The organism is Stutzerimonas kunmingensis (assembly GCF_002929225.1).
GTDB lineage: Bacteria > Pseudomonadota > Gammaproteobacteria > Pseudomonadales > Pseudomonadaceae > Stutzerimonas.
On sequence record NZ_PISM01000004.1, the window covers coordinates 847,152 to 959,592 of the forward strand.

The window sequence follows — 112,441 nt, forward strand, 5'->3', positions numbered from 1 at the left end:
TGGCGACCCTGGTCAGTCACATGGCGCGCGAAGTGATCCAGCGTGATCTGCTGATCGATTCCAGCCAGATCCGTCAGGTGCTGCGTGAGGCGCTGAAGTTGCTGCCAATGGGCGCCAGCAATGTGCGAATCCACGTCAATCCGCAGGACTTCGAGCTGATCAAGGCGCTGCGCGAGCGGCACGAGGAAAGCTGGCGAATTCTCGAGGACAGCAGCCTGCTGCCTGGTGGCTGTCATATCGAAACCGAGCACAGCCGCATCGATGCGAGTATCGAGACGCGCCTCACCCAGGCCATCAAGCAACTGTTCGAACAGCAGCGCGAGAATGCCACCCGTCCTCCTGCCGCCGATCTGACCATCGATCTGGACATGCCCGATGCGCCTTGAGCGAACCAGTTTCGCCAAGCGATTCGAAGCCTATGGCGAAGCGATCAAACTGCCCAGCCAGCCCATGCTTGAAGGGCGCCTGCTGCGCATGGTCGGTCTGACGCTGGAGGCTGAAGGGCTGCGCGCAGCCGTTGGCAGTCGCTGCCTGGTGATCAACGACGACAGTTATCACCCCACCGAGGTCGAGGCCGAGGTGATGGGCTTTTCCAGCGGCAAGCTGTATCTGATGCCTGTCGGCAGCCTTGCCGGTATCGCGCCGGGCGCGCGGGTCGTGCCGCTGGTCAATACCGGACGGCTGCCCATGGGCATGTCCATGCTCGGCCGCGTGCTGGATGGCGCAGGGCGTGCACTGGACGGCAAGGGCGGCATGAGAGCGGAGGATTGGGTGCCGATGGACGGCCCCGTTATCAACCCGCTCAAGCGCCACCCCATCAGCGAGCCGCTGGATGTCGGCATCCGCAGTATCAATGGCTTGCTGACCGTCGGTCGCGGTCAGCGCCTAGGCCTATTTGCCGGCACCGGTGTCGGCAAGTCGGTGCTGCTGGGCATGATGACCCGCTTCACCGAGGCCGACATCATCGTCGTCGGCCTGATCGGCGAGCGGGGGCGAGAGGTCAAGGAATTCATCGAGAACATCCTTGGTGAGGAGAGCATCAAACGCTCGGTGGTAGTGGCCTCGCCCGCTGACGAGGCGCCGCTCATGCGCTTGCGCGCCGCGCAGTACTGCACGCGTATTGCGGAGTACTTCCGCGATCAGGGCAAGAACGTGTTGCTGCTGATGGATTCGCTGACGCGCTATGCCCAGGCCCAGCGCGAGATCGCCCTGGCCATCGGCGAGCCGCCAGCGACCAAGGGCTATCCGCCGTCGGTGTTCGCCAAGCTGCCGAGTCTGGTCGAGCGCGCCGGTAATGCCGAGCAGGGCGGCGGCTCGATCACGGCGTTCTACACCGTGCTCTCCGAGGGTGACGACCAGCAGGACCCGATCGCCGATGCCGCTCGCGGTGTGCTCGACGGCCACATCGTGCTGTCGCGCCGTCTGGCCGAAGAAGGCCACTATCCGGCTATCGACATCGAAGCCTCCATCAGCCGGGTCATGCCGCAGGTGGTGAGCGCCGAACATGTGCGTGCGTCGCAGCGTTTCAAGCAGCTCTGGTCGCGCTACCAGCAGAGCCGCGACCTGATCAGTGTCGGCGCCTATGTGCCAGGTGGCGATCCGGAAACGGATATGGCCATCGCGCGCCAGGCCGAGATGGTCAGTTACCTGCGCCAGGGCCTCGATGAAAGCGAGGACCTGACGCGCAGCGCCGCGCAACTCGCAGCTGTGTTCAATCCACGGCAGGGCGGCTAACCGATGGCGGCCAGTCGGGCGGCGCGCCTGGCGCCGGTCATCGAGATGGCCGAAAAGGCCGAGCAGGAGGCCGCACGGTTGCTGGGCCAGGGCCAGACTCAGCTGAATCAGGCCGAGGCCAAGCTCGGTGAGCTGGAGCAGTACTTCAGCGACTACCAGCAGCAATGGATGCAGCAGGGCAGTCAGGGCGTCTCAGGGCAGTGGCTGATGAATTACCAGCGCTTCCTGTCGCAGCTGGAGTCGGCCATCGGGCAGCAGCAGCGCAGCGTCAACTGGTACCGCGACAACCTGAAGAAGCTGCGCCAGCAGTGGCACCAGCGCCATGCGCGTGTCGAAGGCCTGAGCAAGCTGGTCGAAAGCTATCAGAAGGAGGCGCGGATCGCGGCGGACAAGCGCGAGCAGAAGTTGCTCGACGAGTACGCCCAGCGGCTGTCCGGGAGAACGCGTGAGCAGTGATCCAGCCACGGTCTCAGGCCGGATTCGTGCTTGCCGTACCGCTGCTTGGATGATAAACCTTGACCGCGTTTCAGCGCGGCGACCGCCAACAGATCGTTTCAGCTGCCATCTGGCTCTTCCGAGGATAAGTCTCAGAACTGGATGGCCGCCTTTCAGCCGGTACACGGCTGTTCATTTCGCTTATCGCGACGGCTGCTCGCAAGCCGCTTTCAAGACGTACCGGATCAGGAGTGCCACATGACCATTACCTCGCAGCCTTCGACGGATGGCCAGGAGTTGACCATATCCATCAGCGGACGCTTCGACTTCAATGCGCATCAGGCCTTCCGTGATGCTTACCAACGTCAGGACGTGAATCCGCAGCGTTATGTGGTCAATCTGCAAGGCACCACTTACATGGACAGTTCGGCGCTGGGCATGCTGCTGCTGTTGCGCGATCACGCCGGTGGCGACGAGGCGGACATCCGCCTGCTCAACTGCAATGGCGACGTGCGCAAGATCCTGTCGGTGTCGAATTTCGAACAATTGTTCGTGATCGCCTGACATGCCCATGCGGCTGTCGATCCTGATCGCCGAGGACAGCCCGGTCGATCGGATGCTGCTTTCCACCATCGTCGCCAAGCAGGGCCACCGGGTGCTGACGGCAGCCGATGGGCAGGAGGCGGTCGAGCTGTTTCAGGAGGAGCGGCCGCAGCTGGTGCTGATGGACGCGCTGATGCCGGTAATGGACGGCTTCGAGGCGGCGCGGCGCATCAAGCAACTGGCCGGGGACGAGCTGGTCCCGATCATCTTTCTCACCTCGCTGACCGAGCACGAAGCGCTGGTCAGTTGCCTCGAGGCCGGCGGCGACGACTTCATCGCCAAGCCTTACAACCCGATCATTCTCGAAGCCAAGATTCAGGCCATGCATCGCCTGCGCCGCCTGCAGGCAACCGTGCTCGAGCAGCGCGACCTGATCGCCAGGCGCAATCAGCAGCTGCTCGACGAACATCGGGCCGCCAAGGCGATCTTCGACAAAGTCGCACATGCTGGTTGCCTGAGCGCGCCCACCATCCGCTTCCGCCAGTCGCCGCAGGCGCTGTTCAACGGCGACCTGCTGCTGGCGGCGCAGGCCCCGGCGGGGCAGATGTTTGTCCTGCTCGGCGATTTCACCGGCCACGGGCTGCCCGCCGCGATCGGGGCCATGCCGCTGGCGGAAACCTTTTACGGGATGGCGGCGAAAGGCTATTCGAGCACCGACATCCTTCGAGAGATGAATGCCAAGCTCAAACAGATCCTCCCGGTGGAAATGTTCTGCTGCGCGACGCTGCTCGATATCGATCCCAAACAGGGCAGCCTGCGGGTGTGGAACGGCGGTTTGCCCGACGGTTACCTGATCGGCGCGGCCGGCCGGCGCACGGCCCTGGCATCCCGTCACCTGCCGCTTGGTGTCGTCTCCCCGGCGGCGCTGGACGACAAGTTCGAGCATTACCCCTTGGCCCCCGGCGACCGGCTGTTGCTGCTGTCCGACGGCGTGGTCGAGAGTCGCAATGCCAATGACGAGCTGTTCGGCGAGCAGAGCCTGCTAGCCACTCTGGACGCCAACGACGATCCGGCACGGCTGTTCGACGAGATCGAGCAGGCGCTGCTGGATTTCCACGGCCAGCAGCACGACGACTTGAGCCTGGTCGAGGTCGTGGTCAGCCCGGAGGTGATCACGATGCCGTCGATTGCCCCGGCCGCCGCGCACCGCTCACGGCCGATGGACTGGTCGATTCGGGTCGAGCTGCGTGCCGAAAGCCTGCGCAGCGGCAATCCATTGCCTTCGCTGCTGCAAATCCTGTTGCAGGTCAATCAGCTGCGCGCGCGTGCCGGCGAGATGTACACCGTGCTGGGAGAACTTTATTCCAATGCTCTGGAACATGGCGTGCTCGGCCTTGATTCAAGCCTCAAGTGCGATGCCGATGGTTTCAAGCAGTACTACGACCTGCGCCAGCAGCGCCTGCAGGCGCTGGTCGACGGTCATGTCCATCTGCAGCTGAACATCAAGACCGGCCCGCAGGGTGGTCGGCTGCGTATCGGTATCAGCGACAGCGGTTCGGGCTTCGATGTGTCGCGCGCGTTGCAGGCGCAGTTTGGCAGCGATCGCTTCAGCGGTCGCGGTTTGCATCTGGTGCGCCAGTTGAGCGACCGATTCGACTGGCAGTCGGATGGGCGCGGGCTGAGCGTGGAGTTCGCCTGGCAGGCTGAGGCATAATCGTCCGCTTTCACTCAGGGGTGTACCGGTGTCCAACACTCATCTCGACAGCGCCGTGCTGACCACGCTGCAGGACGTGATGGAGAGTGAGTATCCGGCGCTGCTGGATACCTTTCTTGCCGACTCCGAGGAGCGCGTTCGGCTGCTCCGCCAAGCCTGTCTCGCCGACCAGTCTGAAACCTTGCGGCGTGCTGCGCACAGCTTCAAAGGCAGCTGCAGCAACATGGGCGCGACGCTGCTGGCCGACCTCTGCCAGGAGCTCGAGAGTGCCGCTCGGGAGGAGAACCTCGCCCAGGCCCCGGCGCTCATCGAATCCATCGAGCGGGAGTTCGCCATCGTCGGCATTCTGTTCCGCGCCGAGCGCCAGCGCCACGGCTGAGTGGCCAAATCTCTGACGCCGGTGCCCTCTAACAGCAGAGCCGCTGCCGCCGGGCCGTCGTTTCTGTTCATGTCAGCACGCTTCCCCGGCGTTTTTCCGGCATTCATGCCGCTGGCCCGGAACTTGCTCTGCTTCCGCCACGATCCATCCGTAGCGGAATGACCTCATGGCTGTTTCCCCCGACCTGTTGCTTAGATCTCCATCCGTCGACGCGCGCCCAAAAGCGGTGGCCAAAGCGCCGGAGGCGCCGCGCGAAGGGCGAGACAGCGGCAGCGCCAGCTTCTCCGATGTCTACGCCAAGGAGCGTCAGACGAAACCAGCCGAGCGCCCGGTGCGCAACGAGGCCAGCCGCGACAAGCCGGTCGAGGACAAGCGCGAGCAGGAAACGGCGGAGGCGACCACCGACGAGAAGCCGGCGGTTGCCGAAAGCGGCAATACCTTGCCTCCCGAAACGCCGGCTGAGGAAATTCCGGAGGCGGAGCTCGATCCAATGCTGCTGCTTGGTCTTGGCACGCAGTTCGTGGCGGAGTCCGAGGCCCAGCCTGAAGCCGAGGTCGATGCCGTCTCCCTGCTTCCGGGGCTGCCGACGACCGCTGCCGGCATCGCCGGCGATGAGGCTGCCGATGCGGACGAAGCAACACTGGCCGGCATGCGTGCACTGACCGAAACCCCGGCAGCCATGCAGAAGACGGCCCAGCAGCAATTGCAGAACCCGCTGGCCGATGCGCAGACGAAGGCCACGGCAGACGATGGCTTTGCCAGCGCGTTGCTGGCGAGTCAGGAAGCGGGTGAGGGCGAAGAGCTCGACGTGGAACTGCTGGCCAAGGACCTGCTGGAAAGCGTGGAAGCGCCAAAGGAGAGTCGTGCCAGCGCCAGCGAACTGGCTGCGGGACGGCTCAACCCCTTAAGCCAGGCCATCGCTCAGCAGGTGCAGCAATCGCAGCGTCCGCAACTGGTGCCGGGTCAACCGGTACAGATGCAGCAGTCCGGCTGGAGCGAGGCGGTCGTCGACCGCGTGATGTGGCTGTCCAGCCAGAATCTCAAGTCGGCGGAAATCCAACTCGATCCGGCTGAACTCGGTCGTATGGAAGTGCGTATCGACCTGACCAAGGATCAGGCGCAGGTGACCTTCCTCAGCCCGCATGCGGGAGTGCGCGACGCGCTGGAAGGGCAGATGCAGCGACTAAGGGAAATGTTCACCCAGCAGGGCATGAACCTGATGGACGTGAACGTATCCGATCAGTCGCTGGCGCGTGGCTGGCAAGGCGGAGCCGATGGTGGCTCCTCGCGGGGTGGAGCGTCGGGTGAGGGCGACCTGGCAGGCGAGGAGCTGGAGCTCGGCGTGACGGAAATCGCCTCCAATCGAGTCGCCGGTGATCGCGGACTCGTCGACTACTACGCCTGAGCCATCCGCTTTTAGGGATAATCCGGCGCCGCGGTTCAGGTGCGCGCCGGTTTTCCGCCGCCCGTCGCTGCAATCGCTTCGCGTCGCCTATCCAGGCGTTATCTCCATCCTTTTCCTGATACCTTGTGAGCGCACTGCCTGGAGCCCGAGGCTGCGCCGTACCGGCGTGCATTGACGTTGGCACAGCTGTTGCTCCTAACTCCTGAAATCAGAATCGAACGCTGTTGATGACGGATATTTGGCATGGCTAAGAAACAGGCTCCACCAACAGTGCCGCCAACCGGACCGGAAGCGGAACCGGCAGGCAAGGGAAAGCTGAAACTCATCCTGGTGATCGTGGTCGCCATGTTGGTGGCCGTAGGGCTTTCCATCGGCGGTACGCTTTACTTCATGAACAAGGGCGGCGACCTTGGTGACGACAAGGCCGAAGAGGCCGCGACCACTGCCTCCGGCAAGCAGCCGGCGATCTATGAAGTCCTGATGCCGGCCTTCGTGGTCAATTTCAGCAACAAGGGGCGCCAGCGTTACATGCAGGTCAGCATTGCGTTGATGTCGCGTGATCAGGCTGCGCTGGATGCACTGAAAGTGCATATGCCGTTGTTGCGCAACCGACTGGTCATGCTGTTCTCCAGTCAGGACTTCGAGGCGTTGAAAACGCCCGTGGGCAAGGAAATGCTGCGTCAGCAGGCGACTGCCAGCGTGCAGGAACTGGCGCAGAAGGAAATTGGCAAGCTTGCCGTCGAGCAAGTGCTTTTCACCAACTTCGTATTGCAATAGAAGGCTGCCGCAGATGGCTGTTCAAGACCTGCTCTCGCAAGACGAGATCGATGCGCTCCTGCACGGGGTCGACGACGGTCTGGTGGATACCGAAAGCGATTCCGAGCCGGGATCCATCAAGAGCTATGACCTGACCAGTCAGGACCGCATCGTTCGCGGGCGCATGCCCACCCTGGAAATGATCAACGAGCGTTTCGCCCGTTACACCCGCATCAGCATGTTCAACCTGCTGCGCCGCTCGGCCGATGTATCGGTGGGTGGCGTGCAGGTGATGAAGTTCGGCGAGTACGTGCATTCGCTGTACGTACCCACCAGCCTCAATCTGGTGAAGATGAAGCCGCTGCGTGGCACCGCGCTGTTCATTCTCGACGCCAAGCTGGTGTTCAAGCTGGTGGACAACTTCTTCGGCGGCGACGGTCGCCACGCCAAGATCGAGGGGCGCGAGTTCACCCCGACCGAGTTGCGAGTCGTACGCATGGTGCTCGATCAGGCCTTCACCGATCTCAAGGAAGCCTGGCACGCCGTGCTGGACGTCAACTTCGAGTACGTCAACTCGGAAGTGAATCCAGCCCTGGCCAACATCGTCAGCCCCAGCGAAGTGGTGGTGGTTTCCACCTTCCACATCGAACTGGACAGCGGCGGCGGCGACCTGCACGTGACCATGCCTTATTCGATGATCGAGCCGATCCGCGAAATGCTGGATGCCGGCTTCCAGTCGGACGTCAGTGACCAGGATGAGCGTTGGGTCAAGGCGCTGCGCGAAGACATTCTCGACGTCAACGTTCCGCTCGGCGCGACTGTCGTCAGGCGGCAACTGAAATTGCGCGACATTCTGAACATGCAGCCGGGCGACGTGATCCCGGTGGAAATGCCAGAAGACATGATCATGCGTGCCAATGGCATGCCGTCCTTCAAGGTCAAGCTGGGTGCCCACAAAGGCAACCTGGCATTGCAGGTGCTGGAGCCCGTGGTCCGCCCACGCTGAGCCAGCCCTTTACTCAATTCGAGCCGATCGAGGATTAGCGATGGCAGACGAACACGACAACACCTCCCCCGAGGAACAGGCGCTGGCCGATGAATGGGCTGCGGCGTTGGCCGAAGCTGGCGACGCCAGCCAGGACGACATCGATGCGCTGCTGAATCAGGGGCCGGAAGCGGCTGCGCCAGCCGCCCCGCGGGTCCCGCTGGAGGACTTCGCCAGCGCACCCAAGTCCAATGGCGTGCAGCTGGGACTGGACGGTCCCAACCTGGACGTGATCCTCGACATCCCGGTTTCCATCTCGATGGAGGTCGGCAGTACCGAAATCAGCATCCGCAACCTGCTGCAGCTCAACCAGGGCTCGGTGGTGGAGCTTGATCGTCTGGCCGGCGAACCGCTGGACGTGTTGGTCAACGGCACCCTCATTGCCCATGGCGAGGTAGTGGTGGTCAACGAGAAGTTTGGCATCCGGCTGACCGATGTGATCAGCCCGACCGAACGTATCAAGAAGCTGCGCTGACATGCGCGCGCTCGCATTCCTGACGGCGTTCGTCGCGCTGCCAGCCTTCGCCGCGGAGCCGGCAGCCAGCATGAGCAGCGCCGGCATGGGCGCGCAGCTGAGCAAGCTGATGCTCGGCCTGTTGCTGGTGATCGGACTGATCTTCCTGCTCGCATGGCTGCTGCGTCGGGTTCAGCAGTTGAACCCGCGCGGCACCCAGGTGATCAAGCTGATCTCCACCCAGGCGCTGGGGCCGCGCGAGCGGCTGGTGCTGGTCCAGGTCGGCGGCGAGCAGATCCTGATCGGCCTCAGTGGCGGCCGCATCACGCCACTGCACGTGATGCAGGAGCCGGTGCACCTGCCGGACGCCGAGCCGGCCAACCCTGAATTCGCCCAGCGTCTGATGGAGCTGCTCGGCAAGGACCACAAGGATAAGCCTTGATGTTGCGCATTCTGCTGGTGGTCGCGCTGATGTTGCTCGGCCCGCTCGCCATGGCGCAGGAGCCTTCCGGCATCCTGGCCCAGGGAAACAACCCGCTCTCGATTCCGGCGATCACTCTGACCACCGACGCGGAAGGGCAGCAGGAATACTCGGTCAGCCTGCAGATTCTGCTGATCATGACGGCGCTGAGCTTCATTCCGGCGTTCGTCATGCTAATGACCAGCTTCACCCGCATCATCATCGTGTTTTCCATCCTGCGTCAGGCGCTTGGCCTGCAGCAGACACCGTCGAACCAGATCCTCATCGGCCTGACCCTGTTCCTCACGCTATTCATCATGGCGCCGGTGTTCGAGCGGATTAACCAGGAAGCGCTGCAGCCTTACCTCAGCGAGCAGATCCCGGCGCAGGAAGCGATTGCCCGCGCCGAAGTACCGCTCAAGGGCTTCATGCTGGCGCAGACCCGTGAGAGCGATCTTGAGCTTTTTGTCAGGCTGTCACGACGCACCGATATCGCATCGCCGGAAGCTGCACCGATGACCATCCTGGTGCCAGCGTTCGTCACCTCCGAGCTGAAGACGGCGTTCCAGATCGGCTTCATGATCTTCATTCCCTTCCTGATCATCGACATGGTGGTGGCCAGCGTACTCATGGCGATGGGCATGATGATGCTGTCGCCGCTGATCATCTCGTTGCCGTTCAAGATCATGCTGTTCGTGCTGGTGGACGGCTGGGGCCTGATCATCGGCACGCTGGCCGGTAGCTTCGGCACGCTTTAGGAACCACGCATATGACTCCAGAAGTAGCGGTGGACCTGTTTCGCGAGGGGCTGTGGATGACGGCGATGATCGTCGGCGTGCTGGTGGTGCCAAGCCTGCTGGTCGGCCTGGTGGTGGCGATGTTCCAGGCCGCGACGCAGATCAACGAGCAAACCCTGAGCTTCCTGCCGCGCCTGCTGGTGATGCTGCTGACGCTGATCTGGGCTGGGCCATGGCTGGTGCGCGAGCTGATGGAGTACACCCAGAACCTTGTCCAGAACATTCCGTTGCTGATCGGGTAAGCGCGTGCTTGAGCTGAGCAATGCGCAGATCGGCGGCTGGGTAGGGCAGTTTCTGCTGCCGCTGTTCCGCATCGCCGCCTTGCTGATGAGCATGCCGCTGATTGGTACGCAGCTGGTGCCGATGAGGGTGCGGCTTTACCTGTCGCTGGCCATCGCCCTGGTACTGGTGCCGACGTTGCCGCCCATGCCGGTGGTTGAGTCGCTCAGCCTGACCTCGTTGCTGTTGATCGCCGAGCAGCTGGTGATCGGTGTGATGCTGGGGTTCGTCCTGCAGCTTTTCTTCCACGTATTCATCGTGTCCGGCCAGTTGCTGGCCATGCAGATGGGCCTGGGTTTCGCGTCGATGGTCGATCCTGCCAACGGCATCTCGGTGCCGGTGCTCGGTCAGTTCTTCAACATGCTGGTGATCCTGTTGTTCCTCTCGGTCAACGGTCATCTGGTGGTGCTGGAGATTCTTGCCGAGAGCTTCGTGACGCTGCCGGTAGGTGGTGGTCTGTCGACCAATCATTACTGGGAGGTGGCGGGCAAGCTGGGTTGGGTTTTGGGCGCCGGGCTGCTGCTGGTGCTGCCTGCGATCACCGCACTGCTGGTGGTGAACCTGGCGTTCGGCCTGATGACGCGGGCCGCGCCGCAATTGAACATCTTCTCCATTGGCTTTCCGTTGACCTTGGTGCTGGGCCTGATCATCGTCTGGATCGGCATGGCGGACATCTTTGCGCAGTACCAGGTTTTTGTCAGCGAGGCGCTGGCCATGCTGCGTGAGCTGGCGGGAGCGCGCTGATGAGAGCGACAGGGTCGGAGGTCGCGCATGGCTGAGAGCGAAAGCGGCGCGGACAAAAGTGAGGAACCCACAGAGAAACGCCTGCGCGAATCGCGCGAAAAAGGGCAGTTGGCCCGTTCCCGCGAGCTCAGTACGGTCGCCGTGACCCTTGGCGGTATCGGCGGGCTGCTGGCGTCTGGCGCAGGTCTGGCGCAGAGCCTGATGGCAATGATGCAGGGTACCTTCGAGCTGAGCCGGGAAACGCTGCTCGACGAAGGCTCCATGGTACGACTGCTGATGGGCAGCGGTATGATTGCACTGGAGGCGATCATGCCGCTGCTGATCGCCTTGCTGATCGCATCGATCGTCGGCCCGGTATCGCTGGGTGGCTGGTTGTTCTCGGCCAAGGCGATGGCGCCGAAGATGAGCCGGATGAATCCGGCTGCGGGGCTCAAGCGGATGTTCTCCACCAAGGCGCTGGTCGAGCTGCTCAAGGCGCTTGGAAAATTTCTGGTGGTGCTCGGCGTCGCTTTGGCGGTGCTTTCGGCGTATCAGGACGATCTGCTGTCTATCGCCAAGCAGCCGTTGGACCTGGCCATCATGCACAGTGCCGAGGTGGTTGGCTGGTGCGCCCTTTGGATGGCCTGCGGCTTGATCCTGATCGCGGCGGTGGATGTGCCGTTCCAGCTCTGGGACAACAAGCAGAAGCTGATGATGACCAAGCAGGAGGTCAAGGACGAGTACAAGGATTCCGAGGGCAAGCCGGAGGTCAAGTCACGCATCCGCCAGCTGCAGCGTGAGGCGGCGCAGCGGCGCATGATGCAGGCTGTGCCTGAGGCAGACGTGGTGATCACCAACCCGACGCACTTCGCCGTCGCCCTGAAATACGACGGCGACAAGGGCGGTGCGCCCCGGCTGGTGGCCAAGGGCGGCGACTTCGTCGCGCTGAAGATTCGAGAAATCGCCCAGGAGCACAAGGTGACGGTGCTGGAATCACCTGCGTTGGCTCGGGCGGTGTACTACTCGACCGAACTGGACCAGGAGATTCCCGCCGGCCTTTACCTAGCAGTGGCGCAGGTACTGGCGTACGTCTATCAGCTGCGCCAGTACCGCGCGGGCAAGGGGCGGCGGCCGGACCCCTTGAATGATGTGCCCATCCCGCCGAATCTGCGCCGCGACGACTGAGGCGCATCACGCGGCGATTGCCGGCTCGCCGCGTGACCCAGCGTTATTCTATGACGCCGCAGGCGACCCGCGCACCGCCACCGCCGAGGGGTTGCGGATGGTCGGAATGATTGTCTCCGCCCTGGTGAACCATCAGCGCCAAGCCTTTGATATCGCCCAGGCTCTTCAGGCGCGGCGCCAGCACTGGCTGACTGGCTTTGCCCTCGCTGTCGACGTACAGCGCCGGCAGGTCGCCCATATGGCCGTCACCCCAGGGTTCGCCATGCTTGCCGCTGTTCTTCGGGTCCCAGTGACCGCCCGCTGCGCCAGCCGGGGTCTGCTTGCCATCGATCTCGGCCGGCTCGCAACTGCCCTTGGCGTGAACGTGAAAGCCGTGGGCGCCAGGCTGCAGGCCAGATAGCTCGGGGCGGAACACCAGCCCGTATTCGCTGTTTTCGATCTTGACGCTGCCGACCGATTCGCCGACGCCCTGGGCCGTCACGGCGTTCACCTTGACGTTCAATGTATCAGCCTGAACGGCGACCGCAGTGCAGCCGGCCAGCGCGGCGATGATCCACTGTTTCATCTGAAAGCTCCTTTGTACAAACGGCGACGGGCTGTCGCCGGTTGCTAGTGTGACTGCCAGTTGTCGGTGGCGTTCGCTGGCGCGGCGGCTCGCAGGTCTGGCTAGGGACAGACCGTGCGGCGGGCTCTGCGACGGGCCGCAGAAGTTGGACCCCTTCTTGCTATAACCCGGGCAGGACGCTTGTCGCGTCAAGAATTCGTTCTGTATCCCCGGGGGCTACGTTGGATCGCACGCAACTCATCAATATTCGCAATGGCCTGACGGGTGCGGGGCGCGGCAACCTCGGCGTGCCGCTGCTGCTGCTCGTGATGATGGGCATGATGATGCTGTCGGTGCCGCCGTTCCTGCTGGATCTGCTGTTCACCTTCAACATCGCGTTGTCGATCGTCGTGCTGCTGGTCAGCGTCTATGCGTTGCGCCCGCTGGATTTCGCAGTGTTCCCGACGATTCTGCTGGTTGCCACACTGATGCGTCTGGCGTTGAACGTGGCGTCGACGCGGGTGGTGCTGATCAACGGCCATGAAGGCGGCTCCGCTGCCGGCCATGTGATCGAGGCCTTCGGCAATGTGGTGATCGGCGGCAACTACGTCGTCGGTATCGTGGTGTTCGCGATCCTGATGATTATCAACTTCGTCGTGGTGACCAAGGGTGCCGGCCGCATCTCGGAAGTCAGTGCGCGTTTCACCCTCGATGCCATGCCCGGCAAGCAGATGGCGATCGACGCCGACCTCAACGCCGGCCTGATCGACCAGGAAGAAGCCAAGAAGCGCCGTACCGAAGTGTCGTCGGAAGCCGATTTCTACGGTTCCATGGACGGTGCGTCGAAGTTCGTCCGCGGTGACGCCATCGCCGGTCTGCTGATTCTCTTCATCAACCTGATTGGTGGCGTTGGCATCGGCATGGCGCAGCACGGCATGAGCTTCAGCGATGCTGGCCAGGTCTATGCGCTGCTGACCATCGGTGATGGCCTGGTTGCGCAGATTCCTTCGCTGCTGCTGTCCACCGCGGCGGCCATCATGGTGACCCGCGTTACCAGTTCCGAGGACATGGGGCAGCAGGTTCAGCGGCAAATGTTCGCTTCGCCGAAGGCCCTGGCCGTGTCGGCGGCGATCATGATCGCCATGGGCCTGGTCCCGGGCATGCCGCATATGTCCTTCCTCGGCCTTGGCGCCGCGGCTGCAGCGGGTGCCTACTGGATCTGGCATCGGCAGAAGCAGGTCGTGAAGAAGGCCGAGCAGGAAGTACAGAAACAGCAGGATCTGCTCCCGGCCCAGCGTGCGGCCGAAACCAAGGAGCTGGGTTGGGACGATGTAACCCCGGTGGACATGGTGGGGCTGGAAGTTGGCTACCGTCTGATTCCGCTGGTGGATCGCAACCAGGGTGGCCAGTTGCTGGCGCGAATCAAGGGCGTACGCAAGAAGCTCTCGCAGGACCTGGGTTTTCTCATGCCCTCGGTTCACATCCGCGACAACCTGGATCTGCTGCCCAACGCCTATCGCTTGACGCTGATGGGTGTGAGCCTGGCCGAGGCTGAGGTCTATCCGGATCGGGAGCTGGCGATCAACCCGGGCCAGGTGTTCGGGCCGCTCAATGGCATTACCGCCAGAGACCCGGCGTTCGGGCTGGAGGCGGTCTGGATCGAAGCGAGCCAGCGTGATCAGGCGCAGTCGCTTGGTTATACCGTGGTGGATGCCAGTACCGTGGTCGCCACCCACCTCAATCAGGTGCTGCACAAGCATGCCCACGAACTGCTTGGCCATGAGGAGGTCCAGCAGCTGTTGCAGCTGCTGGCCAAGAGCTCGCCCAAGCTGGCCGAGGAGCTGGTGCCCGGGATGGTTTCGCTGTCCACGCTGCTCAAGGTGCTGCAAGCCTTGCTGCAGGAGCAGGTGCCGGTACGCGACATCCGGACCATCGCCGAGGCCATCGCCAATGCGGCCGCCAAGAGTCAAGATCCCGCCGCAATGGTTGCTGCGGTACGCGTCGCGCTGTCTCGCGCAATCGTGCAAAACGTTGTGGGACTAGAGCCGGAGCTGCCTGTGATCACTCTGGAGCCTCGGTTGGAACAGATTTTGCTCAATAGCCTGCAGAAGGCTGGTCAAGGCTCCGAAGACGGCATTTTGCTGGAGCCGGGAATGGCCGAAAAGTTGCAAAGGTCCCTGGTAGAAGCAGCACAGCGTCAAGAAATGCTCGGCAAGCCGGCGGTACTGCTGGTAGCCGGCCCGGTACGGGCGATGCTGTCGAGATTCGCGCGTCTGGCGGTACCGAACATTCATGTTCTGGCCTACCAGGAAATACCGGACAACAAGCAGGTCACCATCGTCTCGACGGTGGGTCAGAATTAACCGAGGGTGCAGGCCATGCAGGTCAAACGTTTCTTCGCCGCCGATATGCGCATCGCCATGAAAATGGTGCGTGACGAGCTGGGCGCCGATGCCGTGATCATCGGCAATCGCCGGGTGGCCGGTGGCGTCGAGCTGACCGCTGTGCTCGATTACCCCATGCAGTCCGCGCCGGCGGCCAACAAGCCCAACCCGGCGCTGGAAGCCGAATTGCGCAAGACGCAGTCGCGGCTGGCCAATGCACATGCCGAGCTGAGCGCTGCGCCGCGCGCGAAGATGCAGGATCGTCAACTGGTTGACGAGAAGCCTGCCGTCGCGGCCAGCAAGGTGCAGCCCGATACGGTCGCCGAGCCTTCCCCCGCGGCCGACTCCCGAGCCATCGAAGCGATGTACTCGGAACTGCACGGTTTGCGCGAGCTGATCGAAGTGCAGCTCGGCTCGATCGCCTGGGGCCAGGAGCAGAGCCGTCGCCCGCAGCAGGCAGGCCTCTGGCGCCGTCTGCAGCGCCTGGGCCTGCCGGCCGAGCTGTCGCGTAGCCTGCTGGAAAAGGTCGCCGGCATTAACGAGCCGCGTCAGGCCTGGCGCATGGTGCTGGCGTATCTGGCGCAGGCAATCAAGGTCACCAAGAACGAGCCGCTGGAAGAGGGCGGTGTGATTGCTCTGGTCGGCCCAGCAGGCGTCGGCAAGACCACGACGCTGGCCAAGCTGGCTGCTCGCTACGTGCTGAAACACGGCGCGCAGAGCATTGCGCTGGCCAGCATGGACAATTATCGGATCGGTGCGCAGGAGCAACTCAAGACACTGGGCCGGATCCTCGATGTGCCGGTGGTGCAGATCGATCCTAGCCAGCCGCTGAGCAAATCGCTGGCCTCGCTGGCGCGTAAGCGGATCATCCTGATCGACACCGCCGGCTTGCCGGCAAGCGATCCGACGCTGCGCATGCAGCTCGAAGCGCTGTCGGACAAGGGCGTCAAATCGAAGAATTACCTGGTGCTGGCGGCAACCAGCCAGAGCCAGGTGCTCAAGGCTGCATGGCACAACTATCGTCGTTGTGGGCTGGCCGGTTGTATCCTGACAAAGCTCGACGAGGCGGGCAGCCTTGGCGATGTGCTCGGTCTCACGATCAGCCAGCATTTGCCGATAGCCTACCTGGCCGATGGTCCCCGGATTCCTGACGACCTGCATCTGCCGCGCAGCCATCAGCTGGTCAGTCGGGCGGTTAGCCTGCAGTCCGGCGAGGAGCCGAGCGAAGAAACCATGGCCGACATGTTCGCCGGGTTGTACAACGGCTCGTCACGGCGGGCTGGATGATGCTGCGACAGCGGTACTCGAATGAATCAGATGCGTGCCATGCGGACGCATCGCCGGCCGCAAGGCCCCAGCAAGATATAGGCATGTGAACATGGGTATGCATCCCGTACAGGTGATTGCGGTGACTGGCGGCAAGGGTGGCGTCGGCAAGACCAACGTGTCGGTCAATCTGGCACTGGCGCTGGCCGACCTCGGCCGGCGTGTGGTGTTGCTTGACGCCGACCTTGGCCTGGCCAACGTCGACGTGCTGCTGGGGCTTACCACCAAGCGCACCCTGGCTGACGTCATCGCCGGCGAATGTGATCTGCGCGACGTACTGATCCAGGGGCCGGGCGGCATCCGCGTAGTGCCGGCCGCATCCGGCACGCAGAGCATGGTGCAGCTGTCTTCCCTGCAGCACGCCGGGTTGATCCAGGCGTTCAGCGAGCTTGGCGACGAGCTCGACGTGCTGATCATCGACACCGCGGCTGGCATCGGCGATTCCGTAGTGAGCTTCGTGCGCGCAGCTCAGGAAGTGCTGCTGGTGGTCACCGACGAGCCCACGTCCATCACCGACGCCTATGCACTTATCAAGCTGCTGAACCGCGATTACGGCATCAGTCGCTTCCGCGTGTTGGCCAATATGGCGCACGCACCGCAGGAAGGCCGCAATTTGTTCGCCAAGCTGACCAAGGTTACCGAGCGCTTTCTCGACGTGGCGCTGCAGTATGTCGGTGCGGTCCCTTACGACGAGGCGGTGCGCAAGGCCGTGCAGAAGCAGCGCGCAGTCTATGAAGCGTACCCGCGCTCGAAATGTGCACTAGCCTTCAAGGCGATCGCGCAGAAGGTTGATACCTGGCCGCTGCCGGCGACGCCGCGGGGTCATCTCGAGTTCTTCGTAGAGCGCCTCATCAGCCCCGCTTCACCCAGCCACGAATGACAGGTGCCGGATCCGCTATGTATTACAGCAAGGCTCAGGCAAAGGATGCGCAGTACCGCCTGATCGATCAGTACGCCCCGTTGGTCAAGCGAATCGCTTACCACTTGTTGGCGCGTCTGCCTGCAAGCGTGCAAGTGGACGATCTGATTCAGGCTGGAATGATCGGACTGCTGGAAGCAGCTAAGAAATACGACGCCGGCAAGGGGGCCAGCTTCGAAACCTACGCCGGTATCCGCATTCGCGGCACCATGCTGGACGAAGTCCGCAAGGGTGACTGGGCGCCGCGCTCGGTGCATCGCAATTCGCGGATGGTCAGCGAGGCGATCCGGGCGATCGAAGCGAAAACCGGGCGCGACGCTAAAGATCACGAGGTTGCGGCCGAACTTAAGCTAAGTCTCGACGAGTATTACGGCATTCTGGGCGATACGCTGGGCAGTCGCCTGTTCAGCTTCGACGATCTGCTGCAGGAAGGCGATCATGGCGAGCTCGAGGAAGACGCTGCCAGTCTCCACCCGGAGCCGTTCCGTGATCTCGAGGATGAACGTTTTCAGCAGGCGCTGGCCGACGCCATCGCCAACCTGCCCGAGCGTGAAAAGCTGGTGCTGTCGCTGTATTACGACGAAGAATTGAATTTGAAGGAAATCGGTCAGGTGCTGGGGGTCAGCGAGTCGCGTGTGAGCCAGTTGCATAGCCAGTGCGCTGCGCGCTTGCGCGCGCGCCTCGGCGAATGGCGCGCCAATTGACGATTGTTTGCGGTATGACGTGCTCGGTTTGCTGAGGCATTTTGGGACTTACGGAGGTCGACTTGGACAAGAACATGAAAATCCTCATCGTCGATGACTTCTCGACGATGAGACGAATCATCAAGAACCTCCTGCGTGATCTGGGGTTCACCAACACCGCCGAAGCGGATGACGGTACTACCGCGCTGCCGATGCTCAAGAGCGGCAGCTTCGACTTCCTGGTGACCGACTGGAACATGCCGGGCATGAGCGGAATCGATCTGCTGCGCACCGTGCGTGCCGATGAGCGCCTCAAGCACCTGCCGGTGCTGATGGTGACGGCCGAAGCGAAACGCGATCAGATCATCGAAGCCGCCCAGGCCGGGGTTAACGGCTATGTGGTCAAGCCTTTCACTGCCCAGGTGCTCAAGGAGAAGATCGAGAAGATCTTCGAGCGCGTCAACGGCTGAAGCAGCAACGCCGCGAGGGCACTATGACGCAAGCAGACCAAAGCCTGGCAGAGTTCGAAGCAACTCTGAAGGCGCATGCACCCAAGTTGATCGAAAGTCTGCAGCAGGGCCGCTTCGATGAAGCGACGCAGATGTTCAATGAGCTGAATCAGGTGCGTAATCACGGGCTTTATCTGGAAGTTGGCAAGCTCACACGCGAGCTGCACAACGCCATCGTCAAGCTCGAGATGGACACCTGCGCCACTGGCGGCGATCCGTCGCCGATCACGGACGCGACCGATCGCCTGTCCTACGTGGTGGAGATGACCGAGAAGGCTGCCAACCGCACTATGGACCTGGTCGAAGAATCAGCGCCGCTGGTGAACTACGTGAGCTATGAGGCGCAGAGCCTGACAGCCGACTGGCAGCGTTTCATGCGTCGTGAGATGAATGCCGATCAGTTCCGCGATCTGGTCAAGCGCATCGACCAGTACCTGCAGCGCAGCATGAACGATGGCGGCCAGCTGTCGCAGAACCTCAGCGAAATCATGCTGGCGCAGGACTTCCAGGACCTGACCGGCCAGGTGATCAAGCGAGTGACCCGCCTCATCACTGAACTCGAAAGCAACCTGCTTAACCTGGTCCTGATGGCGGGGCAGGTCGATCGCGTGGCGGGCATCCAGCATGACCGCGAGGCGATGCGCGCCGAGCAGGAAAAGAAAAAACAAGAAAAAGAGCCTTCCAAGGGTGAAGGTCCGCAGATGCATGCCGATATGCGTGAAGACGTCGTTTCCGGCCAGGACGATGTCGATGATCTGCTTTCAAGCCTGGGCTTTTAGGGGAAGTGAATATGAGCTTCGACGCCGATGAAGAAATCCTCCAGGACTTCCTGGTAGAGGCCGGCGAGATTCTCGAACTATTGTCCGAGCAACTCGTGGAGCTGGAAAGCAGCCCCGATGACATGGCGTTGCTCAATGCGATTTTTCGCGGGTTCCATACGGTCAAGGGCGGTGCCGGGTTCCTCCAGCTGCATGAGCTGGTGGAGTGCTGCCATATCGCCGAAAACGTCTTCGACATCCTGCGCAAGGGTGAGCGTCGAGTCGATTCCGAACTGATGGATGTCGTTCTGCAGGCGCTCGACGCCGTGAACGCGATGTTCAGTCAGGTCCGCGAGCGCGTCGAGCCGACGCCAGCCTCGCGTGAGTTGCTTGCGGCGCTGGCACGTCTGGCGGAGCCAGCCTCGGCTGATGAGCCAGCGCCGGCAGTCGAACCGCAGGTCGTGGCCGAATCCCGATCCGAGGGCGCCGATAGCGAATTCGAACTGATGCTCGATGCCATTCAGCCGTCCGCCAGCGAGCCGGCTGCGGCCGAAGTAGCGACTGGCCCTGCCACCGACGAGATTACCGACGACGAATTCGAGTCGCTGCTCGACCAGCTGCATGGCAAGGGACAATTCTCTGCCGCTGCGGGTGCCTCGATGCCTGCCGAGAGCGAGTTCGTTGCTGCGCCGACCAGTGACGAAATCACCGATGACGAATTTGAAGCCTTGCTGGACCAGCTGCATGGCAAGGGCAAGTTCGAAGCGGCCCCGGCTGAACCCGCTGCGCCGGCAAGCGCCGAACCGGCAAAGGGCGGTGGTACAGCTGGTGCAGCTGAAGAGATCACCGACGACGAGTTCGAAGCACTGCTCGATCAACTGCATGGCAAGGGCAAGTTCGAGCCTGCGGTCGTCGAGACCCCGGCTGAACCTGCTGCGGCTGTGCCGATCAAACCGGCGCCCAAGCCTGCCCCTGCTGCTGCTCCGGCCAAGGCCGCTCCGGCAGCTGCGGTGAGCAAGCCGGCCGCTGCTGCTCCGGCGGAAAAGCCTCCGGCCGAGGCCGAGACCACCGTGCGCGTCGATACCGCACGCCTGGACGAGATCATGAACATGGTCGGCGAGCTGGTGCTGGTGCGTAACCGTCTGGTACGCCTGGGCTCCAACAGCGGCGACGAGGCGATGGCCAAGGCCGTCTCCAACCTCGACGTGGTGACGGCCGATCTGCAGAGTGCGGTGATGAAGACCCGTATGCAGCCGATCAAGAAGGTCTTCGGTCGCTTCCCGCGCCTGGTCCGCGACCTGGCTCGCAGCCTGAAGAAAGAGATCAACCTTGAGCTCGTTGGTGAAGAAACCGATCTCGACAAGAACCTGGTCGAAGCCCTGGCCGATCCGCTGGTGCACCTGGTGCGCAACGCGGTCGACCACGGTATCGAGATGCCCGAGGAGCGCGAAGCCGCCGGCAAGCCACGTACCGGACGGGTAGTGCTTTCCGCCGAGCAGGAAGGCGACCATATCCTGTTGATCATCAGTGATGACGGCAAGGGTATGGATGCCAACGTCCTGCGCGCCAAGGCCGTCGAGAAAGGCATGCTGGAGAAGGATGCCGCCGATCGCCTGAGCGACCTGGAGTGCTATAACCTGATCTTCGCGCCGGGCTTCTCGACCAAGACCGAGATTTCCGACGTGTCCGGCCGCGGTGTCGGCATGGACGTGGTCAAGACCAAGATTTCCCAGCTCAATGGCACAGTGAACGTGTTCTCCACCAAGGGCCAGGGCTCGCGGGTGGTGATCAAGGTGCCGCTGACCCTGGCGATCATGCCGACCCTGATGGTCATGCTCGGCAACCAGGCCTTCGCCTTCCCGCTGGTCAACGTCAACGAGATCTTCCACCTCGACCTGTCGCGGACCAACGTCGTCGATGGCCAGGAAGTGGTGATCGTCCGCGACAAGGCGCTGCCGCTGTTCTACCTCAAGCGCTGGCTGGTCAACGATGCGGCTCAGGAAGAGCAGCGTGAAGGCCATGTAGTAATTCTCAGCGTCGGCAATCAGAGCATCGGCTTCGTCGTCGATCAGCTCGTGGGACAGGAAGAAGTGGTCATCAAGCCGCTTGGCAAGATGCTGCAGGGTACGCCTGGCATGTCCGGTGCGACGATCACCGGCGATGGCCGCATCGCGCTGATTCTCGATGTTCCCAGCATGCTCAAGCGCTACGCACGCAGGATTTGATTCAGTCAGGCAGCGCTTACCTCGGATGGGATGGGAGCGCTGCCGCTAGGAGTGATGTATGGCAGTCAAGGTCCTGGTCGTCGACGATTCCGGCTTCTTTCGTCGGCGCGTCTCGGAAATCCTTTCCTCTGATTCGAATATCCAGGTCGTCGGCACCGCCACCAACGGACGCGAGGCGATCGACCAGGTGCTGGCGTTGAAGCCGGATGTCATCACCATGGACTACGAGATGCCGATGATGGACGGCATCACGGCGGTGCGGCAGATCATGCAGCGCTGCCCCACACCGGTGTTGATGTTTTCCTCGCTGACGCACGAAGGCGCTCGGGTCACCCTCGATGCACTGGATGCCGGCGCCGTCGACTATCTGCCGAAGAACTTCGAAGACATTTCGCGTAACCCGGATAAGGTCAAGCAGCTGCTGTGCGAGAAGGTACATACCGTTTCGCGCAGCAACCGGCGCTACAGCACGTTCTGTACCTCGAGCGTAAGTACGCCGCCGGTGTCCGCGCGCGGCACTGCCTCGACATTGGCTACTGCAGCCGCCCGGACCGGCGCTACAACGCCAGCGCCTGCGGCGCCGGCAGCTCGTTCGCCGGCGCCCAAGCGCAAGGCGTACAAGCTGGTGGCCATCGGTACGTCTACGGGCGGTCCGGTGGCGCTGCAGCGTGTGCTCACTCAGCTCCCGGCGAATTTCCCCGCGCCGATCGTACTCATCCAGCACATGCCGGCCGCGTTCACCAAAGCCTTCGCCGATCGTCTGGACAAGCTTTGCCGCATTCGTGTCAAGGAAGCCGAGGACGGCGACGTGCTGCGTCCGGGGCTTGCTCTGCTGGCACCGGGTGGCAAGCAGATGATGATCGATGGCCGCGGTGCGGTACGCATTCTGCCGGGCGATGATCGCCTCAACTACAAGCCTTGCGTCGACGTTACCTTCGGTTCGGCCGCCAAGTCGTTTCACGACAAAGTGCTGGCGGTAGTGCTGACCGGCATGGGTGCCGATGGTCGCGAAGGCGCACGGTTGCTCAAGCAGAGCGGCAGCCAGGTGTGGGCGCAGGATGAAGCCAGCTGCGTGATCTATGGCATGCCGATGGCGGTGGTCAAAGCTAACCTGAGTGATGCGGTCTACGGGCTCGACGATATCGGTCGCAATCTGGCCGAGGCGTGCATCTGATGGAGGCCCGCCTCTAATGGACGTGCTCAGCCTGATCGGGCTGCTGTTGGCGTTCGTCGCCATCGTTGGGGGCAATTTTCTCGAGGGCGGCCATATCTCGGCGCTGCTCAATGGGCCGGCCGCGTTGATCGTGCTTGGCGGTACCCTGGGTGCCGTCCTGCTGCAGACGCCCATCGCCGTGTTCATGCGGGCGATGAGTATCGGTCGCTGGATATTCTTTCCGCCGCGCATCGATCTCGCGCGCGGCATCCTCATGGTCACTACCTGGAGCAATACTGCGCGCAAGGAGGGGTTGCTCGGCCTTGAGCCGGTCGCCGAGACGGAACCCGACCCATACGCGCGCAAGGGCCTGCAGTTGCTTGTCGATGGCGCCGAGCCGGAAGTGATTCGCAGCATCCTCGAGGTCGATCTGTATACCCAGGAGGGGCGTGACCTGCGCGCGGCCAAGGTCTACGAGAGCATGGGTGGCTACTCGCCGACCATTGGCATCATCGGCGCGGTAATGGGGTTGATCCACGTGATGGGCAATCTGGCCGATCCCAGCCAGCTGGGCAGCGGCATCGCCGTTGCGTTCGTGGCGACCATCTATGGCGTCGCTTTCGCCAACCTGCTGGTGCTGCCGGTCGGCAACAAGCTCAAGAGCGTCGTCCAGCGGCAGACCGCCTATCGCGAGATGCTGCTGGAGGGCGTGCTGTCCATCGCCGAGGGCGAAAATCCGCGTTCCATCGAGATGAAGCTGCAAGGCTTCATGGACTGACCGCCATGGCCAGACGCAGACCACCGGAAGAGCACGAGAATCACGAGCGATGGCTGGTGTCCTACGCCGACTTCATCACGTTGTTATTTGCCTTCTTCGTGGTGATGTACTCGATCTCCTCGATCAACGAGGGCAAGTACAAGATCCTCTCCGATTCGCTGGTCGGCGTGTTCAATCAGGTCGATCGTTCGGTCAAGCCCATCCCCATCGGTGAGGAGCGACCTCGGACCACCGAGGCGGATGTGTCCCAGGTCGAGGATCTGTCGGGCCCGGCTTCGTCGGCGGGGAAGCCGACCCTCGATCCGCTGGAGCGGATTGCGCAGAGCATGCGCGAGACGTTCGGCGAGCTGATCGCCAACGAGCAATTGACGATCCGTGGCAATGAGCTGTGGATCGAGATCGAACTCAACTCCAGCCTGCTGTTCCCCAGCGGCGATGCGCTTCCCAACGACCAGGCATTTCTGCTGATCGACAAGGTCGCCGGAATTCTGGCCCCTTTCGACAACCCGATCCATGTCGAAGGGTTTACCGACAATCTGCCAATCAGCACCAGCCAGTTCCCGACCAACTGGGAGCTGTCCGCAGCCCGCGCTGGCAGCGTTGTGAGGATGCTTGCAGCGCAGGGGGTGGACCCTTCGCGGATGGCAGCGGTGGGCTATGGCGAATTTCAGCCCGTGGCGGACAACGCGACGGCCGAAGGCCGGGCGCGCAACCGGCGAGTAATTCTGGTGGTGTCGCGCAATCTCGATGTGCGCCGGAGTGTCACCGGAATGGGCAGCAGCAATGTACGGCCTGACGATGCGTTGCGTCGGGCTGGCACACAATCTGCACCGGCTGTGTCCATGTAAGCGCTTCAGGGCGCAGTCGTCAAAACACCGTCGCTTTGCCGTTTCAGGCAATGCCGTTCCGGTCAGCTTCGCCGGGTGGAAGATCAATGAGAGTCTGGGCTGTAGCCAATCAAAAGGGTGGGGTGGGCAAGACCACTACGTCGATCGCACTGGCGGGCTTGCTGGCCGATTCCGGCAAGCGCGTCGTCGTGCTGGATCTGGATCCGCATGGGTCGATGACCAGCTATTTCGGGCATGATCCCGATAACCTGGACCATAGCGTCTTCGATCTCTTCCAGCACCAGGGTACCGTGCCGGATGGCCTGCCGTGGCAGCTGCTGCTGGCCACCAGTCACGAGCGTATCTCGCTGATGCCTTCCAGTACCGTGCTGGCGACTCTCGAGCGCCAGTCGCCCGGGCAGAACGGCCTCGGGCTGGTCATTGCCAAGAGCCTGTCGCAGCTTTGGCAGGACTTCGATTACGCCATCATCGACAGCCCGCCGCTGCTCGGTGTGCTGATGGTCAACGCGCTGGCTGCCAGTCAGCAGCTGGTGATTCCGGTGCAGACGGAGTTTCTGGCGATGAAGGGTCTCGAGCGAATGGTCAGCACGCTGTCGATGATCAACCGTTCGCGCAAGCAAGCGCTGCCTTACACCATCGTGCCGACCTTGTTCGACCGCCGCACCCAGGCCTCGATGAATACGCTCAAGGTACTGCGAGCCGGTTATGCCGATCATCTCTGGCCAGCGTTCATCCCGGTCGATACGCGGCTGCGCGATGCCAGCCGCGCCGGCCTGACGCCTTCGCAGTTCGATCCGACCAGTCGTGCGGTTCTTGCCTATCGGGCCTTGCTCAAGCATCTGCTGGCGTCGCAAGTGTCTCCGCAGGTGGCGTGAAGTGCCATGCCGCTCGGCGCCTGCCAGCTCAAGTTTGTCGCGCCAGTGGCCGATAGCCTGTTCAGATTCTCCTAACGAGTTCGTTCCATGAGCCGCACCGTCCTAACCGAAACCCGATCCCAGCAGGCGCTGCAGTCCTATCTCGATGGGCTGTTGCAGGACGCTGCCATCGAACTGGCCGACTCGGTCAGTCAGGACGAATTCCAGGCGGCCGTGCTCGAGGAGCAACTGCGTGATACGCGGCAGAGCCAACCGCCGCGTCTTGAAATAGTCCAGCCGGCGCCGCCGCTCGTGGTGGAAGCGCCTCTGGCGATGCCGTCGGTGCTGACTCTTGAGCCGGTCGTGGAGCTCGAGGTTGCGCCGCAGCTGCCCAGCGAGCCAGTCGAAGCCGTGCCTGACGCCCATCCGGGTTGGGGTGAGGAGCCTTTCGAGTGTCTGCTGTTCGATGTGGCAGGGTTGACCCTGGCGGTGCCGCTGGTGTGCCTGGGCTCCATCTATCCGCTGGCCGGGCAGGAACTGACGCCGCTGTTCGGTCAGCCCGACTGGTTTCTTGGCATACTGCCGAGCCAGTCAGGCAATCTGAAGGTGCTGGACACCGCGCGCTGGGTGATGCCTGATCGGTACCGTGACGACTTCCGCGAGGGGTTGCAGTACGTGATCTCGGTTCAGGGCTACGAATGGGGGCTGGCGGTCCATCAGGTCAGTCGCTCGATTCGCCTCGACCCCAGTGAGGTCAAGTGGCGTACGCAGCGCAGTCAGCGTCCATGGCTGGCCGGTACGGTAATCGAGCATATGTGCGCGCTGGTCGACGTGACTGCGCTGGCCGAGCTGATCGCCAGTGGCGCTGTGAAACAGATGCAGGGCGCGACGAAGCCGCGGACGCATTGAAAGCAAACAATTGACGGTCGCGCCTGTTGCGCGGCCCGGCGATAGAATCGACCGCCATTGCGGTAACTGAAGAAGGTGGGGCTATGAAGATGACGTCTGCGCAGGGTTCCGAAGATCCTGTACTGCAATGGGTGACCTTCCGTCTGGACAACGAGACGTACGGTATCAACGTGATGCAGGTCCAGGAGGTGTTGCGTTATACCGAGATCGCGCCGGTACCGGGTGCTCCGAGCTATGTGCTCGGCATCATCAACCTGCGCGGCAATGTGGTGACGGTGATCGACACGCGTCAGCGTTTCGGCCTGGAAACCGCGTCGGTATCGGACAATACTCGAATCGTGATCATCGAGGCGGATCGTCAGGTCATCGGCATCATGGTCGATAGCGTTGCCGAGGTGGTCTATCTTCGCCAATCCGAGATCGAAACTGCGCCCAACGTCGGTAATGATGAGTCGGCCAAATTCATCCAGGGCGTCTGCAACAAGAACGGCGAGCTGCTGATTCTGGTCGAACTCGACAAGATGATGAGCGAGGAAGAATGGGCCGAGCTTGAGAGCATCTGATACATGCTGATCGCGTCGCTGGTCGCATCGTTGGTTGCGCTGGCCTTCTGCTGTCTTGGGCTGCTGGGCTTCTGCCTGTGGCTGCTCAGGCGGCAGCGGTTTCTGGCCGAACAACAGCAGCAACGCGATGCGAACAGGGATAAGCGCATCAAGGAGCTGAGCAGCCGCCTGGATGCCTATCTGGAAGGCAGCTTGCGCATGGGTGATGAGTTGCGTGAGTTGAGTCGCACGCTGGCGCCGTTGCCGGACAAGCTCACCCAGCTGGAACAGCGCGACCCCAACAACTTCTCCTTCTCCCAGGCGGCCAAACTGGTCGGCATGGGCGCAAGCGTCGACGACCTGACGCAGTCCTGTGGCCTGTCGCAATCCGAGGCGGAGCTGATGAGCAAACTGCATCAGGCTCGCAAGAAACCCTGATTGCGGTTTTTCCGTCGACTGGTCGTCCCTTCCGGGTCTTGCGCCGGAACCTCCCACACCCTGCACATTCCAATCCGTATCAGCTTGGCATTGCTGAGCTTGTCCAGGTCCCATGCTTGGGACGAGGAGGACAATGATGCGGCTTACTCTCATTCTGTTGCTGTTCATGGTTTCGCTTGGCGCTCAGGCCGTCGAGGCGCCAGACGATGTGGACGGCGCAATGACCGTAAACGTCTTTCAAGCCAAGCGCCTTCATGAACTGGGCGCCGTCTTCATCGATGTGCGTGCCGACCGCGAATGGTTATGGGGCCACGTGGAAGGCGCCGTGCACTTCGATCTGGCCAGTGATTTCGTCAGCCTGGCCGGGCCGGAGTGGCCGCGTGAGCTTCCGCTGGTGATTTACTGCGACAGCGAAATCTGCCCGCGTAGCGCGGAAGCCGCAAGAATGGCCGTGGCCTGGGGCTACCAGCGGGTGTTCTATTTCCGTGCCGGCTATTTCGCCTGGCAGCTGCATGATCTCCCTCAGGTCACTGGTGAGGATCGTGCAGCAGTCGTACTCAACGCGCAGGCCCACTGAGTCGCGGCAGGGGCGGAGCTGGTTCGCCTGCACTCCGTTCGTGGAACCCTGGTGGGCATTTGCCCTTGAGGTACCAGGCAAAGGCGATGATCTCCGCGATGGTGCGGTATAACGCTTCCGGGATCTCGTCGCCCAGCTCCAGTTTCGCCAACAATCTCACCAGATCGGGGTTCTCGTAGATCGGCACCTCATGTTCCCGAGCGATGGCGAGGATCGTCTCGGCCAGCTCGTCATCACCCTTGGCGCTCAGACTTGGCGCGTTGACACCGTCATAGCTGAGCGCGATTGCCTGGCGTGGCTGCTTGTCGGTCATGCCTTTTCGTCCACGAAGCGTTGCTCCAGATTGGTGCTCGGACCCTGCGGTGGCGTTCCTTGCCTGCAGCTCAGTTCTCCGACACTCAGCCCGGCTGCCTGTAGGCGCTCACGCAGATGGGTAAGTTCGGTCGCCACCAACTGGGCCGTGGCACTGCGCTCGGCCCACAGCTGGCTGGTGAGGGTGCCGCGCGTCAACTGTGCTTGAACTTGCAGTGGCCCGAGTGGTGCGACATCGAATGCGAGTTCGATCTTCCAGAGCGGCTCGCCACGCTCCTTTTCCTGCTTTCTAGGCTCTTCTTCGCGCTGCAGCTTGATTTGCAGCGGCACGATATCGCGCTGGTCGCGCATTGGCAGCTCCAGCTGCCAGGTGGTGAGGAGGGCGCCGTCCGGGCCGATTTGTGTCTGCGCGAGACTGGACAGTTGATGGGTCTGCAGCCTGGATACCGCGGCGGCTGCGAGCTTGAGCAGCATTTCGAGGTCGGCTTCTTCTTCCAGGCCAGGCGGCATTCGGGTTGGTAGCGGGAACCCCAGCGCGAGCTGACGGACATTGCTTTGCGCCAGGGAGCCCAGCGCTTGCCGCGCAAATGCAGGCAACGCCTGGCCCATGGCGGCACTGGCCTGGGCGCTGGCCAGCGGCGTGCTACATGGAAGATTGGGCATTTGCGCCAGTAGGCGCAGCAGCCCGGCCTTGAGGTCGCCCTGCAGTCCTTCGGTTTGCCCGGCCAGCAAGCGCGCCTCAAGGAACACGCCGCTCCTGGCCAGCGCTGCGGCGAGTGCCTTGGGATCGCCCAGTTGCTGCATTTCGGGTATCAGCCCCAGCAGTTTTTCGGCGGCGCCGCGCAGCCCCTCGGGGAGAGCCCCGGTACCACCCTGTAGAGCCTTGAACAGGCCTTCCAGCGAGGCCTGGCGGTGGTGTTGGGCGCCCAGTTGCTCGCCGAGATGCAGCTGATCGAGGCGCCCGCTCAGCGGAAGGAATGCGAGGGATTGGTCGCCCTTGACCTGCGCTGTCAGCAGGCTGCCGAGTGCCAGCGGGTTGGCTGATTCGATATTCAGCTTCTGTCCAGCGACGGGGCTGTTGAGCAGGCTGATGACCGCCTTGAAGATCTTCTGCCCGTCCTCCGACTGCTGTTGACTGGTCGCCACGACACGGCCCTGGATGACGCTGCCGACCGGCAGTTGCTGAAGGTCGATCATCGAGGCGGGCTGGCGCCCGGCGATCTGTGGAGCGGCCAGCAACCGGGTGTCGGACAGGGCGGTGATGACGTATGCGGTGCCGGGTGGCGGCGCCTTGTTGCTGCTGACCTCGACGGTCGCCTGGCGCCCGCTGCCCATGGTCAGCCGCAGCACCAGCCGAAATGCCTGCGCCGCTTCCCTGATGCTGACTACCTCCGCTTCGGCGTTTTCGCCAGCCGCCAGAAGGCCTTGCATCGGTTGCAGCAGTTTCAAAGCGAGGTCATTCGCCGCTGCCGCCTGGCGCGGCGCGCTGCTTGGGGGCAGGGCAGTGGTACTCTTGATCTCGGTCATCTTTCCTCAAATGCTCTTACAACCTTTCGCGTTCGCGGCCCTCGGCACCAAAGGTTGCCATGTATAATTCCGCCCGCCTGGCCCTGCTTCCTGAGTATAGCGGCCAGGCCTTTTTCATCTTGAGGTGTCGCCAGCCGTGTCAACTCCCTTTCTCGAAGCCGTAGCCCTCGCTTGCGAACGGGATTGGCGGCTGCTTTTCGATAAGCTGGATCTGCGTCTCGAGAGTGGGGAAATGCTGCAGATTTCCGGGCCTAATGGCAGCGGCAAAACCAGTCTGCTGCGCCTGCTATGCGGCCTGATGCAACCAACCGCAGGCGAGGTGCTGCTCAAGGGCCGGTCGCTCAGCGCTCAGCGTGGTGAACTGGCACGCAACCTGTTGTGGATCGGCCATGCTGCTGGCATCAAGGGCTTGCTGACAGCTGAAGAGAATCTCACCTGGCTCTGTGCGTTGCACCAGCCGGCCAGCCGCGAGGCGATATGGCATGCACTTGCCGAAGTGGGACTGCGCGGGTTCGAAGACGTGCCCTGTCATACCCTTTCTGCTGGCCAGCAGCGCCGCGTGGGGTTGGCGCGTCTGTATCTCTCGCCACCGCCGCTGTGGATTCTCGATGAGCCATTTACCGCGCTCGACAAACATGGTGTGGCGCAGCTTGAGAGGCATCTCGCAGCGCATTGCGAGCAGGGCGGACTGGTCGTACTGACCACTCACCACAGCCTGACGGAAAAGCCTACCGGCTATTGTGAGCTCGATCTGGGACAGCGAGCCGCATGAGCAGCGTATTCACTCTTCTGCTGGCGCGCGAGACGCGTCTGCTGTTCCGTCGCCCGGCTGAGCTGGCCAACCCGCTGGTGTTCTTCGCCATCGTTATCGCGTTGTTCCCGCTTGCGGTAGGGCCGGAGACTCAGCTTCTGCAAACCATCTCTCCCGGCTTGGTCTGGGTGGCAGCATTACTGGCCGTTCTGCTGTCACTGGATGGTCTTTTTCGCAGTGATTTCGAAGATGGCTCGCTCGAGCAGTGGGTCGTTTCGCCGCACCCGCTCGCGCTCCTGGTTCTCGCCAAGGTACTGGCGCACTGGGCTTTTTCCGGGTTGGCGCTGGTGCTGTTGGCGCCACTGTTGGGCTTGATGTTGGGTCTGCCGCTTGGGACCATTCCGGTGCTGCTGGTTTCACTGTTGCTGGGGACGCCGATTCTGAGTCTGCTCGGTGCGGTGGGCGCGGCGTTGACGGTAGGATTGAAGCGGGGTGGCTTGCTGCTGGCGTTGCTCATCCTGCCGCTCTACATCCCGGTACTGATTCTCGGCAGCGGCGCCCTGCAAGCGTCGTTGCAAGGTCTGCCGGCAGTCGGTCACCTGCTTTGGCTGGCCAGTCTGACTGCGTTGGCCGTGACCCTTACACCCTTTGCGATAGCTGCCGGGCTGAAGATCAGCGTTGGCGAATAGCGACACACCCAGATGGCCGGCGCTCACACCCGGTCGATGTAACGAATCTCGGGGCCTGCATTTGCAAGGTCCCGCTGGACGACGAGTCATCCGATGAACTGGACATGGTTTCACAAGCTGGGCTCACCCAAATGGTTCTACGAGATCAGCGGCCGCTGGCTGCCCTGGCTTGCCTGGGCAGCCGTGCTGCTGGTCAGCGTGGGTGTGGTCTGGGGTCTGGCGTTCGCGCCTGAGGATTACCAGCAGGGCAACAGCTTCCGGATCATCTATATCCACGTGCCGGCTGCGTTTCTCGCTCAGTCGATCTACGTGATGCTCGCCGTGGCGGGGGTGGTCGGGCTCGTCTGGAAGATGAAGCTGGCCGATGTGGCTCTGCAGCAGGCTGCCCCCATCGGCGCCTGGATGACCTTCATCGCCCTGTTGACCGGCGCGGTCTGGGGCAAACCGACCTGGGGTGCCTGGTGGGTATGGGACGCGCGGCTGACCTCGATGCTCATCCTGCTGTTTCTGTACTTCGGCATCATTGCGCTCGGACAGGCGATCAGCAATCGTGACAGCGCGGCCAAGGCGTGCGCTGTGCTGGCCATCGTTGGAGTGGTGAACATCCCGATCATCAAGTATTCGGTGGAGTGGTGGAACACGCTGCACCAGCCGGCAACGTTCACCGTCACCGAAAAACCGGCGATGCCAGTGGAAATGTGGCTGCCGCTCCTGGTGATGGTGATCGGCTTCTACTGCTTCTTCACCGTGGTGCTGCTGATGCGCATGCGCCTGGAAGTGCTGCGTCGCGAGTCGCGCGCCAGCTGGGTGAAGAATGAGGTCAAGGCTCTGGTAGGAAACAACTCGTGAACTTTTCATCCTTCGCGGATTTCATCGCCATGGGCAATCATGGCGTGTACGTCTGGACGTCCTATGGCATCAGCCTGGCTGTCCTGATTCTCAACGTCGCGCTGCCAGCCTTGGCACGCCGGCGTTACCTGCAAGATGAGGCGCGTCGTTTGCGCCGGGAGGAGTCGAAGTGAATCCGGTGCGCAAGAAACGTCTTTTCATCGTCCTGGCGATCCTCGCCGGTGTCGGTATCGCCGTGGCGCTGGCGTTGTCCGCTCTGCAGCAGAACATCAACCTGTTCTACACACCGACCCAGATCGCAGCGGGGGAGGCTCCTGAGGGCACCCGGATTCGAGCAGGCGGCCTGGTCGAAGAGGGTTCGGTGAAGCGTACCAACGACTCACTCAGCGTCGCCTTCCGTGTCACTGATGGCGCCAAGGCGATCACTATCACTTACCAGGGAATTCTCCCGGACCTGTTCCGCGAAGGGCAGGGTATCGTCGCGCTGGGTCGGGTCAATTCCGAGGGTGTTCTGGTTGCCGACGAAGTGCTGGCCAAGCATGACGAAAACTACATGCCGCCCGAAGTAACTCAGGCGCTGGAGAAGAGCGGCATGATGAAGCACTACGAGGGCGGTAAGCAGGAGTACGCGAAATGATTCCCGAGCTCGGCCATCTGGCGATGATTCTGGCGCTGTGCCTGGCAGTGGTCCAGGCCACGCTGCCGCTGATCGGTGCTTGGCGCGGTGACCGACAGTGGATGGGCCTGGCCCAACCAGCGGCCTGGGGTCAGTTCGCCTTTCTCGGTTTCTCCTTCGCCTGCCTGACCTACGCCTTCATGGTCGACGATTTCTCCGTTGCCTACGTCGCCCACAACTCCAACAGTGCCTTGCCCTGGTACTACAAGTTCAGCGCGGTCTGGGGCGCTCACGAAGGCTCCTTGCTGCTGTGGGCCTTCATCCTGGCCGGCTGGACCTTTGCCGTGGCGATCTTCTCCCGCCAGCTACCGGAAGACATGCTGGCGCGCGTGCTCGGCGTCATGGGTTTGATCAGCATCGGTTTCCTGCTCTTTCTTATCGTCACCTCGAACCCCTTCGAGCGGCTGCTACCGCAGGTTCCAATGGATGGACGCGACCTCAATCCACTGCTGCAGGATTTCGGTTTGATCGTCCACCCGCCCATGCTTTACATGGGGTACGTGGGTTTCTCGGTGGCGTTCGCCTTTGCGATCGCCGCGTTGCTGGGTGGTCGCCTTGACGCGGCCTGGGCACGCTGGTCGCGTCCTTGGACGCTCGTCGCCTGGGCCTTCCTCGGCCTGGGCATCGCCCTTGGCTCCTGGTGGGCCTATTACGAGCTCGGCTGGGGCGGCTGGTGGTTCTGGGATCCGGTGGAAAACGCCTCCTTCATGCCCTGGCTGGTCGGTACTGCGCTGATTCACTCGTTGGCAGTTACCGAGAAGCGCGGCGTGTTCAAGAGCTGGACCGTGTTGCTGGCAATCGCGGCGTTCTCGCTGAGCCTGCTTGGGACCTTCCTGGTCCGCTCCGGCGTGCTGACGTCGGTGCACGCGTTTGCTACTGATCCCGAGCGTGGCGTGTTCATTCTGGTCTTTCTGCTGATGGTGGTAGGCGGCTCGCTGACGCTGTTTGCCATGCGCGCGCCTGTGGTCAAGAGCCAGGTCGGGTTCGGCCTGTGGTCGCGCGAGACTCTGCTGCTAGTCAATAACCTGCTGTTGGTCGTCGCCACGGCGATGATTCTCCTCGGCACGCTCTATCCGCTGCTGCTGGACGCATTGTCCGGTGCCAAGCTTTCCGTCGGTCCACCGTACTTCAATGCGATGTTCGTTCCGCTGATTGGCGCGCTGATGCTGACGTTGGGTGTCGGAATCCTGGTGCGCTGGAAGGACACTCCGCTGAAGTGGTTGCTCGGCATGCTCACGCCAGTGCTGATCACCAGCGTAGTGCTTGGTGGTCTGGGCTCGTTGCTGTTCGGTGACTTCAACTGGGCGGTGCTTGCAGTGTCCTTGCTGGCGGCCTGGGTGGTGATCGCTGGCGTCCGTGATCTGCTGGACAAGACGCGCCACAAGGGTTTGTTCAAGGGCATGCGCAGCCTCGCGCCAAGCTACTGGGGCATGCATCTGGCGCACCTCGGGCTGGCGGTCTGTGCCATTGGCGTGGTACTCACCAGCCACCAAAGTGCGGAGCGCGATCTGCGCCTGGCTCCTGGGGAGTCGCTGTCGCTTGGCGGCTATGAGTTCGTCTTCGAAGGCGCGGTGCATCACGAAGGACCTAACTTCACGTCAGACAAGGCGACCATTCGCGTGCTCGACGGCGACAAGCAGATCGCCACGCTGCACCCGGAAAAGCGCCTGTACACCGTGCAGCAGATGCCGATGACCGAGGCGGGTATCGATGCGGGCTTCACCCGCGACCTTTATGTCGCGCTGGGTGAGCCGCTGGGTGATGGGGCGTGGGCCGTGCGTGTTCATATCAAGCCCTTTGTTCGCTGGATCTGGCTCGGAGCGCTGATGATGGGGCTCGGCGGTGTGCTGGCGGCGAGTGATCGTCGTTATCGAGTCAAGGTGAAGACCCGCGTGCGCGAAGCGCTGGGCATGGCCGCACAAGGAGCCTGATGTGAAACGATTGCTGATGTTGCTGCCGCTGGTGATTTTCCTGGTGGTTGCAGTGTTCCTTTATCGCGGCCTGTTCCTCGATCCTTCCGAGCTGCCTTCGGCGCTGATCGGCAAGCCACTACCGGCGTTCTCGCTACCCTCGGTGGAAGACGAGCAGCGCGTCATCACCGCCGAGGACCTCAAGGGCAAGCCGGCGCTGGTCAACGTGTGGGCGACTTGGTGCGTCGCCTGCAAGGTCGAGCACCCAGTGCTGAACCGTCTTGCAGCTCAGGGTGTGGTGATTCATGGAGTCAACTACAAGGACGACAACGCCGCGGCGTTGAAGTGGCTCAACGAGTTCCACGATCCTTATCAGCTGAACATCCGCGACGAACGCGGCAGTCTTGGGCTGGATCTGGGAGTCTATGGCGCTCCTGAAACCTTCCTCATCGACAAGCAGGGCATCATCCGCCACAAATTCGTCGGCGTGATCGACGATCGGGTCTGGCGGGAACAGCTGGCAGCGCTCTATCAGGAGCTGGTGGACGAATGAAACGACTGATCCGCGGCGCGCTGCTTGGTCTGTTCCTGGTCACGACCGCCCAGGCAGCAATCGATACCTATGAATTCAGGGACGAAGCCGAGCGTGAGCGCTACCGCACCCTAACCGAAGAGCTGCGCTGTCCGAAGTGCCAGAACCAGAACATCGCCGATTCCAACGCGCCGATCGCCATGGACCTGCGCCAGGAAATCTTCCGCATGCTGGATGAGGGCAAAAGCAATGACCAGATAGTCGACTATCTCGTCGCTCGCTACGGCGATTTCGTTCGTTACAAGCCGCCGGTAAACGCGAAAACCATGCTGCTCTGGTATGGGCCGGTTGGTTTGCTGGTCCTCGGCTTCGGCGTGCTGACCGTGATCTTGGTGCGTCGTCGCCGGGTCGAAAAGGCACCTGCATCAACCCTTTCCGAGACCGAGCGCGAACGTCTCGCCCAGCTTCTGGATAAAAAAGACTCATGATCGATTTCTGGATAGCCGCCGGCGCCTTGCTGCTGGTGGCATTGGCCTTTTTGTTGTTACCCATCCTGCGTGGCCGTCGAGCCCAGGCCGAAGAAGATCGTACGGCGCTGAACGTTGCCTTGTATGAAGAGCGCCTTGCCGAGTTGACCTCTCAGCACTCTGCCGGAACCTTGACCGCCGAGCAGTTGGAGGCTGGGCGAGCAGATGCTGCACGCGAGCTGTTGGAGGACACCGAGAATAGCGACAAGCCGCGAATCGCCAAGCTTGGTCGCAGCGTTCCGCTGATTGCGGCGGTTCTGGTGCCCCTGATGGGCTACGGGCTTTATATGTATTGGGGCGCCAGCGACAAAGTTCAGATGGCTCGACAGTTTTCGGAGCAGCCTCGCACAGTCGAAGAAATGACCGCTCATCTGGAGCAGGCCGTAAAGGAGCAGCCGGATTCTGCCGAAGCCTGGTACTTCCTGGGTCGTACTTATATGAACCAGGAGCGTCCAGCCGACGCAGCCAAGGCTTTCGGGCGCGTGGTGGAAATTGCGGGCCGTCAGCCCGAGCTGCTCGGTCAGCTGGCGCAGGCGCTCTATTTCGCCGGTGACCGTCAGTGGTCCGATAAGCTTCAAGCCCTTACTGACGAAGCGCTGCAGGGCGATCCGCAGGAGGTGACCAGTCTCGGCCTGCTTGGCATCGCGGCATTCGAGGAAGCGCGTTATCCGGATGCCGTGCGCTTCTGGGAGCAACTGGTTGCGGCGCTTCCCGAAGAAGATCCTTCGCGCGAAGCGATCCGTGGCGGCATCGAGCGGGCGCGGCAGCAGATCGAGGGGGGCAGCTCCACCACCGAACAGGCCTCAGCGGCAAGCGAGAAGGCTGATAACGCAGGGGCCACGCTGCAGATTCAGGTTGCGCTGGACCCGAAGGTGGCGGAATCGGTTTCACCGCAGGATACGGTTTTCGTATTCGCTCGCGCAGTAGCGGGGCCACCCGTTCCGCTGGCAGCAAAACGCCTGACGATTGCCGATCTGCCTGCAACCGTCACGCTTGGCGATGCCGATGCGATGGTGCCTTCGATGAAGATATCCAGCGTCGAGCAGGTCACGGTAATGGCGCGGGTCTCCCGTTCCGGCGACGCAACAAAAGGTGAGTGGATGGGTCAAAGCGAAGCGCTTGATACTGCGAGCGATAACGCCATTGATTTGGTGATCGACCGCGCCGAGGCTCCCTGAACACCCATGAGGTAGAGATGCACACGAATTCGTCAGCACACCCGCTTAGGCTTGCGCGGTTCGGCCCGCGGGTCGTACTGCTCGGATTGACATTGGCGCTCGGCGCTTGCGCAGGTAATCCCTACGGTTCCGCGCCTCAGGGGCCTGCTCCAAGTCCGGTGCCGCGTGCGCCCGAGCCCAGTGGGCCGGTTATCTCACCCCCTCCTATCAAGGCGCCACCGGCACCCAGGGCTCCAACTACCCAGAAGAGCCATCCGCGTTATGCGCCACCACCGCACGTGGCTGCGCACTGGGACAATCGTCTTGGGGTCTATGTCGTGGAGGGGCGTGATCTCTTTTACCGGGAGCGCCTGTATTACCGGTGGGATGGCGACTGGTACTGTGCTGGGCGCCCCGATGGCCCGTGGGAGCCGGTCGCGCCGCCCAGTGTTCCGCCGGGTCTTCGTGACCGCTATTGATGTTACTCCTCGGCAGCAGGCGCTAACTTTTTGCGCTTCAGCCTAAAGGCGGCTTGCCTATTGCCGATAAAGGTTCAGCACCGTTGCACTGCAACGTTCCCAGCTGGCTCGGCCTATGCCGTCCATCGGGCTCATGCCCCGGAGTCGATAATGAATGCTTCCGTCAAGCGCCTCGAAGAAACTGGTTCCGCTCTACGCGATGCGCTGACGCAGCAGGACTGGGCCGCAATCAGTATGCTGGATCGCGAGTGCCGTAATGCCGTCGACGAGGCGATGCAGGCACATGAGCGCGACAGCGGCGTGGTTCGTCAGCGGTTGCAGGAGCTTCTTGATATGTATGGTGAGCTGGTAATGACCTGCCAGATTGAACAGGCACGGGTCGCAAGCGAGCTGCGTCAGCTGAATCAGTCTCAACAGGGTACCAAGGTCTACCAGCTATTCGCCTAAGCGTGGCCTCAGGCCCGACAGCTTCAAATTCTTCCCAGGATCACTGGGGCTGAATTCTTCCTCAATATTTATCATTACAAAGTATGTGGCATTATGCCGCTACCCTTTTGTTGGCGAGCGGCTAATTGGCGCTTATTGCCTGGTAAATACCTATCTTCGCGGTCATCGTGCACCGAAGTCTTCAAATCGATCTTGAGGCGTCTCTCAAGGTACTGATTTTTGGCTCGTTCTTTGGTCGCTAATTCACGCCATAAATTTGACTCAGTTCATTTTTTCATTAATCTACGTTCCATCTGCCATCAGTGTGATCGCCGTTCTTCCATGGATGCGAGCGCAGGCTTTCTTTCAGCTTCTTTAGAGCCCTATAAACAAGATGTGGCGTGAAACCAAGATTTTGTTGATAGACGATGATCACGACCGCCGGCGCGACCTGGCCGTCATCCTGAACTTTCTCAGCGAGGATCATCTGGCTTGTTCAAGCAGTGAATGGCAGGAGGCGGTCGCCGGCCTCGAATCCAGCCGTGTTGTCAACGGTGTCATGCTGGGCGACGTGTCCTCCAAGGGCGGCGCTGTCGAACTGATCAAGCAGATGGGCAAATGGGATGAAAATGTCCCGCTGATGCTGATCGGTGAGCCCGCTCCGGCGGACTGGCCGGACGATCTGCGACGCCGAGTGCTGACCAGCCTGGAAATGCCACCCAGCTATAACAAGCTGCTCGACTCCCTGCACCGTGCGCAGGTCTATCGCGAGATGTACGACCAGGCAAAGTCCCGTGGTCGCCAGCGCGAGCCCAATCTTTTCCGCAGCCTGGTCGGCACCAGCCGAGCGGTGCAGCACGTCCGGCAGATGATGGAACAGGTCGCCGACACCGAAGCCAGTGTGCTGATTCTTGGTGAGTCCGGCACCGGCAAGGAAGTGGTTGCGCGAAATCTGCACTATCACTCGAAGCGGCGTCAGGGGCCTTTTGTACCTGTCAATTGCGGAGCGATTCCGGCGGAGTTGCTGGAAAGCGAACTGTTTGGTCACGAGAAGGGCGCCTTTACCGGTGCGATTACTGCTCGCGCGGGTCGTTTCGAGCTTGCCGAGGGCGGCACACTGTTTCTCGATGAGATAGGCGACATGCCGTTGCCGATGCAGGTCAAGCTGCTGCGGGTTCTGCAGGAGCGCACCTTCGAGCGTGTTGGCAGCAACCGTACGCAGAATGCCGATGTGCGCATCATCGCGGCGACGCATAAGGACCTTGAGAAAATGATCGAGGAGGGGACCTTCCGCGAGGACCTCTACTATCGTCTGAATGTCTTCCCCATCGAGATGGCGCCGCTACGGGAGCGTGTCGAGGATATTCCGTTGCTGATGAACGAGCTGATCTCGCGCATGGAGCATGAAAAGCGCGGCTCTATACGTTTCAACTCGGCAGCAATCATGTCGCTATGCCGGCACGACTGGCCGGGTAATGTCCGCGAGCTGGCAAACCTGGTAGAGCGCATGGCGATCATGCATCCCTATGGCGTTATCGGGGTAATGGAGCTGCCGAAGAAGTTTCGCCACGTCGACGACGATGACGAGCAGTACGCGACCAGCCTGCATGATGAGATGGAGGAGCGCGCGGCAATCAGCGCGCCAATGGTGGTACCCGAAGCTCAGGCGATGCTGCCGATCGAGGGTCTGGATCTCAAGGAATACCTCGGCAATCTTGAGCAGGGACTTATTCATCAGGCTCTCGAAGATGCTGGTGGCGTGGTGGCTCGGGCAGCCGAGCGGTTGAGGATTCGCCGAACCACGCTGGTCGAGAAAATGCGCAAGTACGGCATGAATCGTCGCGACGACGATATGGGCGACTAGCACGCTGCTAGTCGGTTCTAAAAAGACGTTCAAAAAGGCCACCTGGATCAGGTGGCTTTTTTCGTTTGGCTGGTCGTGCCGATGGCGGTCGCTGGGAAGTGCTGAGCGCCGGGCACGAAGATTGCTGGTCCCCGTCAACCGACTTTCTTTTGACAGGCGCAAGCGACCCGTGAATTCCGTCACCAAGCCATCCGAAAGTTCATTCGATGCCCTAGACGTGCTGGCGCTGACTCGATCGCTGGAGCTCTTTCGTCAGGTATCCGGACAGCTTGGTGAATCCGAGGAGCTATTGCAGGTACGCGTCGCCGAGCTCAAGGGGCAACTTGCCGAGGCCGGCGAGCTTCGACGACAGGAGCTGGAGGAGAAAGAGCGTCTCGCGCAGCGATTGCAGAGCGTTCTCGACCTGCTGCCAGGTGGCGTCATCGTGATCGATGGGCAGGGTGTAGTGCGCGATGCGAACCCGGTTGCTCTTGAGCTGTTGAGCGAGCCACTCGTGGGGCACCCCTGGCGCGAGGTGATTGGCCGCTGTTTTGCACCGCGGCGGGACGACGGGCACGAGATATCGCTACGCAATGGTCGCCGCCTATCCATCGCTACGCGCTCGCTTGCCGGGGAACCTGGTCAGCTGGTACTGCTCACCGACCTTACCGAGACCCGCCGACTCCAGGATCAGCTGGCGCGCCATGAACGGCTGTCGTCGCTAGGGCGCATGGTGGCTTCGCTTGCCCACCAGATTCGCACTCCGCTGTCCACCGCGTTGCTATATGCCAGTCACCTCGAGCAGGGGGGGCTGAGCGAACAGCAACAGCAGCGCTTCGCCGGTAGCCTCAAGGCTCGTCTGCACGAACTGGAGCATCAGGTCCGTGACATGCTGATCTTCGCCCGCGGTGATCTGCCGCTGAACGACCGACTGAGTCCGGCTGCGCTGTTGTCGGCGCTGCGTTCGGCCGGCGAGCCACGTCTGCACGGCGCCAGCGTGCGCTGGCAGTGTGACGTGCAGGGGGTGGAGGTGTTGTGCAATCGCGATACGTTGGTCGGAGCATTGCTCAATCTCATCGAAAATGCGTTACAGGCCAGCGTCGGGGCGCCGCGTCTGAAGGTCCACCTGTATCGCCGCGACGAAACGGTGCGGGTGTGCATAAGCGACTGCGGTAAAGGCATCGACGCCGAAACACTGGGCCGGTTGGGCGAGCCGTTTTTCACCACCCGAACCACGGGAACCGGCCTGGGGCTGGCAGTGGCCAAGGCCGTTGCCCGAGCCCATCAAGGTGACCTGCAGTTGCGCTCGCGGCCAGGCCGCGGAACCTGTGCGCTGATGAGCCTGCCGTTGATTCCCGCCACTCACAAACCGGAGTGACCTGTATGGCCGCCACGATACTTCTCGTCGAAGACGATCACGCCCTGCGCGAAGCCCTGGGCATCACGCTGCAGCTTGGGGGCTACGAGTACCGTGCCGTCGATTGCGCCGAAGCGGCCTTGTGTGCGCTGCAGGAAGAGTCATTCGGCCTGGTCATCAGTGACGTGAACATGCCCGGCATGGACGGCCACGAACTGCTCTCGCTGGTTAGGCAACGCTACCCGCAGGTGCCCGTGCTGCTGATGACCGCCTTTGGCGCGGTAACGAGGGCGGTGGATGCGATGCGCCAGGGCGCTGTCGATTATCTGGTCAAGCCGTTCGAGCCAGGCACATTGCTTGAGCTCTTGGGGCGTCATGTGAACGGCATCGCTGCTACCGAGGCAGAAGGGCCGGTGGCGCTCGAGCCGTCCAGCCAGCAGCTGCTGGCTCTTGCCCGGCGGGTGGCGCAAAGTGACTCCACTGTACTGATCTCCGGTGAGTCAGGCACTGGCAAGGAGGTGCTGGCGCGCTATATCCACCAGCAGTCACCGAGGCACGGCAAGCCATTTATCGCCATCAATTGCGCTGCCATTCCGGACAACATGCTCGAAGCAACCCTGTTCGGGCATGAGAAGGGCGCTTTCACCGGCGCGATTGCCAGTCTGCCTGGCAAGTTCGAGCAGGCCGACGGCGGTACTTTACTGCTCGACGAGATATCCGAGGTGCCGTTGGGGTTGCAGGCGAAACTGCTACGTGTGCTGCAGGAGCGAGAGGTCGAGCGGGTCGGTGGGCGGAAGCCTATCGCTCTGGATATTCGTGTGCTCGCCACCACCAACCGTGATCTCGCTAGCGAGGTAGCGGCGGGTCGCTTCCGTGAGGACCTCTATTACCGTCTTTCGGTCTTCCCACTGGCGTGGTCGCCGCTGAGGCAGCGCCCGGCCGATATTCTGCCGCTCGCCGAACGCCTGTTGGTCAGCCACGCCAGGAAGATGCGCCAGGCGCCTGCGCGGCTTTCGGCCGAGGCGCAGCGCTGCCTGGTGGCGCACGCGTGGCCGGGCAACGTACGCGAACTGGACAACGCGATACAGCGAGCGTTGATTCTTCAGCAGAGCGGCGTGATCCAGCCGCAGGATCTGTGCCTGGCGGGTGTGGGCGGTGTCACCAGCTTGCCTGTCGCCAGCAGCGCGGCACAACCGTGCGAGGGCGCTGCAGGGGAGGCGGGGGCCTGTTCGGGACTGGGGGATGATCTGCGCCGCCGCGAGTTCCAGTTGATCATCGATACCCTGCGTGCCGAACGTGGACGGCGCAAGGAGACGGCTGATCGCCTGGGCATCAGTGCGCGCACCCTGCGTTACAAGCTGGCGCAGATGCGCGACGCCGGGATGGATGTCGAGGCATCGCTCTACGCGGGCTGAGCGCGCTCCCCTCAACCTCGCTCTGATAAGCTGCCGCCATCCTCATGATGGAGATTTCCAGGTGCACAAAGACTTCTGGCAGGAGCGCTGGGCTCGCAACGAGATTGGTTTCCACCTTGACGATGTTCATCCCGGCATGCGTCGCCACTGGCCGCGACTGGCGTTGCCTGATGGTGCGACGGTGCTGGTGCCGTTGTGCGGCAAGAGTCTGGATCTGGCCTGGCTGGCCGGGCAAGGGTTCAATGTCGTGGGGGTGGAGCTGAGTGAGAAGGCTGTAGACGCTTTTTTTTCCGAGCAGCAGCTCAAAGCTGAAATTTCCCAGCGTGGGCCGTTCAAGGTCTATCGCTCCGATAGCCTGGAGATCCGTTGCGGCGACTTTTTCGCGCTCGGTACGGCCGATGTCCTCGGGTGCCAGGCGGTCTATGATCGCGCCGCCTTGATCGCATTGCCGCACGCGATGCGTCAGCGGTACGCGGCACTGATGTCGAGCATCCTCCCGGCCGGCTGTCAGCAGCTTCTGGTTACGCTGGATTATGACCAGGCAGAGATGGAAGGCCCGCCCTTCGCGGTGGGTACGAGCGAGGTGCGCGACCTGTACGCCGCTGAGTGGGGCGTGGAACTGCTGGAAGCCAAGGAAGTGCTGGAGCGTAATCCGCGGATGCGCGAGCGCGGTCTGACGCGGCTCGAGGAGCACTTCCATTGGCTGCAACGGCGGGTCTGACCCGCCGCTTGTAATGCTGCAGCGATCAGCCGTCGGCCTGTAAGCGGCGGATGAACGTGTCGGCCTCGTCGATGGCGCGCTGCATGTCAGCCATCAGCTGGTCGACGTTGCCCTGCAGCGTGCGGTATTCCCCGTGCAAGGCGCTTATCGCGCGAGCATTGAGGTTGTGCTTGAGAAACAGCACCTGATCGCGCAGAACGCTGAGCACCGGGTCGATGCGTTTCTCCGCCGCTTTCATCCGCTGGATCAGCGTTCGGTATTCGGCGCGGGTGCGGTTGAGTTCTTTGGCGCTGGCGGCTTTCAGGCTGGCGTTGCTGTATTGCTTGAGTTCGCTTTCCCATTCCCTGAACAGCGCGTCGGCCACGTCTTCGACCGCTTCGATGCGGGCGCGGACGTCACGCGCACTCGCTACGCTGGCTTCGTACTCTTCGTTGAGTGCGTCGTAACGCTTCTCCAGATCGCCGCCCTTGACCTCGACGACGCTGCGATAGCGCTCCAAAGCATCCTTGAACTGCTGTTTGGCTTCCTGCTGCGCGTCACGCGACTCCTCCACACGATCGACCAGGATATCGCGCTTATGGATACCGGCCTTCTCCATCGCTGAATAGTAGGCACTCTGACAGCCGCCGAGCGCGAGCAGCGCGAAGCAGGCGAATATGAAACGACGCATGGCGATTCCTTGTATGCGGGTTGAGTCTGCATAGACAAAAGAAAAGGGCGACTTGCGTCGCCCCTGTTGCGTTCAGTGCAATTAGCCGCGCTGGCGCAGCGCTTCGATGCGGTCTTCCAGCGGCGGGTGGGTCATGAACAGCCCGGCGAGGCCATGCTTCAGCGAACCGTTGATGCCGAATGCCTTGAGCGTGTCGGGCATGTGAACCGGCATGCCCTGTTCGGCACGCAGGCGCTGCAGGGCGCCAATCATGGCGCTGGTGCCGGCCAGTTGGGCACCGGCCTCGTCGGCACGGTACTCGCGTTTGCGCGAGAACCACATGACGATAATGCTGGCGAGCAGGCCCAGTACCAGTTCGGCAAAGATCGTCGCGACGAAGTAGCCAATGCCGTGGCCGTCCTCGTTTTTCAGGATCGCCTTGTCGACGAAGTTGCCGAAGATACGTGCGAAGAACATGACGAATGTGTTTACCACACCCTGGATCAGCGCCAGGGTCACCATGTCGCCGTTGGCCACGTGGCCGATCTCGTGGGCAAGCACCGCTTTCACCTCATCCGGCGAGAAGCGCTCGAGCAGCCCCTGGCTGACCGCCACCAGTGCGTCGTTGCGGTTCCAGCCGGTGGCAAAGGCGTTCGCCTCGTAGGCCGGGAAAATGCCGACTTCGGGCATCTTGATGCCGGCGTCGCGCGACAGTTGCTCGACTGTCTGCAGCAGCCACTGCTCGTGACGGGTGCGCGGCTGGCTGATGATTTCCGTACGCGTACTCATCTTCGCCATCCATTTGGAGATGAACAGCGAAATGAGCGAGCCCGCGAAGCCGAAAACCGCACAGAAGACCAGCAGGCTGCCATAGTTCTGGCCGGTATAGCGATCGACCCCGAGCAGCTTCAGGGTGATGCTGGCGATGACCAGTACCGCAAGGTTGGTGGCCAGGAACAAGAAAATGCGCATCATGTTGCGGCAGACTCCAGGGTAGGAATTGAAGAACGATAGGCTATATAAGGTGCGCCCTTGAGCTATTCAACCGGGCGACTATTTCAAGCTATGTCGCTTGCCCATGGAGGCTGGGATGCAGTGGTGCGCCGGACTGGCTTTCGAACATCAATCGGGCCAGCTGAGCGATGCGCTCGCTGTTCGCGCGCTTCAATGCCTCGCGAAGCTGATGGGCGAGGCTGGCCTGAATGCGCAGCACGCTGGGAGGGAGGCTGAGGTCGTCGGCGATCTGTCCAGGCACCGCTCGTGACAGGCGCACGAAGCCTTTTTCGGTAAGCACCGCCTGGTCCAGCGCCTGGAAATGAATGGTGCTCTCGTAACGCAGATAGCCCTCCTCGGCGAGCCAGAGCAGGGCACCTAGGCAGCTCTGGTGGCGTTTGGAGGGAAGGCCGAACTCATCCGGCTCTTCCCGGCCGATCAGATCTTCTACATACAGCGAGACCTTGCGTGGGAAGGCCTGATAGAGCATCAGCAGGCCGCCCGCCGCATCCTTGTAGAAATCGTCGATCTGCAAATCCATCGCTTACTGGTGGTAGGTCTTGAGGAAGTTGCCGATGCGGCCAATGGCCTGCTCCAGATCGTCGACGCGGGGCAGGGTGACCACGCGGAAATGATCCGGCCATGGCCAGTTGAATGCAGTGCCTTGAACGATCAGCAGCTTCTCGGAAAGCAGCAGATCAAGCACGAACTTCTCGTCGTTGTGGATCGGGCAGATCTTCGGGTCAATGCGCGGGAACGCATACAGCGCGCCCATGGGTTTGACGCAGCTGATGCCCGGGATGTCGTTGAGCAACTCCCAGGTACGGTTACGCTGCTCGAGCAGGCGGCCCGGCGGTAATACCAGGTCATTGATGCTCTGGTAGCCGCCCAGTGCAGTCTGAATCGCATGCTGCGACGGTACGTTGGCGCACAGGCGCATGTTGGCGAGGATATCCAGGCCTTCGATGTAGCTCTGCGCCCTGTGCTTCGGCCCGGAAATCGCCACCCAGCCCGAACGGAAGCCGGCAACCCGGTAGGATTTGGACAGCCCGTTGAAGGTCAGGCAGAGCACGTCCGGCGCCAGCGAGGCGGTGGAGATGTGTACGGCGTCGTCGTAGAGAATCTTGTCGTAGATTTCGTCGGAGAACAGAACGAGCTTGTGCTGGCGGGCAAGCTCGACCATGCCTTCGAGCACTTCCTTGGGGTAGACCGCGCCGGTGGGGTTGTTCGGGTTGATCAGCACCAACGCCTTGGTGTTAGACGTGATCTTGGCCTTGATATCGGCCAGGTCCGGCCACCAGTTGGCCTGCTCGTCGCAAAGGTAGTGCACCGGCTTGCCGCCGGCCAGGCTCACCGCAGCGGTCCACAGCGGGTAATCCGGGGCAGGGATCAGCACTTCATCGCCATTGTTCAGCAATGCCTGCATGGACATGACGATCAGCTCGGACACACCGTTGCCGAGGTAGATGTCTTCGATGCCGACGCCTTCAACCTGCTTCTGCTGGTAGTACTGCATGATCGCCTTGCGGGCGCTGAACAGGCCTTTGGAGTCGCTGTAGCCCTGGGCAGTGGGCAGGTTGCGGATCACGTCCTGGAGGATTTCCTCCGGCGCTTCGAAACCGAACGGCGCCGGGTTGCCGATGTTCAGCTTGAGGATGCGATGGCCTTCCTCTTCCAGGCGTTTGGCGTGCTTGAGCACGGGCCCGCGGATGTCGTAACAGACATTGGCAAGCTTGTTCGATTTGCTGACCTGCATGATCCTGAGTGTCCCGAAGTGAAAACGCGCCAGTTCCGGAAATGGCTGGCCGCGCTTGGCATGAACCCGGGCGCCTTGGCAGTCGGAAACCCCGCTGCCAGACTAGGCGTCGAAGAGGGACGCATGATACGTGCGCCCCGACCACCGGAAAAGGTACAGATCGGCCTTTTTTGAGCTGAGGAGTGTATCGATGGACAAGCTGGAAAAACCGCTCGACGTCTGGCGCGAGGAACTCTCCGATGAGCAGTTCCAGATCTGCCGGCTGGGCGCCACCGAGCGTCCCTTCACGGGTAAGTACAACGACACGAAGACACCTGGCATCTACCATTGCGCCTGCTGCGACACGCCACTGTTCGATGCGGATGCTAAGTTCGATTCCGGCTGCGGCTGGCCCAGCTATTTCCAGCCGGTCAGTGATACCGCTATCGCCAGCCTGGATGATTTCAGTCACGGTATGCACCGGATCGAGGTCAGGTGCGCACGCTGCGATGCACACCTCGGTCATGTTTTTCCCGATGGCCCGCAGCCGACCGGGTTGCGCTACTGCATCAATTCCGCCTCTCTCAACCTGAAACCGCGCGAAGCCTGAGCATCGTCGGTTGCAAGGAGCCTCGCATGCACGACCCTTTGTTGGACATTCCCTGCGTCACCATCGAGGGCGAGCAGAAGAGGCTCGCGGATTTCGATGCAAAGGTGCTGCTGGTGGTCAATACGGCCAGTCAGTGTGGTTTTACCCCGCAATACAAGGGGTTGGAAGCGTTGTGGCAGCGTTACGGCGAGCGCGGATTGATCGTGCTCGGATTTCCCTGTAACCAGTTCGGCAAGCAGGAGCCAGACGGCGAGCAGGAAATCGCAGCATTCTGCGAACGCCGCTTCGGCGTTTCCTTTCCCCTTTTTGCCAAAGTCGAGGTGAACGGTGGGGATGCTCATCCGCTCTTCATTGAATTGAAAAAGCGCGCACCTGGGCTGCTGGGTAGCAAGGCGATCAAGTGGAATTTCACCAAGTTTCTCATCTCTGACCAGGGTAGAGCGGTGAGACGTTTTTCCTCTCGCACCACGCCGGAGGCAATGGCCGCGGAAATCGAAACATTGCTTTGACTGCTGCTTGAGTGAGGTTGCGTTTCGCCTGCCTGATTGCCTGATTGTCTGATTGCCTGATTGCCTGATTGCCTGATTGCCTGATTGCCTGATTGTCTGTTGTCGGGTCGGGTCCAGCCGGGCCTTTTCGTCTCTGGAGTCATCATGGATGTCGAGTTGAAAGCCTTCCTGCAGCGTGCCGAGGGACTGCTGGTGCGTATCGAGCCGCTGCTACCTGCCCAGCCACCGGTCATCGATTGGGATCGTACCGTTGCGGCGCGCTGGCAGCGTGATGCTCGCAGCGGCTATCTGGCACCGCTGGAAGTCAGTCTGGATCTGAGTCTGGCTGATTTGATCGGCATTGATCGCCAGCGCGATCTGCTGTCCGCCAACACGCGTCAGTTCGTCGATGGATTGCCGGCCAACCACGTGCTGTTGTGGGGCGCCCGTGGCACCGGCAAGTCGTCGCTGATTCGCGCGCTGCTGGCCGAATACGCCGCGGACGGGCTGCGTCTGATCGAAATCGAGCGTGACCATCTGGCGGACCTGCCACGCGTTGTCGAACTGTTGGCCGGGTTACGACAGGCATTCGTCCTGTTCTGTGACGACCTGTCGTTCGAGGCGGGAGAGGGCGACTATCGCGTGCTCAAGAGTGTGCTGGATGGCTCGCTGGAGCGCGCGCCGGAGAACGTGCTGTTGTACGCCACGTCCAATCGCCGGCACCTGGTCCCGGAACGTCAGAGTGACAACGAGAACTGGCAGATGGTCGACGGCGAACTGCACCCGAACGAAGCGGTGGAAGACAAGATCGCGTTGTCCGATCGCTTCGGTTTGTGGCTGTCGTTCTACCCCTTCACCCAGCAGCACTACCTCAGTGTGGTACGCCACTGGATCGATTCGTTGGCGCGGCGGGCCAGCCTCGATTGGGCGTGGAGCGAAGCCCTGGAGAAGGATGCGATTCGTTGGGCGACCGGGCGCGGCAACCGCAACGGTCGCTGCGCCTACCAGTACGCTCGGCAGTGGGTGGGTAAGCGTCTGCTCGAAGCGCGAGGCTGACGTATCTGCTGAGATAACGCGTCAAGGCGGCCTGCTGCCTGACCTCACCGTGGGCGTGATCGGAACTCAGGCGGTAGCGGCCTTGCCCATTTCCTTGAGCTTGGCGTTCATGCGCTGCTCGTCCGGCAGGATGCCCGCGACCGATGGCAATGCGAGCATGCGTGCATGATGTGCTGCGAGGTCGGGCCAGCGCTGCGCGTCGAGCTGTTCGCCACCGTGCGCCAGGTTGATCAGTTGGCAGGCGAGGGCGATGTCCGCCATCGACAGTTGGTTGCCGACGAGGAACTCCCGCCCGGCGAGTTGCTGCTCAAGGTAATCGAAATGCGGCGGTAGCTTCTGCTTCAGCGCGGCCTGCACCGCCTCTTCATTGCAGGCTTGACCGGCGGTCGGCTTGAGAATTCGGTTGCGGAAAACGGTAAAGGTGGTCAGTGGCGCCAGCTCGTAGTCCGCGTACTTTTCCAGCCAGCGGACCCGCCCGCGTTCCTGCGCGTTACCAGCGTAAAGGGCCGGCGTATCGGGATAGGCCTCCTCGAGGTACTGGCAGATCACGCTGGAGTCGGCGAGTGTGCAGTCGCCGTCCTTGAGTGCCGGGATGCGTCCCAGTGGATTGAGGGCCAGATACCATTGCGGAGGCGTGAAGGGCATGACCGTCTCTAGCTGATACTCGAGCCCCTTCTGCCTGAGGCACAGGCGCACCTTGCGCACGAACGGGGAGAGGGGAACGCCATACACGGTCAAGGTCATGGGATTTCTCCGTAGCAGATCAGGGCTGATGAGCGATCAATAGACGTTGTTTTTCTTCCAGAGATCTTCGTCATCGAACGCCTTCATGCCTTCGGCGAGCTCGTTGGGCTCGTCTGTCTTGGGCACATCGTTCTTCAACACCAGAGCGTCGGCATGTGCGAGGAGGGCTTCCAGCTGTTTGAGCTGGCTCTGATAAGGCGCCGGTGCAGGTTGGCGGCGAATATGCTGAATGCCTCGTTCGAACGCCAGGCGTGCGCGTTGCGGCTGGTTCTGTTGCAGCGCAAGTTTTCCCAAGCCGGTGAAGAATTCGATGTGCAGGATAGCCAGCATGCGTTGGATGTCTTGCACCCAGCGTTTGGCTTCGGCCTTATCGATCAGGCCGTCCTTGGTGGCGCGAACGATCTGGGCGTGGAGATCCTCGAGCATGAAGCGACTTTCCTTGGCCTGTGCTTCCGTCACGATCTGCCGCGGAGCATTGCGCATCTCGATCGCTTCGCCCTTGGCCAGCTCGGCCTGCAGCGCCTGCATTCGCGCGCTCAGTTTGTCATTGCCCTTGTCCACCGGCCGCAGCCGTTCGCTCAGCGCAAGTTCGAGGCGGGTCAGCAATAGCTTCAGCGCGGGTGTCATCATCTGTCCCGGGAGTCCGTCGGACAGCTCCGCGCAGCGGCGGCAGCGGTCAGTGAGGTCAGCCCGTTTGCGGGCCTTTTCCAGATTGCCTTTTTCGACAATCTGAATGGTGTAGACGATGCCGACCAGCAGGAACACACCGACCAGGATCAACGCAGTGATCATTAATGGAGACACTTGACTGCACCTCTCGAGCCGCTGGTTTTTCGCTTGAGTGTAGTGGCTTGATGATGTGGCCGATAGCTCTGCGTGCTGCCCGGATATGGCCTTCAAATTTTTTTTAAAACTATGCTTGACGACTCCCGAGGGCCTCCATAGAATGCGCGCCACTTGCAGCGTGAAGCACCAAACAGAGCGCGGCAAGCCGGAATGAAGCTTGTGGTTTCCGGGCAACGTCCCCTTCGTCTAGTGGCCTAGGACACCGCCCTTTCACGGCGGTAACAGGGGTTCGAGTCCCCTAGGGGACGCCATATTTGTTGTAGACAACGCGGGAATAGCTCAGTTGGTAGAGCACGACCTTGCCAAGGTCGGGGTCGCGAGTTCGAGTCTCGTTTCCCGCTCCAAATTCTCTTCGGTGACCTTTTCAAGGTGATCGAAGAAAGAAAAAAGCGACCTCAGGGTCGCTTTTTTCGTTTCAGTCGATCCCTTTCAGATCTCAGTTCTTGCTGATCTTTATGCCCAGCGCCTGCGTGGCTTGCCATGCGCTGGCGCCGTCCGCTACCTCAGGCCAGCCTACTGCATCGCGCGGCGGGCTGCCGGAGGAGGCTCAAGGTGGTGGGCGTCCCCTCAGGTGTATTTGGTGAAGATGCTGCGCACCCGTTCCAGGGTCTCGCCTGTATCTTGCGTCTGGTCGTGCAGCGCCTCTTCGATCAGGCAGGTCAGCATCAGTCGGTAGGCTTTGTCCAGCGCGCTACGAGCAGCGGAAAACTGCTGAGCGATGGCTTCGCAATCTTCGCCTCGCTTGATCATTGCCTGGATGCCGCGCACCTGCCCCTCGACTCTCGCTAAACGTTTCAGCATGGCCTGCTGCTGGGCCTGCATCTCTGCGGATTCCACGGGGAGGGTCTGGTCATTCATGCGGCTACCTCGACATGACTGGATGGAGAGCCTGCGAAGATTCCGATTAGGGTCGCGGCTCATATACGGGTAGGGGCATGCTAGCGATGCCGCCGCTGGCGGCCAACTTCTTTCGGTCAGGGCTTGCCAAACAATATATAAAAAAATATATTGTCATCATCTTAAGTGTTTGATCGCTGACCTATGACTGCCGATCTGGATATCGAGCAACTGCGCGCCAATGCGGCGTCCGCGGGGGCTTTGCTGAAGGCTTTGGCCAACCCTGACCGCCTGTTGCTGCTTTGCCAGTTGTCGCTGGGCGAGCGCAACGTCTCCGAGCTGGAACAGCTGCTGGGCATTCAGCAGCCGACGCTGTCGCAGCAGCTCGCCGTATTGCGCCGGGAGGGGCTTGTTGCAACGCGCCGCGAAGGTAAGCAGGTCTACTACCGGATCAGCAGCGCTGAAGCATTGGCGGTGATCACGACGCTTTATCAGCTGTTCTGCGAAGGGGGCAAGCAATGACCATCGACTGGATCAACTTCACACCTTGGGCGGCATTGGCTGGTGGTGTCCTCATCGGTGCCGCGGCCAGCTTGTTCGTCCTGCTCAATGGCCGAATCGCCGGGATCAGCGGGCTGCTTGCCAGCCTGCTGGAAACGGGGGGCGAGGGGCGAAGCGAAAAACTGTTGTTTCTGCTCGGCATCCTGCTCGCGCCGCTCCTGTGGATGCTGTTTGCCACCCTGCCAGCGATGGAGTTTCAGTCCGGCTGGATCGGTTTGCTGGTGGCCGGGATGTTGGTCGGCGTCGGTACTCGCTACGGCTCCGGTTGCACCAGTGGGCATGGGGTCTGCGGGATCTCGCGACTGTCACCGCGCTCCATCGTGGCGACCGTGGCATTCATGGTCGCCGGCTTCGCCACGGTCTATGTACTACGTCATCTGTTGGGAGGCTGAGCATGCGCAAGTTGACTTCATTTGCTGCTGGTCTGCTATTCGGGCTGGGGCTGCTGCTTTCCGGAATGGCCAACCCGGCCAAGGTCATCGGTTTCCTTGATCTGGCGGGCGCCTGGGATCCCTCGTTGGCGCTGGTGATGGTCGGTGCCATCGCTACGGCGCTGGTGCCTTTCACCTGGGCGAGGAAACACGAGCGCTCTTTGCTCGATGCGCCGATGCAGCTGCCAACCAAGCGCGAGCTGGATGGCAGGCTGATCGGTGGCAGTCTGCTGTTCGGTGTGGGCTGGGGAATCGCCGGCATCTGTCCGGGCCCGGCCGTCGCCATGCTGCTCGGCGGGCACTGGCAGGTCGTGCTTTTCGTTCTCGCCATGCTTGGCGGAATGCTGTTGTTCTCCGCGCTGGAACGCCGGCGCGCTTGCTGACCGGGAGGTCTTTATGAAAGTCAACGTTGGAACCATTGATCGGGCACTGCGCATCGTTGTCGGCTTGGTGCTTATCGGTCTGAGCCTGGGCGGCGTGATCGGTGCCTGGGGCTGGATCGGTCTGTTGCCGCTGGCGACTGGCATCTTCCGTTTCTGCCCAGCCTATACGCTGCTCGGTATCAAGACTTGCAAGGCGTGCGATTCCAAGTCCTGAGAGTCTGCGAAGCTCCACAGCAAAAAGGCCGACATCGATGTCGGCCTTTTTTTGTCTGCGCGCTGCGGTCCGGCTATTCGAAACTGGGCAGGCTCGGCTTCACAACGGGCTTGTTCGCGCTGACCCAGGCGTCGAACCCGCCAGCGATCGACTGGACATGCAGGTAGCCCATGTCCTGCAGCGCTGCTGCGGACAGTGCGGCGCGACCGCTGGTCTTGCAATAGAGCACGATGTTCATGTCGCGCGCGGCGAGTTCCGGTGTGCCGCTGAGCTTGAACTCCAGCAGCCCCCGCGGAATGTTGAGGGCGCCGGCGATATGGCCCTCACGAAACTCATCCGCCTCGCGCACGTCGATCAGCACGTCCGCTGCCTGGATCGCGGCGTCGGCATCCGCGACTGCGACTTCCTGTACGTGGGCCCGGGCCAGTTCGACGAGGTCATGTGCGTTCTTCATCCTGCGTTCTCCTTGATGTTGCCAAAACATTCGCGCTGCCGTTCACGGGCATGGTGGGTGGTGTCCGGGTCCAGTGCGAGCAGCGCTTCGTACTGGCTGATGAAAACCTGACCGCCCAAATGAGCGAGGAAATCAGTGTTCCGTAATCGGTCCATGACCGGCCCCTTGACCTCGGAAAGATGGAGCTGGATGCCTGCGGTGTGCAGGCGGGCCGTGATGGCCTCAAGACTCTCCAGAGCGCTGGCGTCGATCAGGTTCACGCCTGGGCACATCAGCACCAGGTGCTCGGCCTGCGGGTAGCGCCCGATCAGCTCGGCGACGCGGTCTTCGAGGAAGCGCGCATTGGGGAAATACAGGCTCTCGTCGACGCGCACCGAGAGCACCCTCGGGCTCTGTATTACGGCGAAGCGCTCGATGTTGCGAAAATGTTCGCTACCCGGCAGCTGGCCGACCACGGCAATATGCGGCTGGCTGGTGCGCCAGAGAAACAGCAACAGCGATAGGCCGACACCGAGCAGGATGCCGCTTTCCACGCCGATCAGCAGCACACCGAGCATGGTGGCAGCCATGGCCGCGGCGTCCTGTCGGGAGTAGCGCCAGGTGCGGCGCAGGGCGGAGAGGTCCACCAGGCTGAGCACAGCGACAATGATCGTCGCGGCCAGTACCGCGTGTGGCAGATTGCGGAACAGTGGCGTGAACAGCAGCACGGTGAGGCCGATGCCCACTGCGGTCAGCGCACCAGCCAGCGGCGTCTGTGCGCCAGCATCGAAGTTGACCACCGAGCGGGCGAAGCCGCCGGTTACCGGAAAGCCACCACTGAGGGCCGCGGCGACATTGGCGCCGCCAAGCGCGATCAGTTCCTGGTTAGGCTCGATGCGTTCGCGGCGCTTGGCCGCCAGGGTCTGCGCCACGGAAACCGACTCGACGAAGCCGACCAGGCTGATCAGCACCGCCGCAGGCAGCAGTTGCAGTGCTAGCGTCATATCCAGCGTCGGCAGCCTCATGCTGGGTAGGCCGCCAGGCACCGCACCGACTACCCGCACGCCGGCATCGGCGAGCTGAAAGACGCTGACCGCCGCTATCGCCAGCAGCAAGGCGGCGACCGGCCCGATCTTGCTCAGCGTGCCGGCGATATGCGGACTCATACCCAAACGCTGCAGCCAAGTGGAGAGGCGGCTGCGCACCAGGTAGAGAAATAGCAGGCTCGTCGTGCCGACGATGAACGTCGGCAGATGCATTTGCGACAACGCTCCGAGCAGGCCCAAAACCAGCTCCACGGCGTTTTCACCTCCGGTTGAGATGCCGAGGATGTGCTTGAGCTGGCCGAGAGCGATGAGGATGCCCGAAGCGCTGATGAAGCCGGAAATCACCGGATGGCTGAGGAAATTCGCCAGAAAGCCCAGGCGCAGCACGGCCATGAGCAGCAGCACCGCGCCGGAGAGCAGCGCCAGCAGCATGGCCGCGCCTGCATATTCCGCGCTACCCGGGGCGAACAACGGTCCCAAGGCGGCCGCAGTCATCAGCGATACCACTGCCACCGGGCCGACTGCCAGGGTGCGACTGGTGCCGAACAGGGTATAGGCGATCAGCGGCAGCATGCTGGCGTACAGGCCGGTCACTGGCGGCAGGCCGGCGAGCATGGCGTAGGCGAGGCTCTGCGGGATCAGCATCAGCGTTACGATCAGCGCGGCCAGGCTGTCCTTGGCCGCGGCCGCGCGATCATAGTGCCTGACCCACTCCAATATGGGCATGTAGCGGGCCAAGCGCTGCTTCATCCCTTCTTCTCCTGGGTGAAGTCGCAAGCGTCGGGTGCCTCGGCCGGGCGCGGTTCGAAGTCCAGATGCTTCGGCTCGGCCAGCCATTCATGGCCCTTGAGCATCATCTCGAAGTAGATCGACGGCATCCATTGGGTCTTCAGCTTCCAGGCCAGGCGGCGCGGCACTTTCGGGTCGAGCGGGAACGTCGGCAGCAGCTTTCCGCCATAGCCGAACTCGGCGAGGATCACCTTGCCGTGCTCGACGGTCAGCGGGCAGGAGCCGTAACCATCGTAGATCGCCCGCGGGCCGCTGCCCTTGAGCACACTCAGCACGTTTTCGGCGACCACCGGTGCCTGTTTGCGCACCGCTGCTGCGGTCTTGGCGTTGGGCGCGGAACACACATCGCCGAGGCTGAAAACGTTGCCGAAGCGCGGATGCCGAAGCGTCTCGTGCTCGGCCTCGAACCAGCCGTCGGCGTTGGCCAGGGCGCTGTGGCGAATGAAGTCCGGTGCGTGCTGCGGTGGCACCATGTGCAGCAGATCGAACTCACGCTCCACCGTGGTACTTTGCCCGGCGCTGTCGGTCACCTTGAACCAGGCCTTGCGCGCCGGTCCGTCGACAGCCACCAGATTGTGGTTGAAGTTCAGCCGCGCGCCGTAGCGCTCGACGTACTGCATCAGCGCGGGCACGAAGTCTGCGACGCCGAACAGCACCGCGCCAGCCGAACAGAAGTCGACCTCGATATCCTTCAGTACGCCTTGCTGGCGCCAGTGATCGCAGGACAGGTACAGCGCCTTCTGCGGTGCGCCGGCGCACTTGATCGGCATGGGTGGCTGGGTGAATAGCGCCTTGCCGCCGCGCAGGTTCTGCACCAGTTGCCAGGTGTAGGGCGCCAGTTCGAAGGCGTAATTCGAGGTCACGCCGAACTTGCCGAGGCTGTCGCGGGCGCCTTCGATGGCGTCCCAGTCGAGGCTCAGGCCCGGGCAGACCACCAGCGCTCGATAGCCGATGCGGCTGCCGTCTTCGAGCACCACTTGCTGGTGCTCCGGCTCGAAGGCTTCGGCAGCCGCGCGGATCCATTGCGCCTTGGACGGAATGCAGCGACTCATCGCGCGCTCGGTGGCGGCGCGGTCGAACACGCCGGCGCCTACCAGCGTCCAGCCGGGCTGATAGTAGTGTTGCTCACGGGGTTCGATGATTGCGACGCGCAGTTCGGGGGCGCGCTTGAGCAAACTGGCTGTCACGGCGCAGCCGGCCGCGCCGCCGCCAATCACCAGCACGTCGTAGCGCGGCGTGACGGCGAATTTCGAAGCACCCGGTAGCGGCAGATCGGTTGTCGACTGCCAGTAACCCTGCATGCGTGGCAGCAGGCCGCTGAGGTCGTAACTGGCTTGCTGGGCTGTCTGCAGCAACACCTGCGGGTCGAGGTGATGGGCCTCGGCCAGTGCCCAGAGCGAGGCCGAGCGTGTCCCGGTGCGACAGAATGCCAGTGCTGGCCCCTTGATCCGCGCCAGTAGCGCTCGGAAGGCCGCGACGTCGGCATCAGTGATCTGCCCGGATACGACCGGTAGATGATGGTACTCAAGGCCGGACGCCTCGGCGGCGGTGCGCATGGCCTCGCTGGACGGCTGGCCTTCGTCCTCGTTGTCCGGGCGGTTGTTGATGACGCAGCGAAATCCGCTGCCGGCCAGCAGCGCCATGTCCGCCGGTTGCAACTGGGCAGCGACGGAGATGAAAGGGGTCAGTCGTTTTATTGTTTGCATGTCGACGTCCTCCACGCTTGGGGCTACAGCACGTCCAGGGGAATCTTCAGGTAGCGCGTGCCGTTGCTTTCCGGCTCGGGTAGCTCGCCGCCGCGCATGTTGATCTGCACAGAGGGCAGGATCAGCGTCGGCATGCCCAGCGTGGCATCCCGTGCCGTGCGCATGGCGACGAACTGGTCCTCGCTGATGCCTGCGTGCACGTGCACGTTGTATTCGCTTTCGGCGGCGATGGTCGTTTCATGGAGGAACTCTTCACGGCCGGGCGCCTTGTAGTCGTGGCACATGAATACCCGTGTGTCGCCCGGCAGGGCGAACAGCTTCTGGATCGACTGGTACAGCGTGCGCGCGTCGCCGCCCGGGAAATCGCAACGGGCAGTGCCGTAATCGGGCATGAACAGCGTGTCGCCGACGAACGCCGCATCACCGATGACATAGGTCATGCAGGCTGGGGTGTGGCCCGGGGTATGAATGGCGCGCGCCTGGATGTTGCCGACCTGGAAGGTATCGCCATCGTGGAACAGGTGGTCGAACTGGCGGCCATCGGTCGCAAAGCCGGTACCGGCGTTGAACAGCTTGCCGAAGGTGTCCTGCACCACGGTGATGCGATCACCGATCGCCAGCTGACCACCTAGTTGCTGCCTGAGGTACGGCGCGGCGCTCAGATGGTCCGCGTGCACGTGGGTTTCCAGCAGCCACTGCACCTTGAGGTCCTGCTCGCGTACATAGTCGACCAGACGCTGGGCGGTAGCATGGGAGGTACGGCCGGATGCCGGATCGTAGTCCAGCACAGAATCGATCACCGCGCATTGGCGTGTCTGCGGATCGCTGACCACGTAGCTGTAGGTGAAAGTCGCGGGATCGAAGAAGGGTTCGATATGGGCATTCATGGACGCGCTCCTCTCAAAGATTAATACCGGTGGGGGTATGCATGTGGGGTGATGTTAGCCCTGATTTAGGTTATATGCTTAGACTTAATAGTTATTAGCTGGTGGCGGGACATTCGCCGCGACCCGCTATGGAAGGGGCGCAGCGGCTGTCGGGTCAGCGACTGGGCGGATTGGCAGCGTCACTGACGATATGGCCATCGACCAGCTGTATGGTCCGCCCGCAATCGGCCGCAAGCCGTGGATCATGGGTCACCACCAGTATTGCGCAGCCGAACTGGGCATTGATGCGATGAAATAGCTCGAACACGCTTTGCGCGGTGCGGGTATCGAGGTTGCCGGTCGGCTCGTCGGCCAGCAACAGAGGCGGGCGGGTCACCAGCGCCCGGGCGATGGCAACTCGTTGCTGCTGGCCGCCGGAGATCTGCGTCGGCTTCTTGTCGGCGAACTGCGCCAGTCCGACTTCGTCGAGCAGGCCGCGAGCCAGGTCGATATCCGCGTGTGACGGCTTGCCGTGGCGAATCATCAGCGGCATCAGCACGTTCTCCAGCACGCTGAATGCCGAAATCAGGTGGTGAAACTGGAACACGAAACCGATTGCCTGGTTGCGCAGGTGCGTGCGCGCTTCGTCGTTGCTGTCGCGTGTCGCCTGGCCGAGCACGTACAGCTCGCCGGAGCTGGGCGTATCGAGCAGGCCGATCAGGTTCAGCAGCGTGCTCTTACCTGAGCCGGACGGGCCGATCAGCGCGGCCAGCTCACCACGGCTCAGACGCAGGTCGATACCGTGCAACACCTCGGTTTCCAGTGGTGTGCCTATGTTGAAGGCCTTGCGTACCTGTTCCAGGCGCAGGACCTCATTGGCCGGGCTGGCTGACAGGGTTTCAGACATATCGAATCGCCACCGCAGGGTCGTAGCGCGCCGCACGCCGCGCCGGCATCGCCGCCGCCAGCACGCCGGTGATTGTCGCTACCAGCATGGCCAGCGGCACCAGTGTCGGATCGACCGGAATGGTGAACAGCCGCGGGCCAAATAGATTGAAAACCTGCACCAGGCCCCAGCCGACGCCTCCGCCGCAGGCCGAACCGAGCAGCCCGAGCAGCCCGCCCTGCAGCAGGAACACGCGCAGGATCTGCCCGCGCGGGCTGCCCATGGCGCGCAGGATGCCGATCTCGCGGGTGCGCTGGACGACGCTCACGGCGAGCACGCTGGCGATGCCAAAGGCCACGGAGATACCGACGAATACACGGATCATCTCCGTGGTCATGCTCTGCGAGGCGAGCGCGTTGAGCAGTTGCCCATTGGTTTCCATCCAGCTTTCGGCGCGCAGCCCGGTGAGGCGCGCGAGGCGCTCGGCGACCTGATCGGCCTCGAAGATCTCGGCGACCGTGGTATCGATCACCGTGACGCCGCCGGGCAGGTCGAGCAGTGTCTGCGCCTGTTTCAGGTCCAGGTACACGTAGCGCGCATCCAGCTCGCGTACGCCCAGCTCGAAGATACCGGCGATATCGACGACTGCCTCGCGGCCTTCGCCGGCGTCCAAACGCAGCTTGTCCCCGATGCCCAGGCCGAGGTCGCGTGCCAGTTCCTTGCCGATAATCGCGTGGCCGGCGCCCACGGTGAACTGCCCGGCGATCAGGTCGTCTGCCAGCGGGATGATGCGCTGATAGCGCGGCGGGTCGATGCCGAGCAGCGCCACCGAGGCGCGGGCCACGCCGCGTCGGGCGATGGCCGGGCCGCTGATCACCGGCGACACCGCGAGGATCTGTGCGTCCTGGTCGAGCACGTCGCGTACGTCCTGCCAGTTGATGATCGAGCGCAGGCGCTGGGCCCGCGGGCTCTCCAGCACCAGCGGCCAGCTGTGGTCATCGGCGGGCAGAATGCGGTTGACCTCGTCCGGCGGCAGGATGCGGATATGGGCCTGGGTGCCCAGGGTGCGCTCGACCACATTGGCCTGCAGGCCGGTGATCAGCGCCGTGATGAACACGATCACCGCCGAGCCGACGGCGATACCGAACATGATCAGCAACGTCTGCATGCGGTTGTCCAGCAAGAAGCGTAGGGCGATCTTCCATTCGGTCCACAGCGAGTCGGCCAGGCGCATGCAGTCAGTCCTGAATACCGGTTGGAATCGCTTGCTCATGCACGCGTACGCGCTGGCCTTTCTCGGCGTCGCCGATCAACACCAGATCACCTGCCGCCAGCCCTTCACTGACTTCGCTCAGCGCGGTGCCGAGCATTCCCAGACGCACGCTGACCCGCTCCACCACGCCATCATTGACGCGCAATACCTGGGCACGTGTTCCGTCGCGGGCGCGCAGCGCATCGTTGGGCAATACCAGGGCTTGCTCGCGTCGGCCGGTCTCGATGTTCACCGAGACGGTCATGCCCTGACGCAGGAAGTCGGCTGGCTCCAGCAGGTCGAGATGGACATCGATGGTCCCACGGGCGGTATCGACGCTCGGCGCGATAAAGCTGACGCGTGCCGGCAGCACTCGATCCGGGTAGGCATCGGCGATGATCCTGGCGGCCTGGCCCAGTTCGATCGGGGCCAGATTCTTTTCGTCCAGAGGCAGCAGGATTTCGCTACTGCCGGAGCGGGCGATCGTCAGCAGGGTGCGGCCGGGCTGTACCAGGTCGCCGGGTTCGACTTCGCGCGTCTGCACGATGCCGTCGACCTGGGCGTGGATGCGGGCTTTCGCCAAGTTCGCGCGCGCCGCTTCCAGGCGCTGACGCAGGACCTGTTCCTCGCTGCCGCCTTCGCCCACGGCCGCGGCGGCGAAGCGGGCGCGATCGCGAACCACACGGGCAGTCAGCGTTGCGCGGCGAGCCTGCTCAAGCGCCTCGGAGGCCAGGAGCTTGCGTTCGAACAGTGTCTCCCGGCGCTGGAGTTCGCGATCGGCCTGTTCGAGGTTGTTCTGTGCCTCGCGTAGGGTGGCCTGTGCCTGGGGGCGGCTGGAATCAATCAGCTGCCGCAGGGCCGCTTGCGCCTCGCGCAGGCGGGCGCGCTGCTCGTCGTCGCGCAGCTCCAGCAACAGATCGCCAGCCGTTACCGCATCGCCCTCGCGTACATGGCGCACGGCGATAACGCCGGTGATTTCGCTGCCGACCTGCGCCAGCGACTGGCTGTCCACCTCGCCGCTGGCGACCACGCGTTGCACCAGTGGGCGTGTTTCCAGGCGATAGCCGGGCAGTTCCGGCCCTTGAAGCTGGCGCCAGATCATCCAGCCGGCCAGCAGCAGGACCGGGATGATCAGCAAAAGCGCGCGACGAATGGTTTTTGCAGCGGGCACGACCGACCACTCCTTAATGCGGCCCCTCCGGGCCATCGAACCCGCCAAGCTTACGGTTATACCCATGGGGGTACAACGCGGGCGTTGCGCGCAGGTAGGGCGATGGTCTGCGGCTATCGTGACCATAGGCTCTGGAGCAGGGCGTGGCGGAGTACACTGGCCGCCCGCATCGAGGATTCTGAAATCATGGCGTCCACCGTTCAAAGCCCGACGGCCACTCTGCGCGCTGCCTGGCTCGCACAGGCGCAAGCCAACCCCTGGATCACCTTCGGCCTTGCGGCAACTGCAGTGGCGGTGCTGTTACTGCTAGTGGCGGGTACCGCCAACGCTTTGCAGAGCAGCGAGGCGGGCAACGTTCGCTACGCGCTGTTGGGCGGCAGCGCCGGTTTCGTAGCGACGGCGGTCGGCGCGTTTCTGGCGATCGGCCTGCGTGACATTTCTACCCGCACCCAGGACAGCATGCTTGGCTTTGCCGCCGGCATGATGCTCGCTGCGAGCGCTTTCTCCCTGATCCTTCCGGGGCTGGAAGCGGGGCGTGAATTGTTCGGTAACGGCCCGGCTGCGGCGCTGACGGTGGTGGTCGGCCTGGGTCTTGGCGTGTTGCTCATGCTCGGTCTGGATTACTTCACGCCGCACGAGCATGAAAGCACTGGCCCCTGTGGTCCCGAGTGCGAACGCCTGAACAGGGTCTGGCTGTTTGTGCTCGCCATTGCGCTGCACAATATCCCCGAAGGCATGGCCATCGGTGTGAGCTTCGCCAATGGCGACCTGAGCGTTGGCCTGCCGCTGACCACGGCGATCTCCATTCAGGACATTCCCGAGGGCCTGGCCGTCGCGCTGGCGTTGCGCACCACCGGATTGTCGGCGCTGGGTTCGGTGCTGGTCGCCGCGGCATCCGGGCTGATGGAGCCGATCGGCGCGCTGGTGGGTATCGGCATGTCCAGCGGCTTCGCCATCGCCTATCCCATCAGCCTCGGCCTGGCCGCGGGGGCAATGATCTTCGTGGTATCCCACGAGGTGATCCCGGAAACCCACCGCAACGGCCATCAGACGCCCGCCACGCTGGGCCTCATGGTGGGCTTCGCGGTGATGATGTTCCTCGATACCGCGCTGGGCTGACGCGTCAGGGCTTGTCCGCCTCGGTCTGCATGATCAGCTCGACGCGGCGGTTGCTGGCGCGACCCTGTTCGTCGCCGTTGTCGGCGAGCGGTCGCGTGTCGGCGTAGCCGGTTGCGCTCAGCCGCGTCGATTCGATGCCGGCCAGCTGCAGGTAGCGCACCACGCTGCTGGCGCGGCTGGCGGAAAGCTCCCAGTTGGACGGAAAGCGCTCGGTCTGGATGGGCAGATTGTCGGTATGGCCCTCGACGATGATCCGATGACCGCCTGCGGCGAGGGTCGGGACCAATCGGTCGATCACATCCAGCCCGGCGTCTTCCAGCTCCGCCCGCCCTGAGCCGAACAGAATTTCGCTGCTGATTCGAAAGCTGATGCTGCCATCGTTGACGATAACCTCGATGTCGTCGCCCAGCGCCAGATCGGGCTTCGCTTCGCTCATGTCGTGCTGCTGCGTATCAGCCGCCGGAGCCGGTAGCGGCACGATTGATGGTATGGGTGAAGCGCTTGGCTGCAGTGCTACCAGCTGATCGCCAGCCGCCTGCTGCGTGGCTTCTACCATCGCGGGCTCGCTCTGCTGGCCTTCGCCCTTGCCGGCAAGCGCCAGCATGATCACCAGCATCACTAACAGCAGGGTGAGCATGTCCAGGTAGGTGATCAGCCAGGCTTCCTGCTCTTCCTCTCGCTGCGGCTCGATATGCCAGCGGGAGAAGCGGCTGCCCTGCGATGCCTGGCCGTTCACGTGCGTTCGTCCTGCGGCTCGCTGCGCGGTGCGGCGGGGCTGCCGTCGCGAATTTCGTCGTCGTGGTGGGCGATGAACGACTTGAGCGTTTCTCGCATGTAGGCCGGGCTGCGGCGATTGCACATCATGGAGATGCCCTGCATCACCAGATTCATCAGCGCCACGCGTTGCTCGGTACGCCGTTCGAGCTTCACAGCCACTGGTTTGAGGATCAGGTTGGCCAGCAGCACGCCGTAGAAGGTCGTCATCAGCGCGACCGCGAGGCTGCGGCCGATCAGGTCCATATTGCCGCTACCGAGCATGAACATCAGGTTGATCAGTCCGACCAGCGTGCCGATCATGCCGAACGCCGGCGCATAATTGGACATCGCCCGGAACAGCTGTGCCTCGGCATTCTCCCGGGCGCGCAGTCGTGCGATACGCCATTGCAGAAGTTCCAGGATGTCTTCTTCCGGGGTGTTGTCGATCACCAGCTGCACGCCGGTGCGCAGAAAGGGATTGCTGACCTGCTCGACCGCTTTTTCCACCGCAGGTAGATCACCGCTGATCCACAGTCGCGAGATCTGCACCAGCTCATCGAGATCCTGCCGGGTGTACAGGCGCTCGTTGCGCATCACGGTCCAGATCAGCCCGAACACTCGGGTGACTTCGCGCAACGGATAGCTGATAAAGGTCGCCGCCAGGGTGCCGACCAGCACGATGCCGAGGCTTGGCAGGTCGATGAAAAGCGCGGGTTCTTTGGCGGCGAAGAGCATGACGACGGCGAGCAGTCCGATGCTCGCGACGATGCCGATCAGGGTGGAGGGATTCATCGGAACTCCGCTGAAGGGGCCAGTGCAGAAAGCGCGCGATCATAGCAGCTGGCCTTGCGCGTACGGCTGACCTGGGTCAGATCAGCCGCTGGCAGCCGCTCTACAGATTCTCAAGCAGCCGGCGCGCCGCTTCCTGGCCGCTAAGCCAGGCGCCTTCCACTCGGCCGGACAGGCACCAGTCGCCGCAGGCGTAAAGACCCAACCCGGCGTCGGCCAGGGCATTCCATTCGTGGGCCTGGGCCGGGCGGGCATACAGCCAGCGATGGGCCAAGGTGAACTCCGGGGCCGGCACCACACAATCGATCAGCTCGGCGAATGCGCCATGCAAGCGCTCGATCACCGCCTCCTTGGGCAGGTCGAGGTGCTGTCGGCTCCAGCTGCTGGTGCCGTGCAAAACCCAGGTATCCAGCTCGCCGTTGCGGCCGGGCTTACTGCGGTTGCGAGCAATCCAGTCCAGCGCATCGTCGCGAACGAAGCAGCCTTCCAGCATGGTGTTCAACGGAATCGCGAAGCCCAGCGCGACCGCCCAGGTGGGCTCCATGGCTACGCTGGCGGCGACGGCGGCGAGCTTGGGCGCGCTGGAGAGCAGCGCAGCCGCCTGCGGCGCCGGCACGGCAATCACCACCTGGCTGAATGGTCCGTGGCTTACGCCTGTGGCATCGACCAGCGTCCAGAACTGCTCGCCGCGAAACACTTCGGTGATGCGGCAGCTGAAGTTGACCGGCATGTCGCCCAGCAACCCGCGGGTGATCGAGCTCATCGTCGGTGTGCCGACCCAGCGCACCTGCTCGTCGGCAGATGGTTTCAGTTGACCGTCATGGGACTGGTACATGCTGGGCGACCATTGATCGACCCAGCCTTCGCTCTGCCATTGGCGGACGGTTTCGCCAAAGCGACGATCCCGGGCGGTGAAGTATTGCGCACCCAGGTCGAGCGAGCCCGCATCGCTGCGTTTGCTGGCCATGCGGCCGCCGCTGCCGCGGCTCTTGTCGAACAGATGTACTGCCTGCCCGGCATCGTGGAGGGCGCGCGCAGCGGAGAGCCCCGCGATCCCGGTTCCGATGACGGCGATTGGAGCCTTGCTCATGATTACCTCGTGTGCTGTTGCCATCAGCCGCACAGCGAATTCGCTGCACAGCATGGTTTCATGACAAGCGTTCGATAGCGCTTGAGCCTGTCCATCCTCGGACAGACGTTGGTCTTTGGCTAGAGGCTTTCGACGCAATGCGCATACCGCTCGCCGGTTCAATCCATTGATAGTCGGGTTGCTGGCGCTTCATGGAAGAGGATGCAATTGGCCTGCCGTAAGCGTGGCAGCAGTCTGTGGTTGTAAGTTGCTGATAAGCCGGTACAATGGCGCCGCTCGCCGCCAGGCGGGTTTCGTTATGGTGGGCCCTGCCGGTCCCCTCGCAACGATCAGCCGTGAACCCGGTCAGGCCCGGAAGGGAGCAGCCGCAGCGGTGACATTGTGTGCCGGGGTGTGGCTGGTAGGGTTCACCTCCATAACGATCTTCTCGTTTTTCCTTTCTCTCTTATCTGAATCCGCTGACGCCTTTGCAGGCTCGGGCGTATACGCGCGTCTGCCGTTCCTGGGTTGTGGCATGGCAACCGGTTGCTGGCGCCAACCTTGTATCCTGCACAGTGTTTCCAGAGGCACGAAGTGCCGGTATCGGCTCGAGGAGCACGGTTTTGTCTGTAAAAGCGAAGTGGGACATCTTCTGCGCAGTCGTGGATAACTTCGGTGACATCGGCGTCACCTGGCGCCTGGCCCGGCAGCTGGCGGCGGAACACGGTCAGCACGTGCGGCTGTGGGTGGATGACCTGGATACCTTCGCTCGGCTGTGCCCGACGGCCAATGCCGAGGCGGAACAGCAGCTGCACGAGGGTGTGGAGGTCCGGCGCTGGTCCGGCCAATGGTCAGCTACCGAGCCCGCCGATGTGGTCATCGAGGCGTTCGCCTGCAATCTGCCGCAGCCCTACATCAATGCCATGGCTGCCAGCGGTCGTCGCATCCTTTGGCTGAACCTCGAGTATCTGAGCGCCGAGGACTGGATCGTCGGCTGCCATGCGCTGCCCTCACTGCAGGCCAACGGCTTGCAGAAGTACTTCTTCTTCCCGGGCTTCGAAGCCCGGACCGGCGGTCTGATCCGTGAAGCTGATCTGATGTTGCGCCGTGCGGAATTTCAGAGCGATATGGCGCAACAGACCGCTTTTCTTGCCTCGCTCGGCGTAGCGCGACAGCCCGGCGCGCGCCTGTTGTCCTTGTTCGCCTACGAAAACACTGCGGTCGCCGGTTGGCTGGACGCCCTCGCGGCCGATTCGCGCAGCAACCAGCTGCTGGTCCCGGAAGGGCGAGTGCTCGGCGATGTTGCCGCCTGGCTTGGCGTGCCTAGCCTGCATGCGGGCGATCAGCATCGGCGCGGCAGTTTGCAGCTTTGCATCGTGCCGTTCATGACTCAGGACGAATACGACCTGCTGCTGTGGAGCTGCGATTTCAACGCAGTGCGCGGGGAGGAGTCCTTTATCCGCGCCCAGTGGGCCGGCAGACCGCTGGTGTGGCACATCTATCCTCAGGAAGACGATGCCCACTGGGATAAACTCCATGCCTTTCTCGATCTGTACGCGCATGAGCTGTCGCCCACGGCCAACGCAGCGCTACGCGAATTCTGGCGTGCCTGGAACGCCGGGCAGGGGGCTGGCGAAGCCTGGACGGCTCTGGTCCGCGAATACCCGCCCTTGCTGCAACATGCCGAAGCCTGGACCCACGAGCAGGTAGCCAATGGCGATCTGGCCGGGAAGCTGGTGTTTTTCTTCACCGATTGGCTAGGTGCTGTTCACGCTTAGCGTGCGACCGCACCTTCAATTATGGTGGGGAAACGCCGTGGCCTGATCTCCGCGCCTTGTTGTACGCCGCTCCGCATGGCGCCATTTGGCGCAGCAACGTGGCTTGCGACCAGGCGGGAACAGACCCTATGATACGCGGCCTGTTTTTTGTCTCTAATTCCCCTTCGGATATTTCGTATGAAAACCGCACAAGAGTTCCGTGCCGGCCAGGTGGCCATCATCAACGGCGCACCCTGGGTCATCCAGAAAGCCGAGTTCAACAAGTCCGGCCGTAACAGTGCCGTGGTCAAGATGAAGTTGAAGAACCTGCTCAACGGTTCGGCTACCGAGACCGTTTACAAGGCTGACGACAAGCTGGAGCCGGTCATCCTCGAGCGCAAGGAAGTGACCTATTCCTACTTCGCCGACCCGCTGTACGTGTTCATGGACGACGAGTTCAACCAGTACGAAATCGAAAAAGACGACCTGGAAGGTGTAATGACCTTCATCGAAGACGGCATGACCGACGTCTGCGAAGCCGTTTTCTACAACGACAAGGTGATTTCCGTCGAACTGCCGACCACCATCATTCGCGAAATCGTTTACACCGAGCCGTCCGTACGTGGGGATACTTCCGGCAAGGTCATGAAGACCGCTCGCCTGAAGAACGGTGCCGAGCTGCAGGTTTCCGCGTTCTGCGAAATCGGCGACTCGATCGAAATCGACACCCGCACCGGCGAGTACAAGTCCCGCGTCAAGGCCTGATAGGCCACGCAGACTGCTCGAAAAAGAAACCCGGCCTGGCGCCGGGTTTTTTATGCCCTTTCACTTGCCGATCGGTGCGCGACAAGTGTCGCGCACCGTGACCGGCAGCCTGCGGCTTCTACCTCGCCATCAGTTGGGCCGCAGTTGCTTCAGGGTTTCAGCGATCATGAACGCCATTTCCAGCGACTGATCGGCGTTTAACCGCGGGTCGCACTGGGTGTGATAGCGATCGCTGAGGCCGGCTTCGGTGATCGGCCGCGAACCGCCGATGCATTCGGTGACGTTCTGGCCGGTCATCTCGATATGAATCCCGCCGGGGTAGCTGCCCTCGGCACGATGCACATCGAAGAACTGACGCACTTCGGCGAGCACCTTCTCGAAGTCCCGCGTCTTGTAACCGCTGGAAGCCTTTATGGTGTTGCCATGCATTGGGTCGGAACTCCAGAGCACATGGCGACCTTCGTTCTGCACCGCACGCACCAGTCGCGGCAGACCGGCTTCGACCTTGTCGGCGCCCATGCGCACGATCAGGTTCAGGCGACCGGGGTCGTTCTGCGGGTTGAGGATGTCGATCAGGCGGATCAGCTCCTCGCTGTCCATGCTCGGGCCGACCTTCACGCCGATGGGATTGCCCACTCCGCGCAGGAATTCGACATGCGCGCCGTCGAGCTGACGGGTGCGGTCACCGATCCACAGCATGTGCGCGGAGCAGTCGTACCAGCCGCCGCTGAGGCTGTCCTGGCGGACGAAAGCCTGCTCGTAGTTCAGCAACAGTGCCTCGTGAGCCGTGAAAAAGCTGGTCTCGCGCAACTGTGGCGCGCCATCCAGGCCGCATGCGCGCATGAATTTCAGCGTTTCGTCGATGCGTGCGCCGAGCTGGTGGTACTTCTCGGCCAGCAGGGAGTTGGCGATGAAGTCCAGGTTCCACTGATGCACCTGGTGCAGGTCGGCGAAACCGCCCTGGGCGAATGCACGCAGCAGGTTCAGGCTGGAGGTGGACTGATGGTAGGCCTGCAGCAGACGCTCCGGGTCCGGCACGCGGCTTTGTGCGTTGAAGTCGATGCCATTGACGATATCGCCCCGGTAAGCCGGCAGTGTCACGCCATCGACGGTTTCGTCGCCGGCCGAACGGGGCTTGGCGAACTGGCCGGCCATGCGCCCGACCTTTACCACCGGACAGCCGGCCGCGAAAGTCATGACGATCGCCATCTGCAGCAGCACCTTGAAGGTGTCGCGAATCTTGGTGGCCGAGAATTCGGCGAAACCCTCGGCGCAATCGCCGCCCTGCAACAGGAACGCGCGGCCCTGGGTCACCTCGGCGAACTGCCGTCTCAGCTCCCGTGCTTCGCCGGCGAAGACCAGCGGTGGCAAGCCGGCCAGGGTGCGTTCAACGCGCGAGAGGTGTTCGGCATCCGGGTATTCGGGCTGCTGCTGGATCGGCTTGCTTCTCCAGCTATCGGGGCTCCAGGCGTCGTTCATGATCGTTCCAACTGATAAAAGTGCGGCGATTTTACCTGAAGCGCCCGGGCCCCGGAGATAGCGATGGCCTATGGGGCTGCGTAAGATGCGTTCGCCGACACGCTGGTGATCGGATAGCTGCGGAGCACATTGATGGACAAAGAGGAACGTCTGCTCGCCGAAGTGCATGACGCTTTCGGGCTGATTCGCGTACTCGAGGTGGGCGACTACCGTTTTCTCGAGTTTGGCGCGGCGGTCGAACAGAGCTGCGTATTCACCGCCGATCCTGCCTGGCTTGAATACGATTACACCCGCGCGATGCTGCTCGGTGGGCTGTGTCATGCAGAACCGGAAACCGCACTGTTTCTAGGGCTTGGTGCCGGCAACCTGACGCAGGCCTGTCTGCAGTTCCTGCCGCTGGAGGACGTCGAGGTCATCGAGCTGCGGCCGGCGGTGCCGGAGCTTGCAATGCAGTACCTCGGCTTGCAGAACGACTCGCGGCTGTATATCCGCATCGGCGATGCCACCGAGTTGCTGGATACCGCCGAGAGTTCCGATCTGATCTTCGTCGACCTGTACAACGATGCAGGCCCGGATGCCGCGCATCTGGCCTGGTCGTTCCTCAAGCGCTGTCAGGAAAAACTCAATCCGGGCGGCTGGCTGATCATCAATCAGTGGGGCACCGATGACGATCGCCCGTTGGGCGCGGCGCTGCTGCGTGGCCTCTATCATCGGCATTACTGGGAGTGCCCCGTGAAGGAGGGCAACGTGGTGCTGCTGGTGCCAGCGGATCTCGATCAGCAGCTGGACATGACCGGGCTGCGCCAGCGGGCCGAAGTGTTGGCACCGCGCTTGGGCTATTCGCTGGATTCGTTGATTGCGGCACTGCGGCCCGCGAGCTAACTCTGCACCGAACGGGTGCGTCGACGGTAGTGAAGGTTTGTGGCTGTTCCATATCGGTGCGTACTGACCGGCGCCGTCCCGCACGGAAAAGCGCGACGCGCGGCTCTATCGCGGGGCCTCACTCGTCCCACTCAATATCTGGGTCCCACGAAGCCAGCAGTTAATCAATGCTGGAGCGCTGTGTCTTGCCGCGCTGATGAGCAAACGTGACGGCATGGCTGGTCTGCTAATTGCAAAACGCCAGCATATTTTGTCGGCAGTAAGGAATCGCCCGTGCCTCATCTTCAAAGCAATCTGATGCATCTGTCCGCTAGCGAGCGCCATTGGCTTCCGTGGTCGGGGCCAACCGGCAAGCTGGCGATGCGCTGGTCGTGCTGGTTGAATCGTGGCGTGTATCCCGTGGTGGAGCAGGTCTTCGAGGGCGTTGCGCAGTCACGGGTGCGCATCCTGCAGAACTGGGTCGCCAGTCACTGGGGTCATCTGGCGGACCTCGCCGCCAATCTGGGCGAAGCCGTTGGCCACGTCGCTAGCGATGTGCTAGAGGGGAAACGAGCACAGCTGCCGGATATTTCCGAGCTGTTCGTCATCGATTCGCAAGGCCGCGTGCTGGCATCCACCTGTGCGGCTCATGTCGGGCAGCAGGATCTTGATGGCCGAGCGGTAGCGCGCGGGATGAGTGAGCCGTTCCTGCATGGGCCCTATCGTGATCCGCTGACCCAGCGCCTGGGCGCGAGCACGTCGCGCTTCCATGATGCGGTCACCCTGATGTTCTACCAGCCGGTGCATGTTGGCGGTAAGTGTCTCGGCTGCATCTGCGCGCGGGTGCCCAATGATGTGATCGGTGACCTCATCCAGCGCGAGGCCGGCCACGTCTACCCGGAATCGGGTGACAACTACCTGTTCATGGTGGAGTCGCGCTTCGACAGCAGTGTTCAGACCGGTACGGCGCTGTCACGCTCGCGCTTCGAAGATGCCACCTTCAGCCACGGCGAGAACCTGAAAAGCGGTGTGCACACGCGCTGGGGAACGGTGCGCGTGCAGCAGCATACCGAGCTGGAATTGCGTTTTACCGATCCGGCCACCGGCCAGTTGCATCCTGGTGTGCGGGAGACGATTGCCAAGGGTGCCAACCTGTTCGTCACCTATCCTGGCTACTCGGACTACCGACACATTCCGGTCATCGGCAAGGGCGTTACCTTTCAGCTGCAAGGCTCGCCAGACCGTTGGGGGATGATGTGTGAGGCGGATCTGGAGGAGGTCTATCGTCGCCGTTCGCTGAGCGTCGGGCTGATGAAGACCTATCTGCTCACGGTGACCACGCTGTTCGCCATCGGCAGTCTGCTGCAGGAGTTCAGCGGTCTGCCCACCACCGCGCTGCACCTGGTCAACGGTTTGCTGCTCCTGCTGGGGGCCTGGGCGTTCGCGTCCTTCGGTCCGCGACGGCTGGCTGCTCGCATGCAGGAGATGACCGAAGTGATTCGTACGCTGGCCGAAGGCGAGGGCAATCTGCGCCAAAGGGTCGACAGCAGCACCATGCAGCGCGATGAGAGTGGCGACATGGGGCGCTGGATCAACAGTTTCATCGACAGCCTGGACGGTGTGGTCGGCCAGGTGATCCAGGTCTCGAAACACGTTCGTCAGGACAACGAGCTGATGCTCGAACGCAGCAGCGAAGCGGGGCAGACCACCAGCGATGTGGCCGAATCGATCCATCAATTGTTGCTGCTGGTGGAGGAGCAACTTGGCGAAATTCAGCAGGCATCGATGACCGCCGAGGAAATGAAGGGCGCCATGGACGAGGTGATGCAGCGTGCCCGCGAGCGTTTCGACACCGTGCGTAACGGTACCGAATCGATCCGTGATGTGGTGCAGCGCTCGGCTCAGAGCGTTCAGCTGCTTGACAGCCGCATGGGCGAGATCGATGAGATCGTCGGGCTGATCAGCGACATCACCACGCAGACCAATCTGCTGGCACTGAACGCGGCAATCGAGGCGGCCAGGGCGGGGGACCATGGTCGCGGCTTCGCCGTGGTGGCGGGTGAGGTCCGCTCACTGGCGCAACGTACGGCCAAGGCGGCTGAGGACATTCGGCACAAGGTCGAGAGCCTGCAGGCGGAAACGCGCCAGGCGGTGTCGTTCATGGAGGGTGGCGTCCAGAATGTCGACAGCAGCCTGCGCCTGACCGAGGAGGCATCCTCGGAGAATGTGCATCTGCATCACACGGTCGAGCGCATGTTCGACATCATCAAGGGTCTGAACGAGCGCAGCCTGCATTACGGCCAGACCATCCGTGGCGTCGACCAGGCCTCCAATGAGATGGGGCAGACCCTCGGCGTGCTGCAGGACAGCGCCGAACGTGTTCGTCATACGGCTGGCAAACTGCACCAATTGGTCGGCCGCTTCCGCGTCAGCGCCGCCACTAGCGAGGCTGCCTGAAAGTGATGCCCGCCGCGAGGGCGAGACCTGCCACGGTGCCGCTGCTGTGCACCTGGCTCGGTGCAGGCGAGCCACGCGGCGGGGCTTGCTGGCCAACGGTGCGCCCGGTAGCCCAACCGCCCGCGCAAAATACCCGCACAGCTTCACGTTAATCCGGTATAGTACGCGCCGGCTGAAACCCAGCCTGCGTTCAGGTACTGCAACACACGAAGCACTGCTTCGGCTGCTGTCCGCTTCGAGCGGGCTATCCTTGACGATTCATCATTCATACGTTTTCGCAACCCCGCCGACCAGGCTGCCAGGGTGACCTTCGGGTTTTGCACGGCATGCGCAGCTTCGGAACAATGGGTCTTGCGGAGCATCAGAGACAAGACCCATGACCCAGGAAATCGGCGGCTTTGCCGCACTCGGTATTCACTCCGCTGTTCTGGCTGCCATCAGCGCAGTCGGCTACGAAGAACCATCCCCTATTCAATCTCAGGCGATCCCGGTGATCCTTGGCGGTCACGACATGATCGGCCAGGCGCAGACCGGTACCGGCAAGACCGCGGCCTTTGCGCTGCCGATCCTGTCCAAGATCGATCCCGCTCGTAAGGAAGTGCAGGCACTGATCCTCGCGCCGACTCGCGAACTGGCCCTGCAGGTCGCCACTGCATTCGAAACCTATTCCAAGCAGATGCCTGGCCTGACCGTCGTCGCGGTCTACGGTGGCGCACCCATGGGCCCGCAGCTCAAGGCCATTCGCCAGGGCGCGCAGGTCATCGTTGCGACCCCGGGCCGTCTGGTTGACCACCTGAGCCGCAACAGTGGCCTGCTGTCGACCATCCGCTTCCTGGTACTCGACGAGGCGGACGAGATGCTCAAGCTGGGCTTCATGGACGACCTCGAAGTGATCTTCGAAGCGATGCCAGAGAGCCGTCAGACTGTTCTGTTCTCCGCTACGCTGCCGCACTCCATTCGCGCGATTGCCGAAAAGCACCTGCGTGAGCCGCAGCACATCAAGATCGCTGCCAAGACCCAGACCGTCGCTCGTATCGAGCAGGCACACCTGATGGTCCATGCCGATCAGAAGATCCAAGCTGTGCTGCGCCTGCTGGAAGTCGAGGATTTCGACGCCCTGATCGCCTTCGTTCGCACCAAGCAAGCCACCCTGGATCTGGCCGCCGCGCTGGAAGCCAAGGGCTACAAGGCTGCTGCGCTGAACGGCGACATTGCCCAGAACCAGCGTGAGCGCGTTATCGAATCGCTCAAGGACGGTCGCCTTGACATCGTTGTCGCCACCGACGTCGCCGCCCGTGGTCTCGATGTGGCGCGCATCACCCACGTATTCAACGTGGACATGCCCTACGATCCGGAGTCCTACGTACACCGCATCGGCCGTACCGGCCGTGCCGGTCGTGAAGGCCGTGCGCTGCTGCTGGTCACCCCGCGTGAGCGTCGCATGCTGCAGGTCATCGAGCGCGTGACCAACCAGAAGGTCGCTGAAGCCCGTCTGCCGAATGCGCAGCAGGTGCTGGACGCCCGCATCAAGAAACTCACTAACAGCCTCGCGCCGCTGGTTGCCGATGCCGAAGCCACCCATGGCGAGTTGCTCGACAAGCTGGTCGCCGACATCGGTTGCAGCCCACGTGCTCTGGCCGCTGCGCTGTTGCGCAAGGCCACCAATGGTCAGGCTCTGACCCTGGCCGAGGTGGAAAGAGAGCAGCCGTTGGTTCCGACCAGCAGCCCGCGTGAGCGCACCGAGCGTTCGGATCGTCCTGAGCGTAGTGGTGATCGCGAGCGTCGCGCTCCGGTCCCGCTGGCCGAAGGCCGCGCTCGCTGCCGTACGCCGCTTGGAGCGCGTGACGGCATCGCTGCCCGCAACCTGCTCGGCGCCATCCTCAACGAAGGCGGCCTGGCCCGAGAAGCCATCGGCCGCATCCAGGTGCGCGACAGCTTCAGCCTGGTCGAGCTGCCGGAAGACGGCCTTGACCGCCTGCTCGGCAAACTCAAGGACACCCGCGTCGGCGGCAAGCAGCTCAAGCTGCGTCGCTATCGCGAGGATTGATCGGTAGTTGGTTAAACGAAAGGCGGGCTTATTAGCCCGCCTTTTTTATTGCCCAAAGAAAGATCCACCTCGGCTCTTGCTTTCCATCGATCACGCCAAGGAGTGGTTACTCATCCGTCCCTTTGCATTCCGTGTCGTGCTCCGATAAACGAAGCACTCCTTGCTCGTCAATCCCGCTCGGGCTGTTCAAACTCTGAACAACATGCTACAAACGACCGCAACCCGAATGATCTAGCCGCTTGAAAACGAAGGGAAAACCATGACCAAGTCGGAGTTGATCGAGCGAATCGTCACCCAGCAGGGGCTGCTTTCGTCGAAGGATGTCGAGCTGGCCATCAAGACCATGCTTGAGCAAATGGCTCAGGCTCTGGCCACTGGCGACCGGATCGAGATCCGCGGCTTTGGTAGCTTTTCCCTGCACTACCGCGCCCCCCGCGTAGGCCGCAATCCCAAAACCGGCCAATCCGTCAGCCTTGACGGAAAATTCGTCCCGCATTTCAAGCCAGGGAAGGAGTTGCGGGATCGGGTGAATGAGGAGGACTGATAAGCGGCTAGGCTAGCTCTCCCTGTAGCAGCGAGGCATCAGCCTAAATAGTTGTTAAAAGCCATCATTCGGCTGAACTTTTTGCGGTTTGTACGTACAAAATCCGGTTCGCTTGCTCCGCAGTGAAGAGCACACATAACAAGGATTTCGGATGACCGTGCAGCAACCTACTTCGCCCAACGATGAGATCGACCTGGTCGAGCTGTTCCGCGCGCTTTGGCGCCAGAAGATTCTAATCATCGGCGTCACGCTTCTCACCACAGTGCTGGCGGCCCTGTATGCCTTCCTGGCGACGCCATACTTTCAAGTTCGAACTTATCTTCGTCCAGTGCCGCAGAGCAATCTGGACCAGCTCAATGAAACGGGCATCTACAAGCTCACTCCAGAAGAGGCCATCAATCGTGTAGCAGGCGGCCTGTCGTCTTATGACAACCGTCTGGAGTTCTTCATGAACAATCCGGAGCTGTTTCCGAATCTCACCGAGCGGGGCGAGCAATTGGAGCAGGCGTTCGCTGAGTTCAATGAAGAGGCGTTTGAGATGCTGTTCCCTGATCCGAAGCGTACGGAGAACCGCAGCGCCTTCGTGGGTCTGAGGCTGACTTACCCTGAGGGGGTCGCCGGTGCTTCGGTAGTCAATGGCTTTGTCGCTTATGTGTTGGAGCTGGAGCGCCGCGAAATCGCTGAGGATGTGGAAAGCCTGGTCAACAATCGTCTGGCCAGCCTTGAGATGAACATTGAGGCGCAGCGTGCAAACTACGAAGCGTCCAAGGAGGCGAAGATCGCGTCCCTGCTCGAAGAGAACGCGCTGAAGCGGGCCCAGCTTCAGGACGAGCTCGCTGTTCTGCGTGAGGAACTCAAAACTCGACGGAACAACCGAATTCAGGAGTTGACTGAGGCGATATCCATAGCCGAGTCGTTGAGTATTCGTAAGCCAACAAGCCCGTCTGCAATGTCCGACTTGGCCAGAGGCGGCGCGCAAGTTATTCGGACGGAGGTAAACAGTCGGGAAACCCCGCTGTATTTCATGGGAACAGAAGCACTATCCGCGGAGCGTGATGCCCTCGCGAGTCGCAAGTCGGATGACTTCATGGAGCCTCGAATCGCCGAGATCCAATCCGAGCTCGCAATGCTAGAAAACAATCGCGAAGTGGAAATTCTCAGAGAGCGAGAGGGTGAAGACCTATACCTGACCAATCTCGCTGAGTTGCGCGAAGAGGCCGCCCGTTTGAAGGGAATCAAACTCGATACCGATCGGTTGCGGCTTGTGCGCCTGGATCAGCCTGCGCTGGATTCGTCCAAGCCAATCAAACCCAAGAAAGCCCTGATTCTCGCACTGGGCTTTGTGCTTGGCGGCATGCTTGGCGTATTCGCCGCTTTGGTACGCAGCCTTGCGAATCGCGGCCGCGAGCTGCAAGCCCCATCGACGTCGTAAATTGCCGCGTCCCTTTTTTCTGCGAAGAGCCAGGCAAGGCGTTGAACGCTTTGCCTGGCAGCGTAACTGAAGATCGGCCGGCATCTAGCAGGACGTTATAGGCGCCCACAATCGCCAAATTAAATTGATGCGCGTCACTTGTTTTTTGTGAACTGGCTGGCAAAATGACGGCCCGCAGCATGACGGAACTTTTCCGTTTGCTTGCGGTATAGCCCCTGGCGCGCGCTCTGCGTCGCCGCATTCAGCGAGACGGACCTCAAGTGAACGCAGTAACTCCTCCGCAAGTCCTTGCTTCGGCAACGCCTGATGAAATTGACCTGATCCAGCTCTTTCGCTCTTTGTGGAAGCAAAAGTTCCTGATTGGCGGCGTAGCTGTGGTGTGCACGCTCGTCGGGTTGCTCTACGCCATGCTGGCGCCTCGTTATTACACCGTTCAAAGCGTGCTACGACCGGCCGCCATCAAAGACCTCGATGAGTTGAATCATCTTGGTATCTACAAGTTGTCGCCGAAACAAGCGCTGGCTCAAGTCGGGGCGACGCTTGACTCGTACGAGAATCGGCTAGCTTTCTTCCGTCAGCATCCCCAGCTTTTCGCTGATCTGGCCCAGCCTGGGCGAACACTTGAGCAGACCTTTGAAGCCTTCAACGATGAGGCCTTCAAGTTGCTGCAACCAGATCCAAAGAAGCCCGAGGGGACGTCCCCGTATGTCGGCCTCCAGCTCACCTATCCTGAAGCGCTGGATGGGGTTGAGATCGTCAACAGCTTTGTGAATTTCTCCCTGATTAACGTCCAAAAGGAGATAGCGGCTGATCTGGATACTCTTATCGGCAACCGGCTTAGTCAGCTTGACAAGAAGATTGCTGCTGCTCGTGCCAGCTATGAGGCCAGCAAGGAAATCAAGATCGCCAAACTGACCGAGGCTGATGCGCTCAAGCGTGCAGAGTTGAATGATGAGTTGGCTGCTCTGCGCCAGCAGCTCCGGACGCGTCGCGATAACCGCATCAACCAGCTCAACGAAGCGATTCGAATCGCGACTTCGCTGGGTATAAGCAAACCCACCACACCTTCGTCCCTTGGAGCGCCTGAGATCACGAGCCAAGGCAGCGTGATACGTACCGAGGTCAACAACCAGCAGATTCCTTTGTATTTCATGGGTAGCGAAGCGTTGGAAGCCGAGCGTAAGGCGCTCTTGGCTCGTCGCTCAGACGACTTCACCGAGCCGCGCATTGCACAGATTGCCCGGGAGCTGAAGCTGCTTGAACACAACCGCCAGATCGAGGTCTTACAAAGTCGAGAGAACGAAGACCTGTTCCTGAAAGACCTGGCCGGTTGGCGCGAGGAAGCAGCGAGGCTGCGCTCCCTGCAGTTTGATGCTGGTTCGCTCAAGCTGGTCGCCATCGATCAACGAGCAGTTGAGCCCCGTCAGCCCATCAAGCCCAAGAAGGCTTTGATCGTGGCTCTCGCGCTGGTATTGGGCGGCATGCTCGGAGTGTTCGTCGCGCTGGTGCGCAACCTTCGCCGTCCGGTTGCCGCGATCTGACCATCCATCCGCCGGCGTGCCGTTGAGACCTCAACGGCCCCGAAAGACGGTAGTATTCCCGCCTATTTTTTAAGGTGGCTCGTGACTAGCATGTCGCGAGGCGTTGGTTGACATCGTTAAAGGAATAACCGTGCGCTATCCAGATATCGAACACCACGGCGCTAAGGATGGCGTAACCGGTTCCTGTCATCAGCTACACATGGACGCGAGCCATAGCTTGCTGGTCGATTGCGGCCTGTTCCAGGGTAACGAGACTTCGAGCGATGGTCGTGCTGCTACAGGACGGCTGGATATCGAGTTCTCCTTGGCGACCATCCAGGCGCTCGTCATCACGCATGTGCATATCGACCATGTGGGACGGATTCCCTACCTCCTAGCTGCCGGCTTCAAAGGCCCGATTTACTGCAGCGAGCCTTCGGCCAAATTGCTGCCTATCGTCCTTGAAGATGCTTTCAAGCTGGGCTTCAGCCGTGACCAGAACGATATTGAGCGTTACCTCAGGCTGGTCGAACAGCGCTTGCGGCCCTTGCCTTATCAGCAATGGCTCACATTGCTGGAGACCAGCCAGCTCGTGGCGCGTATACGGTTACAGCGCGCAGGCCATGTGCTCGGCTCCGCCTATGTCGAAATAGACCTTACCTATCCCGCCACCGGTGAGAACATACGCGTCGTTTTCTCCGGCGACCTTGGCGCGCCGCACGCACCGTTGCTCATGCCGCCCAAGTCGCCCGAACGAGCAGACATCCTTGTGCTGGAAAGCACCTACGGCGACCGCCTCCACGAAGACCGGCAGAACCGCCGAAAGCGACTCGAAGCCGTCATCGAGCAAGCCCTCGAAGACCATGGCACCGTCCTCATCCCCGCATTTAGCATCGGCCGCACCCAAGAACTGCTCTACGAACTCGAAGAGATCATCAACACGGCCCGCCCCAACACCGCACAACCCCCTCTCCCCTCCGGGGAGAGGGCCGGGGTGAGGGGCAAGGCAAACAACATCAATGTGGAACCGGTCACCGAACCCAACTGGCCCGAACTCCCAGTTATCCTCGACTCACCCCTCGCCAGCCGCTTCACCGAGACCTATCGAAGCCTAAAACCCTTCTGGAATCAGGAAGCCCGCGACCGCATCCAATCCGGCCGCCGCCCGCTGGCCTTCGAACAATTGATCACGATAGACAGCCACAGCGACCATCAACGCATCGTCAACCACCTGACCCAAACCGCACGACCCGCTATCGTCATAGCCGGAGGCGGTATGTGTAGCGGCGGCCGTATCGTCAATTACCTCAAAGCTATGTTGGGCGATAAAAGGCACAACGTGCTCTTCGTCGGCTACCAGGCCAAGGGCACGCCAGGTCACGCAATTCAAACCTACGGCCCGAAAGACGGCTACGTCGATCTCGACGGCGAGCGAATCGACATCCGTGCCGGCATCACGAGCATCGGAGGCTACTCGGCTCATGCGGATCAGAAAGGATTGCTGAAATTTGTGACGGGGATGCAGGAGTGGCCGAGTGAGATACGGGTGGTGCATGGTGAGGAGAGAGCAAAACGAGAGTTGACTATCGCGCTGGACCGATATTGCTCTACAGCTTATTCCTTTTCTTCATGATAAGTCAGAGAGCCTGTTCGTGTGGAGCGGGCGCCGTTCGTCTGTTTACGTGCGTAACGGAAGAGGAAAACTAATGAGGCACCATATTTGACCCGGTTGAATGCAGGCCTACATTTTGGTTTGACGATTTTTATTCGGATTCTCGCAGGTCTGCTTGTGATCAAAGTACTCGCATGGAGCTTGGGTCCCGAAGGGTTCGGCCTATTTGGTCAATTGATGGCGCTCGTAGCGATTGCAGGAATGCTGGCGGGCGGTGGTGTCAGCAATGGGCTGATCAAAGTATTGGCCAAGGCACCAGTTACGGAGCCTGAAGGCAAAGCGTGGTTCGCCTCGGCTGCTACGCTATCGGTGCTTATCTCTGCGGGTGCGGCTCTTCTGCTTTGCGCATTCTCCGGCGTGCTTTCTGAGTACTTCATGCCAAGTGTCGGTGCGTTACTATTTGTAACCCTAGGGTTTAGTCAGATGATAGTTGCCGTAGGCAATTTGCCACTGGCCGAAGCGAGCAGTCGTGGCGACACGCGAACATATGCGTTGATTAATATTATCGGTACGGTTCTCGGGTCTGGCTTGATCGTGTTGGCAGCCCTGGCGGTTGGCTTCGTAGGTGCGGCTTACGCAGTGGCGATAATGCCAGCCATGGTCGGTGTGGCCGCGCTGGTTTACCTAGTGACACGCCGCCGTGAACTTTTCGCTTGCAGCTACTGGTTGTTCGCGTCTGCGCGGATGAAGCATTTGATGATGTTCTCTTTGGTTACGTTGATTGGCGCGCTTTCCGTGCCACTTGCGCAAATGTTCATCCGAGATGTAATAGGGCGGACGCTGGGTTGGGAGCAGGCGGGACTATGGCAGGGCGTCGTCAAGCTTTCCGACGTATACATGCAATTCGTCGGTGTTATGTTGCTTCACTTTGTAATGCCTCGCTACTCCGCTGCTTCAGACAAGAAGCGATTATTCAATGAGTGGCTCATTAGTGTATCAGTGCTCGTTGCTGTTTTGCTTATTGGTTTTATAGTTTTTTACTTTTTACGCAACTTCATCGTTTCTTTGATTTTTTCTAATGCGTTCCTGCCAATGAAACAACTCCTTGCGCCGCAAATGGCTGGCGACGTGGCTCGCACTGTGGCGGCTTCCATTTCCTATATTTTTATGGCCCGCGGCGCTGTGCATGTATCTATTGTCTTCGAACTTCTGCAAGGCTTAATATTGGTCTGCGCTTTTAATATTATGTTTGGCAGTGAGGGCGTGATGGCGCCTGTTTATGCGCACTTGTTTACTTATCTATCATTGACTTTGGTAATGGCCTTCGGGTTGTTCTTCTGGATGAAAAGGAGCGCGTCGTGAATATTTTCATGTTGTGCACGAAATTTTCACTAACGGAAAATGATCCTTGGCTGACCAACGAGTTGGCGGACGCGTTGCAAGGCCAGGGGCACTCAGTCACGGTGATTAATCTCGATTGGGCAGCGAAAGCGGGCGCGCCTGACTGTCGTCTCGTCACTTCTACGGGTGTCAGGGTCATTTCCGTTGCGCCGCTAAATCTGCGTTCGAGGGTGCCGCTACTGTCGCAGCTGGCTAAATGGACAGGCTCATCGCTACGAATCGTCAAAATTTTAAGAAAGGAGGTAAAGTACAAGCCCGTAGACCTTTTAATCGGGTTCTCGCCTGCTGTAACAATGGCCCTTCCAATATTTTGGCACCATTTTATGTGGCGCATTCCTTCGTACATGGTGCTTTGGGATTTCTTTCCGCACCATCAACAACAAATAGGGCTGATGCCGCTCGGGATGATGTTCCGGGTAGCTAAATGGGTTGAGAACAAACTGATTCGCTTTTTCGATCACATTGGCTGCATGTCGCCGGCCAATGTAGCGTACCTTAAAAAACACTACTCACTTCGTGCTTGGCAACAGGTACACATTTTGCCGATTTGGGGCAGGAACGTACCCTTGGCGGCGGTAGATCATCGCAAAGTCCGGTTGCGTGTCGGTCTGCCGATTAACCGTCGGGTAATAGTTTTCGGCGGCCAGCTGGCCAAAGGGCGTGGTGTGGAGGACCTGCTAGAAGTAGCCCGGCTCGCGGTGCAGAGCGGCTCGAGTAGCCATTTTTTAATAATGGGTAGTGGTCCCTTGGAGAGCTTAGTAAAGGCGTACCTCGAAGAGCGCCACGGCAATCTCACATGGATTGCTCGCGTGCCGCGCGACGAATATTTAGAAATTGCTCAAGCTTGTGATGCCGCGCTGGTTTGCACTGTACGCGATGTCGATGTGCCCAGTTTTCCTTCCAAAACCATCGACTACCTGCGCCTAGGATTGCCGATTATCGCTTCGGTGGAAAAAAGCACGGATTATGGTGACTTTTTAGTCGAGCAGGGCGTGGGAGTCAGTGTTGAGGCCGGGCGTCCTTCCCGGTTGTACGCCTGTATCGAGCAGATATTGGCGGACAAAGCGCGGCTCGCGAAGATGAGCAGCCGCGGCGCTCAGTGCATGGAGTCGCACTTTGTTGTCGAGCACGTCGCCACACGGCTAATCGCGCAAGCACAGCAGTCGGAGCGATAGCGTGCAAAAACTATCGGTCAGTCTCCGCTTCCTCCCTCTCCAACTGGGAGTGGCCTATCTATTATTTACTATTGTATTATTCTTCTTTGGCCCCTTTGAGTGGCCAATTAGGAATGACGTTTTAGTTCTGTTTTTTTTGTTCGTGACGCTGGTTGCGCTCTGTCTCGGCTATATGCTCGGCTCTTACGCCCAGTCGCCAAGTGGGAGTCTTGCCGGCTGGCGACGATTCTTTCGGTTAGGTGTTTTACTAAGTATTTTCCTGTTGGCTCCATCTACCTACGCATACACTGGCAAGTGGCCTTGGGAGGTGGTTAATACCTTGGGCGATCAGGGCTTAGCTTATCGCGAAATGCTTAATGCTCTAGAACAAAATGAGTCGGGCATTCGTAGCTATGTTGCACTTGGGCGAGCCATGGCAGCGCCATTCGTCTATTGTGTTATTCCATTTGCAATTCTGAACTGGCGTTCGCTGAGCTTTTTCGACGTCCTGCTGTTGCTCGGCCACATTGCGGCGATCTTAATATTTTCCTTGATGCGAGGCACTGATCGCGAGACGGGAGATCTGCTGGTCATTTCACTGGTATCTTTCCTGATCCTTGGTGGCCAAGCGGTCGTGCGACACGGACGTATTCCGTTGGGCTTCGGCAAGATTCTCGCTTCGACCCTGTTTTTACTTATGGTGTTCTTTTTAACTATAGGGCTTTTCGTCGAGCGCAAAGAGGCGCGAATGGGCGGAGACTCAGAATTCTGCATTGCAGAGGGCGTCGTCTGCTCCCAGCGCACGTCAGTAAATGACCCGTTTATCAGTAAATTGAGCTTTACAACGGAAATGCTTTCCGCATATTTAGCCCAAGGCTATTACGGTTTGTCGCTGGCTCTTAAAGAAGACTTCACTTCGACTCTTGGCCTAGGTCATTCTTCATTTCTGATTGCAACGTTTTCGAAGGTCGTTGATGAGTCGCTCTATGAGCGCAGCTATCTTCATAAGGTCGATCAGGCTGGTTGGAGTGATAAGGCCCAATGGTCGACCATGTTTACTTGGATCGCAAGCGATGTGAGCTTTCCCATGGTTCCGCTGGTAATCGCTGTGCTCAGCTTCCTCTGGGGAAATGCTTGGAAAAGCGCAGTTTTATGGCGAAGCGAAGCTGGTGGACTGGTATTTTTGCTCTTGTGTCTGTCGATACTCTATATGCCGGCTAATAATCAGCTGACACAGACGCTGGACTCCTATTTTGCATTTGTGTTCTGGCTGGTTGTATGGATAGGCCAAGGGCGAAGCGAAAAGACGATAGCTGAAGTCTAATTTATCGAAATATCCGAGGTCGTTTATGTTCAAAGGAAAGGTATTATTAATTACTGGGGGTACAGGCTCTTTCGGGAACGCCGTTCTCAAACGTTTCCTTGATACAGATATCTGTGAAATTCGTATCTTCAGCCGTGACGAGAAGAAGCAGGACGACATGCGTAAGCGCTATGCCAGTTCCAAGCTGAAATTCTATATCGGAGATGTACGTGACTACCAAAGTGTGTTGAATGCCACTCGTGGCGTTGATTACATTTTTCACGCTGCGGCGCTCAAACAGGTTCCGTCCTGTGAGTTTCATCCGATGGAGGCGGTGAAGACTAATGTGTTTGGCACTGAGAACGTGTTGGAAGCTGCGATCCAAAACGAAGTGAAGCGTGTGGTGTGCTTGAGTACCGACAAGGCTGTTTACCCGATCAATGCCATGGGTATTTCCAAGGCGATGATGGAAAAGGTCATGGTCGCCAAGTCGCGCAACGTGGATGAGAGCAAAACGGTCATTTGCGGTACCCGTTATGGCAACGTCATGGCGTCCCGTGGGTCAGTGATTCCTCTTTTCATTGAGCAGATCCGCGCTGGCAAGGCGTTAACCTTGACCGATCCGAACATGACCCGTTTCATGATGACGCTGGCCGATGCGGTAGATCTGGTGCTTTATGCCTTCGAGCATGGTAACAACGGTGACTTGTTCGTACAGAAGGCGCCGGCCGCAACCGTGGAAACGCTGGCGCTTGCATTAACCGACTTGGTTAGGAAGCCTGATCATCCAATCCAGGTGATTGGTACCCGTCATGGCGAAAAGCTGTATGAAGCCTTGCTCAGCCGCGAGGAAATGGCTTGCGCCGAGGATATGGGAAAGTACTTCCGTGTGCCGCCTGATCTGCGCGACCTCAATTACGCAAAGTTCGTTGAGCAGGGCGAAATGAAAATCTCCCGCACCGAAGACTACAACTCGCATAATACCGAGCGTTTGGATGTAGCAGGGATGCAGCAGCTGCTGCTGAAGCTTGAGTTCATGCGCGCTATCCAGCGCGGTGAGTACGCAACGCCCGAGGAGTGAAGAATGAAGGTTCTGATTACGGGGGCTAATGGTTTTGTCGGCCAGAATCTCATCGCACACTTGGCCGAGCGCGCCGACATCGAGGTGCTGCGGTTTACTCGTGAGGATTCGCTGGAAAATTTGCCTTGCCTGGTTGCTCAGGTGGAATGCATCTTTCATCTCGCCGGCGTCAATCGCCCGCAAGACCCACTGGAATTCCAGGCCGGCAACACCGATTTGACCCGTACGCTGTGCGAAGCCATCAAGTCCTGTGGCCGACAGATCCCGGTGATTTACACCTCTTCCAGCCAAGCGGAGCTGAATAACCTCTATGGCAGCAGCAAGCGGGACGCTGAGCAGGTGTTACTGGAGCTGCAATCCACCCAGGGTTCTCCGGTTCATCTATTCCGCTTACCCAATGTTTTCGGAAAATGGGCGCGACCAAATTACAACTCGGCAGTGGCGACCTTCTGTCATAACATCGCGCGTGATCTGCCAATCCAGATCAATGATTCCGCCGCGCGTATCAATCTCGTCTACATCGATGATGTGATCAGTCAGTTCGTTGCGATCATGGATGGCAAGTTGGCCGGGAAGCCTTTCGTCGGTGTTGAACCGCAATACAGCATTTCGGTTGGCGAACTGGCCGAGCAGTTGTATGCCTTCCGTGATAGCCGCAAGTCCATGCTCACCGAGCCTGTAGGTGGAGGTTTGATCAGAGCGTTGTATTCCACTTATCTGAGCTACCTGCCACCCGAGCGCTTCACCTACGAGGTGCCGAGGTATGGTGATCCACGCGGCGTCTTCGTGGAAATGCTCAAAACCAGAGATTCGGGGCAGTTCTCCTTTTTTACGGCTCATCCCGGTATTACTCGTGGTGGGCATTACCATCATTCCAAGACGGAAAAATTCCTGGTCATCAAGGGCAAGGCCTGCTTCCGTTTTCGGCATATCCTGACTGGTCAGTTCTACGAACTGTTCACCACCGGAGAGCGGTCGGAAATCGTCGAAACTGTCCCGGGTTGGACGCATGACATCACCAACGTAGGCGAGGAGGAGATGATCGTGATGCTGTGGGCTAACGAAATCTTTGATCGTGAACACCCCGATACCTATGCTCGGCCAGTCGGCACCGAAGCCTGAGTACGAACAGGAAACCGCAATGAAGAAGCTGAGAGTCGTAACCGTAGTAGGTACTCGCCCCGAAATCATTCGCCTGTCGAGGGTGATGGCCAAACTGGATGAATGCTGCGAGCATGTGCTGGTGCATACCGGCCAGAACTACGATTACGAACTGAACGAAATCTTTTTCCAGGATCTGGGCATTCGCAAGCCGGATCATTTCCTCAATGCCGCAGGTGCCAGCGGTGCGGAAACCATCGGTAATGTGATCATCGCTGTGGACCGAGTGCTGGCTGAAGTACAGCCCGAAGCGCTTCTGGTACTGGGCGATACGAACAGTTGTATGGCTGTGATCCCGGCCAAGCGCCGCAAGATTCCCACCTTCCATATGGAAGCGGGTAACCGTTGCTTCGACATGCGCGTGCCGGAAGAGATCAATCGCCGCATCGTTGATCACACGGCCGATATCAACCTGACCTACAGCACTATTGCCCGCGATTATCTGCTGCGCGAAGGGTTGTCCCCGGACATGGTGATCAAGACCGGCAGCCCGATGTTCGAGGTGCTGAATTATTACCGCGAGGGTATCGAGGCTTCCGATGTGCTGGAACGGCTAGGCCTTGAGGCCGGCAAGTTTTTCGTGGTCAGTGCGCACCGTGAAGAAAATGTCGACTCCGACAAAAACTTCCTCAAGCTGGTTGAGGTGCTGAATACCGTCGCTGCGGGCTATTGCTTCCCGGTAATCGTCTCTACCCATCCGCGCACCCAGAAGCGCGTGGATGCGATGGGCGTGCAGTTCCACGCCAATGTTCGCCTGCTCAAGCCGCTGGGCTTCAAGGATTACAACAAGCTGCAACTCACTGCCAAGGCAGTGCTGTCTGATAGCGGCACGATCAATGAGGAGTCGTCAATCCTCAACTTCCCGGCGCTGAACATTCGGGAAGCGCACGAGCGTCCGGAGGGCATGGAGGAAGCCGCGGCGATGATGGTCGGCTTGGAGGTTGAGCGCGTAATGCAGGGCCTGCGGATTCTGGAGAGCCAGGCGCGTGGCGACGAACGCAGCCTGCGGCTGGTGGCCGATTACAGCATGCCCAACGTGGCCGATAAGGTGGTGCGTATTCTTCACAGCTATCGCGACTATGTAATGCGGGCTGTTTGGAAAAGGTACTGAGGCATGGCAACCCGCGTTCTCCTCATCACGCAGTGGTTCGACCCTGAGCCGACCTTCAAGGGGCTGGTTTTTGCCCGTGAGTTGGCCAGGCAAGGCTTCGAGGTGGAAGTCCTAACCGGCTTTCCGAACTATCCTGGCGGCAAGATTTACCCCGGTTACAAACTCAAGCTGTTGCAGCGTGAAGTGATCGATGGCGTTCGGGTAACGCGGGTACCGCTGTATCCCAGTCATGATCAGGGCGCGGTGGGCCGCGTGCTGAACTATGTCAGTTTCGCAGCTGCCGCGCTGATCTATGGGCTGTTCGGCGCCAAGCGCCCGGATGTGATCTACGCCTACCATCCGCCCCTCACCGTGGGTATCGCTGCTGCGCTGATTCGCCTGTTCCGTCGCGTGCCGGTGGTGTATGACATTCAGGACATGTGGCCGGACACACTGCGCGCCACTGGTATGTTCTCCAACGAGAAGGCCCTGAAAGTTGTATCCAGGGTCTGTGACTGGGTATATCGCCGGGTCGATCAAATCGTGGTGCTCTCGCCCGGCTTCAAGCGCCTGCTGATCGACCGAGGCGTCCCGGAGCATAGGGTCGAGGTGATCTACAACTGGTGTGCAGAGGACTCGCTAGCTGCGCCGCAGGGCGCGCTCACCGCCTCCTTTCCTAGCAAGGACAAGTTCCGCATTCTGTTCGCCGGCAACATGGGTAAGGCCCAGGCGTTGGATGCCGTGCTGCAGGCGGCAGAGTTGTTGCAGCAGCAAGCGGCAAATATCGCCTTCGTCTTCCTAGGCGGCGGCGTGGAGGTGCAACGCCTGCAGCAACTGGCAGTGCAGAAGCAACTGACGAACGTGACTTTCCTGCCAGCCGTGCCCATGGCGGAGGTTGGCAGCTACTTGGATGCCGCCGACGCGCTGCTGGTGCACCTGCGCAAGGATCCGCTATTCAGCATCACCATTCCCTCCAAGACCCAGGCCTATATGGCGGTGGGCAAGCCGATCCTGATGGCCGTGGACGGAGATGCCGCCGATCTGGTGCGCGAGAGTGGCTGCGGACGGGGCGCCGAATCGGAGAACCCAGAATCAATCGCCGAGGCGGCGCTGGCGCTGCATGATTCCAGCCCGCAGCAGCGCCGGACGATGGCCGAGAACAGTCGAGCGTTCTACCAACAGCGATTGTCCCTGACTGTAGGCGCCAGCCGCTTTGGCGAGCTGTTCACTCAGATGGCGTGCCGCCCGAAGACCCGCTCACTACCGGCGCTCAAGCGTCTGTTCGATATATTCGCCTCCGCCCTCGGCCTGCTGCTGCTTTCTCCGGTGATCGCCATCGTCGCCTGGCAGATCCGCCGTAAGCTCGGCTCGCCAGTGCTGTTCCGCCAGGTGCGTCCGGGTCTGGATGGCAAGCCGTTCGAGATGATCAAGTTCCGTACCATGCGCGACGCCATGGATGTCCAAGGCAATCCGCTGCCGGACTCAGAGCGGATGACGCCGTTCGGCCAGTTCCTGCGTTCGACCAGCCTCGACGAGTTACCGGAGCTCTGGAATGTGCTCAAGGGCGATATGAGCCTGGTCGGTCCTCGTCCGCTGTTGATGGAGTACCTGCCGCTCTACAGTCCCGAGCAGTATCGCCGCCACGAGACCCGCCCTGGCGTGACTGGCTGGGCTCAAGTCAATGGCCGTAATACGTTGAGCTGGGACGAGAAGTTCAAACTAGATGTCTGGTATGTGGATAACCGGTCATTTTTGCTGGATCTGCAGATTCTATTTCTCACCGTCAAAAGGGTTCTGGTGCGAGACGGAATCAGCGCCGAAGGCGAGGCGACTATGAGTAAGTTCACCGGGAGCAAATCATGAAACGCCTGGCCATCTTGGGTGCCAGCGGGCATGGCAAGGTGGTTGCCGACACTGCCGAGTGTTGTGGCTGGCAGTCGGTGGATTTTTTCGATGATGCCTGGCCTGATCTTCAACACAACGGTGTGTGGCCTGTAGTCGGAGGCACCTCTGCTCTTGTTGAACGGTTGGCTAACTACGACGGCGTCGTTGTTGCTATCGGCAACAATCGGATTCGCTACGAGAAGCTGCGCCAGTTGCAGTCCGCGGGCGGGCGCTTGACGACCTTGATTCATCCCGCCGCGACCGTTAGCCGCTATGCCAATATTGAAGCGGGCACGGTTGTTTTTGCCGGGGTGGTGGTGAATGCATCGGCCCATGTCAAACAGGGGGTCATTCTCAATACGGGTTGCAGTGTCGATCATGATTGCGTGTTAGGCACGGCCGCGCACATCAGCCCTGGCGCTCGCCTGGCTGGTGGTGTGCAGGTTGGCGATGAGAGCTGGGTAGGTATTGGTGCGAGCGTGCGCCAATTGGTGAAGATTGGGCGGTGCGTAGTTGTCGGGGCTGGCTCGGCAGTGGTCAGCGATGTTCTGGATAACGTGACGGTCGCTGGCGTACCGGCAAAGAGATTGAGGTGATTCATGCTTAACACACCGTTCGCTCCCTGGCCGAGCTTTACCGAAGAGGAAGCAGACGCCGTCCGCAATGTAGTGCTTTCCAACAAGGTCAACTACTGGACCGGCCAGGAGTGTCGCGAATTCGAAAAGGAATTTGCGGCATGGGCCGAAACGAATCATGCGATTGCATTGGCCAACGGCACGGTGGCGCTGGACGTGGCGCTGCAGGCGTTGGGTATCGGGGAGGGTGACGAGGTCATCGTGACCCCACGCACTTTCCTGGCTTCGGTATCGAGCATAGTGAACGCCGGGGCTACGCCGGTGTTTGCCGAAGTGGATCGCGACTCGCAGAACATAACCGTTGAAACAGTTCGCGCAGTGCTCACTCCGCGGACGCGTGCGGTCATTTGTGTGCATCTCGCCGGTTGGCCCTGCGATATGGATCCCATTATGGAGTTGGCGGCCGAGCATGGCTTGAAAATCATCGAAGACTGCGCCCAGGCCCATGGCGCGCGCTACAAAGGGCGCTCGGTCGGCTCGATAGGGCACGTAGGTGCATGGTCGTTCTGCCAAGACAAGATCATGACTACCGGCGGTGAGGGTGGGATGGTCACCACGAATGACCGGGAGTTGTGGTCGAAGATGTGGTCGATCAAGGATCACGGCAAGAGCTGGGAGGCAGTCTACGAGCGCGAACATGCGCCGGGCTTCCGATGGCTGCACGAAAGCTTTGGCACCAATTGGCGAATGATGGAAGTGCAGGCCGTGATCGGCCGGATTCAGCTGCGGCGGATGTCGGACTGGCATGCGGCTCGTCTGTCCAATTGCGAGCGTATCTGGGCAGCCGCCAAGGCCCTGAGAGGGCTGCGCGTTCCCGAGGTACCTCAGGGCATCACACATGCGGGCTACAAATGCTACGTATTTGTGGAACCGGCAGAGCTGGCAGCAGGTTGGAACAGGGATCGGGTTCTTGGCGAGATATCCGCGCGAGGGGTGCCCTGTTTCTCTGGCTCCTGCTCCGAGGTTTATCTGGAAAAGGCTTTTGACGGTACCGGTTGGCGCCCCGCAGAGCGTTTTCCGGTCGCACAGGAGCTGGGCGAGACTAGCCTGATGTTCCTCGTTCACCCGACGCTGACAGCTGGTGAAATTGATAAGACTTGTTCGGTCCTTGCCGAAGTCATGAAGGCTGCCGTCGATCGATAAGGATGTTAGGCGTGTTGAGACTTGCTGAAAAACTACGTGCCCGTCTGGTAACGCTACCGCGGCGCTATAAGCGCCTTATCCAGGTGGCTACAGATATCGTGCTGGTATGGGCGGCGCTCTGGCTGTCATTCGTGGTGCGGCTGGGGGACTCGAAGAATATCGAGCCGCTTGACGGCCATGCCTGGCTGTTCGGTATCGCCCCGCTGATTGCCATTCCCTTTTTCATTCGCTTCGGCATGTACCGCGCGGTGATGCGCTATTTCGGCAATGACGCGCTGATGGCTATCGCTAAGGCCGTAACGCTCTCGGCGTTGCTATTGTCGCTTGCCGTTTACTGGCGAACCGATGCGCCCAAGCTGATTCCGCGCTCGATGGTGTTCAACTACTGGTGGCTCAGCCTGGTACTGATCGGTGGATTGCGCCTAGTGATGCGGCAGTACTTCATGGGTGACTGGTTCTCGCCGGCGTCGCCGAGCAAGTTCAAGGGCAGGGATGCAGGGCTGCCCAAGGTGGCGGTTTATGGCGCTGGGGCCGCGGGTAACCAGCTGGTTGCGGCGTTGCGCATGGGGCGGGCGATGCGGCCGGTGGCGTTCATCGATGACGATCCCAACCTGCATGCGCGCTCCATCGCGGGGCTGCGTGTGTATTCGGCCCGGCACATTGAACGGATGGTCGAAGAGACAGGTGCTGGTGAGATTCTCTTGGCCATCCCTTCCGCGTCACGCGCTCGTCGGCGCGAGATTCTCGAAAAGCTCGAGCATTACCCGCTGCATGTGCGCAGCGTGCCCGGCTTTATGGATCTGGCCAGCGGCAAGGTTCAGGTCGAGGACATCCAGGAAGTGGATATCGCCGACCTCTTGGGCCGGGATGCGGTACCACCGCAGCAGGCGCTGTTCGAGCGCTGCATTCGTGGCCAGGTGGTGATGGTGACTGGCGCGGGCGGTTCGATCGGCTCGGAGTTGTGCCGGCAGATCCTGGCGAACGAGCCGGATACCTTGCTGCTGTTCGAGCACAGCGAATTCAACCTCTACAGCATTCATCTGGAACTCGAGCGGCGTATCGAGCGTGAAGCGCTGGCGACCCGCTTGGTGCCGATCCTGGGTTCGATCCGCAATGGCGAGCGGCTGCTGGACGTGTTGCAGACCTGGGGCGTGCAGACGGTTTATCACGCAGCCGCCTACAAGCATGTACCGATGGTCGAGCACAACGTGGCCGAGGGCGTGCTGAACAATGTGATCGGCACCTTGAATACGGCCCAGGCCGCGGTGCAGGCGGGGGTGGCGAACTTCGTGCTGATCTCCACCGACAAGGCGGTGCGCCCCACCAATGTGATGGGCAGCACCAAGCGCATGGCTGAGCTGGTGTTGCAGGCGTTGAGCCGGGAGCCGGCGCCGGTGCTGTTCGGCAGCCGGGACGGCGTGCATCACGTCAACAAGACGCGCTTTACCATGGTGCGCTTCGGTAATGTGCTGGGCTCGTCGGGCTCGGTGATTCCGCGTTTCTACCAGCAGATCCGCGCCGGTGGACCGGTGACGGTGACCCACCCGAAGATCACCCGCTATTTCATGACCATTCCCGAGGCCGCGCAGCTGGTGATTCAGGCGGGTTCCATGGGGCAGGGTGGCGATGTGTTCGTGCTGGATATGGGCCAGCCGGTGCGTATTGCCGAACTGGCCGAGAAGCTTATTCACCTGTCCGGCCTGAGCATTCGTTCTGAGAAATGCCCGCACGGGGATATCGCTATCGAATACACCGGCCTGCGGCCCGGCGAGAAGCTGTATGAAGAGCTGTTGATCGGCGACAACGTGAGCGCTACCGAACATCCGATGATCATGCGCGCCAATGAGGAACACCTCGACTGGGATGTGCTTAAGGACCGGTTGGCCAAGCTGCTCAAGGCGGTGGAAAGCGATGATTACCCGCAGGTGCGGCAGCTGCTTCGTGAAGTGGTGAGCGGGTATGTGCCGGAGGGGGAGATCGTCGACTGGATCTACCATCAGCGGCGGGTAGAGCCGGAGTAGTACAGTACTTGATCTGGCTCTTTTAGCGTTCGGGCCGCCGCGGGCCGCGGGCCATCACACATCAAGCCGCTAATGTTTAGCGCGCGGCTTGGCTGCTCCCCGCCGTGTTCCGATAGAACGACTGCCCAACGCGCTCGATATGTTTGATCAGTTCCGGGTTGTCAATTTGGCGGAGCAAGGAAAGATCAATTTTGTAGGGTAAAAGCAGATCATCCACTGACTGTTCTATATCAAGCAAATCACTATGTGAGAGCTGGTCGCCTCTGAGGGTAAGATCAATATCGGAGCCGGGGCGATAATTTCCTTTGGCTCGTGAGCCGTAAAGAATCGCTTCGGTTACCTTTGGGTATTGTCGAAGTACATTGTGAATGAGCTGGATGTCCAGCTCCCTGAGCCCAGTGCTAGTCCCGGTCATAACGTAGCATCCGCCCGGTCTGCCAGAGTTTTCACTAGGGCCTTTAACAATGAGTGATGTTGCTTTCTTATATTCTCGAGGATGGCTTCGGCGGTTTCCTCGTTGTAGGTGTGCGAGGTGCGGTTACGATCTGTGAGCATCTGCATCCAGCCGTGCCCGTCCTCGATCAAACCCTTGCTAAATCCCTCCCGTATCGTGTCGCGAGAACCGACGATACCTTCTATGCCTTGCCACACGAGAAAGTCTTTCAGGGTATTCCAGCCGAGTTCGTACGAGTATTCAAAGGCCTGAATGACTCCTTGCTTTTCGAGCCGGGATAACTCGCGCCGCTGCATGAGTTCAATTGCTTCGTCCAATTGAGTGAGCGCTCGGCGAAAATTGCTTAGCCGCTGCTGCCAGCGCACATCGATGTTACTCATCCATCTGTTCCTTCATCGTGGTGACGCTTGATGTTTATTACAGTACGGAAGCAGCAGGTTCATACGGCTGGGAAGCGCAGAGATCAGTGCCGTGCACCCTCGTCCTGCATGCTCAATAGCTGCTTTTCACGGTTCCAGTCGAACGGTTCGTCGTTCTGCTCGGCTTCGTAGCGGCGCTCTTCGAGTTGCTGGAAGACGGCAATCTCGTCATCCGGCATGAAGTGCAGGCCGTCGCCGCCGAAGTACCACAGTAAATCGCGCGGAACCAGGTGGGCGATCTGGGGATATCGGTGGAAGACCTGGCAGATCAGGTCCTGGCCCATGTGGCGCTCTTCCGGGACGTTCTGCAGGTTCATGATCAGTTCGTCGAAGCGTTCGAGAAACAGTGCGTGGCTTTCTTCCGAGACTTGTTCGGCCTCGCCCATGGCGAGCAGGATGCCGCGCAGATGGGCCAGCAGGGCCAGGTTGTGATCGTGGTATGGATTGGCCATGTGTTCACCTGTGTCGGTTTTCTGAAAGGCGCGATTATAGGCGTGCGCGCCAGTGAATTGGGGTGTCTGGTTGACTCGCTTATAGCTCGCAGGTTCGGTTTTTCGGATGAGGCGATTGTTGGGCCGCCAGCTTGGCTACGCCAGAAAGCGAGCCTTCTAGCGGCTCGCCAACAGGGCGACGTACTAGCCTGGTTTGGTCGAGCCAGGCTGGGCTGGAATGCTGACCAAACTGAGCAGGTAGCCTTCGAAGGTAGTGAACTGGCCGCCTAGCTCGATGCCGTTGCGCCAGTTTGCGGATAGATCGATCAACAAACGCAGGCGCGCAGCTCCTTGATGAGTGGCGTCCAGCACTTCGGCATGCTGGAAGTAGAAGCGTCGCTTCACCAGCGGATACAGTGCTTTGAACAGACTTTCCTTTAACGAGAAGGTTCGGGTAACCAGTTCAGAGCCCTCGTCTTCGTTTAGCGGAGAGTAGAGTTCCAGTTCACGGGGTGTGAGGATTTCGGCGGCCAGGCGGTCGGCTCGTTCGGGGGCAAGAATGCGCTCGATATCCAGTCCCAGTCCGCTCCATTGTTGACTGGAACCCACCACGACGCCTGCCCAGCCTGCGCCGTGGGTAATGGAACCAACGATGCCGGCCGGCCATTGCGGTGCGCGGTCTTCACCCACTGGCGGCACGAATGCAGTGCCGGTCAGGCCTCGCAGGGCCTCCCGAGCGCACAAGCGTCCAGCGAGAAACTCGGCCTGCCGCTTGCTTACGCCTTTCTGTGCGGGAATCTCCCAGCGACTAAAATCCTCGGGATCGAGCAATGCCGGGTCGAAGCGTGTGCTCATCAGGCTGACACCCGCCAAGGCTTGCGGTAGCGGCCAGTGGTCGGTGAGTGGCGTGCAGCAGCGTGGGTAGGAAGGCAGATCGTTCATGGCCGCTATTCTGCCTCAAGGCTGGCGGTGAATGTCATCGCGCTGCGGCGGACGCGCCGACCCGTTGCTCCTCGCGCTGTTTCACCGGCATCGGTCCCGTTCCAGGTTGATGCTTGGCACCTGGACTGCTTCCCGCCGTCCCTCTCCCGCAGGGAGAGGGTGTGCAAATCAACTGCACGCCATCGTTGCTAACGGCTGCAGCTCCGCTTCAGGAGGAATAAACCGTATCAAGGCTGCGGTTATTTTTTCACGCGCTGCTCGCTATGCCTTCAGGGTGCCTGCTAGGGTTGAGCGCATCACCTGGACGGAGAAAGCGATGTTCGAATCAGCCGAAATTGGTCACTCCATCGGCAAGGAGGCTTACGATGCGGCGGTGCCAGAGTTGCGTGAAGCGCTGCTGCAGGCGCAGTACCGGCTCAAGGCCCAGGCGCGGTTCCCGGTCCTCATACTGATCAATGGCATCGAGGGCGCCGGCAAAGGGGAAACCATCAAGCTGCTCAACGAGTGGATGGATCCGCGGCTGATACGTGTCGACAGCTTCGATGTGCCCAGCGACGAAGAGCTCGCGCATCCACCGGCATGGCGTTTCTGGCGACGCCTGCCGCCGAAGGGCCACACCGGGATTTTCTTCGGCAACTGGTACAGCAAGATGCTCGAGGATCGTGTGCACGGGCGCATTGATGGTGCCGAGCTGAAACTCGCCACTGCGCGGGCGCAGCGCCTGGAACGGATGCTCTGTGACGAGGGCGCGCTGATCTTCAAGTTCTGGTTCCATCTGTCCAAGGAGCGTATGAACGCCCGGCTCGATTCGCTGAAGAACGATCCGCTGCACAGCTGGCGCATCAGCCCGTTGGATTGGCAACAGTCCAAGACTTACGACAAGTTCGTGCGCCACGGTGAGAAGATCCTGCGGCTCAGCAGCCGGGATTTTGCGCCCTGGTATGTGATCGAGGGTGCGGACGAGCGTTACCGCAGCCTGACCGTCGGCCGCATCTTGCTCGAAGGTCTGCAGGCCGCGCTGGCCGCCGCGGAGCAGCCTGGGCAGGCGGCGTCGCAGCCGCATTCGGCGCCGCTGCAGATCGATCTGGATCATTTGAGCCTGCTGGACAGCCTGGATCTGAGCCAGAAGCTCACCAAGGACGACTACCAGCAGCAGCTCGCCGAGGAGCAGGCGCGGTTGTCGCAGTTGTTGCGGGATCGCCGTCTGCGCAAGCGGGGCGTGCTGGCGTTGTTCGAGGGTCATGATGCGGCGGGCAAGGGGAGTGCGATTCGCCGCGTGACCGGCGCGCTCGACCCGCGGATGTACCGAACCATACAGATCGCCGCGCCCTCCGAGGAAGAACGCGCGCAGCCCTGGCTTTGGCGCTTCTGGCGCAATGTGCCGGAGCGCGGCAAGTTCACCATCTTCGATCGTTCCTGGTATGGCCGCGTGTTGGTCGAGCGGGTGGAAGGTTTCTGTACCCCGGATGAGTGGTTGCGCGCCTATTCGGAAATCAACGACTTCGAAGAGCAACTGGTCGATGCCGATATCGTGGTGGTGAAGTTCTGGCTGACCATCGACAAGAAAACCCAGCTCAAGCGCTTCAAGGAGCGCGAGGAGACAGTCTTCAAGCGCTTCAAAATCACCGAGGAGGATTGGCGCAACCGTGAGCGTTGGGACGACTACGGGCATGCCGTAGCCGATATGGTCGACCGCACCAGTACCGAAATCGCACCCTGGACGTTGGTAGAGGCCAACGACAAGCGCTTCGCCAGGGTCAAGGTGCTGCGGACGTTGAATGAAGCGCTGGAGGCGGCGATCGAGAAGGGACGTTAACCGGGCGGCGTTGCCTGGCTGTTGCGTACGGGGGCGACGGTGTCCCGTGACCGGGGAGCCGCCGCAGGGTTGGTCGCGCGAATCGATCTGCAGTTGCACCCTATCTACGAGCCTGAAAAGCCTGCCCAAGCGCGCTATCCGGCCGGTAAGCCGATGGCCGTGCATATCCGAGCTGAATGGTCGTCGCCAGCGCTGCGAAGCGGGAACTATGCTCGGGTCACCGTCCACCCTGCGGTCGTGGAACAATCCGTGCGCGCAGCGCCGTCACAACATCCCCGCGACCGCTCCTAGTCTCCGAGGTATGTCATGCGTGAAGTAGTGATCGTCGATAGCGTACGGACCGGCCTGGCCAAGTCCTTCCGTGGCAAGTTCAACATGACCCGTCCTGATGACATGGCCGCGCATTGCGTCAATGCGTTGCTGTCGCGCAATGATCTCGACCCCGCACTCGTCGAGGATTGCATCGTCGGTGCTGGCTCCAATGAGGGTGCCCAGGGCTACAACATCGGTCGCAACGTCGCGGTGCTGTCTCGTCTGGGCATCGGCTGCGCCGGCATGACGCTCAATCGCTACTGTTCGTCGGGCCTGCAGGCCATCGCCGTGGCCGCCAACCAGATCGCCTCCGGTTGCAGTGACATCATTGTCGCCGGCGGGGTGGAGTCGATCACCCTGACCCTGAAGAGCCGCAATACCGATCACCTGTTCAACCCGATCATCCAGGAGCGTGTGCCGGGCATCTACCACACCATGGGGCAGACGGCCGAACTGGTGGCACGTCGTTACAACGTGACTCGCGAGCAGCAGGATCTCTACTCGCTGCAGAGCCAGCAGCGTACTGCGCGTGCGCAGGCCGATGGGCTGTTCAGCGATGAAATCGTGCCGATGAATGTCCAGTACTACACCGAGGACAAGAACACCGGCGAGCGCACCGTGCATCAGGGTGTGGTCGAGGGTGATGATTGCAACCGCCCGGACACAACGCTGGAAAGCCTGGCCGGGCTCAAGCCCGTGTTCGCTGAAGACGGCTCGGTCACCGCCGGCAACGCCTCGCAGCTGTCCGATGGCGCGTCCATGACGCTGGTGATGAGCCTGGACAAGGCCATCGAACTTGGCCTCAAGCCGCGCGCCTTTTTCCGTGGTTTCACCGTCGCAGGCTGTGAGCCGGAGGAGATGGGCATCGGGCCGGTATACGCCGTGCCGCGTCTGCTCAAGGCCAAGGGGCTGCAGATCGACGACATCGATCTGTGGGAACTCAACGAGGCCTTTGCATCGCAATGTCTGTATTGCCGCGACACGCTTGGCATCGACAACGAGAAGTACAACGTCAATGGCGGATCGATCTCGATCGGGCACCCGTTCGGCATGACCGGTTCGCGCACCGCCGGGCATATCGTCCGTGAGCTGCAGCGGCGCAACCTGCGTTATGGCGTGGTGACCATGTGCGTTGGTGGCGGTATGGGGGCTGCCGGCCTGTTCGAAGCCTTGCGCTAACAGCTTGGTGTACCGTCTTGAGACGGGCCTGCTACGAAGCCGTAGCAGGCCCGTTTTCTTTTGGCCGGCCATAAAGCCGAGCCGTGCTATCGAGCCTGATCGGCTGGCCGCATAGGGGCCTATATCTGACAGGCGTCTGGTAGTTGTCAGATGCGTAGCATGGGCACAAAAAAGCCGCAGAGATCGATTGAGTCTGCGGCTTCTTTTTTTGCGTGATCGTCAGACGATCACGCAGTGCGGCTTAGCGGTTGATGTTGTATTCCGCTGCGGCACCGATGCCAACAACGTTAGCCGACGGCAGCAGCTGGCTGATGAAACGGTTCCAGCGAGTGATGTTGGCCGGACCGACGAACACGACGTCCTGCGGCTGCAGCGGGAAGTGTTTGGCCAGGGCAAGGGCGGTCGGCGACTCGGCGTTCAGCTGAAAGACCTTGGCCGGCTCGGTCATCATGTCTTCAGCTCCGCGAATGACGTACAGCGCCTCACCGTCGGCAGTCTCCTGACGAATGCCGCCTGCGGTGCCGATTGCGTCCATCAGGTTCATGCTGGTGGCTTTGAACGACAGCGCTTGCGGCAGGTTGACCTCGCCCAGCACGTAGATCTTGCGCTGGTCGTTGTATGGCAGGTGCAGCTGGTCGCCGTCCTTCAGGTAAACCTGGTGCAGCCACGAGTCCGGGCGGTTCAGCGAATCCATGTCAAGCATGTACTCACGACCGTCGCGCTTGAGCGTCAGACCGGTGAGGTCCGCGGTTTCGGTATCCACACCGGCTTGACCGATAGCCTGGGTGATGGTCATCGGAGCGGTGGTCACCGGGACTTCGCCGGCGGTGTCGAATGCACCGGATACGACGACGCGCTGGCTGCCGAAGCGCAGGATGGATACATCGACCTGCGGACTGTCGATGTAGTTGGTCAGGCGACGCGCAATCAGGGCACGCAGTTCTTCTATGGTCTTGCCCGCGGCTTCGATGTTGCCGATGTACGGGTAGAACAGGGTGCCATCGGGGCGTACCAGACGACCGTTGGCATCCAGCTGCTGCTGCGGGCCGGACGGCGCGGTCAGCTCCGGGTGGTCCCAGACGGTAATGTAGAGCAGGTCGTTGGCGCCGATGCGGTAGGCGCCGGGCTTGTAGTTGAGCAGTTCCTGCTTGCTGGAGGTGCCCGCGTCAGAGGCGAGGTGACCCTTGAGCATTTCGGGGGTGATGCGGATCAGCTGAACGGTGCCGTGCTCGGCTTCGGCGCCTTCCTTGAACTCATCGGGATCTAGGTACTGGCCGGGGGCGAACGCACAGCCCTGCAATACCAAGGCGGAAGTAAAAGCTAGAGCGATAAATGGTTTCATGGGTTGTTCATCCTTGAGGGAGTGGTTGTTGTTCAAAGAGTGAGACGGCTTGATTCACTTTTCTGCCTGAGGCGCTTGAGTAATTTTTTCGCCTTTCCAAGAGGACCGGAGTCATCACTCCACACTCCTCAGCGACCAAATTGGATCGGTAGCCAAAGTTTTTCTCCTTCCTGAATTGTTCATCTCCAGCAGCTATCTATTCAGCTACGTAGACGCGTTTTTATTTCCCTCCTGGTTGTAAAGTCAGCGGCTGTTTGGTGGGGCAGGTTTAATTCCTAAGTTCTTCACATACGGCTGCTGCGTTACCACCGAGGCGGGATGGCGCTCATGTTTAGTTAGATGTTGAATTGCCAACCTGTCACGCTCACACAGAAGGGATAGACCGTCTCGATTTCGCTGGGTTCACCGTTGTTCAGTGCAATTTCGCCCAATTTTTCGATCATTGGGATTAGCTGTCCTGTTTCGCCGGCTTGGCCTTCTGCACGCGGTAGTTTTTTTCCCGCATGAATGCCGGAACTATGAACATCGCGTCATGCGCGTAGCGTTTAACCAGCCGTTTGGGTTCGGAAAGCATGCGATGCAACCATTCGAGTTTGCAGTTCTGCATCCACACCGGGGCCCGTTTAATACTACCGGTAGCGAACGAAATGGATGCGCCGATACAAAAGCCCATACCGGTCCGTTCGTGGCTTTCGATTGAACTGGCAAGTATTTCCTGGCGCGGCGCGCCGACTGCGTAGAGCACTAATTCGGACGGGTTTTCCCGAACGAACTGCAATGCCCGTTGCACTTCATCTGGACGATTGATGAAGCCCATCGGCGGATTGTGGTGATAGAGCGTGATTCCGGGGTAGATCGCGCGCAGTTTTACGCATTCCTCTTCGGTCGCCCCGATCAGGACGATGCGCAGGCGCTCGCGGTCTGCCCATTCCAGCAGGTCGACGGTCAGGTCGCTGCCCGGAATCACTTCTTCGATCTGTACACCGAGGCGCTGCAGCAGTGGCTGCAGGATTCGGCTGTCGCACAGGCGCAGGCGAGCCTTGGCGTAAGCCTCGCGCAGTGCAGGGTTATCCTGCAGTTGCGCCAGGTGGTCGACATTGGGGGTCACCACGAACGAGTAGGGCTGCTTGACCCCCTCGCGAATGCAGTTCAGCAGCGTCGCCTTGCTGCCGGTATAGAAATTCACACCGAACGCGTGGTTAGTCTCGTTAGACACTCATCGTTACTCCCTTGAAGGCGCCCTTGATGCCGGACCAGGCGAGGCTGGGGTGGTTGAACTCCTTGATGACGGTGATCGCCGACAGGAAACAGGCCGACGCGAAGGCGAAACCCTGGCCGTAGAAGCGCTTGTTGAATCGGGTCGCGGCGCGATTGCGGTAGTAGTGATAGAAGGCCGAGCGGCCGCCCGAGCTCAGCGAGCCGTAGTGGAAGAGCCTGCTGCTTGGCACGACGCGGATAGAGATGCCTTTCTTCTTGGCCTGGAACTGCCAGTCGACTTCCTCGGAATACATGAAGTACGCCTCGTCCATCAGGCCGATGCGATCGATCAGCTTGGCCGAGAACGCAAGGCTGCAGCCCATCAGGTAATCCGGCTGCTCGCTGGTGTTTGCCATGGCTTCGAGGGTCTGGTCCTTGCCCAGCAGCTTGGCCTTGCCCAGCAGCGGGTAGAGCTTGCCGCCGCCGTAACATTCCAGGCGCCCGGTGTCGGCGCTGAGGATGACCGAGCCGACGAATTGGCGATCGTTCTCTTTTAGCGCATCGAGCAGCGGCGTGAAGGCATCACTGTCGACATAGGTGTCGTTGTTGACGATCCAGAAAGTTGTCACTGGCAGGTTGTCCAGCGCCCAACGCAGGCCGTAGTTGTTGCCACCTGCGTAGCCGTTGTTCTCCGGGTTGGCGAGAACGGTGACGTTGTGGCGCGGCTGGGCCTCCAGCCACTGGTTGAATGCCACCACGGAGCCATCTTGGGAGTCATTGTCGATGACCACCACATGGTTGAGAGCCGGGCAATGAGCGAGCAGGCTCTCAACGCAACTGATGGTTTCAGTAGCTGCCTTGTAGTTGAGGATAAGCGCGACGTTCATGGATGGGTTCCTGGCTGCGAAGGTGACGGGCCTTGAGGGCGTGAATGACGAATAGCATCGCGATGACCGGCTGGCCGTACTCGAACAATCCGTTGAGTGGCCAGATGACGAAGAACGCCAACATCGTCGAGTAGATGAAAGTCATATCGGTGGTGATGTTCTTGGCGATGCGCTGATAGACGAACAGGGTCATCGGAATGACAAAGAAGGTCAGGAAACCGAAGCGGAACAGCGTGCCGAAGACACCCACATCGGAGAGGAAGAAGTGCTCACCAAAGTAGGGGATGAAGCCGTCCTGCCACATCAGCGACAGCGAGCCGCTGGGTAGCCAGTTGACCTGATCGAGATGGGCGAAGATCGAGGAGATGGTGTACGTGCGTACGCCATCCTCTACGCCTTCGAGCGTGCTGTCGTAGAACTCGGTGTTGAGGCCGAGAACCTCGAGCAGGCTTGGAAAGAAATAGAAAGGTGACAGCAGAATTGATAGCGAAGCCGCCCATATGACTGCCTTGGCACGCAGGCAAAAGAGCGTGAACAGCAGGCACAGCACGATCAATTGGCGGGTCTGGGTGGCGAATACCAGTGTCAGCAGCAGCAGAGCGGCGATCACCATATAAAGGGTCTTGTTACGAGCGGCGCCGTTGATCGGAGAGATTCCTTTCGACCAAATCTGGATGCAGTAGAAATAACCGAAACAGATGAGGTACGGACCGATTGAGGACCGATCTGGGCGGTCATCCGATCGCACTTCAGCCCGCATATCCGGAATTACGCCGAACTTGAAGCACCAGGAAAAGAACGCTGCGATCAGCGCCGCATACAGCAGGCCACGTTCGAACTGTAATGTGCTGACCCGTTTGCCGAGGAACAGCAGCGGTGCAAAGCCCAGGCAGAAAAGCACGCGGCGTTCTTCGATGAGCCCGAACACCACCGGCTGACCGTAGGTGTAATAGGCGAAAACCGCCGGCATCACGAGAAAAACGACCGTGCTGTACAGGCAGTAGTACATCAGGATGCGAAATTCACGCGGGGCGTTTTCCGCCGATGCCAGCAACAGCAGAATGGTGAAGACGATGCTGACTGCCAGGTACAGCTCGTTCAGCCCCTTGATGCCGTAGGGGTTGTGCGGGCTGTCACCAAACACCGAGAAGTGCAGTATCAGTGCCAGTATCAGCAACGGAAAAAAGAAGAAGCGTGAACTGAAATTCGTCATCAACCTGAGTCCTTAGGTATTGGTTCCTTGAGCGCCACAGCCTTTCAAGCTGTTTCCAGCGCCCGCTTCTTGATCTTCTTGCGCCGCACCAGGAGACCGGTGAACGCCTTGAAGCTCTGGTAGAACCCGATCTCCTTTACCCCTTTGCCAAGTTCGAAGCCTTTGTACGTAGGGGTCTTGAGCAACAGCAGCTTCATCGCCAGCAGCCGCGGCAGGATCGTCGTGCGGCGGTAATACTGGAACGGCTGGATGGAGAAGATGCTGCCCGTATCGAAAGCCTCGGCTTTGACAACGCCAGCAGCCTCCGCGTTGCGAAAAAGTTCGCGACCTTTTGCGGTGCGTACCAGAATCAGCGAATTGCCCTCGCGCTCCTCGAAGGAGGGGTAGCCCTTCTCATCGCCTTCCCAGCCATCGGCGCAGACGATGTCGGCGAATTCGCCAATGCCGTCCGGGCAGATCTTGCAGCGGGTTTGCAGGTGGCGGTTGAGCACTTTTCCCCAAGAGTCGTTGTAGGTCATGGTGCGTTCGTCGCCATTCTTCAGCGTGGCCTTGGTCAGCCCCGGCCAGCCGTCGCCGCGGTAGCGGAAGGCGGTAACGTCGCTGCGCTTGACCTCCAGCTTGTCCAGCACCTGCTCGGTGCCCTGCAGACTCGGCGTGCCGGCGCACATGAAGGAGACGATGTAAGGGATGTTGTCCTTCAGCCGCGGGTTGTGCTGCTGCATCTGGCGCACGGCGGCGACGTCGCACGGCTTGCCGATGAACAGGTACTTCTCGGTGGACATGGCCACCCACTTCAGCGCTTCGCCCGGGCTGGCCGGCGCGTAGCGAGAGCCGGAAGAGGCGATGACGTTCTGCCGCGAGCGGCTGATGGTGGCGACGTTCTCCAGCGGATCGGTCTGCGAAGCCTGGATCTGGATCACGCCGTCGACCAGCTTGTTCTCCAGGCAATACTGCGCCAGCGCCGAGATCACGCCGCCGGACGAGCCAGCCTGACGGATCTCGTTATCGGCGGCGTAGCCCTTGAGTGTGTCGAGGATCTCGCCCCATATCGGGTGGTAGTTCTCCGACTTGTACGGGCGAATATCAAGATTCAGCGCCGGGCAGGACTTGGCGAAAGCGGCGCTGGTCTGCGCGTTGGCTACTGGCTTGTTCTGGTACTGGCTGTTGAGGACCGGACGGTGGTAGCCATCGCCAGTCAGACGAATCTTGATAGCGTCGTCGTCTGCGACCGAGCTGCACATGCCACAGCCGCTGCACAAGTCGTTGTTCAGCACGCGATTTAATGAAGCTTTCATACCTGCCTTCCCTTGAGCGGCCGGTCGAGCGCGATGCGCGACCAGCAGTATTTAACGAGTTCGGTCATGCCGGCTGGCGCCGCTTGCGATAGATGTTGAGCACCGCATAACCGTAGATAAGCGTCAGGACGACCATGCCCAGAGTGGACACCCAGGGAGCCGCCTGTATCCCGTGCGAGGGGATGAAAATCCAGTAGCAGAGCACCGTGATCACGCCCGAGGCGATGATTCCGAAGGTGCGCAGAAAACCCGTGCCCATCGCCATCAGCTGTACACCCAGGCCGGCGGCGATGAAGCGCGCCGCGGTGAAGCAGGCGAAGGCCAGCCACAGGGTGTTCAGCTCGGCGTACTCGGCGCCGAGGAAATAGTCGGTGAACAGCGGACCGATGAAGAAGAACGCCAGGGCAAACACCAGTCCCATGCCCGCGTATTCCCCGAGGATGCGCAGGCCATAGCGGGCCAGCCCGGCGGTCTTGTTGTGCAGCTGGTAGGCGAAACGCGGGATGTGCACGCTGGCCAGCAGCACGCTGAACGGCACCGCGCCCTGGATCAGGCGCGAGCCGGCGAAGTAGATGCCTGCGGCTTCGCGCCCGGCGAGGTGGTTGACGAGGATGACGTCCAGTTGGGCGAAGATGTTGGTCGCACCGCTGTCCACCGCGAAGCTGGTGGAAGACCTGAAGCGCTCGGCCAGCACCTTCCAGGAGTTGCGCAGGATGCCGCCGAGTTCGAGGATTTTCGATAGCGCGCGCAGGGCGAAAGTCGCGTAGATCAGACGTGACACCAGAAAGGCGACGCCGATGGCCAGCACATCGTTGCGCAGCAGGATCGCCGCGCCGATCAGGACGAAATGCACCAGTGCCGTCGCAGCCACGATCTTCGTCTCGCGATGGAACTGGCCAATGCTGCGAAACACCGTCAGGCCAAGGTCGCCATAGGAGGAGGCAATCGTGCCGAGCAGGAACAGCACTGCGGCGAAGCGCTCGGTGGTGTGCAGATCGAGGACGAACAGAATGATCGGCAGCAGCACGATGCAGGCCGGCAGTACCAGTACGGACTTCGCCGCCAGGCTGGCGGACATGATCTCGCCCGCGCGATGGCGCTCGGCGCCGATGTCGCGCAAGGCGCGCATGCCGAAGCCGTAGTCGGTCACCAGGGCGACGATGGTCGACCAGGTGATCACGATCGAAATGAAGCCGAAGTCGCTCGGCCCCAGCGTTCGCGCGAGGATCAGCAGGGTGCCGAGCTGCACGGCGGTGCGGGCCGCCGTGGTAACCCCCATCAGGGCGTGATCGCGCATGGTTATCTCTGATACGCGGCCTGAGGCTGGTGCAGGGTGGAGAGGATCTGCTCCAGCGCCACGCCGTAGGCGTCCAGCTTGCGGCGGATGATCGTGCCGCTGGCGGCAACTTCGGCCTTGAGCTGTTCACGGTTGTCCAGATGCGCGAGAACCAGCTCCAGTGCGCTCTCGGTGTCCTCGGTCTTGAGGTCCACCACGCGGTGGTAGTCAAGCGACTGATAGAGCCCGGCGAACTTGCGGCTGTAGGCCAGCGGCACGACCGGCACACCGGCGGAAAACGCACCGATGGTCGCGTGCATGCGCGCGCCGACGAAGAAGTCCATGCCGCTGATGTAGGACTTGGCCTCGATCGGCCCCTTGAAGCGCGGCGCCAGCTTGAGCTCGGGATACTGCTGCTGCAGTTGCTGGGACACGGTGTAGTCGTCTTCCGCAGGAAAGCCGATCGGGATCACGTGGGGCACCAGGTGCACTTCGTGGCCGCGCTCGAGCAGCGTGCGGATCAGCCGGTCGGTCAGCGCCTTGTAGTCGGCACGCAGGCCGAACTGATTGGCCGTGCCTTCGTATCCGCCGTGATGCAGCAGCGCCGACACGCTGAGGCCGACGGCCAGCTTGCTCGGATCGCGCTGTTCGCTCTGGCGTTCGAAGGGGAGGGCGAAGGCGACGTCGATGACTTCGTCGCGATTGGGGATGTTCAGCTGCTTGAGGACGTCGAACGACTGGTGGTCGCGGGCGAAGACCATGGTGCTCTTCTTCATTGCCCAGGCCGAAGCCTTGGTGCCCCAGTCCGACTTGAACGGGCCGATGGTCTGCGGCGAGAGGATCAGCGGCACGCGACCGCCCAGCGCCATGCCCTTGCTGACCAGCAGCTTGATCAGGCGCTTGGCCCCGTAGATGTCGGAGAAGCTGTCGCCTTCGCCGATATCGAAGACCGCATCACAGGAGCTGATCGCCTGGTACAGGCCGTGGGGATTCTTCAGCAGGGCCTTCTCGTTGAACTCGATGAATTCGTACTTGAAACGCTCGGTGGACGGCGGGTAGTCGCAGGGGCCGGACGAACCGATGATCAGGAACTCCGGGGTGATCCCGCATTTACGCGCGGCCTCGTCGATCAGCAGCATGTTGGAAATGCTCAGGGCGCCAACCCCGAGGTTGCCGGAAGAGAACGAGTGCCATAGCAGTCCGAATTTCATGTTCGAGTCACTCCAGAATCAGTCAGCGTTGTGCGCAGGGGTAGGGCCAATGGCAGTGCAGTCGTTCGCCAGGTGTTTGCGCATGAGCTCCATCTGAGGACGGTCCTCGCCCTTGCGCGGCTCGATTGCAAGCTTGTAGGTGCCCCAGCCGGGGCCGCCGGCCCAGTAGGCGCTGGGTACGCAGTTGTCATTGAGGTAGGCGAGCAGGTTGTCCATGGCGACCGCCGCTTCGGGCAGGTCATCGGGAATGCCGTATTCGCCGAGGAAGCCTCGCTGGCCGTGTTTCTTCAGCCATTCGATGAAGGGGCGAGCGCGCTCGACGCCGATCATCGGGTCGATATCGCGGCTGGTCTGCGCCATGTACTTGCCGGAGAAATCCTGGTCGAAATACAGGTGCGCTTCGTAGACGATGCGGTCGGCCGGGTCGTTGATGAGGAAGTTGGCGTTCACCAGCGGCCAGTGGTACGCGCTGGACCAGCGCTCGCCTTCGATGAAGATCAGCGTCTGATCGTCGACTTCGCGAATCGCATCGACCGCCGCTTGCGCCGCGCCTGGCCAGAGTCCAACGGTGCCGTGTGGCTCGTTCATGATGTCGTAGCCGAGCAGGCCGCGGTGACCCTTGAAGCGCTTGGCCAGTTCGCGCCACACCGATGCGTAGGCGTCGTAAGGCACCTTGCTCGAGCCGATGAGTTCGCCGTGGTAACGACCATAGTTGTGCATGTCCAGAATGACCTTCTGGCCATTCATCGCGGCCAGATCCAGGGTCTTCTTCAACAACCGGATCTGGTCGAAGTTCAATCCGTCATCGAGCGAGTGTTGAACCCGCTCCCAGATGAAGGGAAAGCGGATCAGGCGGATGCCCTGATCGGCGTAGTACTTGAAGTGCTTTTTTTCCGGATAGAAGTAGTTCGTGCCGTTCTTGCCCGGAGTCACGTGTGGGGCAAATCCGGCGCCGGAGATATTGACCCCGAGCAGGGCGAGGCCCTTGTCGCTGGTTGGCCAATCGGCGGCGCTCGCGCCGACTGCGGACAGCGTGGCCACCAGTGCCACAGCCAGTCGTGTGAGGCGTTGTGCTGGCCGGTTGGGGTGTCTGGTCATTGCTAACACCTATCTTCGGGCAAAAGTAAGTTCCACTGACGCTCGGAAGGCCAGTTGCTCGGCAGTGAGGAAAGTGGGGGTAGCTGCAGTGTTCTGCATGGCGACGGTGAGCCGTCGCCATGCACTCACCTTATTTGCTGGTGCTGGCGTATTCGTACTGGTAGTAGCCGTACTCGCCGTAGGTCGAAGCTTTGCGAACCACTGCGTTGAAGATAACGCCCTTGACGATCAGGCCGTTCTGCTCGAGGCGACGCTTGGCTGCCTCGATTTCCTTCACACCGTTCAGCGCATAGCGGGTGACCATCAGTGTGGTACCAGCCTGGCTGCCGACCAGCGCGGCGTCGGTGACCGCCAGGATCGGCGGGGTATCGAAGATCACCAGGTCGTACATGTGGCTGATCTCCTTGACGAAGCGCGAGAAGTTCTCGTGCATCAGCAGCTCCGAGGGGTTCGGCGGCAGCTGGCCATGGGTGATCACGTGCAGGTTGTTCAGTTGGGTCTTCTGGATGGCATCGAACAGGGTGATGCGGCCGGAGAGGATGTCCGACAGGCCCTTGTCACCGTCACAGCGCATGACCTTGTGCAGGTAACCCTTGCGCATGTCGGCATCGATCAGCAGCACGCGCTTGCCGGATTGTGCAACGACCGCGGCGAGGTTGGTGGTGACGAAGGACTTGCCCACCGCAGGGCTCGGGCCGGTGATCATCAGGACGTTGTTCTTGGCCTCGATCATCGCGAAGTGCAGGCTGGTACGGAGGCTGCGCATGGCTTCGGTGGCGAGGTCGGCCGGGTCGTTGATGGTCAGCAGGTAAGAGGCGGTGCTCTTGTCGCGCTTGAAGTTGGCCAGGCGTTTTTCCAGCGCGGCCTGCTTGTCGGTGAACGGGATCGAGGCATACACCGGGGTGCCGGTACGCTCGATGTCTTCCGGGTTCTCGACGCCACGCTTGAGTGCTTCACGCACATAGACGAATGCGGTAGCGAGCAGGGCGCCCAGCAGGGTCGCGACGATCACCACCAGCGGCTTGTTCGGCTTGACCGGGTTTTCCAGATCCGCGGCTGCATGGTCAATGATGCGCACGTTGCCTACGGTGCCAGCGCGAATGATGTCCAGCTCCTGGGTCTTGTTCAGCAGCATGGAATAGGTTTCCGAGGAAACTTCCACGTCACGGGTCAGGCGCAGCAGTTCCTGCTGGGTCGACGGCAGGGTGCCGATCTGCTTCTCCAGTTCTTCCTTCTGCATCTGCAGTTGGTTGATCTGGTTCATCAATGCCTGGAAGTTCGGATGCTGACGGGTGAAGCGGCGTTCCATCTCGGTACGCTTGAGGTTCTGCTCGGAGATCTGCTTCTCAAGATCGACGATGCGGTCCAGCACGGATTGCGTTTCGGCAGTGATGTCCACGGAGCCCGAGCCGGTCTGGTACTTGTTCAGGGCTGTCTGCGCAGCTTCCAGCTTCTTGCGTACGGCTGGCACCTGCTCATTCAGGAACTCCAGGCTCTGGGTGGCTTCGGCGGCATTGCGCGCGACGTTCTGGTCTACATAACGGCTGGCGACCTCTTCCAGAACGCGAATAGCGTGCTCCGGGTTGGGGTCTTCGAGGGTCACGTTGACGATGCCCGACTGCTTGCCGCGTTCGGCAGCCGACAGACGCTGCTGGTAGCTTTCCGTGGTGTTGTAGGTACGGTTCTTGACGACGGTGAAGGTGGTGCCCGGCCGTGCATTCAGCTCAGCCACGGTGACGCGGTAGTCCTCTGTCTCGACCGGCTCGCCAACGACACCCTGAACCACGACCTCGTCGTCCTTGTCACGCAGGATGAAGCCGTTGTTCTCTGCCGCTTCGAGTGTCAGCTCCTTGCCATGGACCTTGTCCGGCACTTCCAGCTGAGTGACCTTCAGCGTCTCGCCACCCCAGGCGTAAGCGCCCAGACCGGCAGGGTGCCAACCCAATTCACCTTCTTCGCTCGGCTCGAAGCGGCGCGCCATGAAGCCGCCGATGATCGGGAAGTGGTGGGGGGTGATCTGGATGTCGAGATTCAGGCTGGCAACGGCACCACCAACCACCGAGCGCGACTTGAGCAGCGCGATCTCGGTTTGCGCCGGAGACACCGGCGGATTGGTGTTGACCACGTCAGTCAGGCTTGGCAGCCCGTTCTTCGGTTCGATCTGGATCATCGCGCTGGCGAGATAGACCGGCGTCGCAAGCAGGGCGTAGGCGATCCCCAGGGCTGCAAAGAACCCGGTGATGCCCAGGATCAGCAGGCGGTTGTTGATGAAGGTGTCAAAGAGGTGGGCCAAGTCGATGTCCTTGTCCTCTTTGGTTTCATAGATCGGGCGGGGCATGGTTGTCATCGAAGTTCCTTCTTCATTTCAGGTAAGGAAGCCAGCTCTCGACGGATTTCGTCAGGAGATTGTGGACATGTTCAAACGCGGGTTTGGATTGGCGGTACGGGTCCGGGATTTCCAGCTCGTCCTGCCATTTACCGATGAGAAACGTTTTGCCGTGCACTTCAGGTGCGATCTGGCGAATGTGCTGAATGTGGCTATGCTCCATCGCTAGGATCAGATCCGCCTGGTGCAGCATGTGGCTGTCGACCTGGCGCGCGCAGTGAGCTGGTAGCTCCAGCCCGTTGTCCTGCAGTACTTCATGGGCGGTCTTGTCCATCGGGTTACCTACTAATGCACCAATCCCTGCCGAGCTGATCGTCAGGTCCTGGCCGCTGAGTCTGTGTGCGAACAGCGCTTCGGCCGTGGGGCTTCGGCAGATGTTTCCGACACAGACGATCAAGATGTTCTTGAACATGGGATCAACCTCGTGGCTGCAACTTCGCAGCCGCCGGGGTGCGGCCCGGGGTGAACGAATGTGAGATTTTTGGGAGTGTCATTAGTTCCTTCCTGCCGCATCTTGTGATGCGGCTTTTCTGATCTTTTTCGGCGGTGTTCAGCGCGTTTGCCGATCAGTACACATCCTTGTTGAGCAGCAGCGCTGGCGGGGTACGCACCAGGATGTAGAGGTCGAACCACACGGACCAACGCTCGATGTAATCCAGGTCGAACTCGACGCGTTTCTCGATCTTCTCCAGCGTGTCGGTTTCACCGCGGTAGCCATTGATCTGTGCCCAGCCAGTGATGCCTGGCTTGACCCGATGGCGCGCGGAGTACTCGGCCACGGCATCCTCGAACAGCACGCCGGCAGCCTTGGTAGCCGTGGCATGAGGGCGCGGACCGACCATTGACATGCTGCCGAGGAAGACGTTCAGCAGCTGAGGCAGCTCGTCGAGGCTGGTCTTGCGGATGAAGCGGCCCACACGGGTGATGCGATCATCGCCACGGGTGGTTTGCCGATCGGCGTTGGCGTCCGACTTCTCGTGGTACATCGAGCGGAACTTGAAAACTTCGATCAGGCGGTTGTTGTAGCCGTAGCGCTTCTGCTTGAAGAGCACGGGGCCTGGCGAGTCGAGCTTGATCGCCAGGGCGATCGCCAGCATGACCGGCGCGGCGGCGAGCAGGGCGATGCTGGAAATGACGATATCTTCCAGACGCTTGAACATCGGCGACCATCCGCGCAGCGGCAGATCCGACGCGATCAGGGTCGGCAGGCCGCCGACCTCGGTGATGCGCTTGTCGGCATGGCGGAAGGCGACCATGTCGGGTACCAGCAGAACATTGACCGGCAGCTTGCGCAGCTCGGCGATCAACTGGCCGATCCGGCTGTCGGCGAACCAGGGCAGGGCGACCAGCACCTGGGTGACCTTCTCTTCACGGATCATCTGTTCGAGATCACGCGTGTTGCCCAGCAGCGGCAGGTTGGCCAGCTCCTTGGGCAGACGCTCGAGGCGATCGTCGATAAAGCCGAGCACGCCGGTGCGAATATCGCGGTGGTTCTGCAGGTACTCGGCAACGCGTACGCCATTGTCGGTGCCGCCGAGGATCACGGCGTTCTGCAGGAACATGCCGCGTGCCATCAGGCGACGGAACAGCGCAAGCATCGCCAGGCGTTCGGCGCCAAACAGGATGGTGCTGGTGAGGAACCAGAACGCCAGGTGTTTGGCCTCGAGATAACCGAACATGCCCATGCCTTGATGCATAAAGACCAGGAAACTGAACGCTGCCGCCCAGGCGACGAACATCACGCGGAAGCGCAGCAGGGTGCTGAACACCTCTTCGCTGTAGATGCCAACGGTCTGGAAAATGATGACGCTCAGTACCGCGAAGAAGCCGAGGAAGGCGCTGAACGGGCCGCTGGTGGGCAGCTCCATGAAGGCCAGAAGCAGGAGCCCCGGCAGGATGGCCGTCAGGGCATGTATCAGGCGAATGCTGGCAAGGAAGTAATCGACGAAACTCGGGTGAGCATATTCAAGGGTTCCAACTGACTGTACGCGCATACAAGGCTCCATCCTCAGCTCAAAGCTGGCTCAAATCTCGAATTAATCGCCGCGGCACGCGGGAGGGTGATAGCAGGCCGCCATCGCAACCGTGATCGGGACTCCTGCTCCGACCGTGCCTCTCAGAATGAGTTCAGTACTAGTCAAAGGCCTGCCAAAAAAATGCTGAAAACCACGATCTGCCTGCAAACCACTGTTTTGAAAGAGGTTTAGACGGAACTTGCGGATGTCTTGGAAGACCTGGGTGCGCGCATTCGGTGACCGACGGCGCCATTGATCGAACTTTTGGATTAATACCGCTGCGCTTGTTTCGCACAACTTCCGGCGCTGGGTCCTGTCTTATGAAACGGTGCGAATAGCGAGGAATGAACAGCCATGAGCGATGCCAAGGCGCTGCTGATACTGCATGGAAAACAGGCGCTCAATGAGGAGGTACGCGAGGCTGTCAAACAGCAGCGTGAATTGGGTTGGGAGTTGGCGGTTCGTGTGACCTGGGAACCTGGTGACGCCCAACGGCTGGTGCAGGAGGCCTTGAGTGCGGGCTACCGAATGCTGGTTGCCGGTGGTGGCGATGGCACCCTGCGTGAAGTTGCCGAAACCATGCTGGAGATCGGGGCAGACGCGACCTTGGCACTGATGCCGCTGGGCAGCGCAAATGATTTTGCCAAGGCTGCCGGTATATCGCTCGATCCATTCGAATCGCTGGCGCTGCTGGACGAGCCTGCGCAGGCCGTCGACATCGGCATGATGAACGGTCGGCCATTCGTCAACATGGCTACCGGTGGCTTCGGTTCGCGGGTAACTGCCAGCACCCCGGAAGAACTCAAGCGTTTCCTAGGTGGTGGTGCTTACCTGCTGACCGGGCTGACGCGCTTTGCCGAGATCGATGCGGCCCGCGGCCGCTTTAGCGGTCCGGATTTCGAATGGGAGGGCGAGTTTCTGGCGCTAGGGATCGGCAATGGCCGCCAGGCGGGCGGTGGCCAGCTGCTATGCCCGCAGGCGAGCGTCGATGACGGCTTGCTCGATGTCTGCATCGTGCCTGCGCCGGCCGATGCCGTCGGTACGCTGGGAACATTGCTCAGCGGCGGATTGCTCGGAGTCGAGGCTGTGTCCGTCAGCGCGCGGGTGCCCTGGCTCGAGGTAGAGGCGCCGACGAAGATCGACATCAATCTGGACGGCGAGCCGTTCCGCAGCGCCCATCTGCGCTTCGAAGTGCGCGCCGGCGCATTGCGCATGCACCTGCCGCCTGACTCTCCCTTGCTGTTGCACAATGCCGACAAGCAATAACCCCTGTTTGCCATTCCGACGGTTGCGACGCGCGGCATAAAAAACACGCTGCGTCGCATAAAGCGTTGGAGCATCCGGCCGATATGCCTTTTACCATGTTTTCCCAAGGAGCCTGGAAATGGCCGGCATTCTCGATTCAGTCGATCAACGTACCCGTCTTGTGGGGCAGAATCGCCTGGAGATTCTCATGTTCCGGCTCGGCGGGCGGCAGAAGTTTGCCATCAACGTCTTCAAGGTGCAGGAAGTCGTCCAGTTGCCGAAGATGACCCTGATGCCGCACCGCCACAGCTCGGTTTGCGGCGTGGTCAACCTGCGAGGGCAGACGCTGCCGGTGGTCGACCTGTCTCGCGCCATCGGGCTGCGACCGTTGGTGCCGGATGAGCGCAGCACCATCATAGT

112 protein-coding genes, 2 tRNA genes, 1 other RNA gene and 1 pseudogene (2 of these 116 only partly in view) are annotated in these 112,441 nt (G+C 61.0%); 80 read left to right on the forward strand and 36 right to left on the reverse strand.

All coding sequences use genetic code 11. The annotated features are described in order from the left end of the window. From fliH to flhB, 15 genes are all read left to right on the forward strand, one after another. On the forward strand, positions 1 to 386 hold the end of the coding sequence (gene fliH, locus CW305_RS05090; protein ID WP_014820866.1) for a flagellar assembly protein FliH. 391 nt of this gene lie to the left of the window's left edge; only the last 386 of its 777 coding nucleotides appear in the window; the start codon falls outside the window, past its left edge; its stop codon occupies positions 384 to 386. Beyond that, positions 376 to 1,734: a flagellar protein export ATPase FliI gene (gene fliI / locus CW305_RS05095; protein WP_014820865.1), complete on the forward strand. Its 1,359-nt coding sequence runs from the start codon at positions 376 to 378 to the stop codon at positions 1,732 to 1,734. The genes fliH and fliI overlap by 11 nt, the downstream gene beginning before the upstream one ends. 3 nt (positions 1,735 to 1,737) lie before the next feature. Continuing rightward, complete coding sequence (fliJ, locus tag CW305_RS05100) at positions 1,738 to 2,190, forward strand: flagellar export protein FliJ (RefSeq protein ID WP_014820864.1); 453 nt, start codon at positions 1,738 to 1,740, stop codon at positions 2,188 to 2,190. A 237-nt stretch (positions 2,191 to 2,427) separates the two neighbouring features. Then, on the forward strand, positions 2,428 to 2,733 hold the full coding sequence (locus tag CW305_RS05105) for an STAS domain-containing protein (RefSeq protein WP_003299593.1): 306 nt from the start codon (positions 2,428 to 2,430) through the stop codon (positions 2,731 to 2,733). A gap of 1 nt (position 2,734) precedes the next feature. Next, entirely contained in the window at positions 2,735 to 4,426 is a 1,692-nt protein-coding gene (locus CW305_RS05110; RefSeq protein WP_014820863.1) for an ATP-binding SpoIIE family protein phosphatase, read from the forward strand. 28 nt (positions 4,427 to 4,454) lie between these two features. Next, positions 4,455 to 4,805: an Hpt domain-containing protein gene (locus CW305_RS05115; protein ID WP_014820862.1), complete on the forward strand. Its 351-nt coding sequence runs from the start codon at positions 4,455 to 4,457 to the stop codon at positions 4,803 to 4,805. A 166-nt stretch (positions 4,806 to 4,971) separates the two neighbouring features. Next, on the forward strand, positions 4,972 to 6,210 hold the full coding sequence (locus CW305_RS05120; RefSeq protein ID WP_041754471.1) for a flagellar hook-length control protein FliK: 1,239 nt from the start codon (positions 4,972 to 4,974) through the stop codon (positions 6,208 to 6,210). Positions 6,211 to 6,453: 243 nt separating this feature from the next. After that, positions 6,454 to 6,987, forward strand: coding sequence for a flagellar basal body-associated protein FliL (gene fliL, locus CW305_RS05125; protein WP_031298308.1), 534 nt, complete (start codon positions 6,454 to 6,456; stop codon positions 6,985 to 6,987). A 13-nt stretch (positions 6,988 to 7,000) separates the two neighbouring features. Continuing rightward, the gene (gene fliM / locus CW305_RS05130) at positions 7,001 to 7,972 is read left to right on the forward strand and encodes a flagellar motor switch protein FliM (protein ID WP_014820859.1); all 972 of its coding nucleotides are present in this window, start codon (positions 7,001 to 7,003) and stop codon (positions 7,970 to 7,972) included. A gap of 40 nt (positions 7,973 to 8,012) precedes the next feature. Beyond that, positions 8,013 to 8,486: a flagellar motor switch protein FliN gene (fliN, locus tag CW305_RS05135; protein ID WP_104097267.1), complete on the forward strand. Its 474-nt coding sequence runs from the start codon at positions 8,013 to 8,015 to the stop codon at positions 8,484 to 8,486. Between the two features lies 1 nt (position 8,487). Then, positions 8,488 to 8,907, forward strand: coding sequence for a flagellar biosynthetic protein FliO (gene fliO / locus CW305_RS05140; protein WP_014820858.1), 420 nt, complete (start codon positions 8,488 to 8,490; stop codon positions 8,905 to 8,907). Then, the gene (fliP, locus tag CW305_RS05145; protein ID WP_041014454.1) at positions 8,907 to 9,683 is read left to right on the forward strand and encodes a flagellar type III secretion system pore protein FliP; all 777 of its coding nucleotides are present in this window, start codon (positions 8,907 to 8,909) and stop codon (positions 9,681 to 9,683) included. The genes fliO and fliP overlap by 1 nt, the downstream gene beginning before the upstream one ends. A gap of 11 nt (positions 9,684 to 9,694) precedes the next feature. Continuing rightward, a complete protein-coding gene (fliQ, locus tag CW305_RS05150; RefSeq protein ID WP_003296594.1) occupies positions 9,695 to 9,964 on the forward strand; it encodes a flagellar biosynthesis protein FliQ in 270 nt (89 codons plus the stop codon). A 4-nt stretch (positions 9,965 to 9,968) separates the two neighbouring features. Continuing rightward, on the forward strand, positions 9,969 to 10,745 hold the full coding sequence (gene fliR / locus CW305_RS05155) for a flagellar biosynthetic protein FliR (protein ID WP_104097268.1): 777 nt from the start codon (positions 9,969 to 9,971) through the stop codon (positions 10,743 to 10,745). 27 nt (positions 10,746 to 10,772) lie between these two features. Next, on the forward strand, positions 10,773 to 11,909 hold the full coding sequence (flhB, locus tag CW305_RS05160; RefSeq protein ID WP_104097269.1) for a flagellar biosynthesis protein FlhB: 1,137 nt from the start codon (positions 10,773 to 10,775) through the stop codon (positions 11,907 to 11,909). A gap of 43 nt (positions 11,910 to 11,952) precedes the next feature. Here flhB and sodC read toward each other — a convergent pair whose 3' ends face one another. Then, positions 11,953 to 12,474, reverse strand: coding sequence for a superoxide dismutase family protein (sodC, locus tag CW305_RS05165; RefSeq protein WP_014820854.1), 522 nt, complete (start codon positions 12,472 to 12,474; stop codon positions 11,953 to 11,955). Positions 12,475 to 12,695: 221 nt separating this feature from the next. On the opposite strand from sodC, the gene flhA reads away from it, so the two are divergent. From flhA to CW305_RS05240, 15 genes are all read left to right on the forward strand, one after another. Continuing rightward, entirely contained in the window at positions 12,696 to 14,816 is a 2,121-nt protein-coding gene (flhA, locus tag CW305_RS05170) for a flagellar biosynthesis protein FlhA (RefSeq protein WP_104097270.1), read from the forward strand. Positions 14,817 to 14,831: 15 nt separating this feature from the next. Then, entirely contained in the window at positions 14,832 to 16,124 is a 1,293-nt protein-coding gene (gene flhF / locus CW305_RS05175) for a flagellar biosynthesis GTPase FlhF (protein WP_042926986.1), read from the forward strand. A 91-nt stretch (positions 16,125 to 16,215) separates the two neighbouring features. Continuing rightward, positions 16,216 to 17,043 (forward strand): flagellar synthesis regulator FleN, encoded by an 828-nt coding sequence (gene fleN / locus CW305_RS05180; protein WP_014820851.1) that lies wholly within the window; start codon positions 16,216 to 16,218, stop codon positions 17,041 to 17,043. 17 nt (positions 17,044 to 17,060) lie between these two features. After that, the gene (gene fliA / locus CW305_RS05185; RefSeq protein ID WP_014820850.1) at positions 17,061 to 17,786 is read left to right on the forward strand and encodes an RNA polymerase sigma factor FliA; all 726 of its coding nucleotides are present in this window, start codon (positions 17,061 to 17,063) and stop codon (positions 17,784 to 17,786) included. Positions 17,787 to 17,860: 74 nt separating this feature from the next. Continuing rightward, a complete protein-coding gene (locus CW305_RS05190) occupies positions 17,861 to 18,235 on the forward strand; it encodes a chemotaxis response regulator CheY (RefSeq protein WP_011913679.1) in 375 nt (124 codons plus the stop codon). A 23-nt stretch (positions 18,236 to 18,258) separates the two neighbouring features. Next, positions 18,259 to 19,053 carry a protein phosphatase CheZ gene (locus CW305_RS05195; protein WP_014820849.1) on the forward strand — a complete coding sequence of 265 codons (795 nt, stop codon included), beginning with the start codon at positions 18,259 to 18,261 and terminating at the stop codon, positions 19,051 to 19,053. An 11-nt stretch (positions 19,054 to 19,064) separates the two neighbouring features. Beyond that, positions 19,065 to 21,257: a chemotaxis protein CheA gene (locus CW305_RS05200; RefSeq protein ID WP_104097271.1), complete on the forward strand. Its 2,193-nt coding sequence runs from the start codon at positions 19,065 to 19,067 to the stop codon at positions 21,255 to 21,257. A gap of 58 nt (positions 21,258 to 21,315) precedes the next feature. Next, positions 21,316 to 22,431 (forward strand): protein-glutamate methylesterase/protein-glutamine glutaminase, encoded by a 1,116-nt coding sequence (locus CW305_RS05205; protein WP_014820847.1) that lies wholly within the window; start codon positions 21,316 to 21,318, stop codon positions 22,429 to 22,431. 16 nt (positions 22,432 to 22,447) lie between these two features. Then, a complete protein-coding gene (locus CW305_RS05210) occupies positions 22,448 to 23,188 on the forward strand; it encodes a flagellar motor protein (protein WP_014820846.1) in 741 nt (246 codons plus the stop codon). Between the two features lie 5 nt (positions 23,189 to 23,193). Then, entirely contained in the window at positions 23,194 to 24,036 is an 843-nt protein-coding gene (motD, locus tag CW305_RS05215; RefSeq protein WP_023446676.1) for a flagellar motor protein MotD, read from the forward strand. 86 nt (positions 24,037 to 24,122) lie between these two features. Further along, positions 24,123 to 24,911, forward strand: coding sequence for a ParA family protein (locus tag CW305_RS05220; RefSeq protein ID WP_014820844.1), 789 nt, complete (start codon positions 24,123 to 24,125; stop codon positions 24,909 to 24,911). An 87-nt stretch (positions 24,912 to 24,998) separates the two neighbouring features. Then, complete coding sequence (locus CW305_RS05225; RefSeq protein WP_104097272.1) at positions 24,999 to 25,799, forward strand: CheW domain-containing protein; 801 nt, start codon at positions 24,999 to 25,001, stop codon at positions 25,797 to 25,799. 83 nt (positions 25,800 to 25,882) lie between these two features. Further along, positions 25,883 to 26,362, forward strand: coding sequence for a chemotaxis protein CheW (locus CW305_RS05230; protein WP_014820842.1), 480 nt, complete (start codon positions 25,883 to 25,885; stop codon positions 26,360 to 26,362). Between the two features lie 3 nt (positions 26,363 to 26,365). Continuing rightward, a complete protein-coding gene (locus CW305_RS05235; protein WP_041014448.1) occupies positions 26,366 to 26,779 on the forward strand; it encodes a DUF2802 domain-containing protein in 414 nt (137 codons plus the stop codon). Positions 26,780 to 26,915: 136 nt separating this feature from the next. Further along, positions 26,916 to 27,356, forward strand: coding sequence for a rhodanese-like domain-containing protein (locus tag CW305_RS05240; RefSeq protein WP_014820840.1), 441 nt, complete (start codon positions 26,916 to 26,918; stop codon positions 27,354 to 27,356). Here the strand turns inward: CW305_RS05240 and CW305_RS05245 are convergent. Together CW305_RS05245 and fliK are read right to left on the reverse strand one after the other, a co-directional pair. Beyond that, the gene (locus CW305_RS05245; protein ID WP_104097273.1) at positions 27,337 to 27,669 is read right to left on the reverse strand and encodes an EscU/YscU/HrcU family type III secretion system export apparatus switch protein; all 333 of its coding nucleotides are present in this window, start codon (positions 27,667 to 27,669) and stop codon (positions 27,337 to 27,339) included. The two genes, CW305_RS05240 and CW305_RS05245, sit on opposite strands and share 20 nt — an antisense overlap. Then, complete coding sequence (gene fliK / locus CW305_RS05250; protein WP_104097274.1) at positions 27,666 to 29,195, reverse strand: flagellar hook-length control protein FliK; 1,530 nt, start codon at positions 29,193 to 29,195, stop codon at positions 27,666 to 27,668. The genes CW305_RS05245 and fliK overlap by 4 nt, the downstream gene beginning before the upstream one ends. A gap of 136 nt (positions 29,196 to 29,331) precedes the next feature. Here fliK and ccmA point away from each other — a divergent pair, with 136 nt between their 5' ends. The 15 genes from ccmA (at position 29,332) to CW305_RS05325 (ending at position 42,527) form a co-directional block, all read left to right on the forward strand. After that, the gene (gene ccmA, locus CW305_RS05255; RefSeq protein ID WP_014820837.1) at positions 29,332 to 29,967 is read left to right on the forward strand and encodes a cytochrome c biogenesis heme-transporting ATPase CcmA; all 636 of its coding nucleotides are present in this window, start codon (positions 29,332 to 29,334) and stop codon (positions 29,965 to 29,967) included. Then, a complete protein-coding gene (gene ccmB, locus CW305_RS05260; protein WP_014820836.1) occupies positions 29,964 to 30,635 on the forward strand; it encodes a heme exporter protein CcmB in 672 nt (223 codons plus the stop codon). The genes ccmA and ccmB overlap by 4 nt, the downstream gene beginning before the upstream one ends. Before the next feature lie 93 nt (positions 30,636 to 30,728). Then, positions 30,729 to 31,484 carry a heme ABC transporter permease gene (locus CW305_RS05265; RefSeq protein WP_003299562.1) on the forward strand — a complete coding sequence of 252 codons (756 nt, stop codon included), beginning with the start codon at positions 30,729 to 30,731 and terminating at the stop codon, positions 31,482 to 31,484. Continuing rightward, positions 31,481 to 31,657 (forward strand): heme exporter protein CcmD, encoded by a 177-nt coding sequence (gene ccmD, locus CW305_RS05270; RefSeq protein ID WP_014820835.1) that lies wholly within the window; start codon positions 31,481 to 31,483, stop codon positions 31,655 to 31,657. Before CW305_RS05265 ends, ccmD begins: the two co-directional genes overlap by 4 nt. After that, entirely contained in the window at positions 31,654 to 32,121 is a 468-nt protein-coding gene (gene ccmE, locus CW305_RS05275; protein ID WP_014820834.1) for a cytochrome c maturation protein CcmE, read from the forward strand. Before ccmD ends, ccmE begins: the two co-directional genes overlap by 4 nt. After that, complete coding sequence (locus tag CW305_RS05280; protein WP_014820833.1) at positions 32,118 to 34,091, forward strand: heme lyase CcmF/NrfE family subunit; 1,974 nt, start codon at positions 32,118 to 32,120, stop codon at positions 34,089 to 34,091. Before ccmE ends, CW305_RS05280 begins: the two co-directional genes overlap by 4 nt. A 1-nt stretch (position 34,092) precedes the next feature. Then, positions 34,093 to 34,623, forward strand: a complete 531-nt coding sequence (locus CW305_RS05285; RefSeq protein WP_014820832.1) for a DsbE family thiol:disulfide interchange protein — start codon at positions 34,093 to 34,095, stop codon at positions 34,621 to 34,623. Next, on the forward strand, positions 34,620 to 35,090 hold the full coding sequence (locus tag CW305_RS05290) for a cytochrome c-type biogenesis protein (RefSeq protein ID WP_104097275.1): 471 nt from the start codon (positions 34,620 to 34,622) through the stop codon (positions 35,088 to 35,090). Before CW305_RS05285 ends, CW305_RS05290 begins: the two co-directional genes overlap by 4 nt. Next, entirely contained in the window at positions 35,087 to 36,307 is a 1,221-nt protein-coding gene (ccmI, locus tag CW305_RS05295) for a c-type cytochrome biogenesis protein CcmI (protein ID WP_104097276.1), read from the forward strand. Before CW305_RS05290 ends, ccmI begins: the two co-directional genes overlap by 4 nt. A 17-nt stretch (positions 36,308 to 36,324) precedes the next feature. Continuing rightward, positions 36,325 to 36,765, forward strand: coding sequence for a hypothetical protein (locus tag CW305_RS23655; RefSeq protein ID WP_041207339.1), 441 nt, complete (start codon positions 36,325 to 36,327; stop codon positions 36,763 to 36,765). 150 nt (positions 36,766 to 36,915) lie between these two features. Continuing rightward, complete coding sequence (gene fliT / locus CW305_RS05305) at positions 36,916 to 37,212, forward strand: flagellar protein FliT (protein WP_044316419.1); 297 nt, start codon at positions 36,916 to 36,918, stop codon at positions 37,210 to 37,212. A 373-nt stretch (positions 37,213 to 37,585) separates the two neighbouring features. Next, entirely contained in the window at positions 37,586 to 39,055 is a 1,470-nt protein-coding gene (locus CW305_RS05310; RefSeq protein ID WP_042926965.1) for a sigma-54 dependent transcriptional regulator, read from the forward strand. Between the two features lie 169 nt (positions 39,056 to 39,224). Further along, entirely contained in the window at positions 39,225 to 40,412 is a 1,188-nt protein-coding gene (locus CW305_RS05315) for a sensor histidine kinase (protein WP_104097277.1), read from the forward strand. 5 nt (positions 40,413 to 40,417) lie between these two features. Next, positions 40,418 to 41,806: a sigma-54-dependent transcriptional regulator gene (locus CW305_RS05320; protein WP_104097278.1), complete on the forward strand. Its 1,389-nt coding sequence runs from the start codon at positions 40,418 to 40,420 to the stop codon at positions 41,804 to 41,806. A 61-nt stretch (positions 41,807 to 41,867) separates the two neighbouring features. After that, entirely contained in the window at positions 41,868 to 42,527 is a 660-nt protein-coding gene (locus CW305_RS05325) for a thiopurine S-methyltransferase (RefSeq protein WP_104097279.1), read from the forward strand. Between the two features lie 25 nt (positions 42,528 to 42,552). Here CW305_RS05325 and CW305_RS05330 read toward each other — a convergent pair whose 3' ends face one another. From CW305_RS05330 to CW305_RS05345, 4 genes are all read right to left on the reverse strand, one after another. Next, positions 42,553 to 43,197: a DUF2959 domain-containing protein gene (locus CW305_RS05330; RefSeq protein WP_041014433.1), complete on the reverse strand. Its 645-nt coding sequence runs from the start codon at positions 43,195 to 43,197 to the stop codon at positions 42,553 to 42,555. Positions 43,198 to 43,278: 81 nt separating this feature from the next. Beyond that, positions 43,279 to 44,151, reverse strand: coding sequence for a protease HtpX (gene htpX / locus CW305_RS05335; protein ID WP_003299548.1), 873 nt, complete (start codon positions 44,149 to 44,151; stop codon positions 43,279 to 43,281). A gap of 88 nt (positions 44,152 to 44,239) precedes the next feature. After that, entirely contained in the window at positions 44,240 to 44,710 is a 471-nt protein-coding gene (locus CW305_RS05340; RefSeq protein ID WP_003299546.1) for a hypothetical protein, read from the reverse strand. A gap of 3 nt (positions 44,711 to 44,713) precedes the next feature. Beyond that, positions 44,714 to 45,925, reverse strand: a complete 1,212-nt coding sequence (locus tag CW305_RS05345; protein WP_014820822.1) for a pyridoxal phosphate-dependent aminotransferase — start codon at positions 45,923 to 45,925, stop codon at positions 44,714 to 44,716. Positions 45,926 to 46,115: 190 nt separating this feature from the next. Here CW305_RS05345 and msrB point away from each other — a divergent pair, with 190 nt between their 5' ends. The 3 genes from msrB (at position 46,116) to CW305_RS05360 (ending at position 48,058) form a co-directional block, all read left to right on the forward strand. After that, a complete protein-coding gene (msrB, locus tag CW305_RS05350; RefSeq protein WP_003299543.1) occupies positions 46,116 to 46,514 on the forward strand; it encodes a peptide-methionine (R)-S-oxide reductase MsrB in 399 nt (132 codons plus the stop codon). 26 nt (positions 46,515 to 46,540) lie between these two features. Continuing rightward, the gene (locus tag CW305_RS05355; protein WP_041014429.1) at positions 46,541 to 47,023 is read left to right on the forward strand and encodes a glutathione peroxidase; all 483 of its coding nucleotides are present in this window, start codon (positions 46,541 to 46,543) and stop codon (positions 47,021 to 47,023) included. A gap of 144 nt (positions 47,024 to 47,167) precedes the next feature. After that, positions 47,168 to 48,058, forward strand: coding sequence for an ATP-binding protein (locus CW305_RS05360; RefSeq protein WP_104097280.1), 891 nt, complete (start codon positions 47,168 to 47,170; stop codon positions 48,056 to 48,058). A gap of 66 nt (positions 48,059 to 48,124) precedes the next feature. Here CW305_RS05360 and CW305_RS05365 read toward each other — a convergent pair whose 3' ends face one another. Beyond that, positions 48,125 to 48,802 carry a glutathione S-transferase family protein gene (locus tag CW305_RS05365; RefSeq protein WP_046622097.1) on the reverse strand — a complete coding sequence of 226 codons (678 nt, stop codon included), beginning with the start codon at positions 48,800 to 48,802 and terminating at the stop codon, positions 48,125 to 48,127. A 36-nt stretch (positions 48,803 to 48,838) separates the two neighbouring features. Next, positions 48,839 to 49,594: a hypothetical protein gene (locus CW305_RS05370; RefSeq protein WP_104097281.1), complete on the reverse strand. Its 756-nt coding sequence runs from the start codon at positions 49,592 to 49,594 to the stop codon at positions 48,839 to 48,841. Positions 49,595 to 49,823: 229 nt separating this feature from the next. On the opposite strand from CW305_RS05370, the gene CW305_RS05375 reads away from it, so the two are divergent. Continuing rightward, positions 49,824 to 49,899 (forward strand) — tRNA-Glu (locus CW305_RS05375). 17 nt (positions 49,900 to 49,916) lie between these two features. Then, positions 49,917 to 49,992, forward strand: a tRNA-Gly gene (locus tag CW305_RS05380). 223 nt (positions 49,993 to 50,215) lie between these two features. On the opposite strand, the gene CW305_RS05385 is transcribed toward CW305_RS05380, so the two are convergent. After that, positions 50,216 to 50,506 carry a metal-sensing transcriptional repressor gene (locus CW305_RS05385; RefSeq protein ID WP_014820817.1) on the reverse strand — a complete coding sequence of 97 codons (291 nt, stop codon included), beginning with the start codon at positions 50,504 to 50,506 and terminating at the stop codon, positions 50,216 to 50,218. A gap of 183 nt (positions 50,507 to 50,689) precedes the next feature. On the opposite strand from CW305_RS05385, the gene CW305_RS05390 reads away from it, so the two are divergent. The 4 genes from CW305_RS05390 to CW305_RS05405 are packed head-to-tail and all read left to right on the forward strand — an operon-like array spanning position 50,690 to position 52,074. After that, positions 50,690 to 51,007, forward strand: coding sequence for an ArsR/SmtB family transcription factor (locus CW305_RS05390; RefSeq protein ID WP_003299535.1), 318 nt, complete (start codon positions 50,690 to 50,692; stop codon positions 51,005 to 51,007). Next, entirely contained in the window at positions 51,004 to 51,438 is a 435-nt protein-coding gene (locus CW305_RS05395) for a YeeE/YedE family protein (RefSeq protein WP_042926953.1), read from the forward strand. Before CW305_RS05390 ends, CW305_RS05395 begins: the two co-directional genes overlap by 4 nt. Positions 51,439 to 51,440: 2 nt before the next feature. Then, complete coding sequence (locus CW305_RS05400; protein WP_003299530.1) at positions 51,441 to 51,860, forward strand: YeeE/YedE family protein; 420 nt, start codon at positions 51,441 to 51,443, stop codon at positions 51,858 to 51,860. 13 nt (positions 51,861 to 51,873) lie between these two features. Further along, the gene (locus CW305_RS05405; RefSeq protein WP_003299529.1) at positions 51,874 to 52,074 is read left to right on the forward strand and encodes a YgaP family membrane protein; all 201 of its coding nucleotides are present in this window, start codon (positions 51,874 to 51,876) and stop codon (positions 52,072 to 52,074) included. 73 nt (positions 52,075 to 52,147) lie between these two features. Here the strand turns inward: CW305_RS05405 and CW305_RS05410 are convergent, their stop codons facing one another. The 7 genes from CW305_RS05410 to CW305_RS05440 form a co-directional block, all read right to left on the reverse strand. Further along, a complete protein-coding gene (locus tag CW305_RS05410; protein ID WP_003299527.1) occupies positions 52,148 to 52,528 on the reverse strand; it encodes a rhodanese-like domain-containing protein in 381 nt (126 codons plus the stop codon). Continuing rightward, positions 52,525 to 54,303, reverse strand: coding sequence for a SulP family inorganic anion transporter (locus CW305_RS05415; RefSeq protein ID WP_104097282.1), 1,779 nt, complete (start codon positions 54,301 to 54,303; stop codon positions 52,525 to 52,527). Before CW305_RS05415 ends, CW305_RS05410 begins: the two co-directional genes overlap by 4 nt. Further along, the gene (locus CW305_RS05420; protein WP_104097283.1) at positions 54,300 to 56,048 is read right to left on the reverse strand and encodes a bifunctional protein tyrosine phosphatase family protein/NAD(P)/FAD-dependent oxidoreductase; all 1,749 of its coding nucleotides are present in this window, start codon (positions 56,046 to 56,048) and stop codon (positions 54,300 to 54,302) included. The genes CW305_RS05415 and CW305_RS05420 overlap by 4 nt, the downstream gene beginning before the upstream one ends. Before the next feature lie 23 nt (positions 56,049 to 56,071). Continuing rightward, complete coding sequence (locus tag CW305_RS05425; RefSeq protein WP_104097284.1) at positions 56,072 to 56,935, reverse strand: MBL fold metallo-hydrolase; 864 nt, start codon at positions 56,933 to 56,935, stop codon at positions 56,072 to 56,074. Between the two features lie 154 nt (positions 56,936 to 57,089). Then, complete coding sequence (locus tag CW305_RS05430) at positions 57,090 to 57,821, reverse strand: ABC transporter ATP-binding protein (protein ID WP_104097285.1); 732 nt, start codon at positions 57,819 to 57,821, stop codon at positions 57,090 to 57,092. Next, positions 57,814 to 59,034, reverse strand: a complete 1,221-nt coding sequence (locus tag CW305_RS05435; protein ID WP_104097286.1) for an ABC transporter permease — start codon at positions 59,032 to 59,034, stop codon at positions 57,814 to 57,816. The genes CW305_RS05430 and CW305_RS05435 overlap by 8 nt, the downstream gene beginning before the upstream one ends. Positions 59,035 to 59,038: 4 nt before the next feature. Then, complete coding sequence (locus CW305_RS05440) at positions 59,039 to 60,223, reverse strand: efflux RND transporter periplasmic adaptor subunit (RefSeq protein ID WP_104097287.1); 1,185 nt, start codon at positions 60,221 to 60,223, stop codon at positions 59,039 to 59,041. 186 nt (positions 60,224 to 60,409) lie between these two features. On the opposite strand from CW305_RS05440, the gene CW305_RS05445 reads away from it, so the two are divergent. Next, positions 60,410 to 61,342: a ZIP family metal transporter gene (locus CW305_RS05445; RefSeq protein WP_104097288.1), complete on the forward strand. Its 933-nt coding sequence runs from the start codon at positions 60,410 to 60,412 to the stop codon at positions 61,340 to 61,342. Positions 61,343 to 61,346: 4 nt separating this feature from the next. Here CW305_RS05445 and CW305_RS05450 read toward each other — a convergent pair whose 3' ends face one another. The 3 genes from CW305_RS05450 to CW305_RS05460 form a co-directional block, all read right to left on the reverse strand. Next, positions 61,347 to 62,078 (reverse strand): OmpA/MotB family protein, encoded by a 732-nt coding sequence (locus CW305_RS05450; protein ID WP_104097289.1) that lies wholly within the window; start codon positions 62,076 to 62,078, stop codon positions 61,347 to 61,349. Continuing rightward, positions 62,075 to 62,890, reverse strand: a complete 816-nt coding sequence (locus CW305_RS05455) for a motility protein A (protein ID WP_104097290.1) — start codon at positions 62,888 to 62,890, stop codon at positions 62,075 to 62,077. The genes CW305_RS05450 and CW305_RS05455 overlap by 4 nt, the downstream gene beginning before the upstream one ends. A 100-nt stretch (positions 62,891 to 62,990) precedes the next feature. Next, entirely contained in the window at positions 62,991 to 63,977 is a 987-nt protein-coding gene (locus CW305_RS05460; protein ID WP_104097425.1) for an NAD(P)/FAD-dependent oxidoreductase, read from the reverse strand. A 309-nt stretch (positions 63,978 to 64,286) separates the two neighbouring features. Here CW305_RS05460 and ffs point away from each other — a divergent pair. The 3 genes from ffs to efp all read left to right on the forward strand — a co-directional run bounded on the left by ffs (position 64,287) and on the right by efp (position 66,478). Beyond that, an RNA gene (ffs, locus tag CW305_RS05465) (signal recognition particle sRNA small type) lies at positions 64,287 to 64,383 on the forward strand. A gap of 196 nt (positions 64,384 to 64,579) precedes the next feature. Continuing rightward, positions 64,580 to 65,734 (forward strand): elongation factor P maturation arginine rhamnosyltransferase EarP, encoded by a 1,155-nt coding sequence (gene earP, locus CW305_RS05470; protein ID WP_104097291.1) that lies wholly within the window; start codon positions 64,580 to 64,582, stop codon positions 65,732 to 65,734. A gap of 177 nt (positions 65,735 to 65,911) precedes the next feature. Then, the gene (efp, locus tag CW305_RS05475; RefSeq protein ID WP_044316296.1) at positions 65,912 to 66,478 is read left to right on the forward strand and encodes an elongation factor P; all 567 of its coding nucleotides are present in this window, start codon (positions 65,912 to 65,914) and stop codon (positions 66,476 to 66,478) included. A gap of 129 nt (positions 66,479 to 66,607) precedes the next feature. On the opposite strand, the gene CW305_RS05480 is transcribed toward efp, so the two are convergent. Further along, on the reverse strand, positions 66,608 to 67,957 hold the full coding sequence (locus tag CW305_RS05480) for a class II 3-deoxy-7-phosphoheptulonate synthase (protein ID WP_104097292.1): 1,350 nt from the start codon (positions 67,955 to 67,957) through the stop codon (positions 66,608 to 66,610). A 132-nt stretch (positions 67,958 to 68,089) separates the two neighbouring features. On the opposite strand from CW305_RS05480, the gene CW305_RS05485 reads away from it, so the two are divergent. The 18 genes and pseudogenes from CW305_RS05485 (at position 68,090) to CW305_RS05565 (ending at position 91,303) form a co-directional block, all read left to right on the forward strand. Further along, positions 68,090 to 68,839 carry a spermidine synthase gene (locus CW305_RS05485; protein WP_023444991.1) on the forward strand — a complete coding sequence of 250 codons (750 nt, stop codon included), beginning with the start codon at positions 68,090 to 68,092 and terminating at the stop codon, positions 68,837 to 68,839. Between the two features lie 273 nt (positions 68,840 to 69,112). Beyond that, positions 69,113 to 71,275 (forward strand): methyl-accepting chemotaxis protein, encoded by a 2,163-nt coding sequence (locus CW305_RS05490; RefSeq protein ID WP_104097293.1) that lies wholly within the window; start codon positions 69,113 to 69,115, stop codon positions 71,273 to 71,275. A 376-nt stretch (positions 71,276 to 71,651) separates the two neighbouring features. Further along, positions 71,652 to 73,322, forward strand: coding sequence for a DEAD/DEAH box helicase (locus tag CW305_RS05495; RefSeq protein WP_014820801.1), 1,671 nt, complete (start codon positions 71,652 to 71,654; stop codon positions 73,320 to 73,322). Between the two features lie 259 nt (positions 73,323 to 73,581). Then, positions 73,582 to 73,866 (forward strand): integration host factor subunit beta, encoded by a 285-nt coding sequence (ihfB, locus tag CW305_RS05500; protein WP_015276650.1) that lies wholly within the window; start codon positions 73,582 to 73,584, stop codon positions 73,864 to 73,866. A gap of 151 nt (positions 73,867 to 74,017) precedes the next feature. Further along, on the forward strand, positions 74,018 to 75,298 hold the full coding sequence (locus tag CW305_RS05505; protein ID WP_104097294.1) for an LPS O-antigen chain length determinant protein WzzB: 1,281 nt from the start codon (positions 74,018 to 74,020) through the stop codon (positions 75,296 to 75,298). Positions 75,299 to 75,558: 260 nt separating this feature from the next. Further along, complete coding sequence (locus CW305_RS05510; protein WP_104097295.1) at positions 75,559 to 76,839, forward strand: Wzz/FepE/Etk N-terminal domain-containing protein; 1,281 nt, start codon at positions 75,559 to 75,561, stop codon at positions 76,837 to 76,839. A 130-nt stretch (positions 76,840 to 76,969) separates the two neighbouring features. Further along, on the forward strand, positions 76,970 to 78,451 hold the full coding sequence (locus CW305_RS05515; protein WP_104097296.1) for an MBL fold metallo-hydrolase RNA specificity domain-containing protein: 1,482 nt from the start codon (positions 76,970 to 76,972) through the stop codon (positions 78,449 to 78,451). A gap of 120 nt (positions 78,452 to 78,571) precedes the next feature. Continuing rightward, positions 78,572 to 79,792 carry an O-antigen translocase gene (locus CW305_RS05520; protein ID WP_281257250.1) on the forward strand — a complete coding sequence of 407 codons (1,221 nt, stop codon included), beginning with the start codon at positions 78,572 to 78,574 and terminating at the stop codon, positions 79,790 to 79,792. Next, positions 79,789 to 81,006: a glycosyltransferase family 4 protein gene (locus tag CW305_RS05525; protein WP_104097298.1), complete on the forward strand. Its 1,218-nt coding sequence runs from the start codon at positions 79,789 to 79,791 to the stop codon at positions 81,004 to 81,006. Before CW305_RS05520 ends, CW305_RS05525 begins: the two co-directional genes overlap by 4 nt. A gap of 1 nt (position 81,007) precedes the next feature. Then, positions 81,008 to 82,309 (forward strand): hypothetical protein, encoded by a 1,302-nt coding sequence (locus CW305_RS05530; RefSeq protein WP_104097299.1) that lies wholly within the window; start codon positions 81,008 to 81,010, stop codon positions 82,307 to 82,309. A gap of 25 nt (positions 82,310 to 82,334) precedes the next feature. Next, a complete protein-coding gene (locus CW305_RS05535) occupies positions 82,335 to 83,369 on the forward strand; it encodes a polysaccharide biosynthesis protein (protein WP_104097300.1) in 1,035 nt (344 codons plus the stop codon). A gap of 3 nt (positions 83,370 to 83,372) precedes the next feature. Beyond that, positions 83,373 to 84,491: a UDP-2-acetamido-2,6-beta-L-arabino-hexul-4-ose reductase gene (gene wbjC, locus CW305_RS05540; protein WP_104097301.1), complete on the forward strand. Its 1,119-nt coding sequence runs from the start codon at positions 83,373 to 83,375 to the stop codon at positions 84,489 to 84,491. A 19-nt stretch (positions 84,492 to 84,510) separates the two neighbouring features. Continuing rightward, positions 84,511 to 85,641 carry a non-hydrolyzing UDP-N-acetylglucosamine 2-epimerase gene (gene wecB / locus CW305_RS05545; protein ID WP_104097426.1) on the forward strand — a complete coding sequence of 377 codons (1,131 nt, stop codon included), beginning with the start codon at positions 84,511 to 84,513 and terminating at the stop codon, positions 85,639 to 85,641. 3 nt (positions 85,642 to 85,644) lie between these two features. Then, a pseudogene (locus CW305_RS23660) lies at positions 85,645 to 86,727 on the forward strand (glycosyltransferase family 4 protein); the annotation flags it as partial. Positions 86,728 to 86,853: 126 nt separating this feature from the next. Continuing rightward, on the forward strand, positions 86,854 to 87,483 hold the full coding sequence (locus CW305_RS23665) for a sugar transferase (RefSeq protein WP_245890970.1): 630 nt from the start codon (positions 86,854 to 86,856) through the stop codon (positions 87,481 to 87,483). Next, positions 87,480 to 88,100 carry an acetyltransferase gene (locus CW305_RS05555; protein ID WP_104097303.1) on the forward strand — a complete coding sequence of 207 codons (621 nt, stop codon included), beginning with the start codon at positions 87,480 to 87,482 and terminating at the stop codon, positions 88,098 to 88,100. Before CW305_RS23665 ends, CW305_RS05555 begins: the two co-directional genes overlap by 4 nt. A 3-nt stretch (positions 88,101 to 88,103) precedes the next feature. Continuing rightward, positions 88,104 to 89,282, forward strand: a complete 1,179-nt coding sequence (locus tag CW305_RS05560; RefSeq protein WP_104097304.1) for a DegT/DnrJ/EryC1/StrS family aminotransferase — start codon at positions 88,104 to 88,106, stop codon at positions 89,280 to 89,282. A 2-nt stretch (positions 89,283 to 89,284) separates the two neighbouring features. Then, complete coding sequence (locus tag CW305_RS05565; protein ID WP_104097305.1) at positions 89,285 to 91,303, forward strand: polysaccharide biosynthesis protein; 2,019 nt, start codon at positions 89,285 to 89,287, stop codon at positions 91,301 to 91,303. Between the two features lie 76 nt (positions 91,304 to 91,379). Here CW305_RS05565 and CW305_RS05570 read toward each other — a convergent pair whose 3' ends face one another. The 4 genes from CW305_RS05570 to CW305_RS05585 all read right to left on the reverse strand — a co-directional run bounded on the left by CW305_RS05570 (position 91,380) and on the right by CW305_RS05585 (position 93,549). Beyond that, a complete protein-coding gene (locus tag CW305_RS05570; RefSeq protein WP_003280554.1) occupies positions 91,380 to 91,718 on the reverse strand; it encodes a nucleotidyltransferase domain-containing protein in 339 nt (112 codons plus the stop codon). Next, positions 91,715 to 92,137 carry a nucleotidyltransferase substrate binding protein gene (locus CW305_RS05575; RefSeq protein WP_003280555.1) on the reverse strand — a complete coding sequence of 141 codons (423 nt, stop codon included), beginning with the start codon at positions 92,135 to 92,137 and terminating at the stop codon, positions 91,715 to 91,717. Before CW305_RS05575 ends, CW305_RS05570 begins: the two co-directional genes overlap by 4 nt. An 83-nt stretch (positions 92,138 to 92,220) precedes the next feature. After that, complete coding sequence (locus tag CW305_RS05580) at positions 92,221 to 92,628, reverse strand: PA2817 family protein (protein ID WP_104097306.1); 408 nt, start codon at positions 92,626 to 92,628, stop codon at positions 92,221 to 92,223. Between the two features lie 183 nt (positions 92,629 to 92,811). Next, positions 92,812 to 93,549: a 4'-phosphopantetheinyl transferase family protein gene (locus tag CW305_RS05585; protein WP_104097307.1), complete on the reverse strand. Its 738-nt coding sequence runs from the start codon at positions 93,547 to 93,549 to the stop codon at positions 92,812 to 92,814. A gap of 316 nt (positions 93,550 to 93,865) precedes the next feature. Here CW305_RS05585 and pap point away from each other — a divergent pair, with 316 nt between their 5' ends. Then, positions 93,866 to 95,365 carry a polyphosphate:AMP phosphotransferase gene (gene pap, locus CW305_RS05590; RefSeq protein ID WP_104097308.1) on the forward strand — a complete coding sequence of 500 codons (1,500 nt, stop codon included), beginning with the start codon at positions 93,866 to 93,868 and terminating at the stop codon, positions 95,363 to 95,365. A gap of 306 nt (positions 95,366 to 95,671) precedes the next feature. After that, complete coding sequence (locus CW305_RS05595; RefSeq protein ID WP_104097309.1) at positions 95,672 to 96,856, forward strand: thiolase family protein; 1,185 nt, start codon at positions 95,672 to 95,674, stop codon at positions 96,854 to 96,856. A 241-nt stretch (positions 96,857 to 97,097) separates the two neighbouring features. Here the strand turns inward: CW305_RS05595 and CW305_RS05600 are convergent, their stop codons facing one another. The 11 genes from CW305_RS05600 to CW305_RS05650 form a co-directional block, all read right to left on the reverse strand. Then, positions 97,098 to 98,198, reverse strand: coding sequence for a polysaccharide biosynthesis/export family protein (locus tag CW305_RS05600; RefSeq protein WP_044314203.1), 1,101 nt, complete (start codon positions 98,196 to 98,198; stop codon positions 97,098 to 97,100). A gap of 448 nt (positions 98,199 to 98,646) precedes the next feature. Beyond that, a complete protein-coding gene (locus CW305_RS05605) occupies positions 98,647 to 99,414 on the reverse strand; it encodes a WecB/TagA/CpsF family glycosyltransferase (protein ID WP_036998962.1) in 768 nt (255 codons plus the stop codon). Further along, on the reverse strand, positions 99,407 to 100,282 hold the full coding sequence (locus CW305_RS05610) for a glycosyltransferase family 2 protein (protein ID WP_042926909.1): 876 nt from the start codon (positions 100,280 to 100,282) through the stop codon (positions 99,407 to 99,409). Before CW305_RS05610 ends, CW305_RS05605 begins: the two co-directional genes overlap by 8 nt. Further along, positions 100,242 to 101,495: a hypothetical protein gene (locus tag CW305_RS05615; protein WP_014820794.1), complete on the reverse strand. Its 1,254-nt coding sequence runs from the start codon at positions 101,493 to 101,495 to the stop codon at positions 100,242 to 100,244. The genes CW305_RS05610 and CW305_RS05615 overlap by 41 nt, the downstream gene beginning before the upstream one ends. 44 nt (positions 101,496 to 101,539) lie before the next feature. Next, on the reverse strand, positions 101,540 to 102,790 hold the full coding sequence (locus CW305_RS05620; RefSeq protein WP_104097310.1) for a Coenzyme F420 hydrogenase/dehydrogenase, beta subunit C-terminal domain: 1,251 nt from the start codon (positions 102,788 to 102,790) through the stop codon (positions 101,540 to 101,542). A 64-nt stretch (positions 102,791 to 102,854) separates the two neighbouring features. Beyond that, positions 102,855 to 104,087 (reverse strand): oligosaccharide flippase family protein, encoded by a 1,233-nt coding sequence (locus CW305_RS05625; RefSeq protein ID WP_041014394.1) that lies wholly within the window; start codon positions 104,085 to 104,087, stop codon positions 102,855 to 102,857. Between the two features lie 2 nt (positions 104,088 to 104,089). Next, a complete protein-coding gene (locus CW305_RS05630; RefSeq protein ID WP_104097311.1) occupies positions 104,090 to 105,277 on the reverse strand; it encodes a polysaccharide pyruvyl transferase family protein in 1,188 nt (395 codons plus the stop codon). Between the two features lie 18 nt (positions 105,278 to 105,295). After that, positions 105,296 to 106,375, reverse strand: coding sequence for a glycoside hydrolase family 5 protein (locus tag CW305_RS05635; protein WP_041754456.1), 1,080 nt, complete (start codon positions 106,373 to 106,375; stop codon positions 105,296 to 105,298). A 130-nt stretch (positions 106,376 to 106,505) separates the two neighbouring features. Beyond that, positions 106,506 to 108,722: a polysaccharide biosynthesis tyrosine autokinase gene (locus CW305_RS05640; protein WP_042926903.1), complete on the reverse strand. Its 2,217-nt coding sequence runs from the start codon at positions 108,720 to 108,722 to the stop codon at positions 106,506 to 106,508. A gap of 13 nt (positions 108,723 to 108,735) precedes the next feature. Then, positions 108,736 to 109,173, reverse strand: a complete 438-nt coding sequence (locus CW305_RS05645) for a low molecular weight protein-tyrosine-phosphatase (RefSeq protein WP_014820788.1) — start codon at positions 109,171 to 109,173, stop codon at positions 108,736 to 108,738. A gap of 154 nt (positions 109,174 to 109,327) precedes the next feature. Further along, positions 109,328 to 110,755, reverse strand: a complete 1,428-nt coding sequence (locus CW305_RS05650; protein WP_014820787.1) for an undecaprenyl-phosphate glucose phosphotransferase — start codon at positions 110,753 to 110,755, stop codon at positions 109,328 to 109,330. A gap of 375 nt (positions 110,756 to 111,130) precedes the next feature. On the opposite strand from CW305_RS05650, the gene yegS reads away from it, so the two are divergent. Together yegS and CW305_RS05660 are read left to right on the forward strand one after the other, a co-directional pair. Next, positions 111,131 to 112,042: a lipid kinase YegS gene (yegS, locus tag CW305_RS05655; protein WP_104097312.1), complete on the forward strand. Its 912-nt coding sequence runs from the start codon at positions 111,131 to 111,133 to the stop codon at positions 112,040 to 112,042. 118 nt (positions 112,043 to 112,160) lie between these two features. Further along, positions 112,161 to 112,441, forward strand: partial view of a chemotaxis protein CheV gene (locus CW305_RS05660; RefSeq protein ID WP_014820785.1) — the 5' end (the start) only. 652 nt of this gene lie beyond the right edge of the window; the window shows 281 of its 933 coding nt (coding positions 1–281); it begins with the start codon at positions 112,161 to 112,163; its stop codon lies beyond the right edge, outside the window.

Excerpts from the sequence above, each read along its gene's own strand:
- flhF (WP_042926986.1), top strand. The coding sequence starts at position 14,832 with ATGCAGGTCAAACGTTTCTTCGCCGCCGATATGCGCATCGCCATGAAA.
- CW305_RS23655 (WP_041207339.1), top strand. The coding sequence starts at position 36,325 with ATGCACACGAATTCGTCAGCACACCCGCTTAGGCTTGCGCGGTTCGGC.
- CW305_RS05575 (WP_003280555.1), bottom strand. The coding sequence starts at position 92,137 with ATGAGTAACATCGATGTGCGCTGGCAGCAGCGGCTAAGCAATTTTCGC.
- efp (WP_044316296.1), top strand. The coding sequence starts at position 65,912 with ATGAAAACCGCACAAGAGTTCCGTGCCGGCCAGGTGGCCATCATCAAC.
- fliO (WP_014820858.1), top strand. The coding sequence starts at position 8,488 with ATGCGCGCGCTCGCATTCCTGACGGCGTTCGTCGCGCTGCCAGCCTTC.
- htpX (WP_003299548.1), bottom strand. The coding sequence starts at position 44,151 with ATGATGCGCATTTTCTTGTTCCTGGCCACCAACCTTGCGGTACTGGTC.
- sodC (WP_014820854.1), bottom strand. The coding sequence starts at position 12,474 with ATGAAACAGTGGATCATCGCCGCGCTGGCCGGCTGCACTGCGGTCGCC.
- CW305_RS05565 (WP_104097305.1), top strand. The coding sequence starts at position 89,285 with ATGTTAGGCGTGTTGAGACTTGCTGAAAAACTACGTGCCCGTCTGGTA.
- CW305_RS05445 (WP_104097288.1), top strand. The coding sequence starts at position 60,410 with ATGGCGTCCACCGTTCAAAGCCCGACGGCCACTCTGCGCGCTGCCTGG.
- CW305_RS05355 (WP_041014429.1), top strand. The coding sequence starts at position 46,541 with ATGCACGACCCTTTGTTGGACATTCCCTGCGTCACCATCGAGGGCGAG.
- CW305_RS05235 (WP_041014448.1), top strand. The coding sequence starts at position 26,366 with ATGCTGATCGCGTCGCTGGTCGCATCGTTGGTTGCGCTGGCCTTCTGC.
- pap (WP_104097308.1), top strand. The coding sequence starts at position 93,866 with ATGTTCGAATCAGCCGAAATTGGTCACTCCATCGGCAAGGAGGCTTAC.
- CW305_RS05560 (WP_104097304.1), top strand. The coding sequence starts at position 88,104 with ATGCTTAACACACCGTTCGCTCCCTGGCCGAGCTTTACCGAAGAGGAA.
- CW305_RS05385 (WP_014820817.1), bottom strand. The coding sequence starts at position 50,506 with ATGAATGACCAGACCCTCCCCGTGGAATCCGCAGAGATGCAGGCCCAG.
- CW305_RS05105 (WP_003299593.1), top strand. The coding sequence starts at position 2,428 with ATGACCATTACCTCGCAGCCTTCGACGGATGGCCAGGAGTTGACCATA.
- ccmB (WP_014820836.1), top strand. The coding sequence starts at position 29,964 with ATGAGCAGCGTATTCACTCTTCTGCTGGCGCGCGAGACGCGTCTGCTG.
- CW305_RS05595 (WP_104097309.1), top strand. The coding sequence starts at position 95,672 with ATGCGTGAAGTAGTGATCGTCGATAGCGTACGGACCGGCCTGGCCAAG.
- CW305_RS05345 (WP_014820822.1), bottom strand. The coding sequence starts at position 45,925 with ATGCAGGTCAGCAAATCGAACAAGCTTGCCAATGTCTGTTACGACATC.
- CW305_RS05320 (WP_104097278.1), top strand. The coding sequence starts at position 40,418 with ATGGCCGCCACGATACTTCTCGTCGAAGACGATCACGCCCTGCGCGAA.
- motD (WP_023446676.1), top strand. The coding sequence starts at position 23,194 with ATGGCCAGACGCAGACCACCGGAAGAGCACGAGAATCACGAGCGATGG.
- fliI (WP_014820865.1), top strand. The coding sequence starts at position 376 with ATGCGCCTTGAGCGAACCAGTTTCGCCAAGCGATTCGAAGCCTATGGC.
- CW305_RS05240 (WP_014820840.1), top strand. The coding sequence starts at position 26,916 with ATGCGGCTTACTCTCATTCTGTTGCTGTTCATGGTTTCGCTTGGCGCT.
- CW305_RS05210 (WP_014820846.1), top strand. The coding sequence starts at position 22,448 with ATGGACGTGCTCAGCCTGATCGGGCTGCTGTTGGCGTTCGTCGCCATC.
- CW305_RS05600 (WP_044314203.1), bottom strand. The coding sequence starts at position 98,198 with ATGAAACCATTTATCGCTCTAGCTTTTACTTCCGCCTTGGTATTGCAG.
- CW305_RS05405 (WP_003299529.1), top strand. The coding sequence starts at position 51,874 with ATGAAAGTCAACGTTGGAACCATTGATCGGGCACTGCGCATCGTTGTC.
- CW305_RS05205 (WP_014820847.1), top strand. The coding sequence starts at position 21,316 with ATGGCAGTCAAGGTCCTGGTCGTCGACGATTCCGGCTTCTTTCGTCGG.
- fleN (WP_014820851.1), top strand. The coding sequence starts at position 16,216 with ATGGGTATGCATCCCGTACAGGTGATTGCGGTGACTGGCGGCAAGGGT.
- ccmI (WP_104097276.1), top strand. The coding sequence starts at position 35,087 with ATGATCGATTTCTGGATAGCCGCCGGCGCCTTGCTGCTGGTGGCATTG.
- CW305_RS05610 (WP_042926909.1), bottom strand. The coding sequence starts at position 100,282 with ATGAACGTCGCGCTTATCCTCAACTACAAGGCAGCTACTGAAACCATC.
- flhB (WP_104097269.1), top strand. The coding sequence starts at position 10,773 with ATGGCTGAGAGCGAAAGCGGCGCGGACAAAAGTGAGGAACCCACAGAG.
- wecB (WP_104097426.1), top strand. The coding sequence starts at position 84,511 with ATGAAGAAGCTGAGAGTCGTAACCGTAGTAGGTACTCGCCCCGAAATC.
- msrB (WP_003299543.1), top strand. The coding sequence starts at position 46,116 with ATGGACAAGCTGGAAAAACCGCTCGACGTCTGGCGCGAGGAACTCTCC.
- fliL (WP_031298308.1), top strand. The coding sequence starts at position 6,454 with ATGGCTAAGAAACAGGCTCCACCAACAGTGCCGCCAACCGGACCGGAA.
- CW305_RS05640 (WP_042926903.1), bottom strand. The coding sequence starts at position 108,722 with ATGACAACCATGCCCCGCCCGATCTATGAAACCAAAGAGGACAAGGAC.
- CW305_RS05220 (WP_014820844.1), top strand. The coding sequence starts at position 24,123 with ATGAGAGTCTGGGCTGTAGCCAATCAAAAGGGTGGGGTGGGCAAGACC.
- CW305_RS05615 (WP_014820794.1), bottom strand. The coding sequence starts at position 101,495 with ATGACGAATTTCAGTTCACGCTTCTTCTTTTTTCCGTTGCTGATACTG.
- CW305_RS05360 (WP_104097280.1), top strand. The coding sequence starts at position 47,168 with ATGGATGTCGAGTTGAAAGCCTTCCTGCAGCGTGCCGAGGGACTGCTG.
- fliJ (WP_014820864.1), top strand. The coding sequence starts at position 1,738 with ATGGCGGCCAGTCGGGCGGCGCGCCTGGCGCCGGTCATCGAGATGGCC.
- CW305_RS05480 (WP_104097292.1), bottom strand. The coding sequence starts at position 67,957 with ATGAACGACGCCTGGAGCCCCGATAGCTGGAGAAGCAAGCCGATCCAG.
- CW305_RS05400 (WP_003299530.1), top strand. The coding sequence starts at position 51,441 with ATGCGCAAGTTGACTTCATTTGCTGCTGGTCTGCTATTCGGGCTGGGG.
- yegS (WP_104097312.1), top strand. The coding sequence starts at position 111,131 with ATGAGCGATGCCAAGGCGCTGCTGATACTGCATGGAAAACAGGCGCTC.
- CW305_RS05485 (WP_023444991.1), top strand. The coding sequence starts at position 68,090 with ATGGACAAAGAGGAACGTCTGCTCGCCGAAGTGCATGACGCTTTCGGG.
- CW305_RS05630 (WP_104097311.1), bottom strand. The coding sequence starts at position 105,277 with ATGAAATTCGGACTGCTATGGCACTCGTTCTCTTCCGGCAACCTCGGG.
- CW305_RS05625 (WP_041014394.1), bottom strand. The coding sequence starts at position 104,087 with ATGCGCGATCACGCCCTGATGGGGGTTACCACGGCGGCCCGCACCGCC.
- CW305_RS05110 (WP_014820863.1), top strand. The coding sequence starts at position 2,735 with ATGCCCATGCGGCTGTCGATCCTGATCGCCGAGGACAGCCCGGTCGAT.
- CW305_RS05265 (WP_003299562.1), top strand. The coding sequence starts at position 30,729 with ATGAACTGGACATGGTTTCACAAGCTGGGCTCACCCAAATGGTTCTAC.
- CW305_RS05370 (WP_104097281.1), bottom strand. The coding sequence starts at position 49,594 with ATGATCACTGCGTTGATCCTGGTCGGTGTGTTCCTGCTGGTCGGCATC.
- CW305_RS05555 (WP_104097303.1), top strand. The coding sequence starts at position 87,480 with ATGAAACGCCTGGCCATCTTGGGTGCCAGCGGGCATGGCAAGGTGGTT.
- fliQ (WP_003296594.1), top strand. The coding sequence starts at position 9,695 with ATGACTCCAGAAGTAGCGGTGGACCTGTTTCGCGAGGGGCTGTGGATG.
- CW305_RS05200 (WP_104097271.1), top strand. The coding sequence starts at position 19,065 with ATGAGCTTCGACGCCGATGAAGAAATCCTCCAGGACTTCCTGGTAGAG.
- fliA (WP_014820850.1), top strand. The coding sequence starts at position 17,061 with ATGTATTACAGCAAGGCTCAGGCAAAGGATGCGCAGTACCGCCTGATC.
- CW305_RS05580 (WP_104097306.1), bottom strand. The coding sequence starts at position 92,628 with ATGGCCAATCCATACCACGATCACAACCTGGCCCTGCTGGCCCATCTG.
- CW305_RS05410 (WP_003299527.1), bottom strand. The coding sequence starts at position 52,528 with ATGAAGAACGCACATGACCTCGTCGAACTGGCCCGGGCCCACGTACAG.
- fliP (WP_041014454.1), top strand. The coding sequence starts at position 8,907 with ATGTTGCGCATTCTGCTGGTGGTCGCGCTGATGTTGCTCGGCCCGCTC.
- CW305_RS05230 (WP_014820842.1), top strand. The coding sequence starts at position 25,883 with ATGAAGATGACGTCTGCGCAGGGTTCCGAAGATCCTGTACTGCAATGG.
- CW305_RS05620 (WP_104097310.1), bottom strand. The coding sequence starts at position 102,790 with ATGAAAGCTTCATTAAATCGCGTGCTGAACAACGACTTGTGCAGCGGC.
- CW305_RS05460 (WP_104097425.1), bottom strand. The coding sequence starts at position 63,977 with ATGAGCAAGGCTCCAATCGCCGTCATCGGAACCGGGATCGCGGGGCTC.
- CW305_RS05585 (WP_104097307.1), bottom strand. The coding sequence starts at position 93,549 with ATGAACGATCTGCCTTCCTACCCACGCTGCTGCACGCCACTCACCGAC.
- CW305_RS05495 (WP_014820801.1), top strand. The coding sequence starts at position 71,652 with ATGACCCAGGAAATCGGCGGCTTTGCCGCACTCGGTATTCACTCCGCT.
- CW305_RS05635 (WP_041754456.1), bottom strand. The coding sequence starts at position 106,375 with ATGACCAGACACCCCAACCGGCCAGCACAACGCCTCACACGACTGGCT.
- CW305_RS05120 (WP_041754471.1), top strand. The coding sequence starts at position 4,972 with ATGGCTGTTTCCCCCGACCTGTTGCTTAGATCTCCATCCGTCGACGCG.
- CW305_RS05430 (WP_104097285.1), bottom strand. The coding sequence starts at position 57,821 with ATGTCTGAAACCCTGTCAGCCAGCCCGGCCAATGAGGTCCTGCGCCTG.
- fliN (WP_104097267.1), top strand. The coding sequence starts at position 8,013 with ATGGCAGACGAACACGACAACACCTCCCCCGAGGAACAGGCGCTGGCC.
- fliT (WP_044316419.1), top strand. The coding sequence starts at position 36,916 with ATGAATGCTTCCGTCAAGCGCCTCGAAGAAACTGGTTCCGCTCTACGC.
- CW305_RS05340 (WP_003299546.1), bottom strand. The coding sequence starts at position 44,710 with ATGGATTTGCAGATCGACGATTTCTACAAGGATGCGGCGGGCGGCCTG.
- CW305_RS05645 (WP_014820788.1), bottom strand. The coding sequence starts at position 109,173 with ATGTTCAAGAACATCTTGATCGTCTGTGTCGGAAACATCTGCCGAAGC.
- CW305_RS05395 (WP_042926953.1), top strand. The coding sequence starts at position 51,004 with ATGACCATCGACTGGATCAACTTCACACCTTGGGCGGCATTGGCTGGT.
- CW305_RS05420 (WP_104097283.1), bottom strand. The coding sequence starts at position 56,048 with ATGCAAACAATAAAACGACTGACCCCTTTCATCTCCGTCGCTGCCCAG.
- CW305_RS05415 (WP_104097282.1), bottom strand. The coding sequence starts at position 54,303 with ATGAAGCAGCGCTTGGCCCGCTACATGCCCATATTGGAGTGGGTCAGG.
- wbjC (WP_104097301.1), top strand. The coding sequence starts at position 83,373 with ATGAAGGTTCTGATTACGGGGGCTAATGGTTTTGTCGGCCAGAATCTC.
- fliK (WP_104097274.1), bottom strand. The coding sequence starts at position 29,195 with ATGACCGAGATCAAGAGTACCACTGCCCTGCCCCCAAGCAGCGCGCCG.
- CW305_RS05280 (WP_014820833.1), top strand. The coding sequence starts at position 32,118 with ATGATTCCCGAGCTCGGCCATCTGGCGATGATTCTGGCGCTGTGCCTG.
- CW305_RS05435 (WP_104097286.1), bottom strand. The coding sequence starts at position 59,034 with ATGCGCCTGGCCGACTCGCTGTGGACCGAATGGAAGATCGCCCTACGC.
- CW305_RS05650 (WP_014820787.1), bottom strand. The coding sequence starts at position 110,755 with ATGCGCGTACAGTCAGTTGGAACCCTTGAATATGCTCACCCGAGTTTC.
- CW305_RS05505 (WP_104097294.1), top strand. The coding sequence starts at position 74,018 with ATGACCGTGCAGCAACCTACTTCGCCCAACGATGAGATCGACCTGGTC.
- CW305_RS05570 (WP_003280554.1), bottom strand. The coding sequence starts at position 91,718 with ATGACCGGGACTAGCACTGGGCTCAGGGAGCTGGACATCCAGCTCATT.
- CW305_RS23665 (WP_245890970.1), top strand. The coding sequence starts at position 86,854 with ATGGCGTGCCGCCCGAAGACCCGCTCACTACCGGCGCTCAAGCGTCTG.
- CW305_RS05310 (WP_042926965.1), top strand. The coding sequence starts at position 37,586 with ATGTGGCGTGAAACCAAGATTTTGTTGATAGACGATGATCACGACCGC.
- CW305_RS05330 (WP_041014433.1), bottom strand. The coding sequence starts at position 43,197 with ATGCGTCGTTTCATATTCGCCTGCTTCGCGCTGCTCGCGCTCGGCGGC.
- fliM (WP_014820859.1), top strand. The coding sequence starts at position 7,001 with ATGGCTGTTCAAGACCTGCTCTCGCAAGACGAGATCGATGCGCTCCTG.
- CW305_RS05195 (WP_014820849.1), top strand. The coding sequence starts at position 18,259 with ATGACGCAAGCAGACCAAAGCCTGGCAGAGTTCGAAGCAACTCTGAAG.
- ihfB (WP_015276650.1), top strand. The coding sequence starts at position 73,582 with ATGACCAAGTCGGAGTTGATCGAGCGAATCGTCACCCAGCAGGGGCTG.
- CW305_RS05390 (WP_003299535.1), top strand. The coding sequence starts at position 50,690 with ATGACTGCCGATCTGGATATCGAGCAACTGCGCGCCAATGCGGCGTCC.
- CW305_RS05290 (WP_104097275.1), top strand. The coding sequence starts at position 34,620 with ATGAAACGACTGATCCGCGGCGCGCTGCTTGGTCTGTTCCTGGTCACG.
- CW305_RS05190 (WP_011913679.1), top strand. The coding sequence starts at position 17,861 with ATGAAAATCCTCATCGTCGATGACTTCTCGACGATGAGACGAATCATC.
- CW305_RS05455 (WP_104097290.1), bottom strand. The coding sequence starts at position 62,890 with ATGAATCCCTCCACCCTGATCGGCATCGTCGCGAGCATCGGACTGCTC.
- CW305_RS05225 (WP_104097272.1), top strand. The coding sequence starts at position 24,999 with ATGAGCCGCACCGTCCTAACCGAAACCCGATCCCAGCAGGCGCTGCAG.
- CW305_RS05365 (WP_046622097.1), bottom strand. The coding sequence starts at position 48,802 with ATGACCTTGACCGTGTATGGCGTTCCCCTCTCCCCGTTCGTGCGCAAG.
- CW305_RS05245 (WP_104097273.1), bottom strand. The coding sequence starts at position 27,669 with ATGACCGACAAGCAGCCACGCCAGGCAATCGCGCTCAGCTATGACGGT.
- CW305_RS05425 (WP_104097284.1), bottom strand. The coding sequence starts at position 56,935 with ATGAATGCCCATATCGAACCCTTCTTCGATCCCGCGACTTTCACCTAC.
- CW305_RS05535 (WP_104097300.1), top strand. The coding sequence starts at position 82,335 with ATGTTCAAAGGAAAGGTATTATTAATTACTGGGGGTACAGGCTCTTTC.